Raw genomic sequence first — 115,343 nt, forward strand, 5'->3', positions numbered from 1 at the left:
ATCTGACAACCAATCTGTTATTGATGCTGTAAACAGTATCAATCTTGAGTTAAAGCAAATAGATATCTTAATTAACAACGCTGGCACTGCTAAATTCGGCGGCTTCCTCGACCTATCTGCTGAAGAATGGGAGAATATCATTAAGGTAAATCTAATGGGTACTTACTATGTAACAAGAGCGGTGCTTCCAGGAATGATTGACAGAAAAGCTGGAGATATCATTAATATTTCCTCAACAGCTGGACAAAAGGGCGCACCTGTTACAAGTGCATACAGTGCTTCTAAGTTTGCTGTATTGGGATTGACTGAATCGTTAATGATGGAAGTGCGCAAGCATAATATCCGTGTAACGGCGTTAACACCAAGCACAGTGGCTACAGATCTTGCCATCGATACAAACCTGACAGACGGAAATCCAGAAAAAGTAATGCAGCCAGAAGATTTGGCTGAATACATGGTTGCACAATTAAAGCTTAACTCTCGTGTATTTATTAAGACTTCTGGTATGTGGTCTACTAATCCATAAGAAAAAAGCAAACTCGGCGGACGAGTTTGCTTTTTTTCACACCTTTTTCGCATAAATAATATAGCGCTGCGGCGCATTGCCAACAAAGCTGAAAGGATAGCAAGTGGTCAAGACGAGCTCTTCTTTCGTATTATCCAACGTAATAATAGTCTGATCATCTGCTTCAACAATCTTTGTGGACGTGATTTCATAGGAGAAGCTTCCATATGGAAGCACCACTCTCAGCTCATCACCGAGTTCTAATTCACCAGCCCTTCTGAACACCGTATCACGATGTCCTGATAAGACAATTTGACCATTTTCGTTCGGATAATAGCTGCCCTTAAAGTGTCCGACACCTTTTTCCAAATCATCCGGATCTGTTCCTTCTACAATCGGCAAGTTCCCTTCGATTTTTGGTATTTCCAAAATGCCGACCGATTCCCCTGTAGGAGGCACGAAACGATTATCCTGCTCCTCATCCACCCAATCGTCCTTTTTCTCTTTAACCACAGCTTCTGCCTTTGATAATGATTGCTCTGTTTTCACCTTTGTTTCAGCTATATTCCATGCTCCCAATCCGAGAAAAACCGCTCCTCCTACTATAAGCAGGAGGGCAAACCATTTCAATTTTTTCATTATCAGCTTACGCCTTTCTTCTTTTTACGAATAGTACAACACTTCCTACTACTAGCATCATACACCCAATCAGAAGATAATTATAGTCCATTGTTGCTGTATTCGGCAGCACAGGTGTTGGATTTGTCTCTTTATCAGGCGTTTCTGGATTCTCACCTGGTGTTTCTGGATTCTCACCTGGTGTTTCTGGATTTTCACCTGGTGTTTCTGGACTCTCACCTGGTGTTTCTGGACTCTCACCTGGTGTTTCTGGATTTTCACCTGGTGTTTCTGGATTCTCACCTGGTGTTTCTGGACTTTCACCTGGTGTTTCTGGATTTTCACCTGGTGTTTCTGGATTTTCACCTGGTGTTTCTGGATTCTCACCTGGTGTTTCTGGACTTTCACCTGGTGTTTCTGTGTCTTCATCAGTGATTTCAGAAATTCGTTTTTCTGCACTGTATGAAATCGGCTCTGTAAATGACTTAACAAAATCTACTGTCGCCTGCAGATCATCCGGTCCTTGTACAGGATTTTCACCGAATTCAGTTAAACGGTATTTGTCCGTAGTATGTGGGTACATATAGTTATTAACAACAACTGTATATGTTTTAGACAAGTCTAATTTTGAGCCGTCTGGCAGCATTAAATCAACTACTTCTCCAAATTCACCAAGTGATGCATCCCACGTATACTTAAAGCCTGCAATGCTTACATCTGGACCGTATGAGCTGAATTGAGTATTAAGCACTTCTTTTAATTCAGCACCTGTCAGCTCTAATTTAACTAACGTGTTACCGAATGGTTGAATATTAAACAATTCCTCCCATGTGATTTCACCTTGAAGCAAGTCATCACGAATTCCTCCGCCGTTCATTAAAGCAAAATCACTGTCCATTGCTGCTACCATGCCATCAGCAATTAAGTTACCAAGTGCATTGTCACCGACTTCCCCTTTTGAAGCGTAACCACCTAAAATATCCGTTGCCGCTACTCCAACAACTTCCTTCAGCTTAGGGCCAACTATGTCTTGATATTTATCAAGAATTGCTTGCACTTTTGCATCTGGTGTAACTCCCTCTTGTTTCACATCTACTATTTCAGCAGATTTCTTCACAATGTCCTTCGTAACTGGATCGATTTCTAAATCAATATCAGAAAACGCCTTGCCATATTCCCATGCTTGAACAATCAGCTTATTATCAACTAAACCGTTTATTTTCACATGATTATGTGCTGCAAAGATAACATCAACCGCATCATCCACTTTGTTCGCGATATCAGCGATAGTTCCTGTAATTTCTCCACTGTTTGCATCTTGATTTCCAGGAACATGAGTAACCACTACAATTGCCTCTATTCCTTGCTTTTGAAGCTCAGGAACATATTTATTGATCGCTTCTGCTTCATCTGTGAAACGAACATTTTCATTTCCTTTTGCAATAATCTGGCTTGGTGTATCAATATTTGCCACACCGATAAAGCCTACTTTTACGCCATCCACATCTTTAATTGTATATGGATCAAGCACAAGCTTACCTGTATCCTTATATTCCACATTTGCTGCAACAATTGGGAAGTTCATGCCGTCATAACCGGCAGTGCCATTCGGGTGCTCGCCGCCATTAATCATGCGGAGCATCTCGTCCACACCTTCGTCAAACTCATGGTTCCCAACAGTTCCGACATCAAAGCCTAATGCTTCCATTATCTCAACTGTCGGCTCATCTTGAAGCAATGCAGAAACTGGTGAGCTGCCGCCAATCATATCGCCTGCATGAACAAGTAATGTGTTTTCATTTTCTGCTTCATGCTGTTTTAAATAGGTTGCCAAGTAAGAAGCATAACCATAATTAACGCCATCTACTGTTCCAGTAACATCTATTTTACCGTGTAGGTCATTTACACCTAATAGCTGTGCTGAAATATTGCCTGTTGGACCATCAGTAGCATTCACTTCTGAGATTCTTCCCGTATTGTAAGAAATCGGACCATTGAAGCTTTTCACATAATCAACAGTCGCTTGCAGGTCTTCTCCCCCTTGAACAGGGTTTTCACCAAGCTTAGCAAGCAAATACTTATCGCTGCTATGTGGGTACATATAGTTATTCACTGTTATTGTATATTTGCCATCTGGATCAATTTTTTCTCCATTTGGCAAGAAGATATCAACAACTTTACCAAATGATCCTTGCTTGCTGTCCCATGTATAGGAGAAGCCGCCAATACTGACATCAGGACCATAGCTGCTGAATTGGCTGTTCAAAATTTCCCGTAAGTCATCACCACTTATTTCCAGCTTAACTAAAGTATTGCCAAATGGCTGAATATTGAACAATTCATTCCAAGTAATGTCACCAGCATTTAAGTCATCACGAATGCCGCCGCCGTTCATCAGCGCAAAGTCACTATCCATTGCAGTAAGCATGCCGTCTGCAATCAAGTTTCCGAGCGCATTATCGCCAACTGCACCTTTTGTAGCATAGCCACCTTCCAAAATCGTTGCTGCTTCTCCAATTACCTCATTCAGCTTCGGACCAACTTCCTCCGAATACTTGTTTAAGATTGCAGAAACCTCTGGATCAGGTGTGACACCCGCCTGCACTACATCAACAATATCAGCAGATTTTTTAACGATATCACCAGTTGCTGGGTCAATTTCAAGCTCTACATCTGCGAATGCTTTGCCATATTCTCCAGCTTGAACAATCAGCTTATTATCAACAACTGCATCAATCTTCACATGATTATGGGCTGCAAATAGAACATCGACTGCATCGTCTACGTTTTTCGCAATATTAGCAATATCACCTGTCGCACTGTCACCTGATTGATTGCCAGGAACGTGAGCAAGGACGATGATTGCTTCAACACCTTGACTTTGCAGCTCTGGTACGAATTTGTTGATTGCTGCTGTTTCATCTGTGAAGCGAATATTTTCATTTCCTTTACTGATAATCATATTTGGCGTATCAGTCGTTGCAACACCGATAAATCCAACTTTCACGCCTTCAACTTCCTTAATTGTGTATGGATCAAGCACTAGCTTACCTGTATCCTTGTATTCTACATTTGCCGCTACCATTGGGAAATTAATGCCATCATAGTTTTCCGTTCCGTTTGGATGCTCTCCGCCATTAATGAGGCGCAGCATTTCGTCCACACCTTCATCGAACTCATGGTTTCCGACTGTCCCAACATCGAACCCTAATGATTCCATAATTTCTACAGTTGGCTCATCTTGCAGCAATGCAGATACAGGAGGACTACCGCCTACCATATCACCAGCATGTACAAGCAGTGTATTAGGATTTTCAGCTTCTCGTTCACGTAAATATGCAGCTAAATAATCCATTCTGCCAATTGTGTTTGAACCATCTGCATATTCTTCGCTGATCTTCCCATGCAAATCATTAACGCTTAAAAGCTGCAGTTTAATATTTTCCTTGCTTCCTTGATTTTTAGCTTTATAGCCATTTGTTTCTGCTTCTTCTGCACTTGCAAAGAAGATGCGTTTTTCAACAGGCACCTCTGCAAATTTAGAAGGCTCCACATATTCCTTTGTCTCAGAATTTCCGACATATCTCGTTAATCCTTTACCTTGCTCTCTTGCCCGGAATTCAAATGGCAATTCTTCTAGAGGATTCTCTGCATTCCAGATACCTTTGCCATTGTCCTTTGCTTCTTTTACCGCAGATTGAAACTGATTATATTCAGCTTCCTCTCCGATTGGCCAAATGAAGTAAGTCGATGCATACCCTTGTTTAACCATTTCCAAGTTTGTATTCAAGCTATCGCTCTTGCGGATGATTTGAGCAAGCAGTCTTCCATAGTCATCTGTTGCCTCTTCTCCGACCTTAACGATTACTTTATCACCTGGTTTTAATAGGGAATTTAAATATGCCTTTGCTTCTTGTCCATGCTCTAGCTGACTTTCATCAGCAGCATTTTTTGGAGTATGATACGTTTCCGGTGTATCAATATTCACGTAACGCACCTTTGTCGCCCCAAGAACTGGTGATTCAAGATGAATAGTATCTCCGTCTACTACACTGCTAACAGTAGATTCATATTCTCCTGCTGAAGTTGGTGCATCAGGCTGCTCAGCAAGCAATGTTACGTCAGATGCCTTTCTTGGCAACACTTGGTAAGTATTATATTGACTCAATACACCTGTAAACTCATACCATTTTCCTGCTTCAATAGCAGATATAGCCTGTGTTCCTTCCATTACTCGCAATGTTGTTCCATTAAAGTTCTCATCAATTACGGAAACATTATAGCCCCCTCCAGCTGGAGTGGCAGGAATGGATTGTACATACCCTTTAAACTTAACTAACTGGCCTTCTTTTTGCTCAGCAAGACTAGCATCTGCCATGTTTTCTAGTGAAAATTCAATTGGTGCTGGTACTGCGTTTCCTTCTGATATGATTTCAATTCCATCAGCATTTGGTGCTATTTCCAGCAATTTGTTATATTCTGTGACTTTTCCTGTTACTTTTACTTTTTGTCCCTCTTTTAGGGCCGGGAAACTGCCAGCATTATTTGCATATAGATTGATACCTGCTGTATCATCTTGAATATATGTTGATAGCTTGCCGCCGCCGATTCCTTCATTATCAGCAGTTACAACACCTTCAACTGTTACAACTTGTCCATTTTTTGCTCGTGCATCAGAAATAGAGATTTTGTCTGTTGGAGTGGAAGGAGTTTCCTCTTCCTCTTGTCCTGGGTTTTCACTTCCATTGTCTGTATCTCCAAAAGTATGCTTGCCAAGATCAGCAAAATGATCAATATCATAGATATCCCATTCTAATGCTGGATCAAAGCTCTCACTTCCAATGCTTCCTTTCGTTACAGAGCTTTTGCGAATAAGAGTATGGTTTTCAGCAGCACCATCTCCCCATTTTTCTTGCACACCAACAGTGCCAAACACATCGATGACTGCATCATTTTTTTTGAGCTCAATTACATCGTCACCATTAAAGTTGACGACACCATGTTGAATATCAGCCTTTTCCTTTATTGCGGCGCTGGCAGAGCTATGTGTGATAACATACACATCTCCATCTGCAAGCTTCCCTTCAAGCTTTAATGTTGTATTAGGTTCTGTCTTACCATTGGCATAAAGTACCAGACTATAGCTGGCAAGATCTACTTCACTGCCAGTCCCATTAAAAATTTCAATTGCTTTATTGTTTGAGCTGCCTTCTATGTATTCAGAAATAAATAAGTCATCAGCCGTTTGGCTTGCAGCAGAAACACTTGGAGTAAAATTGCCTAAGAAGTTCGGTATAACTAAAGTGAAAATTAGCAATATTGACAAAATTTTAAAACTTTGTTTCCCCTTCATCTATATCCTCCTTGGTCCATAAATTGCCTTACCAATTAAAGATATCTTAATATTGTAAAATTCACACTAGAATTCTGTAAAAATATTAGATAATTTGTATTATTTTGATTAAAATGATTAATTTTTCCTATAATTTGTCATTGTTACCTCTACAAAACTACCAATTTATCGACAATTTATATTTTACATTATTTGTAAACCTCTTCATTCACAGCTTACTCCTTTCAAGACAAAATCACTAAGTTTTTTTAGCAATATAATAAATTCCCCTTTTTTATTCCATAAAAAAACTAGCCTAATCATTTTCCGGCTAGCTTAACACTTCTATACAGCTGTTATTCTTCAGATGGAATATTTAAAATCTTAACTGTCTTAAATGCAGGTATAATCTTAAAATTCAGGTTCCAATTGGAAGAAACTACTTCAAACTCCTGGTCTGTGACAGAAAATTGCATTACTACATCATTTTCTTCATCCAGCAGGACATAAGAATTCTGATTTGCGAACATTTTGTAGGATCTGTCCGCTAGAAGCGTCCAGCCATTTAATAATTCATGCGTTTTATTGGCCAATCTTTCTCCTCCTTTTTCTTTCCTATAATCGATTGTCATTATAACATGCAGTCTGCCCAATTTTTCCGTTTTCTTTCAAGAACACATTTTTAATGTCAAAGTTATGCAGAGATTATGAGTCTGCATGGGATGATCCATTTCAATATTGAGATTTCCTCTCCAAAATATATATATATAATGATTAGAGTTTACTTAGTCCATCATTGAGGAGCTTGGAGCATGTACAATACAATTTACCTAGTCAACTTCAGTTTTTATAAGATTATGGAGGACAATGTCAAACTGATCGATACTCATGTAAATCAGCAGGCAACAGAGAATAACGAAAGCTTGGAGAGCCTTTTACGACTGCTTGGGTTTGAATTTATTGGCAATGATGATCTTTGGGGAGTTAGAACAGATAACATCATTATCATCGCTGAAATAAGCCAGAAAAAAAGCAGGGCCAGTAAGCACTACCCATTTCAGCCGCTTTAATAGCAATCATAAAAATAGAAATGTCTTGTGCCATTTAATGAGGAGCACTGAAGTTGTACGTTGAATAAAATAACACATCAAGTTCCTGCACAACTAATGTGCAATCAGCCCCTTTCCCCATTGTTCAGTTTCAAATTCTAAGAATGGAACAATATAAATCAAGCTGGCAGTAAGCAAACGAACGAGCCTAGCCTTTGAATTAAGAAGTGTTACTGTTAACATTCTCTGTATTTTCATACATAGAATACGCAATTTCAAAAAAACCTCTAATCGGCTGCTGCTCACTCATGGGGAGTTGCTCTTTTTCAACACGGGGACTTATAAATTCAGATCAGGTTATACTATCTGTAAAAATTTTTTAAGGAGGCATCACCTATGATTGATAAAGTCTGCACCATTGGACCTGCAAGCAGCAAAGAAGAAATCCTCCAAGGGCTTGTCGAAAAAGGAATGACTATTATTAGGTTAAACATGTCACATGGCAGCCAAACAGATCATCTCGCTGTTATAGAAGCGGTTCGAAGCATAAGCAAGACAACAGGAATTGCCATCAAGATACTAGGAGATTTGCAAGGGCCGAAAATCCGCTTAGGAAAAATAACGGGAGATAAGGTATTGTTGAAGGATGGGGACAGCTTCATGCTGACCGTTGATGAAATAGATGGAGATAACACACAGGCAAGTGTTGATTACAAGGGGTTTATCCAAGATATAAAGGTTGGAAGCAGAGTCCTTATTAATGATGGTGAGGTAGAGCTTCATGTTGTTGAAACAGGGGAAAGCACCGCCAAAACGATTGTTAAAGCAGGGGGAAGCATCGCATCTCGAAAAGGTGTCAACGTTCCAGGAACATCCCTGTCGTTACCTGCTATTACAGAAAAAGACAAAGGGGATATTGAGTTTCTGTTAAAGCATGATATAGATATTATCGCATGCTCCTTTATTCGAAAAGCAAATCATTTACAGGAAATAAGAGAATATATAAAAACATTCACCAACACTCCGCCAAAGCTGATGGCAAAAATTGAGACATTAGAGGCAGTATCCAGCTTTATTGATATTTGTGAAGCAGCAGATGCTATCATGCTGGCAAGGGGTGACTTAGGTGTGGAGCTTCCTTATTATTGGATACCTCTCTTGCAAAAAGCGATACTTGCTGAATGTAATAAAAGCGGAAAATTCGTTGTGACTGCTACACAAATGCTTCAGTCTATGACAGAAAATGCTGTTCCTACAAGAGCAGAAGTAACAGATGTATTCCAAGCTGTTTTAGACGGCACAAATGGTGTAATGCTTTCAGCAGAGAGCGCTGTCGGAAAGCATCCGCTAGAAAGCATTCATGTGCTTACCACAGCAGCTGCTTTCTCTGAACGTTTTAAACAGACTATGCCTGACAGCTACACTGATCTCATCGATTTACTAAAGCAAGAACTATGATATACAGCTGGAGGATCACCCTCCAGCTGTATTGTCATTTCCTTAAAGGAAGCCACTCAAGCACATCCTGAATTTTTTTATCCCAATATCCCCATTCATGTTCTCCTGGAGAGAATTCATACGTATAGTCAAATGCAGTATGTTCACAAGCCTGCTTAAACCGCTTATTATCTTCAAATAGAAAGTCCTCTGTGCCGCAGCATTGGTAAAGGGAAGGTTTCACGTTCTGATCCTTTACCTTTTCTACAAGAGAAAATAGATCATGCTCTGTCCCTCTAATGCTGTTTTCTCCAAAGATAAGCTGATAAAGGCCACCTTCTGATCTATCTTGAAGTGTTTCTACATCCATTGCACCTGAAAGGCTGGCTGCTGCGATAAAACTATCGGGCTTATTCAGAGCCCATTTGAATGCTCCATAGCCGCCCATCGACAGGCCTGCCACAAAATTATCTTCCCTTGCTTCTGATAAAGGAAAAAAAGACCTTGCGACCATAGGCAGCTCCTCTGTCAAAAAAGTCCAATATTTGTTGCCGTAAGCCATATTTGTATAAAAACTTCTGTCAACCTGCGGCATAACTACTGCTAAGCCAAGGGGTGCCGCATAGCGCTCAATAGATGTCCTTCTTGTCCATATCGTGTGGTCATCACTCAGCCCGTGAAGTAAATAGAGTGTCTGGTGCTTATTCCCGCTGACAGTATTTTTCATGCCAATTTGTGCGTTTGTTTCCTGCGGCAGAATTACTGTCATCGAAGTGCTCAATTGCAAGCTTTCAGAGAAAAAATCACATTTAATCAATGCCATATTGCCTGTCACCTCTCCTATTATTTAAACGCTTTCACATAAGGGAATTATAGCCGTTTTTTTCCTGTTTGGGAATTCATCTGCTCTTTCCATCGCTTTCCTAAAAGAGAAATACAAGCAGGCTTAATGAAACATATTTTTTTCTGTTTTTGCAAAAGCTAAAACAGAATCCTTATCGTTATGAAGGAGAGAAAAATGTGGACATAAATTGGTATATACTGTGTGCGGCAATTCTGTCAGGGGCAGCAGGATGTACACTCGTGCTTTGGAAAAAGTTCCAGTACTATAAAACAACCCTTCTCATTCATGCGGTGCTTTCCATCCTGCTTTGTTTATTCTTTTATTTTAATGGCTTTTACCGCTATGCACTTCCCGTCAGCTATATTCTGCCAGCTGTCGTAATAAATTTCGGGCTGTTTATTACATTTCTAATTCGATTTGAACCGAAGGGAGATACATTCCGCTTCTATTTTGTCTTAATTACCTGGACCTTCAGCCTTGAAATTGTGCTGGAATACTTCGGCTTTATCCGTTTTAGAAATGGCTGGGATTTTTGGGATTCTTACAGCCTTTATTGGATTTATGCAAGAATATTTAGTCATATCGGCAAACGATTGGTCCCGATGGATGGAAGAACACCTGTCAATATTTCCAACCGAGGATTTCGTACTCTTTATTACATGACCATCTTCTTTTTCTTTATCGGACTGTTAATCTTGCTCCGAACTGCTGCCTAACATGCTAAAAGCACAGCAAAAAAAGCTTGAACAAAACGCTTCAAGCTTTTCATCACTACATAAAGGTACTTGTTTGGACAGGAAAGAGCTGACCGTCAATGGAGAAGGAGATTCTCCCTGTTTCTTCTGAAACAACGATAACCAATGCATCTGTCTGCTCTGTTATGCCGATAGCTGCTCTATGTCTTGTACCGAGTTTATCTTTCCCATTATAAAATTGAGACGTAGGAAAAATATTAGCAGCCGACACAATCATATCTTTATCAATCAATACACCGCCATCATGTAGCGGGTTCCCTGGATAGAAAATGGCTTCAAGTAGGTTGGAAGACAGTTGTGCATTTAAGGTAATCCCGGAATGGACGAAATCCTCTAAATTATCCTTTCTTTTCATAGCAATCAGCGCACCATGCCGCTTCTCCGAAAATTGCTGGGCAGATGCCGTAAGCATCTCCATATAATCTGTGAACGGCTCCAAATAGGATTGCAAATAGTAAGAGGCTGCGAAGCTGTGAATGCTTTTAAACTGCTTGTTCATTTTCTCAAAATCATTTAAAACACAGCAATCTCGTTCACCAATGGAGTCATACAGGCTATGGAGATTTGCTAATAGAGAATGCAAATCTGCTTTAAGCTGACTCTTAATAAAAAGCGGCATATTCATATCCTCTGCAGACAAGCTAACACTCCTTTTTCCTCATGCTCCTTTTTCTATACTATTTCCACTCTATTGCCTTTCTATTCAGCAGCTGCTTGTTGGTGAAGGAATGAAATTCTCCTAATAAATTTGGTTTTTTAGCATATTTACCTTTCTTATGAAGGATTTTCCACTCTATTAGCGAAATGATAGACAAGACATAACGAAACATCAACATAAGGGGTTGATTTAGATTGCAATGGAAAAAAATGATTATCTGGCTTATCGGGATAGTGATTGGCATTGGGGGATTGACTGCCTCCGTCGTTTTCGCTGTCTTGATATTCTTAGAAAAAGATAAACCTTTAGAATCAAAGAGTGAAAAGCCTGCCGTGAGTGCAGCTTCTTCTCAGTCGGCAGGGTCAGAAGATATGAGCACAGAACCAGTCCATGAACCAATGGATGAAAGCATCGTTACATTGGCTGACGGCTCAAGCGGCCATGACTTTATCTCTGATTGGCATGATTTCTATAATGAAACACTAGGCTGGGGTAAACTTGAGACAGCGGATTATACAGAACAAAAAGAAGCGGCAGAAAGCATACTGTCCCAAGCTGAGAATATGGTCATTAATAACAGTCAAATCTCTGCTGATTTAGACCTTATTAAAGAAGCGGCAAACCTTGTAGCAGCAAACGACAATCGAGATGCTATGCGCAGCCTCCATCGATACTTTCACGACTTAGACATATATTTTAATGGCTACGATTATACCCAAACTTTTGGTGTTACTTCCTTTAAAGGAGAATAACGAACAATGCCTAATTTTTTCGCCTGTTGAAGAAATTAGGCTTTTTTATTTCATTGTTATAGCGTTTATGAAAGATGTGCGTCGCAGCAGGAGACAGAGGCGGAATCAACCAAGCCCAATTTCCAGTTATATCCCGGCCTGCCTCCTCCTCCTTGCCTTCAAATATTTTAAACTGCTGTGCCGCTGTATGATGATCAACAATGGTCACACCTAATTGCCGAAATGATTCCAAAACGGCAATATTCAATTCGACAAGCGCCTTGTCTTTCCATAAAGAGGCAGACTTTTTCGTTTGAAGTCCCATTGCTTCCCCAATAGCTGGAAGCATATTATAACGGTTTTCATCAGCAAGGTTTCTTGCGCCGATTTCTGTTCCCATATACCAGCCGTTAAATGGGGCTGCAGTATAAGAAATGCCGCCAATCTCCAGCCTCATGCTCGAAATGATCGGCACAGCATACCACTGCAGCTCTAAGTCGGCGAACCAGCTATATTCCGGATGGCAGATGGGCACTTGTAATACAAGCTCTGCCGGGATTTCAACCAGCTTCGGTTTATTTTGATTGATTTGCACGACGAGCGGCAATATATCAAAATTCGTTCCCTGCCCTTTCCAGCCAAGTGTCTCACAGTATTCTGTAAAGGAGATGGAATCAGGATCTCCTACTATTCCATATTTTGTATTATAGCCAGCATAACGAAGCAATTGATGATTCAAAATATGGAAAGACTCGCCTGCTTTCTCTTGCGGAAATACAGTGATAGTCGGCCTTATTTTTCCCCCATTAGTTGCATACTCCATATGTTCAAATAATGAATTAATCATTTCCTCTTCCGATCGTACAGATCTCCTATCGATTACATGGAGATTCTTCCAAAATAATCTGCCGATACAGCGATTGCTGTTTCTCCAGGCAAGCATTGCACCATATGCCAGTTCTTCATATGTATGCTCATAGTATCCTTGGGATAAAATTTGCGATTTTATTTCTGCCAATCTACCTTCAATCCGATCATTTTGCTCCCATTCAGAGTAGCATAATTGAATAAAGGCTGAAGCTTCCTCGAATAAATCAATTTCCAACGAAAGTCCTCCTGTTTTAAAAAGTCTTTTTTATATTTTACAATTTTATGGAGAAAAACCATCATTTCAAAAACCGTCGGACAAGCTTGAGCTGCTGATCTGTATATGGAGGAAAGAGGTCTGTCATCTTTAAGCTTTTTCCCCTTTTTAAAACACTTCTCTTATGGGAAAAAGCCTCAAAGCTGTAGATACCATGATAGGAACCAATACCTGAGGTTCCAACGCCTCCGAACGGCAAATTAGGATTTGCCAAATGTGTCAGTGTATCATTTATGCTGACACCGCCAGATGGGACAGTGTTTAGCCAATACTCTTCCTCCATCTTATTTTGTGTGAAAATATACATCGCGAGAGCCTTTGGCATGCTTGTTACCTTTTTTACTGCTGCCCTTTTTTCTGAATAGCCGATAATCGGCAAGATTGGTCCAAAGATTTCATCCTGCATGGAAGGTGAATCCCAGTCAGCACTTATTATTGTTGGCTCAAGGAACCTTTCGTCTTCCTTCCCGCCACCGCCATGCACAATGCTTCCTTCTTCCGCTTTCATAATTTGCTGAAGCCGCGCAAAATGCCTCATATTAACAATTCTTCCGAAATGCTCACTTCTTTCAACTGATTCTCCATAAAAACGAGTTATCGTCTTTTTCATTTCCTCGATAAGTTCATCTTTTATACGTTCATGTGCTAACACATAATCTGGAGCGACACAGGTTTGTCCTGCATTGACTGTCTTTCCCCATATAATCTTGTCAGCAGCCAGCTTTATATCTGCCGTTTCATCAACAATTGCCGGACTTTTGCCTCCTAATTCTAACGTTACAGGAACGAGGTTTTCTGCGGCTGCCTTCATAACAAGCTTCCCAACAGCTGGACTTCCCGTAAAAAATATATAATCGAATTTCCCTTGAAGGAGTGCCTTGTTCGTTTCTACTCCTCCTTCGACTATACACACAAAACTTGGATCAAATGTGGCTGAAATCATTTCTGTTACAGTCTTTGATACAGCAGGTACTAGTTCGGACGGTTTTAAGACAGCACAGTTTCCTGCTGCGATTGCGCCAATGAGCGGTTCAATCAGAAGCTGAAACGGATAGTTGAAGGGCCCAATAATCAGCACTGTGCCATACGGCTCGTGACGGATATAGCTTTTGGCTGGAAAAAGCGCTATTGGCGAGCTTACTTTTTTTATTTTTGTCCATTTTGATAAGTTTTTTATCGTATAGGTGATGCTTTGCAATACAAAGCCTATTTCTGTTGCATAGGACTCAAATGGATGCTTGCCTAAATCTGATTGCAAAGCATCTATAAGCTTTCCTTCATTATCAAGAATAGCCTGCCGTAATTTTTTAAGCTGGTTTATTCGGAAGCTAACATCTAATGTTTGTTTTGTTTCAAAAAACTCTTTACTCTTTTTTATGATTTCTTCCACTTCATACAATTCAATGTCTTTTTCGTTCATATCAGGTCCCTTTCTGAAATTAGATTATAAAAAAAGGAGAATCCTTAACAGATTCTCTATGTTGTCATATGCTGTCATGCAAGATAGCCATTGCTTGTTTTAATTTCCCGATCGGTATTTGTCCAGGAGCAGAGGCTTTTTTGGCGGCGCCAAATGTAAGAGCCGAACCAAAAGCTTCGCCGGCAATACGGCTTATAGCTCCTTGTCCTCCCATTGACATAGCTATGATTGGTCTGTCCGCATATTTCTCTTTCATCGTATTTACTGCATCCAACAGTGTAATCACATCTTGCATGCTTTGCGGCATGAGTGCAATCTTAGGCAGGTCCCCGCCCAATTCCTGTGCCTTTTTCAGCCGGGCAATGATTTCTTCTTTCGCCGGTGTCTGACCAAAATCATGATTGGAAAGGATGACCGCAACTTGGTGGTCATGAGCAAACTTAATAAGCTCCACTACATCTTCTTCTTGCCCAAACAGCTCCACATCTATTAAATCAGCAGCTCCTGAACTTGCTGCCGCTTTATTTATCATACTATAAGCTTCCCGCTCAATCTCTCTTTCGCCGCCTTCCTTCTTGCTTCGGAAGGTAAAAACAAGAGGCGTATCACCGATCCAATTTCTAATATATGTGAGCGTACGAAGTACTTCGTTTACATCGTCTCCATTTTCAAAAAAGTCAACGCGCCATTCAATTACATCGACTCCTTCGCTCATCAAAAATTCTGCTTCTTCCTTAAGCTGGCTTGCTGTTTCACCAATTAATGAAACACAGATTTTGGGTATGCCTTCACCGATTGTAACAGCTCTAATTTTTAACGGTCTAACCATTTATGCACCTCTATTGTTATTGTTGATCTTCGTTTTAATTACCTTGGTTCATATAAATCCCAAGCATATTTTAAAGAATCAACAATATAATCTGCAATTTCTTCCATATCCTTGCTGTCTGTATCTACCTTCGAATGGTGGTCAGCATAAATTTGTTTCCTGCTGTTGAACAGCTCCTCCATATCATCAAGCGATTTATCCTTAAGGACAGGTCTGCTGTCAATGATAAGATTAATTCGATCCTTCCAAGAATCCCAAGATAGGTCTAGATGGATAACAATACAGTTGTCTAAGCAAGCCTGCTTAATTTCTTCCTGCAAGAAGGAACCGCCGCCAAGTGAAAGAACAAGGAGCTTTTTTTTGCTCAGCTCTGTCACCACTTGCTTTTCTTTTTCTCTGAATGCTTTTTCTCCAACCTGTTCGAAGATTTTTGAAACAGGCATGCCATACTCTTCTTCAATAACATGATCTACATCCAAAAAGTCGCGATACAGCTTTTTGGCAACTATCTTCCCTATACTTGTTTTGCCAACGCCCATAAAGCCAATGAAAACTACACTTTTTTCCCTTAATGGTACCCGATTGTTTTCCAAGATGATGCCTCCTACTATTTTCGTGACAGCAAAATATTTTTTACGTCGTATTCTACTACTCATTATAAAATAATTATAGGGCTAATCCTAGTTTATTCTTCTGAATATTCTATTGTCTGCATGCATACATATGATTGATTGGATGATGATGAAAAGAACTGCCTCTTTCTCAATCGTTGTAAAATTTTCTCCTTTATCATTCATTTCCCTGTAATAGCTGTTCTATTTTCTCTGCTGTGTAACCCCTTCCTTTCTTATCATTACAAGAATCTTTCATTTTAGCATTCTATCATTCAAAAAAAGTTATTTATAATAATTATAAAATAGTATTGATTTTTTAATTATAGATGATATTATTATGTACATAAGATAAAGAACCAACAAATTACGAGGTGATTATATGTCAAACAATAAACTAACTACTAGCTGGGGTGCACCAGTAGGAGACAACCAAAACTCTATGACTGCTGGCGACCGCGGACCAACATTAATCCAAGATGTTCATTTGCTTGAGAAATTAGCTCATTTTAACAGAGAACGTGTACCTGAGCGTGTTGTTCACGCAAAAGGAGCTGGCGCACACGGCTACTTCGAAGTGACAAATGACTTAACAAAATATACAAAAGCTAACTTCCTTAATGAAGTAGGTAAAAGAACTCCAATGTTCATTCGCTTCTCTACAGTTGCAGGTGAGCTAGGTTCTGCTGATACAGTTCGTGACCCACGCGGTTTCGCTGTTAAGTTTTATACAGAAGAAGGTAACTATGATATCGTTGGTAACAATACGCCTGTATTCTTTATCCGTGATGCAATCAAGTTCCCTGACTTTATTCATACACAAAAAAGAGATCCAAAAACACATTTGAAAAACCCTACTGCAGTTTGGGATTTCTGGTCTCATTCACCAGAATCACTGCACCAAGTTTCAATCTTGATGTCTGACCGCGGTATCCCTGCAACACTTCGCCATATGCATGGTTTCGGAAGCCATACATTTAAATGGGTAAACAAAGAAGGCGAAGCTGTTTGGGTGAAATATCACTTCAAGACAGAGCAAGGTGTGAAAAATCTTGATGTTGCAACTGCAGCAAAATTAGCTGGTGAAAACCCAGATTATCATACAGAAGATTTATTCAATGCTATTGAAGCTGGCGACTTCCCTGCTTGGACATTATATGTACAAATCATGCCTGTTGAAGATGCTAACACATACCGCTTCGATCCATTTGATGTAACAAAAGTATGGTCTCAAAAAGACTATCCATTAATTGAAGTTGGTCGCATGGTGCTTAACCGCAACCCAGAAAACTATTTTGCTGAGGTTGAGCAAGCAACATTCTCACCTGGAACATTCGTACCAGGAGTTGAAGCATCACCAGATAAAATGCTTCAAGGCCGTCTGTTTGCATATGCTGATGCACACCGCTACCGTGTTGGTGTTAACCACAATGCACTTCCAATCAACCGTCCGCAAAGCCCTGTGAATAACTATCAACGTGATGGTCAAATGCGCTTTGACGGCAATGGCGGAGGCTCTGTATATTATGAGCCAAACAGCTTCAGCGGTCCTAAAGAATCTGCCGAGGACAAAACATCTTCATTCGCAGTTTCTGGAGTAGCTGACAGTGTTGCATATGATCACAATGACCATTACACACAAGCTGGCGATTTATACCGCTTATTATCAGAAGAAGAGCGTGCTAGATTGGTAGAAAACATTGTTGGTGCAATGAAACCAGTAGAATTAGAAGAAATCAAACTTCGTCAAATCGGACACTTCTACAAAGCAGATCCAGAATACGGAACACGCATTGCAGAAGGACTTGGCTTAGCTGTTCCTGAAGCAGTAAAATAATTAATTTCTCTCATATAAGCCCTTAACATTTATTTGTTAAGGGCTTTTTGCATTTTTTCTAAGTCAACTTAATACATATTCATTGAAAAAATCTGGTACAAGCTATACTCTTTAAATATGTAAGGGCTTTTAACATGGCCAATTTAAACCTTTAGAGGAGCTGATAAGATTGTCATTAACACTTAGCAGTACAAAAAAACTTAGCAATGGTGTAGAAATCCCTTATTTAGGCTTAGGAGTCTTTCTTGTGAAAGATCCTGCAGAATGTGAAAATGCAGTGAAAGCTGCGATTAAAAACGGCTACCGTTCCATTGATACGGCAACCCGGTATGAAAACGAAAGCTTCGTTGGCAATGCACTACAAGCAGTTGATGTGCCGAGGGAGGAATTATTCATTACAACAAAGGTATGGCTGAGCGACTTTGGCTATGAAGAAACGAAACAAGCACTGCGCCGATCATTGCAAGAAATGCAGCTTGAATATCTTGATCTTTATCTTATTCACTGGGCTGCTCCAAACTTTGCCGAAACATGGCGGGCAATGGAGGATTTGTACGAGGAAGGACTTGTGAAAGCCATCGGTGTGTGTAACTTCCAAATTCACCATCTTGAAAAGCTTGCAGAAACGGCAAGAATTACACCGATGCTGAATCAGATTGAAACACATCCTTTATTCCAGCAAAAAGAATTACGCGAATATATGGAAAAGCATGGGATTGCACATGAAGCATGGGCACCGTTAGCTCAAGGCAGAGATGGACTTTTTGAAAATCCGACATTGCAAGGTATCGGAGATAAATACGGAAAATCAACAGCGCAAGTTATGCTAAGATGGCATCTTCAAAGAGATACAATCATCATTCCGAAGTCTGTTCATGAGCATCGCATTATTGAAAATGCCAATCTGTTCGACTTTACTTTAACTGATGAAGATATGAAAGCGATTGAGCAGCTTGATACTGGTTCACGTGTTTTCGGTGATCCTGATGATATTGAAAGATTAACTGCCTTACAGCAGCAATAAAAATAAAGAATGCAATGGCTAAAAAGCCGCTGCATTCTTTTTTTGCTATTCTACTGATTTTTTGTTAGTAGATGCCCACTGGTTATCAGTAGCTGTTTTTTCTTCTCTTTTACTTGTAACTTCTGCATTAGCTGCAGCCCATTGATTATTTGTTTTTGTCTTTTTTTCCTTCGCCATGATTTTGCCTCCCATGCTAATGATATAGTGATGCATAATTAGTATGAGATAAAAAAGAGCAGATTATGAACAATCACAAGCAATTTCGCAACAAACACAAACTACCATGTTCATCGCATATGTCTCCTAGATAAAGTTGCTGTTCTGTAAAGCAACTGGTGTCAGCATTTCAATTTCTTTTCCATGCACTTATTTAACTAAAGTTTACTTGACCCTATTATGTGTCAAATTGAAAATTATGATATATTGTTTGTATGAAAAATATTTCTCAAATCAGCAGAATTTCCTTAAGAGATCAAGTATACCAACAGTTAAAGCAGGCCGTAATTCATCTCGAACTCGCCCCTGGCGAAAAGATCAGCGACAAGCTTCTTGCTGAACAATTCGGCGTCAGCAGGACACCAGTAAGAGAAGCGTTGAAAAGATTGGAGGATGAGGGACTAGTCATATCTTCTCCTGGTTCAGAAACAAAGGTTAGCTTGATTGACATTGAACAGGCTAAACATGCCTTTACAGTCGTTGCAGCCTTAAATGCTTTAGCTGCAAAACTCGCTCTGCCTTATTTAACGGAAGCACACTGCAAGGAACTAATCACCTTAAATGAAGATTTTGAAAAAGCAATAATGAAAGAAGATAAATATGAAGCAATTAAAAAAGACGATCAATTTCACTCTGTGCTATTGCATGCATCCAATAATCCAGAGATTGAAATGGCGCTTGAGCGCCTTCTTCCGAAAATTAGAAGACTTGAGTTGCTTAAATTTAATAAGGTGGACGGTCTTTCATCCATCCGCCAACATAACGAAATAATTGCCTGCCTCGAAAACGGAAACCACCAGGAGCTTTCAAAGCTTGTGGAAGAAAACTGGCTGAGTCTGGCATCCTACTTAACAAAAGTATAAAAAGACCAGATGATTGAAATACCTCAATCACGCTGGTCTTTTCGTTTACCCCTCATAAGCTAGTATAGTGGAGAATAGCATCTCTTAAAAAAACAGCCGCACCTTGTTCAACCTTATCGTAATAGGCAGTAAACCGCTCATCGTCCACATACATTCTGGCAAGATTAGCATGAGCTTCTTTGCTGTAGGAATTCCAATAAAACGTGAGCCAGCGCTTATGAAGCTCTGCAGTCATTTGTGCTGCCGCACTTTGTGGATCTCCTGTTTTCATTGCTTCTTTTAATCTTTCCAACACCTCTTCCCCAAGCCTTTCTGCTTCTGTGAATTCGGCTTCTGTCATCTTCAGCAATTTCTTGTTAGACTGATCGATTGTGTCCTCCCCATACTTTTGTCGAAGCTCTTCGCCATACTTCTGTTCGTTTTCTTCGACCATTTTTTGCTTTAAACCTTCAAACCTGTCTTTATCGCTCATTCTCACTCTTCCTTTCGTCTCTTCTAACGTTTTGTCGACATTTTGAATAATCATGTCTATACGGTTTCGTTTTGCCAGGAGATTCGCCCTATGTTCCTCTAACGCTCCTTTAATATCAAAGGAAGGGGAAGAAATAATTTGTTTAATATCCTCTAAACTGACTTCAAGCTCTCGATAAATCAAGATTTGTTGAAGCAGCTCTACCTCTTTTTTTCCATATATACGGTAGCCTGATGAATTGACCCTTGCCGGCTTAAGCAGACCAATTTCATCATAATACCTTAATGTTCTGGTGCTGATTCCAGCTATTTGACTTAAGCTTTTAATCGTGTATTCCACTAAGCATCTCCTCCTGACTATTTCATCTTAAAGGTTTACGCAGCGTTAATGTAAATAGCTATTTTGAAAAAAATATTAAAATTTTTATTTTATTATGGCACAAAAAAAAGGCCGGAAACCTCCAAAGCCTTTTAAATATTTCAGCGCTTAATATTTACTGTTGTTACCTCAAACTTATCATATCGATGCCTTGAAAAGGAATACTCGAACGGAACTCCATTGTTTAAAAAACCCACATGCTCTACTTCCAAGATAGGGTCATCCTTCATACATACAAGATGAGCTTGATCTAACTCATTGGACTTGCATGCCCGTATCTTACGATGTGAGCCGGCAATCGTGAGACCTAAGCTTTTCGTGATATGCTCATAAATGGAACCGTCCAATATCTCATCCGTAATGCCTGTAATAAGGGTTGTCGGCATATACGTTATCTCCATAACGTAAGGCTCCCCGTTTACAAGCCTTAACCGAATCAAATAGTAAACAGGTGTTTTCAGGTCGATAGCAAGATGTTCAGCAACGTCTTCTGATGGAAAACCAACTTCAAACTTAATGACCTTGCTTGTCACCTGCTGCCCCTCCATCAGTCTGGACAAACCTGTGACCTCATTGCTCAATACATTTACGCGGCTGTCTTGAATGGCTGATTTGACAATAAATGTGCCATGTCCTCTTTTCCGGTAAAGAAGCCCTTCAAGGACCAATGTGTCAAGCGCTCTTTTCATCGTCATCCTGCTGCAGGAAAACTCTTTCGAAAGAGTTATTTCATCAGGAATTGGCTGATCGAAAGCATAGTAGGACTCTTTAATTCTTTTCTTCATTTCTGCTGAGATTGCTTCGTACTTGTTCATGATGGAACCACCTTAAAAAATAGATAGTTATATTATAAATTTATTGGTTTGAAATTGTTAGCTATCCCAGTGTTTTTTTGAAAGATGGCTTTATAGTCCAGAATGGCGAAAACACATGTAAGGGATACGCTGCAGGGATTCACTGCTCCCGAGCAGCGTAAATCCTCCTGTAAGAAATTCTAGTAAAGGGCATCTTTCTTATTTCTGTCCAACTATTCTTCCAACCATTCATCAACTACATTATGATAATGAGACTGTTTCTGATTCCTCCAGATTTTCGCCGTTTGCTGCAATAACTTCTTTGTACCAGTTGAAGCTCTTCTTTTTGTAGCGTTTTAAGTCTCTTAAATCTGTCTCTCCTCTGTTGACGAATATAAAACCATAGCGCTTCTCGAATTGTCCGCCTGAGCTTATTAAGTCTGTCGAGCCCCATGTCAGGTAGCCGAACACTTCCACTCCTTCTTCCATCGCTAGCTTCATCTGTTTAATATGTTCTCGCAAATAATCGATGCGGTAATCATCTTCAACTGTGTTTTGCTCATTCAATTCTTCTCTAACGCCAATCCCGTTTTCTGTAATAAAAATCGGCAGCCTGTATCGCGCGTACATATCCTTCAGACTAACTCTAAAACCAATAGGGTCGATCGCCCAGCCCCATTCATTCGCCTTTAAGTTCGGGTTAGGCGTGATACCTGAAATGATTGCATCCTCTTTGACTTTCTCACTGCTGACAGTCTGACTTTGATAATAGCTGATACTAATATAATCAACAGTATTTTCTTTAAGAAGTTCTGCATCGCCTTCTTCAAAATGAGGCATAATGCCTTTTCGCTCAAGATTGCTTGTCACATAGCTTGGGTATTCACCGTTTGCAAACACATCTAGATAGAAATCAACCAGCAGTTCTTTTGCTTTCATGTTGGCAATAACGTCTTCTGGAAGACAGCTGTTCGGGTATGTCGTCATATACGTGACCATTCCTGCCATTTGACCACCTGGCACAAGTTCATGCAGTGCTTTGACTGCTTTTGCATGTGCAATAAAGGAATTATGTGTAACTTGATAGCGCAACGCCTCTTCATTGTCTGCTTCATCAGTAGAAACGCCCCAAAATTGAAGATTTGTTAATACAAGATTCTGCTCATTAAATGTAAGCCAATATTTGACCTTTTCCCCATAACGGGCAAAGACTGTGCGTGCATATTTTTCGAACAGGTCAACAACCTTCCTTGATGCAAACCCGTTGTATTTTTGTGCAAGTTTTAGAGGAAGATCAAAATGATATAAAGTAATAACAGGCTGAATGCCGTTTGCAATCATTTCATCAAATAAATCATCATAGAATTGCAAGCCTTCCTCGTTCGGCTCTCCTTCTCCATCCGGGAAAATCCTTGCCCATGAAATGCTTGTACGATATGCATTAAAGCCCATTTCTTTAAAAAGAGCAATATCCTCCTTATAGCGGTGATAAAAATCAACTGCAGTTTTCCAATCAGACTGCCCCTCTTTCACAGGTCTTGCATCAACAATGGAAGGACCTTTTCCGCCCTCATCCCATGCACCTTCTGTCTGGAAGCTTGTCACCGCTCCACCCCATAAAAAGCCTTCAGGAATAACAGATTTCTTTGTCATATTAACCTCTCCTCTTCCTACTAGTTATTTTTATATGAAACTGCTAACTTACCAGATTGGCACAAAAGTATTGATTTCTTCCAGCACTGCTTCTATTTCCTCTAATACAGAAGCGTTTAACTCTAGGCCGGATGCCTTCACATTTTCTTCTACCTGTCCAGGTCTGCTTGCCCCTATAATGGCTGAGCTGACATTAGGCTGTCTTAACACCCATGCTAATGCAAGCTGTGATAATTCCACTCCTAGACCATTCGCAATGGCTGAAAGTTTCTGAACACGTGTCAGCACTTCGTCATTCAAGTAGCTTGTAATCCATTTATTTGTTTCTTCATTTGCTGCACGGCTTTCAGATGGCACTTGCTCGTTCGGCTTGTATTTTCCTGTTAAAATACCTTGTGCAAGCGGGGAGAATACAACTTGGCCAATTCCCTCCTTCTCACTGACAGGAATCACTTCTTTCTCAATATAGCGGACCATCATATTGTAGATTGGCTGATTAGAGATGAGCGGTCTTAAATTCTTCTCTTTGGCAATATGTGCAGCATCGGTTATTTGCGCTGCCGTCCATTCGCTTACACCTGCATAAAGAATCTTTCCTTGTGCAGTTAGATCATCGAGTGCTCTTAAGCTCTCCTCTACCGGAGTTTCCGAGTCAAAGCGATGGAATTGATACAAATCTATATAGTCTACACCTAATCTCTTCAAGCTTGCATCACATTGCTCCATAATATGCTTTCTCGACAGTCCCCTGTCATTCGGACCATCTCCCATCGGGAAGAAAACCTTTGTTGCCAGCACGTAGCTTGAGCGGGAATAATCTTTCAATGCTTCCCCAAGGACTGTTTCTGCAGCTCCCTTATTATAAGCATTTGCCGTATCGAAAAAGTTGATGCCAAGATCATATGCCCTGTGAATACAAGCTATGGACTGCTCCTTTTCCACTGCGCTTCCATATGTAAGCCAGCTGCCTAGTCCAATTTCACTTACTCTTAAGCCAGAGTTTCCTAGTTTTCTGTACTTCATTTCTAATCACCCAACCTATTCGTTTTTTTTAGCCATGCTTATGTGAGAATCTGCCACAAATGTGACAGCTTCCCACAAAGTTTTAGATCATCAAATTAGAAACGCTTACAATTATATTATAAAGGGTTCAAAATAAATGTCTATACTTTATATAAATTAGAATAGACATTTAAGTTTCATCCTACTTCCAAAGATGTATGCTGAGACGTATAAAGATGCCAATATTGTCCTTTTCTTTCCATTAATTCATCATGTGTGCCTTCCTCTGCAATTCGTCCCTTATCAATGAACAAAATTCTTGTTGCACTTTGAATGGTAGAAAGGCGGTGAGCAATAATGAAGGACGTTCTTCCTGCAAGCAGTGTTCCTAAGCCTTTTTGGAGAGCAAGCTCTGTTTCTGTATCAATGGAAGAAGTTGCTTCATCTAATATTAAAATTCTTGGGTCTGCCAGCAGTGCTCTTGCAAAGGAAATAAGCTGCCTTTGTCCTGCAGAAAGCCTTGTTCCTCGCTCATTTACCTCTGTTTCATAGCCATCCTTTAATGTCATAATGAAAGCATCGGCCTGAACCGCTTTTGCTGCTTCTATTACTTCCTCATCGCTTGCATCGAGACGTCCGTAGCGGATATTATCCATAATTGTTCCCGAAAAGATAAACGGATCCTGAAGCATAATGCCCATTTGCCTTCTGAGTGAAGGGATTGTTACTGTGCTGATATCCACCCCGTCTATTTTAATTTTGCCTCCATTCAAGTCATAGAAGCGGCTGATTAAACTAACAATGGATGTTTTCCCAGATCCTGTCGCCCCGACAAGCGCAATCGTCTCTCCAGGCTCAGCCCTGAAATGCACATCCTTCAAAACCCTTTCCTCTCCTTCATAACCAAACTCAACATGCTCAAACTCGACTTTTCCGTTAATTTGCTGAAGCACTTTTCCATCTGGATTATTGCGCACTGTCGGCTTTTCATCCATCATTTCAAAAATTCGCTCCAAATAAGCCATTGCATTAATGATTGCATTATAGAAGTTGCCGATATTGGAGATCGGCGTCCAGAACATCCAAATATATCCGACGAACGCTACTAAAGCACCGACGGTTACTCCTTGCCCAATCATCGAAATCCCTGCAACATAGATGAAAGATACTGTCAAAACAGAGATGTTTTCAATCGATGGCCAAAGAAGAAACTGAATATAGACAGCTTTCATCCATGACTTTTTGTAGCCTTTAGATACATCTTCAAAGATTTTCTTGTTCTCTTCCTCCCTTGCGAATGCTTGGGTTACCTTCATGCCATTGATGCTTTCATGGATATAGGCGTTCATATTAGACTGTTTATTGCTTAAGTCCTGCCAAGCCTTGCGTTGAGCATTTTTTATAAAAAAGATAACAATGGCTAACAGAGGGAAACCAACCATTGCATAAATAGCCAAACGTACGTCGATGGCAAACATAAACCCGATAATGACAATCAAGCTAAATATATCCGTAATCAAGTTGATAAGCCCATTAGAAAGAAGATCACTAAGTGAATTCACATAATTGACGACCCGCACCAATATTTTTCCGTGGGGACGATTATCATAAAAGGAAAAGGACAGTGATTGAATATGTGTAAACAAGTCCTTGCGAATGGTCTTAATAACATCCTGACCAATCTGGGCCATCATCCTGATCCGGTACTTCATACAAATTCCTGTGATAATCAGCGCTCCTAAATATATACCTGCAAGCAGCGACAGTCCGCCGATATTCCCTTCTGGAATTTCTTTATCGATTGCCTGCTTGATGAGATAAGGACCAATTAGGTTAGCACCGCTTGCCACAAGCATGATAAGAATCGTGACGATGATTTTTTTCTTATATGGCTTTATATAACCAAACAAGCGCTTTAGATGAGCAAAACTAAACGGGGTTTCTAACTCCTCATCCACATCGAACTTATTCCGTGCCACTAGATCACATCCTCATCTCTGTGCTTTTGTTCGAAGTTTCCATATTGATTTTTATACACATTAAAGTAATAACCCTTCTTCCGCAGGAGTTCATCATGTGTGCCTCGCTCCATAATTGCGCCATTATTCATCACCAGTATTTGATCTGCATCTTTTACAGAAGAAATTCTATGGGCAATGATAAAGCATGTTTTGTTTTTTTGAATAGATTTCAATGTTTGCTGAATTCGGTGCTCTGTTTCCATGTCAAGGCTTGATGTTGTATCATCAAGAATCAGGATGGACGGATCTTTTAAGATAGCTCTTGCCAGTGCAATCCGCTGCCTTTGTCCGCCAGACAGTCCGACACCTCTTTCCCCGACAATGGTGTCATAGCCTTCTGGCAAATCTTTAATAAAATCATGGGCATCTGCTAATTTTGCAGCAAGTTTAACTGCTTCATTAGATGTATTGGGATCACCGTAAGCAATATTGCCTTCAATCGTATCAGAAAACAGGAAGATATCTTGCATAACCATTGCCATTCCTGTGCGAAGCTGCTGCAGCTCCCAGTCCTTCACATTTCTGCCGTCAATCTTGACCTCACCGCTTGTCGCATCATAAAAGCGGCTAAGCAAATTAACCATTGTTGACTTGCCTGCTCCTGTCGGTCCAATGATGGCTAGTGTTTGACCTGGCTTCACTTTAAAGCTGATATCCTTCAAGATGGGTTCCTCTCCATAGCTAAAGGACACCTTATTAAACTCCACGACGCCTTTATAGTCGCCAATTGGAACAACGTTATCGAGACTGGCTATTTTTGGCTTTGTCTCTAGGAGATCCTCCACCTTTTCGGCAGATGCTATAAAGCGCTGTACATCATTTAGCAGCCAGCCAGCCATTTTCATTGGGTTGCTTAACGCCCATATGAATGAATTAAACATTACTAGCTCTCCAAATGTGAGTGTGCCTTTAATAACCATCACACCACCGGCAAAAATCATCAGCACTGTCAGCACACCAGCCAAGGAATCCAAAATCGGCAAATATTTTTCCCAAATTTTTGATGATTTTAAGTTCTTATCTTTAAATCCTTCATTGGCAATCGAAAATTTAGCGATTTCATAATCTTCTTTCGCAAAAGCCTTTACTACCCTGTTTCCACTGATATTCTCTTGAACGACTGAATTTAATTTCGCAAACTGGTTGCGAATCTCCGTAAAGGTCGGCCGGACATCCCTTGTCAGCCTGAAAGCGAAGAAGCCAATCACTGGTGTTACAATCAGGAGAGTAAGCGCCAAGGGCGGATGTATATAAAACATAAAGGCAACTGCAAACAGTAAAATGGTGGCGTTTTCAAAAATCATGTAAATCGTCCATGCTGTGAAATGCCTGACCGCTTCCATATCCCCTGTCATTCTTGCCATAATATCGCCTGTTTTAGTACGGTCGTAAAAGCTGAAATCCAATCTGTGCAGGCGGTCATACAATTGTTCTCGTATATTGTAAATAACATTTTGTGAAACATTCTCAAAAATCATCTGATACGTATAGCGGATTATCGTCCTAATAAATGTTCCAGCAATCATGATACCAAGTATCGGCCACAGCAAATGAAGCTGCTTGCCATACATAACATCATCCACCATCTTCCCAGCCAAATAAGGGTTTAACACACTTAAAGCTGATACGATGACTGCGCAAAAAAGGCCGATAGCTATCTTAAGACGATAAGTATGTAGAAACCCCCATATCCATCGCAGACTATGCATCTAGTCGGCTCCCCCTTCTATCTTTTTTTCCTTTACAGCAGCATGTATTTTTTAGCTCCCTCCCTTAAAACAAACATTACCGAATAATCATATTAGCGTTACTTGCTTTCTATGTATGTCCTCCAAATAAAATCTATCATTTTTTTAATAGACCAAATTACACAGCAACCTCTGCTTTCTTTTTCTTCCATTTAAATGTAAATATAAATCTCGCACACGTCCCGTAGATGGCAGGAGCGAAGAATAGGAAAAAAATGAAATTAACATAAATCAACAAATAGATAATTAAAATCACTAAAAGCAAGATAAAGGAACGAAAGGGTTTCTTCACAACTAGAAAAAGACTGACCAGCACAGTGTTCTTTATTGGCAATTGCAGGTGCACTAAATTCCAAGCTAAGTAAGTAAAGAAAATAATGGATAGCAAAAAAGCATATATGCACACAAATTTAAGGACTGCTGCCGCAAACGAGTCAATTGTTTGTGGAAACGGCAGAATGATGAAGGTTCCGATATAGATAAATAAACCAAACATAATCGCAGACAGTCTTTTATTGTTGGCATATTTAGGGCTGATCTCTTGAAACAGCTTGCGCACAGAAGTGCCGTTTCCTTTGAATATCTCATCAATAACCGCCAGTAATGTGGATGTGGAAGAAATCAATCCGCATACAAAAAAGCCTTTTCCTGCATAAAACCAAAATAATAAACTTGCCCTGACTAAACGGTATGTAATGTCCATAAAAGAAAAAAACTTGCTGTCGATGAATCGGCTTTTATACAAGATACTCCCTCCTTATAAAAAAAGGCTGCCTGAAACCAGGCCGACCAATACAAGGTTTCCCGTATTAGGTCAAAGCATTTCCAGACAGCCTCTTTATTGTTATTTCAAGCCATATTCTTTGCGGATTTGATCTGCTACTTCCTTCAGCTGTTTCTCTGCATCCTTGCTGCCATTAAGATTGATGTTATCAATGACAGGCTGGATTTTACTTGCAATTTCAGCATACTCAGGAATGTAAGGAGCGTTCATAACCGTTCTGCCTTCTGCTAAAATTGTTGACAATGCTTTCGCATTTTCAGGCGCATTTGCCATTGACTCAATTTTATCTGCATTCCTTTTTACGACAGGCACTGCTGATATTGTGTCTACCTGCAGGTCTTGACCTTTTCCAGTAGTCAAGAATTCAAGAAGCTTATATGCTTCGTCAGGATGCTTCGTCTTTGAGCCAATTCCGATTGGAAGATAAGAAGCTGCTGCTACATTTCCTGCTTTTCCTGCCGGAAGTGGAACAACATCCCATTTGAAGTTAGCGTTTTTCGATGTATCAGACCAATCCCATGGTCCCATCATTTTCATTGCTGCTTGACCAGCGAGGAACATATTGGATAAACCTTGGCTTTGAGCAGAAGTTGGCTGCACATGATATTTATTGATCAAGTCTGCCCCAAATTTAATTGCCTCAATAGATTCAGGCGAATCAACGATAACTTCCTTGCCATCCTGGCTGACAAAACCTCCGCCATTTTCAACAAGCAATTCATTTGTATAGAAGTTTTCCATACCGAACTGAACTGTTTTGCCGTTTTTCTCGACTGTCAGCTTTTGAGCTGCTGCAAGGAAATCATCCCATGTCCAGTCATCCTTAGGATATTCAAGACCAGCAGCATCAAACATATCCTTGTTGTATCCAAGCATGAAGGCAGATGCATCACGAATAAGTGCATACTGTTTTCCATCCACTTGGCCTAGTGAAAGAACATTTGGCATATACTCTTCTTCATTGATTTCTTTATCAGATAAATCCATCAACACATCTTTACCCACAAATTGACCGAATGCAGAAGGCTGAAGCCAAACTAAATCAGGCTGATCGCCGCCAGCAGACATTGTCAGGAATTTATCATTGAATTTATCATATGGTGCATAGACTTGCTTTACTTTAATTCCAGGGTTCTCTTTTTCAAATTCCTTAAAAATTTCCCCTTCCAGCTTTGTTCCTTCTGGATTATTATTCCATACGAGAATACGCAGTGTTACATCTCCTGATTCCCCGCTAGCAGACTCAGAATCTGAGCCAGAACAGCCTGCTAAAAATGCAGATAGAGCTAATACAAAAGTTAACAGTAAAGCACTTAATTTCTTTTTCTTTCTCACGTGATTTACCCCCTTAGGTAATGTTTTTGTATGGATAACGGATAAATGAGATTCATTTATCCAAGTGATACCATAGATTAGCCCTTTCCGCCTGTTGTAGCAATTCCTTGGACAAAGTACTTTTGACCAACAAAGAAAATGATAATAAGCGGTAAGATAATAAAGACGCTCGCTGCCATCATCGGTCCCCATTGAATTAAGAGAGCCCCTTTAAATTGCAGAATTCCGAGTGCAAGCGTATATTTGGAATCATCATTTAAATAGATTAATGGATTAAGAAAGTCATTCCACGTCCACATAAAGCTCAACAAAGCGACAGTAATAATAGAAGGAACTGATAACGGAACGATAATTCTCCAGAAAATACCGAAAGGACCACAGCCATCGAGATAGGCACTCTCTTCTAGCTCCTTTGGGATTGTCTTAAAAAATTGACGCAGTAAAAAGATGAAGTAAGCGCTACCAAAGAAAGATGGAACAATTAGCGGCAGGAACGTATTAACCCACCCCAGCTTAGAAAAAATCATATAGACAGGAATCATCGTTACTTGTGGCGGAAGCATCATTGTTCCAAGCAAAAGCACAAACCAGAAATTCCGTCCTTTCCCTTTTATCCTTGCAAAACCGTATGCGACGATTGTAGAAGAAACAACTGTCCCAATAACTACACATACAGTGACAATAATAGAGTTCATGTAATACTGCCCAAAGTCCACTAGTGTAAATACTTCTTTATAGTTCGCTAAATCCCATTCCTTTGGCAGCAATGTCGGTGGAAATGCCATTGCTTCATTTTCCGGTTTTACAGAAGTTCCAATCAGCCACAAAAAAGGGAATAAAAAGAGAATAGAAAGTGCAATAAGTAAAAAGTAAGTAAGTGCCTTTTCCGCTTTTCTTCCTTTCTTCATGCTGCGCAGTTTCTTTGCTTTCATTGCAGCAGTCGGCTTCGCAGGTGTTATTTCCATAACTGCCCCTCACTTTCCTTATTCATCGTATTCGTAATACACCTTTTTCCCAAATACTTTAAACTGAATTAATGTGAAGATAAGAATGATAATGAATAAAATCCAGGCGAGTGCAGACGCATACCCCATCTTAAAGAACTTAAAGGCATCCTGGTATAAATAGAATACATAAAACAGAGATTTATAGTTTGGTCCGCCATTGCCGCTGCTGACAACATAGGCTTGTGTGAATATCTGAAAAGAACCAATCAGCCCCATAATCAGATTGAAGAAGATAACATTAGAAGTCATCGGGATGGTAATATTCCAGAACTTATGGAATTTGCCTGCCCCATCCAGTTCGGCTGCTTCATACAGAGATGCGGGAACACTTTGAAGTCCTGCGAGATAAATAACCATACCGCCGCCAGCACCCCATAAGCTCATAATAATCAGTGTCGGCTTTACCATGCTTTCACTTAACAGCCAATTTGATGTCGGCAAATGAAAAAAGGACAGGATGCTGTTCGCAATACCGAAATCCGGCTGAAAGATTAATATCCATAGCAACGAGCTGGCAACTGTTGGCACTAAGGAAGGTAAATAAAAGATTGTCCGGAATACCCCCATAAATCTCACCTTTGTGTTCAGCAAGACAGCAAGCATGTAACCGACAACTAAACCAAGAGGAACGCCGACAATTGTATAAAAGAAGGTATTCCATAATGACTGCCAAAACAGCGGATCTTCAGTAAACAGCTTTTTATAGTTTTCTAATCCGACCCAATTCGCTGCCCCAAGTCCTGAGTAATCAGTAAAGGACATGTATAGGGAATACACCATCGGGCCAGCCGTAAAGACGAAAAAGCCGATCAGCCATGGCAAAATAAATAAGTAAAACAATAAAGTTCTCGATTTATTCATTTGCTTCACCTTCCATTTGATAAAATCACCAACTGCAATTCTTGCTTGCTAAATCACTCCCCCCCTTTTTCTTTATCTTAAAAAACGCAATACTTTAACCATCATGTAACTACTTTTTGTCAGTTATTTAACTTACAAATAAAGTTATGTAAGCCTTTTCAACTACAATTACATATTAACTTCTTAATTCAAAATTATCAATATATTTTTAAAGTATTTTACCTAAAATTTTTAAACTTATTAAGTAATTAAATTAGTTTAGTAACCTAAAATAGTCAGTACAACCCTCGTACTTCTCCAACATGCGTATTTATACCTATAACAAAAAAGCTTTTATATATAGGAGATTATCTATACACTTAAACCAATTTCTACAGTTAAGTTAATGATACTTTCTATAAGATTACCGATTACTTAAATTAATTCAAATACTTATTGTCTTCCATATTTATAATTGATACAATCAAACATATAATGTTGTAAGGGTTTTCATTCCAAATGGCGAGGTGCAGTGATAATGGCAATCCATGTAAATCTAGAAACGAAGGAATTTCATTTGTGTAACGACAAAATCAGCTATATTTTCAGAGTGCTAGAGAAATCCAACCAGCTTGAGCATTTGTATTATGGAAAAAGAATTCGTCACCGTGCGTCTTTTAGGCATTTAATTGAAAGGGAGATACGGCCATCCTGCAATTTATTTGAACATGATCATACTTCCTCCTTCGAGCATATTAAGCAGGAATATCCGAGCTTTGGGACAACTGACTACAGGCAGCCAGCCCATATGATCACAGATAACATCGGCAGCAAGGTAACAAACTTTTGTTATGAAAGCTATAAGCTTATCAAAGGTAAACCAGCACTTGAAAACCTCCCTGCTGTGTATACAGAGGCAGAAGCCGAAGCAGACACATTAGAAATAACTCTTTACGACAGCGTGCTTCAGGCAAGTCTCCTCCTCAGCTATACGATATTTCGTGATCGCAATGTTATTTGCAGAAGTGCGAGGTTCCATAATACATCTGGCAGTCCCTTCTTTCTCGATTCAGCGATGAGTGCATCTGTCGATTTGCCTGATGACCAATTCGAGATGATTAGTCTTGCAGGTGCATGGGCAAGAGAGGCACATATGGAAATCCGTCCTTTATCCCCCGGGATTCAATCGGTGTACAGCTCAAGAGGTGCAAGCAGTCATGCCCATAATCCCTTTGCCGCATTTAAGCGCTTCGACACGACAGAGCATACAGGGGATGTTTATGGTTTCAGCCTTTGTTACAGCGGTAATTTCCTTGCACAAGCAGAGGTTGATACATATGGAGTTTCCCGTATTATGATGGGCATTAATCCGTTCCAATTCAGCTGGAAGCTTAATCCTGGCGAAACATTCCAGACACCAGAATGTATTATGGTATATACAGATGAAGGCTTAAATGGAATGAGCCAAACATTTCATCAGTTATATCGCGAGCGTCTGGCGAGAGGTTATTGGCGGGATCGTGCCAGACCTATTCTTATTAACAATTGGGAAGCTACTTATTTTGATTTCAATGAAGAAAAGATTCTTTCTATAGCTGAAACAGCCCAAAAGTTGGGTATTGAGCTGTTTGTCCTTGATGATGGCTGGTTTGGCAACCGGAATGACGATACCTCCTCTCTTGGTGACTGGTTTGCAAATAATCAGAAGCTTCCCGGCGGTATTAAAGGATTGTCTGAGAAAATTAACCTACTGGGAATGAAATTCGGTTTATGGTTCGAACCAGAAATGGTATGTAAAGATACTAAGCTGTTTAAAGAACATCCTGACTGGATTATTGCAACACCTGGCCGCATGTCTTCACATGGGCGCAACCAATTTATTCTAGATTTCAGCAGAGATGAAGTGGTGCAGCATATTTTCAAACTCATGGATGAGATAATTGAAAATGCTGAAATTAGCTATATCAAATGGGATATGAACAGATACATGACAGAAGCCTACTCAATTAACCTGCCAATTGATCAGCAAGGAGAAGTGAGCCATCGCTACATCCTTGGTGTATACAAACTGTACGAGATGCTTCTGGCGAAATACCCAAAAATCCTGTTTGAATCTTGTGCCGGCGGAGGCGCCCGATTTGATCCCGGTTTGCTTTATTATGCACCGCAAGCTTGGGCGAGCGATAATACAGACGCTGTCGAGCGTTTAAAAATTCAGTATGGCACAAGCTTCGTCTATCCGCTCTCTTCCATTGGCAGCCATGTGTCTACTGTTCCAAACCACCAAGTTGGACGGATGACACCATTGGACACACGGGCGAATGTCGCTTACTTTGGCACATTTGGTTACGAATTGGACATCACCAAGCTTAACGATGAAGAGAAAGAAAAAGTCAAACAGCAGACTGCTTTCATGAAAGAACACAGAGATTTTATCCAAAAGGGAAATTTCCACCGTATATTATCACCGTTTGATTCCAACGAGGTATCTTGGATGGTTGTCGCAAACGATAAGAAAAAAGCAATTGTCGGCTATTATAAAATCCTCGCTAAGCCAAACGAACGTTATCACAGGCTTAAGCTGACAGGACTTGATCCTGACAAACTATATTCCATTGAAGGCAGAAACACACAGCATTATGGGGATGAGCTCATGAATGTCGGCATTCTGCTTTCCGAGGATTATACTGACCGTGCACAAGACTACTGGCAGCGGGAGAAGCCTAGCGACTTTGCTTCCTGCTTGTTTATCTTGACTGAAGCTTAAAATAAACAACTCGATTTTTAGGAGGACATCACATGACGAATTATATGGTTTTCGACGTTGGAGGCAGTATGATTAAATTCGCTGTTATGAAGGACGATGGCGAATTTATCGAAAAAGGCGAACTGCCAGTTTCCGACTCAGATTTCAGCCTGTTCCAGGAAACAATCATTGAGACAGTGCTGGAGAACAAGGTAAAGCATCAAGTTGCAGGGATTGCCTTCAGCTGTCCAGGTGGAGTCGAAAGCGATACAGGCATTATCGGCGGTTCCAGCGCACTTCCCTGTATTCACGGACCTAATTTTAAAACCATTTTCAGTGAGGCGACAGGACTTCCTGTTGAGCTGGAAAATGATGCGAATTGCGCTGCATTAGGAGAAGTCTGGAAGGGTGCGGCAAAGGAAAACGAAAATGTGCTGTTTACAATCATTGGCACAGGGATAGGCGGAGCGATTATTAAAAACCGCCGCATTCATAAAGGCGCCAATCTCCATGGCGGAGAAATAGGCTATATGGTGCTGCAAGTAGTAAAGGAAGACGGAAAAACAGCCTTCCAAACATGGAGCCAGCTAGCTGCCACAGGCGCTTTAGTTAAAAATGTCGCCAAACGCAAAGGCATGAAGCCAAGTGAACTGAATGGAAAAGTAATCTTCGAGAAAGCTGCAGAAGGGGATGAGATTTGCCTTGAAGAAATTGATGAATTTTATCTCCGCTTGGCGCAAGGTATTTATAATATCCAGTATGTGTACGATCCAGAAAAGATTATCCTCGGCGGAGCCATCAGCAATAGAGATGATTTGATTGAGCAAATCTACAAAAAAATCGATCTTCTGCTCGAATCTGTGCAGGCTGCAAAAATTAGACCAATCATTGAGTCCTGCCAATTTAAAAATGATGCTAACCTGCTTGGAGCACTATATCACTATTTGCAATGCCAAGCACCTGAATCGGTGGAAGCATAACAAAAAGAGGGGGTTTATAAGCGATAGCTTACAGACTCCCCTCTTTTTGTTTACTTAAGGCTTTTCACTGAATTGCGATGAATAATCTTGCCATTAATTAAGGTTCTGCCGTATTTTTCATTAGGATTATGAAGCTTTTCCATTATTATTTTTACAGCAGCCTTTGACATTTCTTTAATATTTACCTCAACCGTTGTGAGCAGCGGCTCCGTTAAAGCAGCGTAAATCGAATTATCAAAGCCGACAACTGAGCAGTCATCCGGTACTTGATAGCCGTTTTTTTGCAGGTTGTTAATCAGATTATAGGCAATCTCATCATTATTGCATACAAACGCTGTCGGCATGTCATCAGGAAAGCTTATATCAATATATCTGCCTCGCTCATCACGATCATTAATAATATAATCCTGCCTCAATTCAATTCGATGCTCTAACAGCGACTTGTAGTAGCCTAGAAATCTGTCTTGTATGCTGCTAGTCGCATATATGTTGCCGACATAGGCAATTTTTTTGTGGCCGTTTTCCACAAGGTAATTCGTTAATTCAAAACCGCCGAAGAAATTGTCTGTCAGCACAGAATCAATTTCGTTTTGATCTGTGTAAAAGTCTAAAAAGATTACAGGACTGTCAATCTTCTGTATCTCTTTCACATAATCGTTGCCGATCTGCCCAAGAATAATGAAGCCGTCGACCTTTTTCTCACTGTAGATTCGCGGCAATACTAGCTGGTCCTCATCCTCCTGACCCAAAATATAAAGGATGCCAGAGTAATGATAGCCATCAAGGATTCTTGTCAACATTTGATAAAATTGCAGATAGAATGATTGTGTCTTCCCTGTGAAGCGCTCTGGAATGACAATACCTAAATTGTAAGACAGCCCATCCTTGATTGACTTTGCATGTGTATTAAAACGGTAGCCCATCTCATCTGCCAATTGCTTTATTTTCTCTTTTAATTCTTCACTGACCCCATCTTTATCATTTAGCGCTTTGGAGACAGTCACACTGCTGACACCTAATTTATTGGCGATGTCACGCATCGTAACATTGCTTCTCACAAAAATTCCTCCGATATAAAATAGTTCTAACAACATAATACATTCATGGAAATACTATACTATAAGATTCGCATTTTCTACATCCAAAAGCAAATCATGCAGACTACATATCCGCAAAAAAGGCATGTACTTTGTCTCCTAATGTCCTTATATACTCATGGCCATACTCAAAATAGATCAGCATCTTCTTATCTGATTGAATTTTATTGTAGGCTGCAAATTGCGTAGAAGGCGGACAAATCTCATCCTCCATCCCTGTTGCCCACAATACATCCGCCTTGATTCTGTCAGCAAGATGCTGGATATCTATATACCCTAATTTTTCGAATACCGCTTCCTCCCGCTCATGATTAGGATCAATAAATTTGAAGTAATAATGAATTTCTTCATAAGCAGAACTCGCTATATCAAGCTCCCATGCCCTTTTAAAGTCGGAAAGAAACGGGTAGACAGCAGCTGTTTTCCTGATTTGAGGCTCAAGACTTGAACAAGCAACCGCCAGGGCTCCGCCTTGTGAGGCACCGTAAGCGCCCACTCTTGATTCATCAACCTTCTCCATCGCAAACAAAATTCTAGCTGCCTGAACCGTATCTAAATAAACATTGCGGTAATACAGTTTGGCTGTATCCTCTTCGTCTATCCCTCTGATGATATGCCCTTTTAATGTTGTGCCCTTTACTTGAAGAGTATCTTCAGAAAGCCCGCCTTGTCCGCGGCAATCCATCGCCAGAATCGTATAGCCTTCAGCAGCATAGCCGATTTTATCAATCCAGTCACCGCTGTTCACATGATAGCCATGAAACCAAAGCAAACCAGGACCTTTCTCTGTTTGCCCTTTTGGTCGGACAAGCTGGCAATGCACTTTCGCACCATTGATACCTGTAAAGTATAAATGATAACATTCTGCCACCCTGCTTTCGAATGCAGCTGGGATTAACTCATATTCTAACGAGTGCTCATTTAATTCTTGCAGGCCTAAGTTCCAATAAGCATCAAAATCAGCTGGCTTTGGATTTATTCCTTTGTATTGATTTAGTGCATCCAAGGGCATATCGAATTTCATCAGGCATTCCTCCATTTTATTTTTCGTGATTTTATGTATGCGTTATCATTTTGTTTAACTTAAACGATAACTTAATTATAAAACGTTATGAAGTTAACCGTCAATAGAGAGAAAGTTTCCTAGAATGCAAAATAAAAAAGTGATTTCTATGTGAAATCACTTCTGACTGCCGACAAACCTAGTGTTTTTAAGTTATTTTTATTTTAAAGCGGTTGAGAGTTCTCCGAAGTCTACGCTCGCTTTCCGCGGATATACACCGCTTCTCGGCAAACTTTCTGCTTCAAGTGGCCTTTTTTACTTCATTGTGCATTCTATTATTTTTTCCCTTTAATTCGCTCTAAAATATCATTACCAAATAATATAGCTAGAATAAAACTACAAACATATAACTCAATATTTTTAGGCAAAAATTTCAATACCCATATAGACATCATAATAGTAGATATGGTTAGAAGATTAATTTTTTCCTCTTGTTTCAATTTTTTTAAATTTGTCACCAATACAATATAGCCAATTGGTGGCGTAAGAATGCAAATGCAATATAGAAATTTTTTTCTTAAATACCAAGGAGATTTTTCCACCATGCAAATCCTTCCAATAAACTATATTTTATTAAAAATTAAATGGGAATAACCATCGTTAACGTTTTTGCAATTTCCGTTTGCCACCCAATTAGGCATACTAGATACCAATGTATTGATTCCACGGTATGCCTTATTTTCAATAGTATCAGTAACTCCTATAAAATTATTTGTTACTTTAATTAGAAGAAATACTTTAATAGCTTTTTTCCATTTCCTTATTGACTCTTTCATATCAAATAGTTTCTTTCTCTCCCTACCCAAATCCTTTGCGTTCACAAAAAGGTCATAATGTTTCGTAAGCTTGGTTTCACAAATAAGTCATATTAATTTAGACCAAGGTTGAATATAAATTAATCACTTTAACATGTTATATTTTAATACCGTTCAATAAGATTAAAAGAACTTCCATTTATGACATAATACACCTGTTTGAATTTTAGGCTTAAAGCTAAAAAGCCCCAGTCGAATGTTTAATTCGACTGGGGCTTTTCTACTATACGAGGTGATTTCTATACGAAACCACTTTTTTCAACCATATTAGAAGCCGTTATTTTCTGCGACTGTTTTAAACCATTGTCCACTCTTTTTAATTGTGCGTTCTCCGTCTTTTTCAAGATTAACAGACACAAAGCCATATCTGTTCTTGTAAGCATTTGTCCAAGACCAGTTATCCATGAATGTCCATAGATGATATCCTTTTACGTTAGAACCTTCCTCGATTGCTTGATGAACCCATTTAAGATGGCCTGAAATGAATTCAATCCGGTAATCATCCTGAATGATTCCATTAGGATCACGGAACTTTTCTTCTCCTTCAACACCCATCCCATTTTCTGAGATAAAGCATTCAATATTGCCGTAGTTATCTTTCAAATTAATAAGAATATCATATATTCCTTTTTCATAGATTTCCCAGCCGCGGTGAGGATTCATTTTTCTGCCTGGCATCACATAGTTATCAAAATAGCGATCTGGCATAAACGGAGCTTCTGGATTTGGAAGATGCTCTTTTGCTTTCACTCGTCTTGGCTGGTAGTAATTGACACCAAGCAAGTCGACTGTATTGTTGCGGATGATTTCCAAATCTCCATCCTCTATTTCAGGCATAAAGCCTTCCTCTTTAAGAATATCAACAAGCTCCTGCGGGAATTCCCCTTTCACAGACGGATCAAGAAACGATCTGTTAAAGAAGGCATCAGCAAGCACAGAGGCTTTTACATCTGCCGGATTTTGGCTGCGCGGATATGATGGTGTTAAGTTTAGAACGATACCAATTTTTCCATCTTGTCCTTGTTTTTTATAGGCTTGAATTGCTTTTGCACTTGCAAGTATTGTATGATAGCCGACTTTGACAGCCTTCTTAAAGTCTACTTCATTTGGATAGTGGAAGTCATACAAATAACCGCCTTCTACTGGAACGATTGGTTCATTATGAGTAAACCATTTTTTCACACGGTCCCCAAACAGCTCGAAGCAAGTGCCAGTATAAGCTACATATGCATCAACCACTTCTCTGTTTGCCCAACCTCCGATTTTCTGCAGTTCCATTGGCATATCGAAGTGAAACAAGCCGACAAATGGCTCTACGCCATTTTCAATGAATTCATTAATAACATTATTGTAGAATTCAACTGCTTTCGGGTTTATTTCTCCTTTACCCTCTGGGAAAAGCCTTGACCAAGAAATAGACATGCGGAAGGAGTTATGGCCAATTTCCTTCATTAGTTTAATATCTTCCTTATACTTTACATAAAATTGTGATGTATCTGATGGCCCAACTCCATCAAAAAAACGTTCTGGCTGTTGTTCGTACCAGTAATCCCATATATTTTGTCCTTTTCCGTCAACATTAGCTGCTCCCTCTGTTTGTGTTGCAGATGCAGCAGATCCCCACCAAAAATTATCTGGAAAACGATATTTCACTTCATTATTTACAGTCATTGCGTAATTCCCCTTTCAAAAACCTATCTAAGATGTATTGCTTATAGGAAAAAGCAGGAATACTGCGCTTTGCTGCCGCTAAAGCCAATACTCTGCTTCCTCCCTTCTACAATTGAGTTATATTAAGATGCTTTATTCATTTCTTCTTCTTCCTTCTTCACATTGACACGGTCAATGACTTTCAGGAATGGGAACCAGATTGCAAATACAATCGCCATATTGACAAGCTGCATCAGTCCTCCTGCAAGGGAGTTAGTAGCCATGATGCCGTTGATGAAGAATGGCACAGTCCATGGCACGGTAACGCCAGTAGGCGGCGGAACAATTCCAGTTGACATTGCAAAATAGGTTACTAATGTAACAATCATTGGCGAAATAATCCAAGGCACTACAATCAATGGGTTCATAACTATTGGCAAACCGAAGATAATCGGTTCATTTACGTTGAAAATACCAGGTCCAAGTCCAAGTTTTGCTACTTGCTTCATCTGCTTGCTCTTCATGAATACAAGGATTGCAAATACTACTGCAAGTGTCATACCTGTACCACCCATGCCGACTGTATAAATCTCCATGAACGGTTTTGAAATGATATGAGGGATTTCTTGTCCGCTCGTATATGCAGTCAAGTTTTCCACTTGAAGTGTGTTCCAAATTGGATCCATTACAGAGTTGATGATAATTTGACCATGAAGACCAAAGAACCATAGAATCTGAATGAAGAATACGGCAATAAGTGTCGGAATGATGCCGCTGCCCAAGCCTACAAGCGGTGCTTGAATTGCTTTATAAATAACATCATGCAGATTTGTATCGAAAGCTGCTGTTACAATAACATTCACAAGCAAGAAGAAAGTCAATGTAAGAACGGCAGGAATCAATGCTGCAAACGATTTTGCCACTGCTGGCGGTACACCAGGAGGCATCTTAATAGTGATATTCTTTTGCACGATTGTACGATAAATTTCACCGGCAATAAATGCTGTAATCATACCAAGGAACATGCCCTTCGCACCGAGGCGATCGACAGGAATAACCCCGGAAATAGCATCACCTGTCTCAGGCTGAACGACGAATGGCGTTAATAATAAGAAAGAAACAAGTGCGATTGCACCGCCAAACACAGCCTCCACATTATAGCTTTTGGACAGGTAATAACCGATACCAAACACGACGAACACAGACATGATGCCCATTGTTGCAGAGTTGGCAATTCCAAATAATGATTGGAAGGTTGCAATAGAATCAGCACTCATGAATTTTTTCAAGAATGGCAGGTTTGTCAGTACGACAAAAATGGACCCGAAAATTGTCAACGGAAATGACAGCATAAATGCGTCACGCAGAACAGTTAAATAACGGTTGTTATTTAATTTCCCTGCTATTGGCACCAAATATTTGCTTAATTTTTCAAACACAGGATTCTCCCCCTTTGGATATACAGTAATGTTTATAATTTCTTTTCTTTAAAAATTTCCAGCAATTCCTTAACAAGCTCCTTCATGGAAAGTGTAGACATTAAATGGTCTTCTGCATGCATTAGAAGAAGAGCGAATTCCACCTTGTTTCCAGATGCCTCCTGCTGAACAAGCTTAAAGTGAATTTCATGAGCAACACTTAAATCTGCCTCTGCCTGTACAAGCAGCTCGTCTGCTGCTTCCGGGTTCCCAGAACGATACTCACGGAGTGCTTCAATGATTTTGCTTCTTGCATTGCCGCTGTGAAGGATAAGCATGAAATTGATTTGTTCTGCCGTTAATGTATTAACATCAATCTTTTCCATTACTTATCACCCATTAAAGCAAGTGCTTGTTCATACGCTTTTTTACCGTCTGCCAAGCCATATGCCATCATGTCGATAACATCTACTTTAATTCCATATTGATCTGCTGCTTTTTGAAGTTCACCCTTCAAGAAGCTCATTTGCGGCCCAATCAAAACTACATCTGCTTCAGCCATATCTTGCTTAGCTTTGTCCTGACCGACAGCCCAAATTTTTGCATCTGCTCCAACTGATTTTGCATGTTCTTCCATCTTTGTAACTAGTAAACTAGTAGACATTCCTGCACTGCAAGCTAGTAATATCTTTTTCATATCGATCATGCTCCTTTATCTTTTATATATTCTATTTCACTAAATCGTTTTCAAAAACCGCTTACATTTATTATTATAATCATTTAATACTATTTGTCTATACATTTAAAAAATAAAATGTAATCATTTTCATTATTTGAAAATAGACAAAAAAAAGATGCCAAGATGGCACCTTCTGTAGTTCTCTTTCTTCCTATTGTATCTGCTGCAGTCCTTTTATCATCACCCGTAAACTTAATAGGAAGTCATCCTTTGACTTCAAACCTTCATTTGGCGAAAGAAAATGGTGATAAATATATGGAGCTTCTTCTTTTGAAATTTCGGCAATAGCTTGGGAGAACTTCTCTTGGATTGCTTCAAATCCAATTTCTTCAAGCAGTCTTTGCTGTTTTTGCTCGTCGAGTACGTATGCCGTCACATATGTATTGATATTGTTAACGGCCTGAAAAATTTTGTCCTCTTGCAAGCCTGCTCGGTGAAAAATGGCGAATGTCCTGTCAATCAGCAGCAACCGCTGCCTTGTTACAGGCAATGTATCCATCATTATTTCTGCTCCATCGGGAACAGACAATAATACTCTCCTTAATTCAAGGGAGAATAACTCAATTTCTTCCTCCCAGCTTTTGCATTCTTCCGGAAATTCAAATTGGCTTGATATGTATTCAGCAAGCAGCTGCAATAGCTCCTGTTTATTTTTTATATACCAATATAAGGCTGGGGCCTTTATTTTCAGCTTAGCTGCAACATTTCGCATCGTCACATGCGATAAGCCGTTTTCATGAAGCAGCTCAAGGGCCGCATCTGTTATCGTTTCTTTGCTGACATTTTTTCTCGTCATGAAAGTCACCTCTTATACTTATATTGTATATTATTTGTGGCAATAATTCTTTACTAACCTATTTAACCATGTTAAACTGCATATTGTTCATTTAACACTGTTAAATAAGAAAAGAGGGTTATACTGTATGTCTTCTAATCAGACAAAATTAGTTCCTGTTATGATTGCTTTAATGCTTGGTATTTTTGTTGCGTCTCTTGACAACACAATCGTAGCCACTAGCATGGGTTCCATTATCGGTGACTTAGGCGGAATGGATAAATATGTTTGGGTTACTTCCGCTTATTTAGTTGCAGAGATGGCAGGTATGCCGATATTCGGGAAATTATCAGATATGTATGGCAGAAAGAAGTTTTTTGTATTTGGAATTCTCCTATTTCTAGCTGGCTCTGTCCTTTGCGGAATGGCAGACTCGATGATACAGCTATGTATTTACAGGGCAATTCAAGGAATTGGCGGAAGCGCCTTGATGCCTATCGCTTTCACTATTATCTGGGATGTCGTGCCTCGTGAGGTCCGCGGTAAAATGAGCGGTATTTTCGGAGCTGTCTTTGGGTTATCGAGCATCGCCGGTCCTTTATTAGGATCCTTTATTACAGAGCAATTCGATTGGCGCTGGATCTTCTTTATTAACATTCCAATCGGAATTATCGCATTAGCATTAATCGTTATTTTTTATAAAGAATCTAAAACACATACGAAACAATTCATTGATTGGTTCGGATTCATATTTTTGCTCGGCTTTACAATAGCTTTAATGTTTGGACTGGAACTAGGCGGAGAATCCTATTCATGGATTTCATGGCAAATCATTTCCCTGTTTTGTCTATCTGCCGTCTGCTTTATCATCTTTCTTGTAGTGGAAAGATTGGCGAAAGATCCGATTTTGCCATTCAACTTATTTAAAGAACGTCTTTATACAACAACTGTATTAACAGGCATGTTTTACGGCGGTGTATTTATGGTCTCAACTATCTATATCCCCCTTTATATCCAAGGAGTAACTGGTGGAACGGCTACCAACTCAGGGCTGCTTCTTTTGCCAATGATGGTAACATCAAGTATTGCAGCAGCACTTGGCGGATCACTTGCCAATAAATTCAGCTATCGATCCATCATGCTTACTTCCGGAATCATCATGGCTGTCGGAACATATTTGTTAAGCACCCTTGAACCAAGCACACCACGCTTAGCTGTTACTATCTATATGATGGTAATTGGACTTGGAGTAGGACCGTCATTCTCGGTGCTTGGAATGGCTGCGCTGCAGAAAGCTTTACCGCAGCAACGCGGAATTGCCAGCTCGACAAGCAATTTTCTCCGGTCACTTGGCATGACACTGGGAATTACTGTTTTCGGAGTAATTCAAAGAAACAGCTTTACTGACGGACTTCCGGCAGCAATGCAGGAAGGAGCAGGCAGCGCAGAAAGCGGAAGTATTCTCTCACCTGAAGCAAGAGCACATATCCCTGCAGATATTCTGAAGCAGATTACAGATGTACTCGCAGACTCAATCAGCACAACTTTCCTGTGGACCTTTGTTCCCCTGCTGCTGTCATTTGTGTTTATCCTGTTCATGAGCAAAGAAAAAATTACCGATTCGAAATTAAATCAACAAGGCTAAAAAGCAGAAAGGGACCACTGTACAGAAACAGTGGTCCTTTTGCTGTTAAATCTTTTTCTCTCTTATTGACACTCGGTGGATATGAATCATGAAGTAGGCAAGCTCATCCTTCGTCATTTTCATGGAATATTCCTTTTCCAAGTAATCGGCAACCTTCATTGTACATTTATATGCTTCGGCATATTGTCTTTTGACTTGGTTATAAAGAGCGTCATTATGCTCATCATTTATTTCTCCGCGCAGCATACGGTAGGCAAAATAGCGCAAATGTGTAACGAACCGGCTGTAATTGACTGATTCCTCATTAAAGTCTATTCCATAATGATATTTAACGATATTCGTCACATCTTTAACGATATTTGTCATCGTTACGGTTTCTTCCAAGCCAGTATTATCTTGCCTTGCATTAAAGATATGCAGTGCGATGGAGGCAACCTCATCTTCCGGGAGCTCCATACCTGTTCTTTCCTTAATCAGTCCAAGAGCAATGCGGGCAACATGATATTCGGCTTTATAAAACTTCTTCACTTCCCACATTAATGCGTTTTTGATGGGGATGTCATTTTTAATTCTCGTAATGGCAAAGTGGATATGATCCGATAACGATAAATACAACGAATCGTTCAGCTCTGTATGCAATTCCCTCTCTGCAAGCTCAATAATGTCTTTTGAAAGTGACATAATCTCATAAGGAATTTCATTTAAAAGCTCAGAAAGCTTGGCCGCGAAGTTTTCCGAAGGCGAGACAAATACCTTTTGCACTTTCTCTTCATCTATTTCATCTCCGACCTTTTTCTGAAATGCAAGTCCCTTGCCCATCACTACCATTTCCGTAGAATTAAGGTCTCTAGTCAAAGCGACGTTATTATTAAATACTTTTAAAATTTTCATTCTAATCACTTTTCCTTCGAATTTTATCATAAAAAAACCCGAACCAAATAAACTCATAGATAAACTGCTTTGCTCCATAAGTTTAGTTGATTCAGGTTTTGCCTGCCTAACAGTAACAATCCTTACTAAACCTATTATAGATGATAACGTTTTCTATTGCAAGAATATTATGCATCAATATTACTAGAAAAAACCGCTTTTTCCCTTCTAAATTATTCCACTAATCATTTAGAAGAACGCAAAAAGAATTTCAAAAAGGTATTTCTTTTGGTGCGTCGAATAAGTTACTTAAAACAATCATTATCCTTAAAAAAAAGCAAAGTGAGGGTTTGTTTTGCTAATAAACGACCAACAAAATAAGCTTATGTTATTTCTAATAGAACACCAGTCTACATTTATCAATGAATGGATTAATATGTCCGTCTTTGAAAACGATGATCCTCATAAGGCGGAAATTGAGAAAAATGCTGTGACGATGTATGGACTTCTCATAAAGGCATTGTCAGATACTTATTCCGAAGCTGAGCTCCAAGAGTTTGCCTATAAGGTTGGCAAACAACGGCTTGAAGCCGGCATTAATATTGGCGATTTCATCTTTAACGTAAATACAGGCAGAAGCATTCTGATTAAATATTGCTTTCAAGCACAGCTGCCGCACCATGAATTAGAATCTTTCGTCAACAATCTAAACAGTCTATTTGATTCTTTCTGCTATCATGCAGTGAAAAGGTACACCCAGCTAAAAAATCGGGAACTGCATACGAAAACTAAATATATCAATGAAAACCATATGGATAAGCTTGCGATTCTTGGACAAATTTCCTCCAGCTTTGTTCATGAATTTAGAAACCCCCTTACAGCCATAATCGGGTTCAATAAAATCTTGCGCGATGAATACCCTGATTTAAAATACTTGGATATTATTCAACATGAACTGAACGAATTGAATTTCAGAATTACACAATTTCTTCATACCTCCAAAACGGAAATCGTTAAAAAAGGGAAGGAGAATGTTGCGATTGATCTGCTTTTTGATAATTTAAAGCAGCTTTGCTATGCGAGCACAGTTGATAACAAAATTAATCTGACAATCGATAAAGCGAAGCCGCTCTTCCTTTATACGTTTAAAGACGAATTAAAACAGGTGTTGCTCAACCTGATAATGAATTCAATTGATGCATTAAAGCAAAGGTCCTCCAGCAGAGAATTAAGGATAAGCACCACAAAGAATGCTAAAGAAGTAATCTTTGTTATTTCCAATAATGGCCCGATGATTGAAGAGGAAAACACAAAGACTATTTTCGAACCGTTCTACACAACAAAAGAGCTTGGGACAGGGATTGGCTTATTCGTATGTAAACAAATTATTGAAAAAATCGGCGGCACTATTTATTGTAAGTCTGACGAGAATTGGACCTCTTTTTTCATTCATCACCCGATATCATCTTAAAGTAAGAAGCAAAAAAGTGTGCAGAGACTCTGCACACTCTTCTTTTATTATTTGTAGAATTTCACACGATCTTCTAATGGCTTGAATTCTTTTTCACCTGGTTGTGCAGTTGGTTTACCGAATGGCATTTGAGCGATAAGCTTCCATGTAGAAGGTATATTCCACTCTGCTGCAACAGCTTCGTCAATCAATGGGTTGTAGTGCTGCAAGGATGCACCAAATCCAACCTCTTCAAGCGCTGTCCAAATTACTAATTGATGCATTGCATTTGTTTGGTTTGCCCATACTGGGAAGTTTTCTGCATACAATTCAAATGCTTTTTGCAAGCCTTCAATAACTTCTTGGTCTTCGAAGAACAATACTGTTCCGTAGCCAGCCTTAAAGCTGTTCAGCTTTTCTTCTGTTGATGCAAAGTTCTCTGCAGGTACAATTTTCTTTAGCTCTGCTGCTGTAATATCCCAAACTTTATCATGATTATCGTTCAAAAGAACAACCACTCTTGTGCTTTGAGAATTGAAAGAAGAAGGAGTATGAAGTACTGCTTCATTCACAATTTGTTGAATTTTTTCATCAGATACAACCTGTTCTTTGCTGATTGCATAATAAGAACGGCGGTTTTTAATTGTTTCTAAAATACTCATTTTGATTACCCTCCAAAAGTTATTTCGTTACTACCTTTAACTATGTAAATGTAAATAACGGTTATCATTCATAATTACTCAGCGAGATATCTCAACATAACATATCTCTACTTCAAGATAAAATTATTATAACACTCTAGAAAATAATGTCAACTTTTTCTTCTTACAGACAGAAAAAACCTGAAAAAATTTTTCTTTCAGGTTTTTTACTCCCTTAAAAGTCTATTTCTGCCAACAGTTCATAAGATCTCACCTTATCTTCAAACTCGTAAACATTAGTCAAAACCATAAATTCCTCTGTGTTATAAAGCTCACTAAGACGAAGAAGCTCTGACCGAACAGTTTCTTTAGTACCGATAATCATTCTCCGGCGATTTTCCTTTATCGCTTTTTTATCGTCTGGTGACAGAACTTTGCGGTTAACCTGTTCCGGACTGAGAATTTCTGCATTCGCTTCCCCTTTACCAAGTGCCAGCAGCCATAAATCTAGACTCGCAGCCATTTGTTCTGCTTTTTCAGTAGTATCTGCACATATAACAAAAGTGCAAATATTGGCTTTCGGCTTGCTTGCATGAACAGACGGCTGAAAATATTTGTAATAATAATCCATTGCCCTTCTTCCATTCAATGGTGCAATGAAATGACCAAAGGTAAAAGCTAACCCCAGTTCTGCTGCTAGTCTTGCACCGCGATGGGACACTCCAAGCATCCACATTTCAGGAAAGCTTTCATGAACAGGGTAAGCAGTAACAGTATGCTTATCCTGTTGATTGCCGACAATGAATTTCTGCAAATCCTGCACTTGCCTTGGGAATTCATTTAAGCTTTTCCGAATGCCATCCGTTAAGGCTAGCCGTGTCTCAGGAGATCCTCCTGGGGACCTGCCAATTCCTAAATCGATACGATTTGGATACAAAGCTTCGAGCACCTTAAAGTTCTCTGCTACTTTATAAGGACTGTATTGGGGCAGCAGTACACCGCCTGAGCCTACTTTAATGCGCTTTGTTTTTGCGGCTATATGGGAAATCAGCACTTCTGGTGAGGTGCCTGCAATGCCGTTCGCATTATGATGCTCTGCCACCCAAAAACGTTCAAATCCTAGTTCTTCCGTTATTTGTGCTAATGCTGCTGTATTCTTTAAGGCAGTATGAGCTGTCGACCCACTGCTGATCACGGATTGATCTAATACACTTAATCTCAATCTCCCTGCTCCTCCGATCAACTTTTATTTGCTTCTATTATTATAAACTGATTTGCAGGGATATACTTAAAACGTGCTCATGTAAAAAAAACCCTTAAGCAAGCCTGCTTAAAGGTTTAAACTTTTTCTTATTTCTTTTCGACCGCATGCCCGCCGAACTCATTGCGAAGTGCCGCTACAACTTTACCTGTAAATGTATCGTTCTCAAGTGAACGGTAGCGCATTAGAAGCGACATGGCAATAACAGGAGTTGCTGCTTGTAAATCAAGTGCTGTTTCAACTGTCCATTTTCCTTCTCCTGAAGAATGCATAATCCCTTTAATCTCATCTAATTTAGCATCTTTAGAGAATGCATTCTCTGTCAATTCCATCAGCCATGAGCGAATAACAGAACCGTTGTTCCAAACCTTTGCAACCTTTTCATAATCGTAGTCGAATTCACTTTTCTCCAGTACTTCAAATCCTTCTCCGATAGCTGCCATCATGCCGTATTCAATTCCATTATGGACCATTTTCAAGAAGTGTCCGCTGCCGGCTTTACCAGCAAAGAAATAGCCATTTTCAACAGCAGTATCACGGAATATCGGTTCAACTACATCCCATGCAGCTTGATCGCCGCCAATCATGTAGCATGCGCCGTTTCTTGCTCCTGCCATACCGCCGGATGTACCAACATCCATAAAGTGCACACCAAATTCCTTCAGCTCATTATATCTGCGGATTGATTCTTTGTAATGGGAATTTCCAGCCTCAATTACAATATCTCCTTTAGCTAATAATGGAGCCATCTCACCTATTACAGAATCGACCACATTATGAGGTACCATAATCCAAAGCACTCTCGGTGTTTCCAATGATTGAACAAGCTCTGTTAAGCTAGTCGTTCCATCCGCACCATATTCCTTCATTTCGGATACAGCGCTTGGATTTAAATCGAAGGCTGAAACTTGATGTTTATTATCCAATAAATTTTTCCCTAAATTTAGACCCATCTTCCCTAAACCAATTAAACCAACTTTCATTATTAAACCCCTCCTGATTAACTGTGAAAAAAATGTATTATTACGAAGCCTAACATATTGGCAATGTTTGAAACCTTATACGAACAATGTGAGACAGTTGATAATACCTATATCATGTTCCAATTCCAATGCCGCTATGTTATGTCATCGAAACTAATTTACTTAAGCTTTCCGGCTTGCTGTACAACCACCATTTATATCCATTTTCGGCAAGCAGTTTATCAGATGCTTCTGGTCCATTTGAGCCAGCTGGATAGAAATGAAGCGGAACCTCATTTTGTTCAAATGCATCTAAAATCGGCTGTACCCATTCCCAAGATAATTCCACTTCATTCCAATGAGCAAAGAAAGTAGAATCTCCCTTAATTGCATCAAAAATCAACCGTTCATATGCCTCTGGAACGTCTTTTGGAACATCTGAGAGATCAATTTCAACCTGATCCATTTTTCCATTTTCGAATGGGCTCTTGCTGTTAAGTGTTAATTTAATATTTTCATTCGGGCTGATTTCAATAATCAACAGATTAGGTGCAACTTGATCCTTTTTCTCTTCATAGAGATTTTTAAGGGTATCCTTGAATTCAATGACAATACGGGTTGATTTTTCCTGCATCTTCTTCCCTGTTCTAATATAGAATGGGACCCCTTCCCACATCTCATTGTCAATCCAAATCCGCGCTGCTATAAATGTATCTGTATGAGAATTTTCTTTAATATTCGGCTCATCTCGATAGCTCACAGAAGCTTGGCCATTCACTTCGCCACTGCTGTATTGTCCCCTGACAATATTTTCGGCAATATCCTCTCCCTTGACTGGACGAAGAGCTTCCATTACTTTTCGCTTCTCTGCACGAATTTGCTCTGGACCTACCTTTTCTGGAGTATGCATAGCAGTCATCATCAGCATTTGCAGCATATGGTTTTGCACCATATCACGAAGAGCACCGACATGATCGTAATAGCCAGCCCTTTCTTCTACTCCTACCATCTCACTTGCTGTTATTTGGACATTTGCAATATGCTGTTTATTCCATAATGCCTGCAAAACAGGATTCGCAAATTCCAATGCTTCAAGATTTTGAACCATAGGCTTCCCTAAATAATGGTCAATGCGATAGATTTCTTCCTCTTGGAATGCTTTACTCAATCTCTCATTCAACTCTCTAGCTGACGCAAGGTCATGACCGAATGGCTTTTCAATAATCAATTTCTTCCATCCAGCCGTATTACCCAAACCGCTTTCCTTCAGGTTTAAGGCGATGAGATCAAAGAACTCTGGCCCAACAGACAGATAGAACATGCGATTTTGTGGTATGTTCAGTTCAGCTTCCCGCTTTTCCACCTTTTCCAACAGTGTTTGATAATCCTCTATTTTCGTTGCATCCAGGATGCTGTAACGGAAGCTTTCAATAAATGCCTCCAATTGTTCTTCGTCCGCAGCTTTTCTTCTCGAAAAAGTTTCGATTGAGTTTCGCACATGCTCTTGGAAAGTAGCATCCGTGAATTCTTTTCTTCCTAATCCGAAAACGGAGATGGCCTGCGGCAGCTTATTGTCTAAATATAAATTGAAAAGTGCAGGATATATTTTTCTCTTCGCAAGATCACCTGTCGCACCAAACAACACAAATGTCATTGATTCCATCACTTAAACCTCCATATCTAAAACCATTGATTGGTTATATGAGTTACTTTTTATTACCTTAGTTATTTATCATAACAATAATAAGCCTGTTAGTTTTTCATGTCAATTACAACAACTTCGCTACGCGAAGTATTTTCCCCAAACGGACACTTCCTCATTCTTGGTAAGATATTGCTTACTTATCAAGTAATATTAACAAATAATTCCCATTAGAAATTAAAGGAAGTTTTTTTACGGTAAAATGAAGCTGCTTTCTAACATAGTTTCCGTTTAAGTCACTTTTTTAATAATGGTTATTAATAGTAACAATTTATGTACAATATAAAAGAACGGCTTTTAGGAGCCGCTCTAATCATTATTTGTCTTTACTCTTAACTTTAAATTTATTTACCTCTGCAGTTAATTCTTCTGCGAGCATTTGCAAGTCTTTTGAAGAGGCAGCAATCAGCTCTGTGGATGCTAGCTGTTCTTGACCTGAAGCAGATATTTCTTCTGTATTAGCAGCAAATTCCTCGGCTGAGTCCGTCATCTGCTGGATTTGCTCTGAAATACCTCTCGATTTGCTATTTATTGAATTTATATGAGCAGCTGTCTGCTTGAAGTTATGAACAATCCCGTCATAGGTGATTTTAATGTTAGTGAATGCTTCTTCCGTTATCTTTAATGCATCTTTTTGCTCATCAATTAAAGTATGTGCTTTATTAATATGTGAAACAGCTTCGTTTGTTTTTTCTGTTGTATCATGAATAATACCTGTAATTTCCTTCGCTGCTCTTGAGGATTCCTCGGCTAGATTTCTGATTTCCTCGGCTACCACACCAAACCCTCTGCCAGCTTCTCCTGCTCTTGCTGCTTCAATGGCTGCATTCAGTGCAAGCAAGTTCGTCTGTTCCGCAATATTCTTAATGACTGCTACGAAATTGCCAACTTGTCCAATCATTGTGCTTAATTCATGGATAGAGGATGTTGCTTCTGCTGACACAGAGATATTTTCATCCATCTTATTGCCTTGCAGTTCAACAGTGTTTTGACCTTCGACAATTGAATCAATGGATGCTGCTGCCTTATCGGCACCTGCAGAAGCCTCCGTCGTTATAGTTTCCATCAGACCGACCACCTCAAGCAATGTCGAGTTCACTTCACTTATTGTTTGAGCTTGACTATTGTTTCCAACTGCAATTTCTTCAATAGTTGCCACTACTTGATTAATATTTCTCGCATTTTCCTCTGTGTTTTTCGTAAGACTGCTCGAATGAGCTGCAACTGTTGACGAAACATACTTCAATTGAGTTGCCATTGACTTTAGCGAATTTCTGGTTTCAAGCAGGGCTCTTGCCATTTCTCCGGTTTCATCCTTTGATGCAAGTGTACGGCCAAAAATACTTTCATCCTCACTCAATTCAAGCTCTGATGTTTTTTTGGCTATTTCTGTCAGTTGGACAATTGGCTTCGAAATCAATTTCCCTAAGAAGTAAGACAAGATAACACCAAGCACGATAGAAACGGCAAGTCCTATGAGTACTTGCGTTGGCGGCAAATGGCTAAGCAGCCCGCTTTGCGCTTGCTCAGCACCTGTTCCCTCTGTATTGCTTCCTTGGCTGCTGCTCATAAAGAGTGAGGCACAAACATTGATCGCTGCCACAAACATCGAATTAATTAATGATAATATAATAATTTTTGTAGATATCTTTTTCACAGTAATTTCCCCTAATCTTTTTATTGTCGGTTTGTTATAGGACTTACTATAGAAGAGAAATCTTAAAATTCCCTTAAGCTAGTTATAAACTCCTGAATAAAAAGACCTACAACTAACTTTTTTTCTTATAATCCTGTTTTTTTGTTATAGTTAATGAAATAAACTTTTTAATAGCTTAATACAGGAGGGTAACAAATCGTGATAAGACCTATTCAAGAAAAGGATTTGCCCCAGATTCTAAACATCTATAATGATGCAATCCTTAATACAACTGCAGTGTATACATATAAACCAGATACTTTAGAAAACAGACGCATATGGTACGAACAAAAGATGAAAGACGGCTATCCGGTGATTGTGTATGAACTTGACGATAAGGCAGTTGGTTTCGCAACCTTTGGACCATTCCGAGCTTGGCCTGCTTATAAGTACTCTATCGAACATTCGGTATATGTTGACAATAATTATCGAAGAAAGGGTATTGGCGCAGCACTATTGAAGGAGATTATCTCAATTGCTACTGAAAAGGAATATGCCACATTGATTGCGGGTATAGATGCAGCGAACGAGAAAAGCATAGCATTGCATGAGCATTTCGGTTTTGTCCACTCAGGCACGATTGAGAAAGCTGGTTTTAAATTCGATAGATGGCTGGATCTTGCTTTCTATCAATTACACCTGCCAGGACCAAATAATCCAGTCGGCGAATAAGACATAATAACAGGCTTTTAGGATAAAAATTCTTAAATGGAGGTTAAGTCCATGTTAATAGGTCATATTGAAGAAATTGTCCGTCATCCTGTCAAATCCTTTCGTGGCGAAAGTGTACAAGCAACAAATGTGATGGAATACGGCTTGTATGGGGACAGGAGTCACACTTTTAGAGATGACACAAGAAACGACAAATATTTAACCATCACGCAATTTCCAGAGATGGTCCGTTATGCAGCCAAATTTGCAGGCGTGGAATCGACTCAAGAGTACCCAAAAGTGGAAATAACAACACCTGAAGGAAAAGTGTTGGAATGGGGAGACCCAGCTCTTCTCTCTGAGCTGGAGGAGAAATCCAAACGAAAGGTTTCTTTTTTATCCTATACACCTGAGAATGTCCCACTAGGAGCCATTGAAGAGGAGCATATTCAGCTTGTGACAGACGCCTCCCTTGATAAACTCCATGAGCTATGGGGAGAATCAGTTGATCAGCGCCGCTTCCGTCCTAATCTTGTACTTTCTTTGAAGGACAAGATTCCGTTCATTGAAGAAAGCTGGTTCGGCAAACAGATAAAAATCGGCTCAGAGGTCGTACTGAGATTGAACAGGCATTGTGAAAGATGCATGATTATTACAGTGGACCCTGACAGTTCAGAAAAAGCTCCTTCTCTTCTTAAAACCGTTTATAAGGAAAGAAAAAATAATTTTGGCATCTATGCTTCTGTAATTAAAACAGGGAAAATTCATGTTGGAGATGAAATATATTTGGTTGATTGAAGGCTAACAAACTGCATCTATCTAAAAGATGCGGTTTTTTTGTGTCTTTCCTTCCAATCCTGTTCATATCTTTAATTGATTATGTCTAAGGGAGGGAAATGAATGAAAGCCATTGTTTCAAACAAATATGGTACACCAGATAGTCTCCAATTATTAGAAGTAGAACGAGCTGTTCCTAAGGAAGGGGAAGTGCTTGTAAAGATTCAAGCTGCCTCTCTCAATTACGGCAATCTTGTTTTACTGAGTGGCACTCCCTTTCTTGCCCGCTTCGCCTTCGGTTTGTTTAAACCAAAATATACGATTCCTGGGGGAGATATTGCAGGGATTGTGGAAGCTGTTGGCATGGGAGTTACACAATTTAAGAAGGGAGATGAAGTATTCGGCGATCTTTCTCAAAGTGGTTGGGGCGGCTTTGCAGAATATGTCTCAGTTCCAGTCAAAGCATTGGTACATAAGCCAGCAAATATCTCCTTTGCGGAGGCTGCTGCTGTTCCGATGGCAGGAACGACCGCATTACAGGCGTTGCGACATAAGGGAGTAATTCAGCCAGGGCAAAAGGTGTTAATTAATGGGGCATCTGGCGGTGTAGGCACCTTTGCTGTGCAAATCGCCAAAGCATTTGGTGCAGAAGTTACAGGTGTATGCAGCACTGGAAATGTGGAGATACTCCAAGCAATTGGTGCGGATCATGTTATTGATTATAACAAGGAAGATTTTACTCAAAGCTCCGACAAATATGATCTTATCCTTGCAGTAAATGGATATCAGCCAATTCTTTCTTATATGCGGGCATTGAAGGACCATGGAAGATATATTATGGTCGGCGGCCAAGGGAAACAGATGAGTGAAGCCATGATGCTTGGTCCTTGTCTTTCCGTCACAAGCAGTAAAAAGCTGGGCAATATGCTGCAGCGGGCAAACCAGGAAGATTTGCATTTACTCAAGGAGCTTCTTGAAGAGGAAAAGCTGCAACCGATTATTGATAAACAATTTAAGCTGAGCGAAGTACCTGAAGCATTTCGGTATTTTGCAGAAGGTCACGCCAAGGGAAAAGTTGTTATTACAATGTCAGAAGACTAGAGAACGCCGCAAAGCGTTCTCTTTTAAAAAAAGATGGAAATAGCACTGTAAACAAGCAGCAATGCCATCACGATATTGAACTGGCTCTTATATTTGGACAAGAACCTTTGAAACATGCTGCCAAACAAACTCCAGCTGAATGTGCTTAAAAACCCAACAAAAGCAAGTATCACAGCAAACAGCAGCAAACTAAGCTGAGATTGATAGTATGGAAGAATAAATGTTGCGATGACCGTTATCCCGTACAGTATCCCTTTTGGGTTAATGAACTGCAGCAGCATTCCTGCCAGGAAGCTGTTATTCTTGTCTTCTTCCTTTTCACCTCCATTATCCTTGCTGGAAACAATTTTATAGGCTAGATACAACATATAGACTGCACCAAGTATCGTCATTACAAACTCAATCTTAGGCATAAAGCTTTTCAGCATTAAATTAAAATAGCTGCAGATAAGCATAATCACAAAGAAACCGGCACTTACACCTGCACAGAAGCCAATGGTTTTCTTCAGCCCATATTTGTTGGCAAAAGCCATTGCCATTATATTATTAGGGCCAGGAGTAAAACTAGTTACAGTCACGTACAGCAAAAACGATAACAACGGCATACTTTTTCTCCCCCTTTATATGTATGTTATAATGTACATATTAGACAATATAACGATTTACGTTTTATTGTACAATACGGTCGCTATATTGTACATATGACAGGAGTGTTTTTTATGGAAGAAATTCAGCTTATTTTGGCAAAAAACTTAAAAGCGATTCGGGAAAAGAAAAAGCTTAGTCTTGAAAAAACCGCAGACTTGACCGGAGTAAGCAAAACGATGATTGGCCAGATTGAAAGAGGGGAATCTAGTCCAACACTTAATACTATTTGGAAAATCGCCAATGGCTTGAAAATCTCCTTCACCTCTCTTATTCAGCACCAGCAGCCTGAAGCAAAGGTTGTGAAAAGAGACGAAGTGCAAGTCCTATCAGAGGATGATGGCAAGTACAACATCTATCCTTACTTTCCATTTGAAGAAGATAAACGCTTTGAGATTTACTCAGTAGAAATCAAAAAGGGCGGCTATATAAGTGCCGAGGCACATCAGGAAGGTACGGTAGAGTATATTACCGTTTTTGATGGAGAGCTGACAGTTCGAGTAAATGACAATGATTACTTAATATCTGCCGGTGACTCCATCCAGTTTAATGCAGACAAACCTCATACGTATCATAACTCAGGAGATAAGCTGACAAAGCTCAGCATGACTATATACTATCCTGGATAACCTAGCCGCCTCCTTATTGGGATGCGGTTTTTTAACATAAAATCCATGCTTGTCCTCCTACAGCTACCCATGTCATTCTTTATTACTTGAATAAAATGATAAGTGAATAATGAAAAAGGAGGATTTCTTATGAGCAAAGTATGGTATCCAGGTGAAGGGGATAATGACCAAAGCAATAAATCCAAATCTCGTTCTGGTGACAGTGACAGCCGCTCTGATGCGAATGTGGATTTCGAAAGTGACAATCGCTTAAAATCAGACACAAATGTAGACAACGACAATGATTTAAAAAACATCGACAAAAATACGAATGTCGCTAAAGTCAGCCGTTCTGGCAATGCAAAAATTGATCTTTGCATTGATGTTGAATCTGATTCAAAAGCTCGCGTTCGTTCTCGTTCAAAAGCGAATGCTGATTCTGATCAGGATCAGGACAACGATCAAGACAACAGCCAAGATCAAGACGAAGATTAATAATTGTGAGACGAGAATGGTCAAGCCCATTCTCGTTCTTTCGCAGTAAAGGAGGGGTAATCATGTATCCAAACCGCAAGCCAAGAGGCAGAGATAACATGAACTATGAGTTTCGCAACAACGGTCATACAGAGCTTGATGCGAATGCGGCGCAAATTGGGGAAAGCGGAAACTCAGATGTAGATGTTTATGTAAATGTTGAGGTTAATACAAACCCGATTGCCTACGCAATGCTATGTTCCTTATTGGCTACTAGACAAATAACAAGATCAGAATTTGATGAAGCAATAAAGCATTTAGACAGACTGATGAAAGAAACAAACAACAGCAATAACAGTACAGGAAGACTGCAAGGTCCTCCGCCGAGAAACCGCTAATGAATATCTCATAAAAAAAGAATTAACCTGTCACGAAATAACGTTAATTCTTTTTTTATTTGCTTTATAAGTTAAATTTAGTAGCCTCGTCGATTTCCTTTTTTGACGTTCTCCCAATCTACCTCGATATTTTCTCTGACCTTTTTCAGGAGTTCATAAAGAACCTCTGTTTGTTCATGAGACAATCCAGCAAGTGCAGTTTTGTCTGAATGATCTGCCTCCCTTTTTAGAAAAGGATATACCTCCATTCCTTTTTCTGTAGGAAACAGCAGCTTGTTTTTTTTATTTGTCTCATCCTGTCTTTTTTCTATAAAGCCGTTCATTTCAAGCTTTTTAATAGCTCTGGCTGCAGTCGTGCGGTCAACTTTTATCATTTCTGCCAGCTTTTCTTGAATGATTCCCGGATTCTCGTATATTCGGACAAGGTATAAATATTGGCCCTTCGTCAAATCGTATTCCTTAAATTCAATATTGCTGATAGAATCAAGTGCTCTGGCAATCATGCCAACTTCACGAAGAATTTCCTTCATAAAAATAATAAACCTCCAATAATTGTTGTATTTACAACAATATATTTTTCCTATACACTGTTTAAAGATGATAAATAAATTATGACTTGTTTCTCATAATAAATCCAGAAAGGAATGAATAGCGATGGAAGCAAAAAAAATTACAACAACAGACGAACTAGAGCAGGCATTACATATAAGAAGGACAGTATTTGTGGAGGAACAGGGTGTTCCGTTAGACGACGAATACGATGAATTCGATAAACTTGATGGTAAATGTGAGCATATTCTTGTTTATTATCATAATGAGCCAGTCGGCACTGGACGGGTTAGATCGGTTGAAGGCTACGGCAAACTAGAAAGAATCTGTATCTTACAGGAATACCGTAAATTTGGTCTTGGGAAAGTTATTATTGCCAAGCTTGAAGAAATCGCCGCAGACCGAGGAGATTTAAAGGTAAAGCTGCATGGCCAAACACACGCAGAGGGCTTTTATAATAAGCTAGGCTACGAAACTTCTTCCGATGTATTTATGGAAGATGGCATCGCTCACGTGCTGATGGTGAAAAATATCGCAGAAAAGAGCCAGTCATCATGAACTGGCTCTTTCTTTGCTAGTTAGTTTATATTTTACAGCCTGTATGTCTGTTTTCCCGTTATACGCAAAAAAACGGATATCCTGACTGTTTTGATCTGGGAATATTCTTGCAGTGAACACTTCTGCTCCGTCGTTCACAAATACCTCAACAGAAGAAACATCCACAAATATTCGGAAGGAAATTTTGTCTGTTTCTACTAAACATTTACGGACCGCTCCATATTGTATGCCTGCTGCTTGCCCAGACTCGCTTCTGTCAAAAATCACTTTTTTCTCCTGCATGTCATATTTCAGGACTGTTTTCTCCTTGTCACTAGCTCGAAGCTCTATACCGAACTGCTCTGCCGTAAAATTGGAAAACTCTGCAGATAATTCATAGACATCACCAGCAAATCCTTCTATCCCCTTCGTCTCGTTATCTATTGTTATATGAGCTTCTGTTTCTTCCCCTCTAAGCAGCTCCAATTCCTTAACTGGATTTTGCCATAGTCGCCCGTTCTTTACAGTCAGTTCGCGCGGCAATGTTAAACAATGGGCCCAGCCGTTACTGTCTGTCGGATACTCTATTTCAGGCAGACCCATCCACCCTACTAATATTCTTCTGCCGTCAGGTGCTTCCATTGTCTGTGGTGCATAAAAGTCAAACCCTCTGTCTAATTCATGAAACCCACTGTGCACAAGCGTCCGCTCTTGAACATTCAGCCTGCTGCCGAGCACATAGCCTGATTGATAAATATTATGATAGCTGTCTCTGTCTCTCTCCAAGCCCTGTGGACAAAACAGCAGCACACCATGATTATCTAATTCGAAATAATCCGGACACTCCCACATATATCCGAATTCATTAAGGCCTATATCTACTTCGCCTTCTAAGTCCCATTCCAGCAAATTCTGCGAACGATACAGCATAATTGTACCTGTCTCGTTTTTACGCTGTGCTCCAATCACAGCAAAAAAACAATCATTATCTTTCCAAACCTTAGGATCACGGTAATGATCCGTATACCCGTTAGGAACTGCAGGAATCACTGGTTTTTCAAGCTTTTTTATTTGTCCCTCCTTATTCATGACAGCTAGTATCTGATAAGGATGTCTTACCCAGTTCTCGTCACGGTTGTTTCCAGTATACATAAGGAATAATTCGCCGTTATGCTCGATTCCGCTGCCTGAGTAAACACCGTGACTGTCAAACTCATTTGTCGGCTCAAGCGCAACGCCGACATTTTCCCAGTGAACGAGGTCCTTTGATTTAGTATGATACCAGTTCTTTAATCCATGAACAGGGCCAAGGGGAAACCATTGATAGAACAAATGATATTCACCATTATAATATGAGAAACCGTTTGGATCATTGAGAAGCCCTGTCACAGGCTGAATATGAAAGGTTTGTCTCCAGTTACACTGCTTGACGAGATTTTCAAGTTTCCTCCGTTCTGTCTTTGAGGCATCCTCCCATCTTCTGTACCGTTGTTCTCTGCTCCAATTCATTGATGCTTCACTCCCTAAAAAGAAAGGAGACAAGAGTCCCCTCCTATGCTTATCGATTTTTTATGCAACGATGCCTTCTTTTTTTACACTCGCTTCCTTTTTAGCCGCTCTTTTCGCCAATACGATGGTTACCGTAAATCCGACTACAAATGCGACTGCCATTCCAATAATATAAGGCACAATTTTATCTGGACGAATGGAGATGATGCCAGGCAATCCAGCAGCACCTAATGCGACTGCCTTCACTTTAAACAAAGTAACAAAACCAGAACCAACTGCAGACCCTACGATAGCACCAATAAACGGATACCTTAATTTCAGGTTTACCCCAAACATCGCCGGCTCTGTAATACCAAGCAATGCAGAGATGCCCGCAGCAGAAGCTGTTCCCTTAACTTTTGCATCCTTTGTTAGCTTCAAGACAGCCAATGTTGCTGCACCTTGAGCGATGTTAGACATGGTAGCAATCGCAAACAAGAAGGAGCCGCCTGTTTTTGCGATATCTGCTAACAGTTGAGTTTCAACAGCAATAAAGCTGTGATGCATGCCAGTGATAACGATCGGTGCATACAAGAGGCCGAAAATTAACCCGCCGATTACTCCTGTTGTGTCATACATCCAGACAATGCCATCAGTAAGAAGATTTCCAGCCGTTCTTGTTAACGGGCCGACTAACGTAAATGTCAAAAAACCAGTAATAAAAATAGATAAAAGCGGTGTCAATAAGTTATCCAAAGCCGAGGGCACAATCCTTCTGAGATATGTTTCAATCTTAGCCAAAATAAACGATGCTGCAAGTACAGGCAGCACTGTTCCTTGGTAAGCTACCTTCTCAATCTCCAAACCGAATATATTCCAGACAGGCACTTCATTTTTCAGCATGGCATCTGCATAATTATAGCCATTCAGCAAATCCGGATGAACCATCAGCATACCAAGTGCTGCTCCGAGATAAGGATTTCCGCCAAACCGCTGGGTAGCAGAAAAGCCAATCAGAATTGGCAGAAATACAAAGGCAGCGTTTGCAAAAGTATTAATAAGTGCAGCTAAATCTGCCATGTTTGGATATGCATCAACCAATGATTTGCTCTCTATAAATAAATCTTGAGCAGTCAGGACATTATTTAGTCCCATTAGTAAACCGCCGGCAACAATAGCTGGAATAATCGGCACAAAGATATCAGACAGTATTTTCACAAATCGCTGAATCGGATTAAGCTTCTTTGCTCCAGCCTCTTTTACTTCCTTCGTCGACATTTCTGAAAGACCTGTCATCCCTGCAAAATGCTTATACACTTCGTTAACAGTGCCTGATCCTAAAATAATTTGATATTGACCGCCTGTAGAGAATGTTCCCTTCACCACATCCATCTTATCAAGCACATCTTGATTAACTGCTGATTCATCATGCAGTACTAAACGAAGCCGTGTTGCACAGTGAGCTGCTGCAGACACATTCTCTTTTCCGCCGATTGCCGCGAGAATTTCTTCTGCGATTTTTTTATGGTTCATTTTACGTTCCTCCCTATTATATCCAGCAATATAGAACCGGTTCCAAAATTACACAAAAAGTAAAACCGTTTAAGGAACCGGTTCCAAATAAAAGCTAAAAAAATATGATTCTAACGAAACCGATTATAAATTTCATTGGAATCGGTTTCATTAGAATTATAATTCATCATGCTAGATTGTGTCAACGCTTTCTCTTTTAATTATTTCAAAATTCATTGTTGTCAGTATTTCTACTGGCCGCTCATGTACTAGCTCCACCATATTAACTGCGGCCTTTTTCCCTGCTTCTTTATAATGAAATTTTGCTGTTGTAATGCCAGGATGAATGGCTTCCGTGACATCATAACCGCCAAAGCCAGTAACAGACAAAGTATCTGGTACAGCTATCCCCAGTTTGTATGCTGCCTTCAGACAGCCAAGGGCAATATTGTCTGTAGCACAAACGACAATACTCTGGTTGGAATTTCTTAAGATTTCCATGGCGGCAGCTTGGGCAGCAGGAATATTAAATTCTGTCTCATAATAATGGACATCAATATCTTCCTTCCCCTCCAATGCTTTTGTAAAGCCTTGTTTTCGTTTTATTCCAACAGCAATATCAAGCTCTGTCACTCCTAAGTAAGCAATGTTGCGATGCCCCTTTTCCAGCACATATTGCCCTATTGCCATACCGGCATGATAATCATCATGAATAACACTATGAATCTCTTCATGCTCCTGACCTATTAATAAAACTGGAATATTCACATCAGCTATTGCTTGAAGATGCCTGTCCGTAATCACGGTCGCAAGCAAGATAATACCCGCCATCTTCTGGTTTGCCAGGCTGTATATACTCTCAATTTCCCTGTCTAAATCTTGGCTCGTATTGGATATTAACATCTGATAGTTCAGTTCTTTCAAGCGCTCATCGATTCCAATCAACGTCTGTGATGACGCAAAAGAATCCAGCCTTGGAACAATCGTGCCAATGATATTTGTCTTTTTTGCTTTTAAACTTTGAGCAAAAGGGTTTGGCGTGTAGCCAGTCTCTCGAATTGCCTTTTCAATCTTCTTCCTTGTTGCCTCTCCGACAGAGCCTCCATTCAGGTAGCGGGATACCGTGCTTTTGGCGACTCCGGCGATTTTAGCAATATCCGCAATGGTCCGAATCATTAGTTTACCAACCTCATAATTGTATTTATGGTTATATTATATACTACTTATTCAAGCTTTTTGGGCAGCTGTTTCAAATTTAAGCCTAGACCCCTACATTACTGCCTGTTAATTGATTCACGAAATCTTTTTATATCACTGACTGGAGGAGCTCCAAACATTCTGCTGTATTCTCTGCTGAATTGGGATGGACTTTCATAGCCGACTTGAAAAGCCGCTTCACCTGCTTCCATCGGTTCAGATAACAAAAGCTTCCGTGCTTCCTGCAGCCGAATCATCTTTTGATACTTTAATGGGCTCATTGCTGTCACTTGTTTAAAATAATGATGGAAAGAGGAAACACTCATTTTAGCTATTTTTGCAAGCATATCTATCCGCAGCGGTTGGTTATATTCCTCATTGATTATGCGGATTACCTCTTTGATTGCCTGCGCTTGACTTCCCATTACTGCAAACTCTCTCATTTGATCTCCATCTTCATTATTCCAAATTCTATAAAGAATTTCTTTTTTATAAAGAGGTGCCAGTGCTGAAATGTCTTGGGGCGTATCAAGCAAGCCTATCAGCCTGATAACTGCATCGAGTATATTGGATGTTGTCTTATTCACCATGATGGCTCTTTGTGCGGGAAATGAGTGATCTTGCTTCATCTTAATAACATCAAGAATCTCTTCTGTTGTGAAGCGGAGTTTGACTCCTAGATAGGGGCTGTCACTCGTCGCCTTCATGATTTTCCCTGTTATCGGCAGATGGACAGAGGCAATAAGGTAGTGATTGGGGTCATAATGAAAGATGTCATCCTCCAGCATCACGATTTTTGAGCCTTGGGCAATAAAGCAGACAGACGGCTCGAACAAGGAATGAAGAGGCTCTGATAAAGTCGATGAGCGGATAAAGCTCAATGTATCAATTTCCGCATCAAATGTCCCATCCCTATTTGTATGTTTTTCAATTAAAGTCACTAACTGCTGCTGCCTGTCTTTCATGCCATTCACCGCCTTTTTTATATATTTTAACGTTTATTTGGAGAAATAGGCAAAAATAATAGACGATTCAGCTATCTCGTTATTCGTAACTTTATTTATAATTTAGAGGAAAATAGAGCTTGGAGGAATAAATGATGACAAACTTACAGGATAAAGTCGCAATAATTACAGGCGCATCAAGAGGAATAGGCGCTCAAAGTGCAATAAAATTAGCAGAACTGGGAGCTAAGGTTGTTGTTAATTATGCTAACAGCCCACAAGCAGCAGAGGCAGTGACCTCATCTATCATGGAAAAGGGCGGCCAGGCGATAGCTGTTAAAGCAGATGTGAGCAGCCTTAAGGAAATAGAGTATTTATTTGAAACGACCATTAGCCATTTCGGCAAGGTCGATATCCTTGTGAATAATGCAGGTATCATGCATACCATTCCAATCAGTGAAGTGACAGAGGAACAATTTGACCAACATTTTGCGATTAATGTTAAAGGCACCTATTTCGCCTGCCAACAAGCCTTTAAGCATATGGCACCGAACGGACGAATCGTTAATTTCTCTACTTCTGTTGCAGGAGTAATGTTCCCAGGCTACAGCATTTATGCAGCTACTAAAGGGGCTGTTGAACAAATCAGCAGACAGCTGGCCAGAGAATTTGGACCAAAGAATATAACGATAAATACAATCGCCCCAGGTCCGACAACAACAGAACTATTCTTGGAAGGAAAAACTCCCGAACAATTGCAGGCATTAAAAGGAAACAACGCCTTCGGAAGATTCGGAGAAACAAATGATATCGCCGATGCATTAGCCTTTTTAGTAAGTGACGAATCCCGCTGGATTACAGGACAAACAATCCGTGTTAATGGCGGTATGATCTAGAATATTGAAAAGAAAAGATAGAGGTAGTGCTCTATCTTTTCTTTATACAGACTTCCTCTTCTAATTGAAAACAATTCTCATTTATGATACGTTTGTTGTAAATAATTTGAAGAGAAGGTGTCTAACTTGTATTACGTTGAAACATACACAGCAACGAAAAAGGAATCTAAGGAACTTATCAGTAAACTGCATACATACTTCCATCAATATAATAGTCAGTTCTTATTCAATAGAATTTACCGGCGGAAACTGACTTTCTCCACTGAAGAAAAGAGTCAGCTATGGAATGTCCTTGTGATGATGAAAGCAGCAGATGGGAAGCAATATGAACATTTCCAAAATATTTTCAAGGACTATCAAACACAGTTAATCAGACAAGAAAACATGCTGCCAACACCAGGCTCCTTCCTCCCTTCTAACGAAAAGAACGGCTTCATACATATCGTTGAATACGTTCATGTTCAACCCGATTATCTAGCAGAATTTAAAGAAATAATGATTCACAATAATGGCCCTGCTATGGAGCATATTATCCAATCAAAAAAGTGGTGCAAGGAATTTATCGCCCTTGAAACGGCAGAAGTATTATTCCATAAGGCTGATTATCCCGCATGGAATCAAATCCATCTAATCGCAATGCTTCCATCTGGAGTTTTTCACTTCAAAAAAGACTTTAATGAAGGGTTAATAAAAGTAAACGCTCCGAACTTTGCCGAAAACTTTGAAAGACTTGGACAAATTCGGAAGTTTACTTCAAAGGTAAGTGCCGCCCGCGAGTTATAATTAATTACGTCAGCTGCCCTCCATATTTAAAATTCTCCTGTACGCTCATTAAATGCTATAATTTAATATATTGCTATTTTCATTTTGACAAGATAACAGGAGTTTTTGTATGAATGTAAACAATGTATTGCCTCATTTACATAAAGAACTGCTTCACGGAATGTATTTTGACTATGATGATACCAGCACGAAATTTCTAGACATTATTACGATTACAACCAGTCTATTCTTATTTGCGCCAGAGATAAAAAAAGGCCAAAAAGATCTTTCCATTACCATTCCCGTTTTTCATTATTCTGTTTGGGAGAAGGAAAAAGCTGCGGCAGAAGCGTTTTTTTCCTGGATGACAGACACGCATGTGTCACTTCAATTTACAAATAACATTCCGCCAGATACGGAAGAAGGATTCTTATTGTCATTGCCAGCCTATCAAAACATTGCATTGTTCTATGATGATATCGAATCAATTGCCGGCATAAATCACCAGTTAGTATGTGATTATATACGCATTCCCAACAAAAATAATGAAAAAACAAAACAGCAGAAACTAGCTGCTTTTTTAAGAAAGACAGCATCCGATTCGAGCGAAATAATAAATATAGATATTAAATTACTCAACAAAAGAAAATCCAAAACTACTCCTGCGGCCATTTCCTTAGTATTGGCGATAGCTGCTGCCAAAGCCTATTTTAACGGCGGAACAAAAGTATATTATTATCAAAGCCAAAAGATAGATGCAGATTCTCTAAACCTAGCTAAGACTGCTCATCCGAAAACATATCAACTGCTGAATGCACTTTATCAATGCATTTCTGCAGATATGCAGATTGAGACACCCCTCTTGCATAAAACAAGGGTAGCTATCCTCAAAGAAATGCCTAAAGAGCATAAATTACAAATTAAAAATACAAATGAATGTTTGAGAATGAAAAGAAAAACAGCATTAGCGGCTGCAAATACTCCTTGTGGCATTTGCACAGCTTGCTTCCAACGAAAGATTGCCTTAGCTGCAGCAAACAGTGAAGTATATGATGGTTTTTACCAATATGACTATGGCCAAAAGATAGCCGAAATAACGGACGAACACGATCAACAAATTTATCGAGACACTCTGGAATTAATGGAAACTCTCAGTCAGGAACGAAAAACCACAGAAGAAGACGAGTATTTAGCTGATGATCTTAGGTCAGCTTTTGCGTGTTTTGTTGATAGGTATAATCCGTACTGAAACCACGAAATCTAATAAACTCAAAGACCTCCTTTTTCGGAAGGTTTTGTTCTAGGCTTCCTTTGCCCTTAAAAAATGTAAATCTAGCAAAAAAGAGCCGCCAAACGGCAGCTCTTTTGTTTAAAAAATGGTCGGAACCATTCCGCCATCCATACGGATTGGTGATCCTCTAAATGCAGATGCATAGGGACTGCATAGGAATGTGGCTAATCGTCCTATTTCAATCGGTCTGATAAATCGCTGTATTTCTGATTGAGGCAAATTAGTGACCATAAATTGTGTTTCTTTTTCTGTAAAGGTCATGTTTTCATCACTGTAAATACCCTCAATTATAGCTTGCACATTTTCAGAAAGTGTTGGTCCAGGCATAATGGTATTGACTGTAACTTCTGTACCTTTTGTTAGAAAAGACAAGCTTTTTGCTAATGATAGCAGCATTGATTTTGTCATACAATACTGTGGCATTTGTCCAGAAGGCATTACGGCTTCTTCACTAGCAATAAAAATGATTCGGCCATCATTTTTATTCAGCATTTTTGGAAGATAATGTTTACAAAGCCCATTTGCAGCTAATACATTCGTTTCAAAGTATTTTTGCCAGACTTCATCTGTAACATCTTCGTATTGCATGATTTCGTATATCCCCATATTGTTAACTAAAATATCGACATTAGGATATTTCCTAAATAGTTCCTCTCTTTGTTGCACATCGACAATATCAGCTGCAGCATTTTGAGGGGAAGTTAACGGGAATTCTGATTTAATTTCCTGTACAGTTCGTTCTACCTCGTCATAGTTGCGGCCATTGATGAGAACATTAACTCCTTCTTTAGCCAATTTTTTTGCTATTGCTTTCCCGATTCCTTTTGTTGAGCCTGTAACTAAAGCGGTTTTATTTACTAATTCCATTTCCAAGATACATTTCTCCTTTAAGTAGGTTATCCTTGTCGTTCGTCTATAAGTGCATGTTCAGTACGCCAATTTAAAGGAGTGTCACCTTCCCAACAACGGAAGGCACGATAGAACGAGCTATGGTCTTTATATCCAACGAGAAAAGCGACTTCTTTAATATCTAGGTCAGGATCAGCCAAGTACTGTCGTGCCTGTTCATGACGGACTTCCTTTAAGAGATCCTTAAAGCTGGTTTTTTCATCAGTAAGCCGTCGCTGTAAGGTACGTTCGCTCATGCCCAACTCACTTGCAACATCTTGTATGTCAAGTCGTTCTCCTGTTAAATTGCGTTTTAAAATCCACTTAACTATCTCCGTTATTGAGTGACTGTGGCGCTGCTCCTCCAATGTTTGCTCCAATACTGGTGTTAGTATCTGCAGTAATTCAGCATTATAGGAAGTAAAAGGACGATCAAGATCTTCTCTTTGCAATATCAGTCTATTATGTTTTGCTCCGATATGGATCGGGCAACCAAAATAATCTTCCAGTGCTTGGACTTGACCAAAAGAATGTGTAAATTCTACTAAGCTCGCTTTTATAGGATATCCGGTGCCTCTTCGTCCTAGTTCCAGTAAAAACGCAAGTGTTGTTCCGACAAGCAGGGCTGGTCCTGCTTGCTCGGTTTCCAACCATTTCAGTTCAATTACACAATTTGTATCTTGTTCCACAATGCGTAATTTTTCAGGAGGGCACATTTCTTTGTAACGCGCCATTCTGTTAAGCGCATCCCGATAATCACGGGCATGGTAAGCAGCCAGTACAGATGGGGGATACTGTGTTGTTTCAAATACTGTCGGAAGCTGCAACATGCCAGCTTCACTATCACCGATCATATCGGAATATGCTTGCCATAATGCATAATATTGTTCAACAGTGACAACTGATTCACTGATTACAGTCAGCGGCATTTTTGCTTTTCGAACTAAATCCTGCGCATTAAATCCTAGTTTTTTTAATCCAGTCCAAAGTCCATCCGGTATTCTAATACGAGTATTTGCAGTCATATTTATTTACACCTCTCTATCTATCAGCACATTACAGCTAATTCTGTTAACGGGATAGTTATTTCATTTTACTTTTATATTGTCTTACTGTAATTAGCAGGGAACGACAATCAATTAGCCAAAGACGCCAAGAGAAAAAATCTATGTTCATTATATCAATTTCGTTAAAGCTACTTTAACTAAAATTAAGCTCAAACTCAAAAAACGAAGTGTAATTTTAAACTAAATATTACATTAAACTCTAAATCAAGGATGATAAGCGGGAAAATCGTGAACATAAATTTTTGCTTGACCTCAAGAAAACTCTAAGTCATATGATTAAAAAGTACAAAAAAATCTATTATTGGAGTGAAGAACATGAAAGTAAGAAGACTTGGAAATAGTGAGTTGGAAGTATCATCCATTGGCCTAGGGTTGATGGGGATGTCACCAGGAATATATGGTCAGACAAATGATGAGGAATCAATTAGAACGATTCATACTGCAATGGAATTGGGTGTGACATTATTAGATACGGCAGATGTTTATGGAAATGGTCATAATGAAAGTTTGCTCGGCAAGGCTTTGCAAGGTAAACGAGATAAAGCAATTGTTGCTACTAAGTTTGCTTATACAACAAATTATGAAAAAATCGTCGGTCACCCTGATTATATCCAAAAAGCTGTTGATGACAGTCTGCGCCGATTAAATATTGACTATATTGACCTTTATTATCAACATCGTGTCGATCCAAATGTTCCGATTGAGGAGACAATCGGCGCAATGTCCGATTTAGTTACGGCAGGAAAAGTTCGAGCAATTGGATTATCCGAAGCATCAGTTGATACCATAAAACGGGCACACAACATACATCCTATTTCTGCATTACAAACAGAATACTCCTTGTGGAGCAGAGATATTGAGGAGGAAATCTTACCTGTTGTAAGATATCTAGGAATTACACATGTAGCTTACAGTCCATTAAGCAGAGGGTTTATAACCGGAGAAATAAGTAATTTCAAAGATTTTGGCGATGATGATTTGCGCAGATTTATGCCGCGGTTCCAAGGGGAGAACTTCCAAAAAAATCTTGATATAGTCAGTGAAATTCAGAATATGGCTAAAGAAAAGAATGTTACACCTTCTCAATTAGCTATCGCTTGGACAATTGCAAATGGTGCCCTGCCAATCCCTGGGACAAAGCGTCAAAAATACTTAGAGGAAAATGTCGGCGCTTTAGAAGTCGAATTAACTCCTCAAGATTTAGTACGTCTTGACAGTATAAATCCCAAAAATACGGTCTATGGAAATCGCTATGATGATAATAATATGAAGGATCTTAGTCTGTAAGTTTTTATGGGCACTACTCTTTTACGCAGTGCCCTTTTATTATGGCAGTATCTTTAAATCTTTTTCATGAATATCATAAAAAGCTAATTTATAATTTATTTTCTCCAGATAGCTATAAGTTTCTTGCAGCTGTTCTTCTACTTTTTTCTTATGCTTAAGCATCATTTCTTTTCTTTCCCTAATAGAGGCCTTGCCATACTGTGTTAATTCCACATATTTCTTCATTTCACTCAGCGGCATATTCGTTGCACGCAAACACACCATAAAGCTTAGCCACTCTAAGTGATAATCCTCATAAATTCGAATTCCATTATGATCTCTATTAACAGCAGGAACAAGTCCTTCTTTTTCATAAAAACGCAGTGTGTGCGGAGATATTCCTGTTTTTTCAGCAACCTCGCTTATCGTAAGCCCCATATGGCCCCTCCTCTTATACCTCATTCTATTTTCATGTATTTTACTTTATATCTATTTATTTCCGCAATTAAAAGCATATTCCTATAAATATGTTCATATTGAGAAAAGACCTATTAACGAATAATAGGCCTCTCCCTTTCATTCACATAATAATCTTATTACTGCATATACTTCTCCACTAATTCAAAGCATCTTTCTTCCGTAAGATTTCCTAGCACAGCCACGTATTCCAACTCTTCCATCGTACCGCCTTCATATTTTAAAGAAGCCGCTTTTGCAGTACTATCTCTGTATTCAATCCACTTACGCTGTTCATTTCTCAACTGCTCCATTTCGTCAGAAGGCAGTTGCTTCTGTAAGACACCATAAATTTCATTTACTAAGCCATCCCACGTGTCATATCTGTCACCTTCAACCTTTTTCATGGCATATGTTGAGTCATCTTCTGGATTGTTCCGCCGTTCATCCATTTCTTTTTTGTATCATTTAATTTCTTGAGATACACTTCCTTTTGACTCTCTGCAGTATCATTAGCAGCTGTGTTTTTTTCCGTTTTATTTGTACCAGTATTTTCTTTAGGTGCCTCACCATTTGCTGTTTGAGAACTGCTGTTATGTTCAGCTTGTTTATCTGCTGAATTGCTTGATTCTGTGGATGAGTTATTACAAGCAGCCAAAATCAGTACCGCAACTAAAGAGAAAATCACCTCAAAAGTTTTCATTATGAAAGTCCTCCTTTTATGGAAGTGAATGACGTTCCTCCTTTTATCCCCTTTATTTAACAATATAACAATTACAATTATTGTTAATCAATTTATATGTATATTTCTCGGTTTATTTTTAGAAGCAAGACAGCAGCATAAATAAAAAAGCACCAAACCCCCAACCGGGAATTTGATGCTTCATATCTCTAAGTAGTAAAAAACCACCAAACATATGTATTTGGTGGAGACGGTGGGAGTCGAACCCACGTCCAGAAACATCGGCACTTAAGCTTCTACGAGTGTAGTCAACATATTCGCGATTCGCTCATTCTTATGCCTGCTGACGGGCGTCCGATGAGCTAGCCTGGTTGTTCTCTTCCTTCTTCCTCAGACGGTGGAATCCGGCGTAGCCCACTTAAAGTGAGTCCCTTACCCTACCACATGGGCGATGGAGGGAGGAACCGCTAAGCGCTATTAAGCAGCTAAAGCGAAGTTGTTTTGTTGTTTGCCAGTTATAGGCTTTGACGTTTTAACGAGGCCGATCCCCTCGACTCGCAACCTAAGCTCGAACTATCCCTGTCGAATCCGTAACGTCCCCATAAGGATAAAATCTAGTGATTGTTACATCACTGGATTCACGCTATTTGCGTTAACGTTAGGAAGCTCAAAAATAGGAGCTTTAAGTTATGCTTGTCTTAACGACATAATTTATTATAACATAAACATCCTAGATTTCAATTGTAAGTTTTTGGATTACATTTTTTGTCTATCTCTTAAGGCACGCTCGATGCTGCGGTTTGCTTCTTTGCGCTTTAATGTCTCACGCTTGTCATAGTTTTTCTTACCCTTACCGAGCCCGATTAAAACCTTGGCAAAGCCGTTTTTCATATAAAGCTTCAATGGAACTAGTGCATAACCGATTTCCTTCGTGTCGCCAATCAGCTGGTTTATCTGCTTTTTGTGAAGCAGCAGCTTGCGTGTTCTCAGCGGCTCATGATTATAACGGTTTCCTTGTTCATATGGGCTTATATGCATGCCATACAAAAATACTTCACCGTTATGAACACGGGCATATGATTCCTTCAGGTTAACCCTGCCAGCACGGATTGCCTTAATCTCTGTTCCTTGCAGCACGATGCCTGCTTCATATGTTTCCTCAATAAAATAATCGTGGTTCGCTTTTTTGTTTTGAGCGACTACTTTCCCTTCACCTTTTGGCATTAAAATCCCCTACCTTTATAACCTAATTGTATCAAATTATCTCTGTTCGGACAATTTTGATAAAGTTTATCAAAGGGAAGCAAGATATGCTTCCCTTTCTCAAAAACATTTTAGCGTTTCTTTTTCTTTCTTTTTGCTTTTGGGGCATTTTCATAAAACTTTCTTTCTTTTTTGCCCTTGCGTTTTCCTTCCCCGTTGCTGCCGCTGCCATTGCCATTGCGTCCATCTTTGCCGGCCCCAGACTTTCCTTTCCGTGGCGCGCGAGATGTGCTGCCAGTTGAAAATACTTTGCCCTCTTTTTTCGGATCTCTGCGGCGAGTTCCTTTCATGCCGACAATTTCGAAGTCAATGGCACGCTCTTCTTTATTAACATTAACAACACGAACTGTGATCTCATCACCAATACGGAATACTTTGCCTGTTCTTTCACCAATCATCGCAAAATGGCGTTCATCATAGCGATAATAGTCGTCTGTCATATAGCTGACATGTACAAGACCTTCAATTGTATTCTTAAGCTCCACAAACATTCCAAAGTTTGTGACAGAGCTGATGATGCCGTCATATTCTTCGCCGATTTTATCCAGCATATATTCTGCTTTTTTGAGTTCGTCAGTCTCACGTTCTGCTTCAACAGAGCGTCTTTCCATATTGGACGAATGCTCTGCTATGTCTGTCAGCTTGCTGTTCCATTTCTCTTGAGTAGGAGCGCTAATGTCACCTTCTACTAGATATGTGCGAATAAGTCTGTGCACAATTAAATCGGGATAGCGTCTGATGGGAGACGTGAAGTGCGTATAGAACTCTGTTGACAACCCGAAATGCCCTAGACTTTCTGGATAATATTTTGCCTGCTGCATGGAGCGGAGCATAACAGTTGAAATAACCATTTCTTCTGGTGTGCCTTGCACCTCTTCAATAATTTCCTGAAGAGCTCTCGGATGAACTTCATTCGCAGTACCTTTCACGATATAGCCGAAGTTTGTAATAAACTCAAAAAACCTGCGCAGCTTTTCTTCTTTCGGGTCTTCGTGAATACGATAAATAAACGGTACTTGCAGCCAGTGGAAATGTTCTGCTACTGTTTCATTGGCAACAAGCATGAACTCTTCAATAAGGCGTTCTGCAACAGAACGTTCACGGAGGACAACATCCTTTGGCTTTCCATTTTCTTCAACAAGAACCTTTGATTCTTTGAAATCAAAGTCGATTGCTCCTCGGCCCATCCGTTTTGTGCGAAGAATCTGCGCAAGCTCTTCCATTCTCTCAAACATTGGAACAAGCTCAGCATATCTTTCTCGCAGCTCTTCATCTTTGTCATTTAAGATTGAGTTAACATCGGCATAAGTCATTCGTTCTGTTGTCTTAATGACACTTTGGAATATCTCATGGCTAACCACTTCACCGCTCGGGCTGATTTCCATTTCACAAGACAATGTCAGACGATTTACTTTAGGATTCAAAGAGCAAATCCCATTTGACAGGCGATGTGGAATCATTGGAATAACTCGGTCTACTAAATAAACACTTGTGCCTCTGTCTTGTGCCTCTACATCAATTGGTGAATCTTCCGTCACATAATAAGAAACGTCTGCAATGTGAACCCCAAGCTTGTAGTTGCCATTTTCCAGCCTTGTAACGGTTACCGCATCGTCCAAGTCCTTTGCATCAGCACCATCAATTGTGACAATCTGCTGATCCCTTAAATCACGTCTGTTTTTGATTTCACTTTCATCAATTTCATCTGGAACACTGTCAGCCTGTGCCATCACTTCGTCAGGAAAAGCAAGCGGCAGTCCATGCTTATGAATAACAGATAGAATATCCACACCAGGATCATTTTTATGGCCCAGTATCTTGATAATCTCCCCTTCTGCATTCTTTCTTCCTTCTGGATAAGCAGTTAAGTTTACAACTACTTTATGGCCTTCTACAGCACCCTTTGTGCTGCCTTTAGGAATGAACACATCTGTGGCAATTTTTTTATCATCGGGAATAACAAACCCAAAATTCTTGCTTTCGGAATATGTACCGACAATTTGCTGCACACCTCGTTCCAGAATACGGACGATGGTTCCTTCCCGTCTTTGACCAGAGCTTTCTGAAGTGACACGGGCAAGCACGATATCGCCATTCATCGCTGTCTTCACTTCATTTGGCGGGATAAAGATATCGTCTAGACCAGGCTCCTCTGGAATAACAAAGGCAAAACCCTTTGCATGGCCGGATATCTTCCCTTTCACTAAATTCATCTTTTCAGGCAGACCGTAACGATTGCTTCTCGTTCTTACAACCAACCCTTTTTCTTCCATCTGCACTAATGCCTTGACGAACTCCTTAAAGTTAGAAGAATCCTCAATTCCAAACGCTTCCTCCAGCTCCTGTACTGTCAGGGGCTTATACGCCTCGTCCTTCATATAATGCAGCAGCTTTTCTATATGCTCTTGAATTATATCCAAACAAACAACCTCCTTTTAATTAATTAATCCAATCTAATCGATCAATAAACTGGTAGAAATCCTCAAAAACCTCGTCCTTTTCTTTATCATGTGTAATAACATGGCCAGAATTCTCATACCATTTGATCTCTTTATCATCACTTTCCACTTCATTATAGATAATATTTGCACTATCTGTATTAATCATGTGGTCATGTCTTGCTTGTATAACAAAAACAGGGGAATAAATTAAATCCACTGATTGACGGACATCTGCAATCAAGCCTTGCAGCTCTTTTAACGTATTCATCGGGGCGAATTCTGCCATTTCTTGTTCAATGACTTCCTCCGATTTTCCTTCCCTAACCTTATAGTTACGAGCATATTCAAGGACGCCCTCATACATGACTTCTTCGCTTTTAATATACATTGGAGAACACATTGTTACGATACCCTTTACAGGTACAGTGTAACCTAACTTAAGAGAAAATACCCCGCCTAGAGAAAGTCCGCCCACTGCAATTTCTTCATAACCTTTTTCTTTCAAGAAATTATAGCCTGCCTGAACATCTTTCCACCAATCTTCTGGCCCATACTGCACAAGGTCCTCTGGCGGCACTCCATGGCCTTTATACAACGGAATATAGCAGCTGTATCCTTTAGTATTCAAATAGCGTCCAAGCATTCTTACATCTGATGTGTTGCCTGTGAAGCCGTGCAGCAGCAATACAGCACGTTTATTACTTCCTTCAAAATACAACGGCTTTTGTTCCACTAATTTCATTTTAAAAACACTCCTTGCCTTATCTTTTCCCATTTCCATCGGATTAACATATGTATAGCTGATTTTCTTTTTAGTAAATCTCATCCTATTTTAGGCAGAAAAAAGGATAAGAATCCAGCAAAAAGCTTCCAAAACCCCTCTTGCAGAAAAAAAACCTGACCGCATCCGGCCAGGTTTTTCATCTATACCGTTCAGCTATTAAATATCGAAATAGCTGACTGCAATCGTTAAAGCAAAGAACAAAATTGACAGTACGATTGTTGTATTATGAAGTATTAAGTCTAAACCGCGAGCTTTTTGTTTACCGAAAAGCTGTTCTGCCCCACCTGAAATGGCCCCGGATAGACCTGCACTTTTTCCTGATTGCAGAAGCACTACTACAATAAGAGCAAGAGCAACAATAATCAGTAATGTTAATAAGATTGTGTGTAACATACAAGCACCTCCATTAAAACGAACATACATTACTCTTAATGTACCATAATTTATCTTGTCCCACAATAGCATTACAACGGTTTTATCCAAGTTGTGGCAACAAAAAAGCACCTGACACAAAAATGTCAGGTGCTTGAAGTTCAAACCTTATTTAGTAAGGTTGTAGAAAGATTTAAGACCATCGTATACAGCTAGGTCGCCAAGCTCGTCTTCGATGCGAAGAAGTTGGTTGTACTTAGCAATACGGTCTGTACGAGAAAGTGAACCAGTTTTGATTTGGCCAGCGTTAGTAGCAACAGCGATGTCAGCGATTGTTGCATCTTCTGTTTCACCAGAACGGTGAGATACTACTGCAGTGTAACCTGCACGTTTAGCCATTTCGATAGCTTCGAAAGTTTCAGTCAAAGTACCGATTTGGTTAACTTTGATAAGGATTGAGTTAGCAATTCCTTTTTCGATACCTTCAGCCAATTTTTTAGTGTTTGTAACGAATAGATCGTCACCAACCAATTGTACTTTAGAACCGATGCGGTCAGTCAACAATTTGTGACCTTCCCAGTCGTTTTCGTCAAGACCATCTTCAATAGAGATGATTGGGAATTCGTTAACTAGCTCTTCGTAGAAAGATACTAGCTCTTCAGAAGTTAAGCCAGTGCGGCCTTCTCCAGCAAGATCGTATTTACCAGTTTCTTTGTTGTAGAACTCAGAAGAAGCAACGTCCATTCCAAGCAAGATGTCTTTACCAGGCTCATAGCCAGCTTTTTTGATTGCTTCGATGATAACTTCAAGAGCTTCACGGTTTGAACCAAGGTTTGGAGCGAATCCACCTTCGTCACCTACAGCTGTGTTCAAGCCTTTTGCAGATAGAACTGATTTAAGTGCATGGAACACTTCAGCACCATAACGCAATGCTTCTTTGAATGTTGGAGCACCTACTGGCAAGATCATGAACTCTTGGAAGTCCACGTTGTTGTCAGCGTGAGAACCACCGTTGATGATGTTCATCATTGGAGTTGGCAATTGCTTAGCATTGAATCCGCCAAGGTAACGGTACAATGGAAGACCAACAACTTCAGAAGCAGCGTGAGCTGCAGCCATAGATACACCAAGGATAGCGTTAGCACCTAATTTACCTTTGTTTTCAGTTCCGTCAAGCTCGATCATAGTTCTGTCGATTCCAGCTTGGTCAGTAACGTCCATACCGATGATAGCTTCAGCGATAACTTCGTTTACGTTTTCTACTGCTTTAAGAACACCTTTGCCAAGGTAGCGTGATTTGTCGCCGTCACGCAATTCTACTGCTTCGTATTCACCAGTTGATGCACCAGATGGAACAAGTGCACGACCGAAAAAACCTGATTCTGTTAAAACTTCTACTTCTACTGTTGGGTTACCGCGTGAGTCTAATACTTCGCGAGCATATACATGTTGAATGTATGGCATAATAAATTCTCTCCTTTTAATAAATCAATTATTTTTTAATGATAGATGTACCAGTCATTTCTGCTGGTTGTTCAAGTCCTAATAACTCAAGCATAGTTGGAGCCAAATCTCCAAGCTTTCCTTCTTGAAGCTCGACACCAGGCACTGTCACAATGACAGGCACAGGGTTTGTTGTATGTGCAGTCATAGGTTTCCCATCAAGTGTTACCACTTCATCTGAGTTACCATGGTCTGCTGTAATGATAGCTTTGCCGCCTTTTTCTTCAATCAGTGTGATGATTTTGCCTAAGCATTCATCAACAGTCTCGATAGCCTTGATAGTAGGTTCAAGCATTCCGGAGTGCCCAACCATATCAGGGTTTGCAAAGTTTAAGATGATAGCATCAAAATTATCTGCTTCAATCTCTTTTAGAAGTGCATCTGTCACTTCATAAGCGCTCATTTCTGGCTGCAAGTCGTATGTTGCAACTTTAGGAGAGTTGATCAAAATACGCTTTTCACCAGGGAATTCCGCTTCACGTCCACCGCTCATAAAGAACGTTACGTGTGGGTATTTTTCCGTTTCCGCAATGCGGAGCTGAGTTAATCCATTTTGGGAAATAACTTCACCTAATGTGTTATCCAAGTTTGTCGGCTTGAAAGCAACATACCCTTTTACTGTTTCACTGAAATGAGTTAAGCATACGAAATATAAATCTTTCGGATGATTTTCTCCGCGATCGAATGAACGGAAGTCCTCATTTGTGAATACATTAGAGATTTGGATTGCACGGTCTGGACGGAAGTTATAGAAAATTACTGCATCTTCGTCTTGAATGGTTGCAACCGGCTTACCGTCTTCTTTAGTAATAACAGACGGAAGTACGAATTCGTCAAAGATACCATTTCTGTAGTTATCTTCTACAACATCCAATGGGTTGGAGTAGCTAGGTCCTTCACCATAGGCCATTGCACGGTAGGATTTTTCAACACGGTCCCAGCGCTTATCTCTATCCATAGAATAGTAGCGTCCTGAGATTGTCGCAAATTCACCTACACCGTATTCTTCTATTTTTTCTTGTGTAGCCTTAATGTATTTTTCCGCAGTCTTTTGACCGACGTCTCGGCCGTCTAGAATTCCGTGAATATATACATTTTTTACACCCTCGTCTTTTGCAAGGCGAAGAAGGGCATACATATGTTCAATATGGCTGTGAACTCCTCCATCTGATAAAAGACCGAACAGATGAAGATTCTTGCCTTTTTCCTTCACATGCTTGATGGCATTTACGAAAGTTTCGTTCTTAGCGAACTGACCTTCTCTGATTGCCACATTCACTCTTGTCAAGCTTTGGTAAACAATACGTCCTGCTCCAATGTTCAAATGGCCAACTTCAGAGTTACCCATTTGTCCTTCTGGAAGACCTACATCTTCACCGCTCGCAACAAGTGTTGTGTGAGGATATTGATTCCAGTATTTATCAAAGTTTGGCTTTTTTGCTTGAGCAACAGCATTTCCCATACGTTCGTCTCTCAATGCAAAGCCATCCAAAATGATCAATGCTACAGGAGATTTACTCATGCCTTACCTTCCTCCAATAATTGCAGGAAGCTTTGTGCTTCTAAGCTAGCTCCTCCTACAAGAGCACCATCGATATCAGGCTGTGCCATATATTCTTTGATGTTCTCAGGCTTAACGCTGCCGCCGTATTGAATGCGGATGCTTTCTGCTACTTCTGGAGAAAACTGTTCGCTTACTGTTTTACGGATATGTGCGCAAACTTCGTTAGCATCAGCTGATGTAGAAGATTTGCCTGTTCCGATTGCCCAGATTGGCTCATAAGCTACAACTGTTGCTTTAGCTTGCTCATCTGTAAGACCAGCTAGAGCTTTTGAAACTTGAGAAGCAACGAATTCGTTTGTTTCGCCGTTTTCTCTTTGCTCAAGCGTTTCACCACAGCAAACGATTGGAGTTAAGTTGTTTTCAAATGCTGCAATCGTTTTTTTGTTAACAGCTTCGTCTGTTTCATTGAAGAACTCACGGCGTTCAGAGTGTCCAAGGACAACGTATTTAGCACCGATGTTTTCCAAAGCTACAGGGCTGATTTCACCTGTGAAAGCACCATTTTTTTCGAAGTGCATGTTTTGTGCACCAATTTTCACTTCTGTGCCGTCAGTCAATTCTACTAATTGACCGATGAATAGAGCAGGAGCAACAACTACTGCATCAACCTGTTCACTAGAAGGAATTGATTCTTTAATTTCTTGGATAAAGTCCACTGCTTCAGGAAGTGTTTTGTTCATCTTCCAGTTTCCAGCGATAATAGGTTTGCGCATGTATAACATCCTTTCATGCTTGGTTAATTATTATTTATCGTTAAGAGCTACTACACCTGGAAGTTCTTTGCCTTCCATGAATTCCAACGAAGCACCGCCACCTGTTGAAATATGGCTCATTTTGTTTGCAAGGTCAAACTTCTCAACTGCTGCTGCAGAATCTCCACCACCGATGACAGAGTATGTATCTTGTGATTCAGCAAGAGCTGTTGCTACTGCTTTTGTTCCTTTAGCAAATGTATCTAATTCAAACACACCCATTGGTCCGTTCCAGATAACCAATTTAGAGTTTTTGATAACATCTGCATAGATTTCTCTTGTTTTTGGACCGATGTCCAACGCTTCCCAATCAGAAGGGATTTCTTCGATGGAAACAGTTTGTGTGTTAGCATCGTTAGAGAAGTCGTCTGCAACTGTTACATCTACAGGCATGTAGAATTTAACACCTTTTTCTTTCGCTTTTTCCATATAAGATTTCGCTAGTTCGATTTTATCTTCTTCAAGAAGAGACAATCCGATTTCATGGCCAAGTGCTTTTACGAATGTATAAGCTAATCCGCCACCGATGATCAAGTTATCTACTTTATCAAGAAGGTTATCGATTACGCCGATTTTGTCTTTTACTTTAGCTCCACCGACGATAGCTGTGAATGGACGGTCTGGATTTGAAAGTGCTTTTCCTAATACATCAAGCTCTTTTTCCATTAATAGACCAGATACAGCTGGGATATGGTGTGCAATACCTTCAGTTGAAGCATGTGCACGGTGTGCTGCACCAAATGCATCGTTTACGAATACATCAGCTAGTTCAGCATAGCTTTTTGCTAGTTCTGCATCGTTTTTCTCTTCACCAGCATTGAAACGTACGTTTTCAAGCAATAGCACATCGCCTTCAGACAGCTTGCTGATTTCAGCTTTAACAGCTTCACCATAAGACTCATCTGTTTTTACAACATTTTTGCCAAGTAGCTCAGAAAGACGTGCAGCAACTGGAGTTAAACGCAATTCTTCTACCACTTCACCATTTGGACGGCCTAAGTGACTTGCTAAAATTACGATAGCACCTTTTTCTACTAACTCGTTAATAGTTGGTAGTGCTGCTTGAATTCTTGTTTCATCCGTGATTTTTTGATCCTTCATCGGAACGTTGAAGTCAACACGAACAAATACTTTTTTGCCTTTTAAATCGATATCGCGAATCGTTTTCTTGTTCATTAAATGAGACCCTCCACTTGCATTATTTTAAGCTTTTAATCCGTATCCACTAAAGATTGCAAAGCTATTTTTAAAAGAGCGGAAACAAAGCTGTTTCCGCTGTTTGATTAAGGGCTTTAGCTTAACAAAATTATTTTGTAGCTAATTGTGCAAAGTGTTTAACTGTTCTTACAAGTTGGTTTGTGTAAGACATTTCGTTGTCATACCAAGCAACAGTTTTAACCAATTGCTTGTCGCCAACTGTCATAACTTTAGTTTGAGTTGCATCGAACAATGAACCATAGCTGATTCCGATGATGTCAGAAGAAACGATTTCGTCTTCAGTGTAACCGTAAGACTCGTCAGCAGCTGCTTTCATTGCTGCGTTAACTTCTTCAACTGTTACTTTTTTGTCAAGAACTGTTACAAGCTCAGTTAATGAACCAGTTTTAACAGGTACACGTTGTGCAGCTCCGTCTAATTTACCGTTAAGTTCTGGCAATACTAGACCGATAGCTTTAGCAGCACCAGTTGAGTTAGGGATGATGTTTTCTGCAGCAGCACGAGCGCGGCGGAAGTCACCTTTTGGATGTGGAGCGTCAAGAGTGTTTTGATCTCCAGTGTAAGCATGGATAGTTGTCATTAGTCCTTCAACGATACCGAAGTTGTCTTGAAGTGCTTTTGCCATTGGAGCTAGGCAGTTTGTAGTACAAGAAGCACCAGAGATAACTGTTTCAGTACCATCAAGAATGTCATGGTTTACGTTGTAAACGATTGTTTTCATTTCACCAGTTGCAGGTGCAGAGATAACAACGTTTTTAGCGCCAGCTTGGATATGAGCTTCAGCACTTTCTTTAGTTGTGAAGAAACCAGTAGATTCGATAACTGTATCTACGTTAAGCTCGCCCCATTTAAGGTCAGCTGGGTTTCTTTCAGCAGTAGTTACTACTTTTTTACCGTTTACTAGGAAGTAACCTTCGTGTACTTCGATTTCACCTTGGAAAGTACCTTGAGATGAATCATATTTTAAAAGATGTGCCAGCATTTTAGTATCAGTTAAATCATTGATAGCCACTACTTCCAATTCTGGGTTTTCCATGATTTTTCTGAATGCTAAACGTCCGATACGTCCAAATCCGTTAATACCAACTTTTACTGTCATTATTATTTCCTCCTCTAAATTTAGAGATAATTATATATAAAGGGATTTCCCATTATATCAAGTTTTTTGCCGCTCCTTCATCTGTGATCAGAATGGTAGAGGGTGGCGCTTTTTTTAAATAGGCTCTAATAGCCTTTGATTTTGACGATCCTCCGGCAACTGCGATTACATTTGGAACAGTAGAAAGATTTTCAAGTCTAAGGCCGATCGTCTGAACCTTATGGACAACCTCTCCGTCTTCATTAAAGTAATAACCAAATGCTTCACCGACAGCATTTGCCTGCACGATTTTTTCCAGGTCACTTGCACTTGTACTGCGGCGTTCTGCCATTGTAATGGCATCTCCAATTCCATGAATAAGCAGGCTAGCTGATTTAATCAACTGTAAAACTTCATTGATGCGGGCATCTTTGACAATGCTTTTGTACATCTCCTTGCTCACTTCATCAGGAGCATACAGGACACGATGCTTGCTGTCTGTGCGATCAGCCATCATGGAACAGATCGTATTGGCCTGGTTTTTAACATCTTCCCCAATGCCGCCACGCGCCGGAACAAACAGCCATTCACCGTCCACTATGTTAGGCGTAAGCATCTCTGCCACTGCAGCCATCGTGGTTCCACCATTAACTGCGATGATATTATTGCCTTTTAATAGTGATTTCATACTATTAGCTGTTGCAAGTCCCAGTTCTTTTTTCAACCATGGAGAATGATCGCTGTCTCCAGCTACAATAATCACCCTTTTGATATGCAGCTTCTTTTCAAGCTCTTTCTCCATTTCGTTAATACCCGTTACTTCCCTCATTACACTAGAAAGACTTTCCAAAGTTTCTTCGCCAATTGGAGTGAGTGTCATGCCAATGTTCGTAATATGTATAAGCTTCTGATCTTTTAAGAACTCCACTTCGCTCCTGAGCACTCGTTCCGTCAATCCAAGGCTTCCCGCCAAGCTTCTTCTGCCGACAGGCTGCATATTGCTGATGTGATGAAGAATGTAATATCTTTTTTGCATAATTACGAGTAAATCAGGCAATAATCTTTTTTGAATCTCGATAAATGAATTCATTCTTGGTGCCCCTTCACTTACAGTGGTCATTTGAAGTCCCGCATAGACATATTATGTCCCACAATCTCCAAAAAAAATCATTTCCTGCTACAAACTCATTCTATCACCAGCGAATAGCAAATTCAACTTATAAACGTCCATTTTTCAAGAAATTTGACGAAAATTCGAAGATGGTTCGCATGTGAATTTCATCACGTTTTCATTGCTTTCATTCTATATAAACAGGAACAGCAGCAAAAAAGGATAAAGATTTAGAAATGGTTAGATAGCTCGTCCCTGTAATAGGAGCGGAATTCTATATCCTCACTCTCAAAGGAATTCAAACAAAAAAGACTGTCGAAAATCCCATAAAGAGATTGTCAACAGTCTTTTTTTCAAATAGCGCCCTCGAAGGGAATCGAACCCCTATTTCAAGAACCGGAATCTTGCGTGCTATCCATTACACCACGAGGGCAGAATTTTTTAAAGAACGTTTTGATTATATGATATGTTTCGCTTTAATGCAAGGAATAATTGTTTAAAAATATCCAGTCTGGGTATCATGGTAAGGATAAAATCTTATTGTAAAAACATGAATGGAATGACAGTGACATAAAGTGTCGAAGGATATTTTGCTGTATCCGAACGTAAACGTTTGACCTTAATTGACCATCCGTGTATCATTAGGATTACATACAGTAATGAATTTATTTCACTACTGAAGAAACACATACTTATAAAGCAAAATTTATTTTTAAAGGAGGATTTTTTTATGAACTTAATCCCTACAGTTATCGAACAAACGAATAGAGGGGAACGCGCTTATGATATTTATTCCCGTCTGTTAAAAGACCGCATCATCATGCTTGGAAGTGCGATTGACGATAATGTTGCTAACTCTATCGTTTCACAGCTCTTGTTCCTAGATGCTGAAAATCCTGAAAAGGACGTTTCCCTATACATTAACAGCCCTGGCGGTAGCATTACTGCTGGGATGGCTATTTATGACACAATGCAGTTCATCAAGCCGAATGTACAAACAATCTGCATCGGTATGGCTGCTTCTATGGGTGCTTTCTTGCTTGCAGCTGGTGAAAAAGGCAAACGTTATGCCCTTCCAAACGCTGAAGTTATGATTCATCAGCCACTTGGCGGAGCACAAGGTCAAGCTACAGAAATCGAAATTGCTGCAAAACGCATCCTGTTCTTGCGTGACAAGCTGAATGGTATCCTTGCAGAGCGTACTGGCCAGCCAATCGATATTATCGCAAAAGACACAGAGCGTGATAATTTCATGACAGCAGAAAGAGCGAAAGAGTATGGTTTAATTGACAATATTATCACTCGCAATGAACTGTCAGACAAAAAAGATAAATAATAAAAAAAGGAACACCTCGCAATAAAGCGCGAGGTGTTTTTATAATAATTTTTCCAATGTTTTAAGCGCTTCCAATTCATCGCTGCCATCAATAATAAGTTTAATGTCCGCACCTGAGTGTATCGCCAGGCCCATAATTCCCATGATACTCTTCGCGTTTACTCTTCTTCCTTCTTTCTCAATATAAACTTCAGAAACATAGTTTGTCGCTTCTTGAACAAATATCGCTGCAGGTCTTGCTTGTAAGCCTGATTTCAATGTTACTTTAATATCTCTTTCTACCACCTGAAATCTCCTCCCCGATTTAAAATATACAAGGAGGATAATATACCCTTACAACTTAAAGTTTTAAGATATATTATCCCTCTATACTTATTATACTTGTTCTCCTCTGCGTAGCGCATCAGCAATTTCATCTATTTTTCTCAGCCTGTGGTTAATACCGGATTTACTGATATTCCCGGAGGAAACCATTTCGCCAAGCTCCTTTAAAGTCACATCCTGATAAGCTACTCTCAGCTCGGCAATTTCACGCAGCCTGTCTGGGAGCACTTGAAGTCCAACCGTCCGTTCAATAAAGCGGATATTTTCCACCTGTCTCAATGCGGCGCCAATTGTTTTGTTCAGGTTGGCAGTCTCACAGTTAACAAGCCTGTTAACAGAATTTCTCATATCCCTAACAATCCGGATATCCTCAAAGCGAAGCAAAGCTCCGTGAGCACCGATGATATTTAGGAATTCTGTAATTTTTTCCGCTTCTTTCAAATATGTGATGAAGCCTTTCTTTCTCTCCAGCACTTTGCTGTTTAAATCGAAAGTATTCATCAGATTGCTCAATGCAACAATATGCTCTTTGTAAAGTGATGTTATTTCCAAATGATAGGAGGATGTTTCCGGGTTATTGACAGAGCCTCCCGCAAGAAAGGCCCCTCTCAAATAAGAGCGTTTGCAGCATTTTTTCTTAACAAGGTCTTCTGCAATTTCATGTGTAAACATAAAGCCCTCTGTTAAAATGCTCAAGCTTTCCAAAATTTCCTTCGCTTTCGTGGAAAGTCTTACAATATACACATTGTTTTTTTTGAGTCGCATCTTCTTTCTCACCAACAGCTCGACAGGTATGTCGTAATACTTTTTGATGAGTGTATATATTCTTCTTGCAATCGCGGCATTTTCTGTCTGAATGTCCACCACCAGCTTTTGGTTGGAAAAGGATAAAGTGCCATTCATCTGGATCAGGGCAGACAGCTCTGCCCTGCCGCAGCAATCTTTAACTTCAATAGTCGTTAATTCTTTTTTCGTCTCTGAAGCGAAAGACATACCTTCACCCCCATTTTAAAACGCAAACCCTATTCCCTGTTATTGATCGGCTTTCAGTTCTGGATCAAGCATAGAATAGAGGATTTTCGCCACTTCCAACGTGTTATGGCGGATGACCTTTTCCTCCAGGCTGATAATTTCTCCAAGAATGACTTCTAGTCCAAGCTTCTCTAATTTCTCTGTATCAAAAAAGACAGGTTTTGCTTTCTCTTCATTATACCGTTCCAGAACGTTCGCTGGGATATTTTCTTTATTTACCAATATTGTGTTTAAAAAAGGCTCTGGCATATGCTCATAAATAGCCTTAACATGATCGCTCGCTGAGTAATCAAGAGTTTCGCCGGCTTGTGTCATGATGTTGCAAATATAAACTTTCTTTGCAGCTGCTGTCATGATTTCCCTGCTTATTTCAGGCACAACAAGATTTGGAAGGATGCTCGTATAAAGACTTCCCGGTCCAATCACAATCAAGTCTGCATGACGGATTGCCTGAATTGCTTCAGGCAGCGGCGTCGCATGTTCCGGTGTTAAAAACACCTCTTTTATTTTCTTCCCGCTCTCGGGAATTCTTGACTCACCTGTAACGATTGAACCATCTTCCATTCTTGCATTTAAAACTACACTGTGGCTTGTAGCCGGCAATACTTTTCCGCGCACATTAAGCACTTTGCTCATTTCCTGAATGGCATAGGTGAAATTACCAGTAATCGATGTCATCGCTGCAATAATCAAGTTGCCTAAAGAGTGTCCATTTAAATCCTTGCTGTTCGAAAACCGGTGCTGAAACATTTCCTCCACCAACGGTTCGACATCGGATAATGCAGCCAGTACATTTCTAATATCACCTGGTGCAGGAATGTCCAAATCATCACGCAGCCGGCCCGAACTTCCTCCATCATCTGCAACAGTGACAATAGCTGTAATGTCCAAAGGATACTTCTTTAATCCTCTCACAAGGACAGACAAGCCGGTGCCGCCACCGATAATTACAATTCTCGGATGCTCCACTTCATTCATGCTTTTTGGTCCTTTCTCCTCTCCATGTCACGATGAGTTATTTCGACATGATAATCACCTTCGAAATGTTTGCCAATATACTCCGATAAGGCAACAGAACGATGCTGGCCGCCAGTGCAGCCAATTGCTACAACGAGTTGGGACTTCCCTTCCCTTTTATACTGCGGAAGCATAAAGGTAAGCAGATCAATGACTTTTTCAAGAAATTGGCCTGTTTCTGTCCATTTCAATACATAGCTGGACACATCAGCATCTAATCCTGTTTTTGGTCTCATATGCTCAACGTAATGAGGGTTTGGTAAGAAACGAACATCAAATACTAAATCAGCATCAATCGGGATGCCATGCTTAAAGCCGAAGCTCATGACATTCACCGTAAAAATCGTATCTTTATTCGCTGAAAACTCCATTAATATTTTTTCTCGCAATTCTCTTGGAGAGCTTTTCGATGTATTGTAAATGATTTGTGCTCTGCCTTTTAGCTCCTCAAGCAATTCTCGCTCCATTTCAATTCCTTCAAGGGGAAGGCCTGAGGGTGCAAGAGGATGCGATCTTCTTGTTTCCTTATATCTTCTGACTAAAGTGCTGTCATCTGCATCCAGAAAGAGCACTTTCGGCACTACCCAGGATTTTGCCAAATCATCCAATGCACTGAATAAATTGTCAAAAAACTCTCTGCCCCGCAAATCCATCACAAGGGCAACCTTATTCATCTTATTCTCTGATTCCTTCATAAGTTCAAGAAACTTTGGCAAAAGAGTAGGCGGCAAGTTGTCTACACAGAAAAACCCTAAGTCCTCAAAGCTTTGTATGGCCACTGTTTTACCAGCCCCAGACATACCTGTAATAATAACAACTTGCGGCTCGTTCACCACACTCGCACCCATGCTCATTCCCCCTTTAATGTTTTAGCTTGGATCCAACCGGTAGCTAATCAGTTCAAAATCAGGCGTATATGTGAATGTTCCATATATAATTCCATTGCCGTGAATCATATAATCCAAGATGTGATAGTCTCCTTCTGCCATCGGCAGATTTTTGATATTTTCAATATCATGCCAAACTATTTTTCCTTCTTCAGACTCATCCACATGAACTCCGTCAGCGTTTGTGGAGAAGAAGGTGAACATCATCCATTCAGAAGTTATTTTGTCGCCATCCTTGATAATGAACGTGAATATTCCTTTAATATTGGGATTTCTTAAGTATATACCTGTTTCTTCTCGGAATTCTCTGATGCATGAGTCTCTTACAGACTCCCCTGGCTCCATCTTACCGCCTGGAGCAACCCACCAGCCTCTTCTTGGCTTTTGCAAAAGGAGCACCTTATTATCCTTCAGTAACAGGCAGTTCGTCACACGCTGCACTATTATCACCTCAAACATTCTGTAATCTCTATGTAGCATGAAACTACTGCTTAGTTCTTATATTATACTATTATTGTGAAACACCCACAATAAAATGCCTTCTTCAAATAAGTTCTGCTATTTCTCTTTAAATAAAGCGCAAAAAAAAGCATAGGCGTTATGCCTATGCACCAAAATATATATCTTAAAAGGGGGTCAATTTCTATTATTATGTTACCCGAATTATATTTCACTACTGTTACAGTACAATTAAAAGAGAGTAACACTTTGAAAGCTTTTTCATTACGCCTTTTGTTGTAATGATTCAGCAAGCTCTTCCACATAATGCTGTGCAGCTTGAGCAGCGATACTGCCGTCTCCCGTAGCTGTAACGATTTGACGAAGTGTTTTTTCACGAATGTCTCCTGCCGCGAAAATACCTGGTACTTTCGTTTCCATACGGTCATTTGTTTCGATATAACCATTTTCGTTCGTAATGCCTAAGTTCTCAAACGGTTTAGACAGAGGCACCATTCCGATATAGATGAACACACCGTCAGCAGCAAGTTCCTGCTCTGTGCCGTCCGTTGTAGAAACAAGTGTTACACTGCCGACTTTTCCGTCTTTTTCATTAATTGCTTTAATTGTGTGATTCCAGATGAAATCAACTTTATCGTTAGCAAACGCTCTGTCTTGCAGAATTTTTTGTGCTCTTAATTCATCGCGGCGATGAACAATTGTTACTTGTGAAGCAAAACGTGTTAAATAAACGCCCTCTTCTACAGCTGAATCTCCTCCGCCGATGACGAACAGCCTTTTTTCTTTAAAGAATGCACCGTCACAAACTGCACAATAGGAAACTCCGCGGCCGCCCAATTCTTTTTCGCCAGGAACACCGACTTTTTTGTATTCAGCACCAGTCGAAATGATAATGGATCTTGCTTTATATTCCTTTGAACCTGCTTTGACTGTTTTATATTCTTTCCCGTCAATAATTTCCTTAATATCGCCATATGCATATTCTGCACCGAATTTTTTTGCATGGTTGAACATTTTATTAGAAAGGTCCGGGCCAAGAATGCTTTCAAATCCAGGGAAGTTTTCTACTTCTTCTGTATTTGCCATTTGTCCGCCTGGAATACCTCTTTCAATCATCAATGTGGAAAGGTTGGCACGGGAAGTATAAACAGCTGCTGTCATACCAGCTGGACCGGCACCAATAATAATTACGTCATAAATTTTTTCTTCCGCCACTTTTAAACACTCCTTTATCTAAACACTCTATATTCATTAACGCACGCGTCAGGACCGCACGCTTTAAATACTAGCTCACTCTTTGTAGTATTACCATCTAATACTATCCTATTAGACACAGTCTCTTTAGTCCAAATATTTGCTCACAAAAGAAAAACTTCCACCATTGTCTCTCCAATGGCGGAATTCTCTTTATCAATCATTATATTTTTTAATGATTTTAATATATTTTTGCAACGTTGCTGTAGACAGACCGTAAAGGCTTGCCATTTCTTTTTGGGAAGTCTTTTCATTTCTGTACTTGCTCCAAATATAATCCATTGCCGCTGCCAAAGCACTGCTGTTATCCATTTTCTCACCTGCTTGAAAGATTTGAATGAAAACAGAAAACCACATTAAATAAAGGCCAGCCTCAATCGTTCCAATCGGGCGGTGCTTGCTGTAAATAATCTCAGCAGTATTGTGTGCATTCAGCAGGATAGGATTAGTGCTTGCACCTGTCTTTACAAATGAAAGATACTCGTTCTCTAATGAAGTGAACGTACTGTTGTCTTTCATTTGTTCCGAAGAAAGGATTGCATCCTTATTTTTCGAAATGGAAGTAAGGAACACAGCAAACAGTCTTTCCTCTTGGTGTATGCTGGAATATCTCTTTAAAATGGAAGGCATATGATCTTCGAAGCCGTTAACTCTGTCTTCTTTTTCTTTCCAAGGTTCATGTCCCGCTTTTTCCGGATTCAGCTCAAGGACTTTTGCCCACACCGTTTGTGCAAATTTCGTCCTGCCGACAAAGTAAGCGGAGGCAGACAGCCAATAATAAAAAGTAGCATCTTCTGTATAACCTTGTTTTTGCAGCTTTCTCAGTAGGAAATAAGCTGCTTCATATTCCCCTACAAGAGCAAAAGTCGTGCCAAGCTTAAATTGATGGTCGACAGAAATCGGTTTGATTTTCTTCAAAATCTCCGTAAGCTGACTGATATTCTCACTATTGCCTTCATAATAAGCAAATACTAGCTTATTGCATAAGGCGTGCAGATTTCCAGCATTCTTTTCGAGCACATCCTCTAAAATGCCATTCGCCTTTTTTACTTCACCTAGATAAAAGTAAGCCAGTGCCAGGTTATTATAAGCAGACCAGTATTCGGGGTAATCAGAAATCACTTTATTCAGCATTTCAACAGCTCTGTTGAAATTGCCTGATTCCAGAAGTTCTCTTGCCTGTTCCTGCCTGGTGATTAGGTCTTCCTCTTCATAAGGCTCCTCTTCTTCCAGATCATCAGACTCTAATGTTAGCACCTCAAGCAAATCCTCTGTATCTTCCCGGAACTCTCCGTCCGGTTCCAGCTTTAAATATAATTTCGCGTGATAATAAGCATCTTTGAAAAATCCTAAATGCGCATAATTATTTGCAAGGAAATAATAACATTCCACCATTTCTTCATCCAGTTCTTCAATAATCAGATGAAGCAGTTCATTGGATTTTTGATATTCTCCAATATCTGCATAAACAATCGCAAGCTGACAAAGAATTGTCGGTTCTCCTGGATCAAGCTGCATCGCTCTTTGCAAATATTTCAATGATTTATTATAATCTCTTTGATGATATGCTTTAATGCCTTTGGAAAAATAATATTCGCCTGTAGGATTAAATGTAATAAGTTTACCCATTGGTTGTAAAGTATTTGAGTCTTTATTCATATAATCCTCCACAATCTATTTAAACTCACGTAGAGCAATTCTTTTGCTTCAACTTATGTAGTATATCATACTTCAAAGGATGCGGAGAAGGCTGTTTCTAGAAAATACATATACATAACTGGAAATATGACACTTCTATGTTTCTTTCCATGATACCGAAGCAATTATTATTCTAACATACAAAAAACTGCCCTCAGGAATAAAGCTGAGTGCTCAAAATCCATCAGACAGTTGTATGATTATTTCTCTTGATGACGATTTTCCAAAACCTTCAGTATTTCGGCAAAAGGAAGATTTTGTTCCCTCAGCAATACAAACAGATGGTAGAGAAGATCAGACGCTTCCCATTTGAGTTCCTCTGTATCACGGTTTTTGGCTGCAATAATAACCTCAGCTGCCTCTTCACCGACTTTCTTCAGGATCTTGTCGACCCCTTTTTCAAACAGGTAAGTCGTGTATGCTCCTTCAGGACGATTTAATTCTCTTTCTTGAATAACAGCTTCCAAGTCTTTCAAAATTTGATAGTTTGCCAATTCCTCAATCGCGGCTTCCTTATTTTGATATAAACTTTCAGCAAAGCAGCTAACCGTTCCATTATGGCAAGCAGGCCCATTTGGTTTAACTAGCACTACAAGGGCATCTTTGTCACAGTCAAATTTAATTTCGGCAATTTGCTGTGTGTTTCCGCTTGTTGCTCCTTTATGCCAAAGCTCATTCCTTGATCTGCTGTAAAACCATGTTTCTCCTGTTGCTAATGATTTTTCCAAAGATTCTTTATTCATGTATGCCAAAGTTAACACTTCTTTTGTTGCGGCATCTTGAACAATTGCTGGTATTAGTCCTTTTTCATCAAACTTCAGCTCGTCTACTGTCATCTCACAAGCACTCCTCTTTCATGTAAATATCCTTTGACTTCATGCACGGAGGTTTCTTTATAATGGAAAATACTAGCAGCAAGTGCTGCATCTGCATTTGCTTCTTGGAACACATCAAGAAAATCCTCTGCATCACCGGCACCGCCAGAAGCAATAACAGGAACAGAAACCGCATCACTTACGGCTTTCGTTAAGGCTAAGTCGAATCCCTTTTTCTCTCCATCTGAATCCATGCTCGTCAGCAATATCTCGCCTGCTCCAAGCTCTACCGCTTCTTTCGCCCATGAAATAACATCTTTATCCACAGGGGTGCGTCCGCCATGTGTGTATACTCTCCATGTTCCCAATTCTTGATCATATTTTGCATCGATGGCAACAACGATGCATTGAGAACCGAAAAAGTTTGCTCCTTCTTTGATAAGGCTGGGATTTGTAACAGCTGCTGTGTTCAGTGAAACCTTATCAGCTCCTGCACGCAAAGTCCTTTTCATATCATCAAGAGAGTTAATTCCTCCGCCGACAGTGAAGGGAATTGCAAGCTCAGAAGCAACTTCCTTAACCACCTCAACCATCGTCTTGCGGCCTTCATGTGATGCTGAAATGTCGAGAAATACCAGCTCGTCTGCTCCCTGTTCATCATAAAACCGAGCAAGCTCAACAGGATCGCCAGCATCTCGCAATTGCACGAATTGCACACCCTTTACGACACGCCCGTCCTTAACATCCAGGCATGGAATGATTCTTTTCGTCAGCATTATCTTTCCACCTCATTAAGCGCATCTCGCAATGTAAAGCGCCCTTCATATAATGCTTTGCCGATAATTGCTCCAGCGACACCGTCCTTGGAATATTGCTTTAGGGCAACTAAATCCTCCAAGCTGCTGACTCCTCCAGAAGCAATAACATCCTTCTTCGTCACTGCCGCCAATTCTTTGACTGCTAGTAAATTAGGACCACTGAGCATTCCATCTGTAGCAATGTCTGTAAAAATAAAGGTTTCAGCACCTGCATCGGCAAATCTTTTCCCTAAATCAACTGCTCTTATTTCAGAGGTTTCAATCCAGCCATGTGTGGCGACAAAGCCATTTTTTGCATCAATGCCAAGGGCGATGGCACTGCCGTATTTCTTTATCATCTCTATTGCGAAATCAGGATTGGAGATAGCAATGCTGCCGATAATGACACGTGTAACCCCATTATCCAAATAATGAACAATATCCTCCTCAGTACGAATCCCTCCGCCGATTTGCACAGAAACACCAAGTTTTTTTGCTGTTTCTATTACAAAGGAATCATTCACTCTTTTGCCGTCTTTTGCTCCATCCAAATCGACCATATGTATCCATTTTGCTCCTTGGTCTGCGAAGCTTTTGGCCATATCAAAGGGAGAATCGCCGTAAACAGTTTCCTTATCGTAATCTCCTTGAAGGAGACGGACACACTTGCCGCCTCTCATATCAATGGCAGGATATAAGGTAAAGCTCATATTGTTCATCCTTTCTTTATAAGCTTCGTAAAGCCGCTCAATAATTCCATCCCAAGCTTGCTGCTTTTTTCTGGGTGGAACTGCATGCCATACACATTGCCTTTTCCGACAACTGCTGGTACTTCCTTGTCATACTCACTGCTGGCGATAATGATTTCATCATCTGTTTCTGCATAATAAGAATGAACAAAATAAACATAGTCATCTTCTAGACCTGTTGTAGCATCAGAATTCTTTTTGAAATGGAGACGATTCCAGCCCATATGAGGCACTTTATACTTCACACCTTCTGCCGATTCCCCTGGAAAACGAACGATTTTCCCTGGCAGTAAGTGCAATCCTTCTGCATGGCCATGCTCCTCACTTTCTTCAAAAAGCAGCTGCATGCCAAGGCATATGCCGAGCAGCGGTTTATCACTTTTCGCATATTCACGGATCATGTCAGACAGGCCAGTTTCGTTCAGCTTCACCATCGCATCCTTAAACGCCCCTACACCAGGAAGAATTAAAGCATCTGCTTCCATCAGCTTTTCTTTGTCCTCAGAAATAAAGTAAGGGATGTCCAATCTTTCCAGTGCTTTGCTCACACTAAATAAGTTGCCCATGCCATAATCGATGATTCCAAGCATTTACAGCATTCCTTTCGTAGATGGAATTCCTTTTACTCTAGGATCAATGGTTGTCGCCTCATCAAGGGCTCTTGCCAACGCCTTAAAGATTGCTTCAATCATGTGATGCGTATTTTGGCCATAGTGAAGGATAACATGCAGATTGATACGTGCTTCTAATGCAAACTTCCACAGAAATTCATGGACAAGCTCTGTATCGAATGTACCTACCTTATTGCTTGGGAATTCTGCCCGAAACTCCAGATGCGGGCGATTGCTTAAATCGACAACTACTTGAGCCAATGTCTCATCCATCGGCACAAAGCTGTTACCGTAACGTTTAATGCCCTTCTTGTCGCCAAGTGCATCCTTTAGTGCCAACCCAAGGCATATGCCGATATCTTCTGTTGTGTGGTGATCATCGACCTCTATGTCTCCATTAGCCTGAACGGTCAAGTTAAATTGGCCATGCTTCGTAAAAAGATCAAGCATATGGTTCATAAAAGGTACACCTGAATCAATTTCGGAGATGCCTTCGCCATCAATATTGTAGGACAATTGGATATTTGTTTCTCCTGTTTTCCTGCTTACCGCTGCTGTTCTTCCCATTTTTAACCCTCCTGTAAAAGATGCTACCTGTTTTTATTTCTTGCTTCGATTGCTCTGGCATGCGCTTCTAAGCCTTCCAGACGGGCAAAGGCAGCTATTTTATGTCCATTTTGTTCAAATGCTCTTTCACTGTATGAAATAATGCTGGATTTCTTCTGGAAATCGTCGACATTCAACGGACTGGAGAACCTAGCCGTTCCATTTGTTGGCAACACATGGTTTGTACCGGCAAAATAATCTCCAACCGGCTCTGAACTGTAACGGCCGATAAAAATAGCGCCTGCATGCTTGATTCTGCCAAGCAATTCAAAGGCATTGTCTGTGATAATTTCTAAATGCTCTGGGGCAATAGCATTAATAGATTCAATCGCTTGATCCATTGTATCTGTTAATACAATTAAGCCATAATCATTGATTGATTTTTCAGCTATTTCCTTGCGCGGCAAGTCACTTAGCTGCTTTTCCACTTCTGCTGCTACTTGTTCAGCAAGCTTACGAGAGGTTGTCACTAACACTGCAGATGCTCTTGTATCATGCTCTGCCTGTGATAATAAGTCTGCAGCCACTTCATTTGCATTTGCTGTATCATCTGCAAGAACAGCAATCTCACTCGGTCCTGCAATCATATCGATATCAACATCGCCATATACTTCTCGTTTAGCTAATGCGACAAAAATATTGCCAGGTCCCACAATTTTATCAACACTTTTAATCGTTTCTGTACCATACGCAAGTGCAGCAACTGCTTGTGCTCCGCCTGCCTTATAAATCTCTTTCACACCGGCAATATGAGCAGCTACTAAAACTGCACTTGGCAGTTTGCCGTCTGCATTTGGAGGTGATACCATCACGATTCTGTCGACTCCGGCAACTTGGGCAGGAACAACATTCATCAGTACAGAGGATGGATATGCTGCTGTTCCGCCGGGAACGTAAACACCAACAGAATCCAAAGATGTTATTTTCTGACCGAGAATGGTGCCGTCTTCCTTTGTTATCATCCAAGATGTTTTAAGCTGATTTTGATGATATGCACGAATATTTTCGGCGGCCTCTTGGATGATCTGGACCATGTCTTTGTCAACATCTTCATACGCAGCCTCTAATTCCTCTGTGCTGACTCGGAGGTTAGATAAATCTGCTTTATCGAATTGGAGTGTATACTCCTTTAATGCGCTATCGCCTTCGCTTTTCACTGTAGCTATTATGTCTTTTACAATCTGTCGCTGTTCCTCTGTTCCTGCGTCAACTGAGCGTTTTAAATAGGAACTGTCTACACCATTTACTATTTTCACCTTCGGGTCTCCCCTCCAAAAATACTAGTTTTGCACTGTTGCTTTCACTACCCTGCTGACACGATCAACTAACTCGCTTATTCTCTTATCCTTCATCCGGTAGCTTGCTGGATTGACAATAAGACGGGAGGTGATATCAACAATTTTCTCGTACTCGACAAGCCCATTTTCCACAAGTGTTTTGCCAGTGGATACGATATCGACGATTCGGTCTGACAAGCCAATGATTGGAGCAAGCTCAATGGAGCCATTTAGTTTAATGATTTCTACTTGTGAGCCTTGTTCCCGAAAATAGGCTGCTGCCACATTCGGATATTTCGTTGCAATTCTTGGGGCAATTTCATTTAATTCCGTATTCGGCAAGCCTGCCACTGCCAAATAACAGGCACTTATTTGCAAATCTAAAAGCTCATAAACATCTCTTTCCTCTTCGAGCATAACGTCCTTGCCTGCAATGCCCAAATCAGCTACACCATGTTCAACATATGTCGGAACATCCATTGGTTTCGACAAAATGAACCTAAAATTTTCTTCCTCCACGTCGATGATCAGCTTTCTGGAGTCGTCAAATTCCTGAGGAAGCTGGAAGCCTGCTTCCCGCAACAGCTTTGCTGCTTCTTCAAAAATTCTGCCCTTTGGCATGGCAATTGTTAAAACATCGTTCATTTGACAACCTCCATTCCTGCTTTCCCGACAAGCAAAGTAATTTCGTCATACTGCTTAGTACATGCATCCACATTGCCGACACCATTTATATCTTGGGTAATTACTTTAAGACCGTCTGCTCTTTTTTGTTTAGCTAATTCAAATGCTTCTTTTCTTCTGTCCGCACTAAACAGAATGCAGTGAATATCGCTTTTGTTAACAAGGCTGCCTAAAGCCTCGAGCAAGTGATCCACGCGGATAGCAAATCCGGTAGCACCGGTGTTTTTGCCGAACTTGGCAAGAAGAAGATCATATCTGCCTCCGCTTCCGATCGGAAACCCGACTCCTTCTGCATAAGCCTCATAAAGGATACCCGTGTAATAGCTCATATGACTGACAAGCGTCAAATCAAACTTCACTTGATTCTCCACTTCATAGTCTACAAGAATTTCCCATAGCTGCTTTAAGTCATCAATCGCTTTGCTTCCACTGCCATTTTCGATTAAATCGTATGCAAGCGGGATAATTTCCTCTCCACCCCTCAGCTTGAGAAAGTCATTCAGCCTTTGCTTATCAATGCTGGATAAGGAAAGACTTGCGACATGCTGACGATAGCCAACATAATTCTTTTCATATAAGTATTTAGTCAACGCATCGGCTCTTTCCTTCGTTCCGAGAATTTGTTCAAAGAACGCTTGAACAAAGCCAACATGGCCGACAGACAGTTGATATTTTTTCAGACCTGCCTTTTCTAATGAAGAAATCATCAGGGCAATACCTTCACCATCTGCACTTACAGTCTTGTCGCCGATATACTCAACACCAATCTGTTCAAACTCTGCCGGTCTGCCGCCCTCTCTTTGCTGTGCTCGGAAAACCGAAGCGTTATACGCAAGGCGCAACGGCAAGTCTTCATTCAGCAGCTTTGAAGCAGCCACCCTCGCAATCGGTGCTGTCATGTCCGGTCGCAGCACTAATGTATGCCCTTGCTGGTCCAACAGTTTAAAAAGCTGCTGATCTAAAATGGCTGAGGCTGCACCGACTGTTTCGTAGTATTCCAATGTTGGTGTTTCAATGAATTGATAGCCCCATTGCTTAATCTCTTTATCCATTTTTTGTTTTATCATATATTTCGTTTCATAAATTTCAGGTAAGCTGTCTCTCATGCCTAACGGCTTTTCAAACATAAATAAGCTGCTCATTATATACACCTCATAAAGAAGAATATTCCGAATGCTTTAGTTCGCTAATATGCTAACAAATTAAAGGTTATTTGTAGTTTACTCTTCCATTTCTTTTTGGTCAAGTAAAAAAGCCGTTTTTTCTGACTTTTCCGCTTATAAAAAAGGCAACTCTAGCATATGATTCTTTTTCAAAACAACATGACGGTTAGCCAATATCTTTGAAATAAGACTCATCATTAGAGTCGCCCTGCCTTATTCTTCTACTACATAGCTTGGACTATTTTGTTTCCGTTGCTCCATCTCTTCTGCTGTATAGATGATTTGCATCGGATTGCCGCCGACAAAGCTGCCGGCAGGAACATCTTTATGTACAAGTGTACCTGCTGAAACAACAGCATGAGAGCCGATCTCCACGCCGGGGAGTATCGTCGTGTTCGCACCAATCATGACTTCATCACCAATAATGACTTCGCCAAGCCGGTACTCCTCAATCAAATACTCATGTGCCAAAATCGTGGTGTTATAACCGATGACCGTATTTTTGCCCACTTTTATCTTTTCCGGGTACATGATATCCAGCATAACCATCAAGGCAAAGGAAGTTTCTTTGCCAACTGTCATTTTCAATAATTTTCGATACATCCAATTCTTCATTTTCAAAAAAGGAGTGTATCTAGCAAGCTGGATGACGATAAAGTTCTTAATTACCTTCAGAAAAGGGACTGTCTTATAGACATGCCATAAAGAGTTCGGCCCGCTCACCGGATAGCGCGTCGTTTTTCTCATTTTACTTCCACTTCAACGATAGAGAGCAAATCTCTCATATTATCCAAAAGATAATCAGGCTCCAATGATGCCAAGAACTCTCTTCCCTTTAATGTCCATGCTACCCCTGCCGTTTTTGTTCCGGCATTTTTCCCTGCCAGAATATCATGAGAATTGTCACCTACCATAATTGCTTCTTCAGGAGAAGAACCGAGCTTCTCCAAAGCCATTAAAACAGGCTCTGGATCCGGCTTCGCTTTTGTTACATGGTCAAGTGCGACAATCACATCAAAAAACTCATCCAGCTTCGTCAATTTTAGTCCCATATCAACTACATCAGACAGCTTTGTGGTCACAATCGCAATCTTATAGCCGTTTTCCTTTAAAATCTTTATCGTGTCATAAACACCATCAAATATTGTCACGATTCTATCATGGTTTTCTAAATTATACGCCCTGTATTTAGCTGCCATCTCTTCTGCTCTCTTGGCATCAATACTTCCGAACGTTTCCATTAACGTTGGACCCATGAAAGGAATAACATCCTCACGAATGTATTTGCCAGGATAGTAGAAATCCAATGTATGCAAAAAGGAGGATATAATTAGTTCATTTGTGTCGATAAGTGTTCCATCTAAATCAAACAACAGTGTATTAATTTTTCCGTTCATCTTATCTTCCTTTCTTCACTTCTAATTACTATTCTCCAAATAACGCTCGCTTGCCAATCCTGATTTTCTTCTGTAAACAATGACAAGTGCCGACAACACAATGAGCGCCAGGGAAATAAGCTGTGCCATTCTAAGGTCGCCAACCATTAAGCTGTCTGTTCTCATACCTTCAATAAAGAAGCGGCCGATTGAATACCAAATAACATAGCTTAAGAAGATTTCGCCTCTTCGCAAGTTAACTCTTCTTAAAACAATTAAAATGATAAATCCAACGATATTCCATAGCGATTCATACAAAAATGTCGGATGGTAATACGTACCATTGATATACATTTGATCAATGATGAATGGAGGTAAATGAAGTCCTTCTAAAAATGATCTGCTGACTTCCCCACCATGAGCTTCCTGGTTCATAAAATTGCCCCAGCGGCCAATTGCTTGACCTAAAATAATACTTGGAGCTGCAATATCCGCCATTTTCCAGAAAGAAATGCCTCTTTTCTTTGTAAATATGTATGTGGTAACAACTGCTCCAATCAATGCACCGTGAATAGCAATACCGCCATTCCAAATTTTCGGTATATCGCCTAAATGGTTACTATAGTAGTCCCATTCAAAAATAACATAATAAATACGTGCTGATATGATAGAAATTGGAATGGCCCATAGCATTAGGTCAGGGAAATCATCCTTCCCAAGCCCTCTTTTGCTTCCTTCGCGAATGGCCAAAATCAAAGCCAGAACGAGTCCGGTACCGATGATTACTCCATACCACCGGACATCAAGGCCTCCTATTGAAAATGCAATAGGATCAATTGGCTGTATATTCTCCACTATTATTCCTCACCTTTCCCCTGTGTATTTATCTCTATTAGGCTATCATTCATTTTCGTGAGATATCACGTTTGCAAGCTTATTCGTAAATTGCTGTGCAGCATTAACACCCATTCGTTTCAGGCGGAAATTCATCGCAGCAACCTCAATGATAACTGCCAAGTTTCGTCCAGGACGTACAGGAATTGTCAGCTTTGTCACATCTGTATCAATGATTTTCATCTTCTCTTCATCCAAGCCTAAACGGTCATACTGCTTGTTCTGTTCCCACAGCTCAAGTGACATAACGATGGAGATCTTTTTGTCGCTTCGCACTGCTCCAGCCCCAAACAATGTCATAACATTAATGATACCAAGTCCGCGGATTTCTAGAAGATGCTCAATTAACTCAGGTGATCTTCCAACAATTACACCTTCATCTTCCTGGCGGATTTCCACACAGTCATCAGCTACTAGGCGATGTCCTCTTTTAACAAGTTCCAGAGCTGTTTCACTTTTACCAACACCGCTTTTTCCAGTTATCAGTACGCCCACACCATAGATGTCAACGAGTACGCCATGAACGGCAGTAGTCGGTGCAAGCTTGCGCTCTAAGAAATTAGTCAGTCTGCTTGAGAATAAAGATGTTTTTTGTTTTGAACGCATAACAGGCACCGCATTTCTTTCCGATGCTTCAATTAGTTCAGCCGGAACCTCTTTATTTCTTGTAATAATAATTCCCGGCGTGATGTCATTACACAGTCTTGTAAGTCTTGTTTCCCGCTCTTCTTCACTTAGCTTTTCCGCAAACGTAAGCTCCGTTTTGCCAAGAAGCTGCACCCTTTCTGCAGGATAATAATCAAAATAACCTGCAAGCTCCAGTCCAGGTCTAGATATATCGCTTACCGTAATCGGTCTATTAATTCCTTCTTCACCGCTGATTAGTTCTAAATCAAACTCTTCCATTACTTCTTTTATTAATACCTTAGCCAATGGGGTTCCTCCTTCAAAGGTTCAATGCTGTTATATTAAATACATTTTCGCATCATCTTATTTTAGCATTATTCTTTAAATTTATGCTAGATTCTGACTATGTTAATTATCGTTTTTCACAAGCCTTTTACAAATACTAAAAAACAAAAAAAGGCCGGTGCATAAGCACCGCCTTTTTCGTTGCTTTTAGCTTTTTTTCTCGCCACTTTTAAGCATCGTGTTCTGAATAATAATATTAAACAGGGATAGCAGAATGCTCGCTAGAAGGCTCATGCCAAAGCTTGAAATTTCAAAGCTGTCTCCCATTAGACGATCTGTTAATGAGAGTGTGATCGCATTGATCACAAATAAAAACAAACCTAACGAAAGTATTGTTACAGGGAGTGTCAATAAAATCAGGATAGGCTTCACCACAATATTAAGCAATGACAAAATGATACTAGCCCCAATTGCAGCTCCTATGCCTGACAGATAGAAAGAATCTTTGAACAAACCCGCCAATGCAATAAAAAACACGGCATTTATAACAATACCTAACAACCACTTCATATTTTCCTACACCTCATTTGGAAGAACAAATGTCATAATCAAATAAATCAGCACTAGCGAAAAGCCAGTTGGAATCAGTGCTAGAAGAAAGATTCCTCGCAACAGATTTGCATTAATATTGATACTTTCTGCAAGTCCGCCGATTACTCCTGCCAGTTTCCGATTATTTGTTGAGCGCATCAATTTCTTCATTTTATCTCCTTTCGAAGATTACTGTTGCTCCCGTTTCTTAATTTTGATGGAACCTGTTTTTGTGTTCGCTTCTATTCTTGTTCGTTTATCCAACGATTGAATAGACTGAAATTCCATTACTTTTTGGAGCACATCATTTTTTTCTTCTATTATTTGTATACCCTCAAGTTCAACATTAAATCCGCCAAAATTAGTCTTTAAGCTACCTGTTACGGCAAGCTCCTCTGGAAGCTGAACTTCAATGCTGCCTGTTGTCCCTTTTAACTCAAGCACCTCAATTTCTTCCGAATGGTCGATGCAAAGGATATTGCCATTAAAGGATTGAAGATCAACTTTTTTGAAAAAGCCTTCAGCCTTTATAGCTCCATTCAATGTTTCCCCGTCCAGCTCTTGAATCACACTGTTTTCAATTACTATACCGCCGTTTGCTGAATCTGCTTCCAGCTTTTCACTTTGCCCGGCATTTATTGTAATTTTCCCGTTTGCTGTTTTCGCATAAACCTGATCTGCGAAAAGATCATATGTTTTAATGGATCCGGTAAACAGTCTTACTTTTGCGATGTGGTACGTATTTTTTGGAACATATAGCTTCGTCTGCAGCTTCATCCATTTATGGTTCACCTTTATCTCTAGAGCATCTTCTTTCGCCTTTACTTTTACCTCTTTTAAAAATAAATCCTTCGCCTGCTCACTGGAATCGACCCTGTAGATTTTCGCTTTGCATTCAATCCGAATCTCCTGCTGATCCCAAGGAATAAGCTCTACTTCACCGTTTGGAATGTCAACATCGATATTTTTCGGGAATACCTCTGTAAACTGAAAAATATGCGATACTTCTTCATGTCTCGTAATATTTAACTGATCGAGATCCACTTCCTTAACCTTCTTTACGGCAGTATCTACAAAATCAAACAGTTTATCTTTAGCTGACTGGAATTTAAATGCCGATTGCTGATATGGTTCTTTTTTCTTTTCCTGAAATACAGACTCATCAAAACTCTCATCGTCGGTTTTTAGTGTTTTAGCTAAATCTGCTTCCTCTGCCTTTTCTATTAGCGACAACGCCTCATCAATTGTCAGCTTGCCTTCCTCTAAAAGCTGCAGTATTCTTCTTTTTTCATCCGCCATTAATATTGCCTCCATTCTATCCCTAAGTGGTATATGTTTCCCTACTTGAGTAAAACTTTAAGCATAGCTATAAATGCAGCTGCTTTTTTCTGTCTGTGTATTTCTGTTTAGAACGTTAAGTAAATGTAAAACTAAGGAAAGCTGTGATACCTCTTGTTCTTCCCTTTCCTATTATTACGAATGAAACAATCTTAAAGTTTCATCTAAGCTGGGAATTGAGCATTTCTTTCTATCGTATGAGCATTATATAAAATTAAGAATAATGTCCACCTGGAAGTTAAGTATTAAAAAACCGGCCTCTGGAGTAATATCCAAAAGCCGGTAGGGCAGGATGCCTTATCCTGTTGTTATTTCCTCTGCATCTTTAATGCTTTGCTTCATACGCAGACGGTCTCTTTCCAGAATTGGTTTTAAATACTTTCCTGTATAGGAGCCTTCAAGCTCAGCGATCTTTTCTGGTGTGCCGCTTCCCAAAATAGTGCCGCCTTTGTCTCCTCCTTCTGGACCAAGATCGATAATATAATCTGTCGCTTTAATAACGTCAAGATTATGCTCAATTACAAGCACAGTATCTCCATTGTCGACAAGACGCTGCAGGACACCTAGCAGCCTTGATATATCATCAACATGCAAGCCTGTTGTCGGCTCATCCAATATATAGAAGGTTTTACCCGATGATCTTTTGTGCAACTCAGAAGCAAGCTTAACCCTTTGAGCTTCACCGCCTGACAGTGTTGTTGCTGGCTGTCCTAATTTGATATATCCTAACCCTACATCGACAATCGTTTGCAGCTTGCGGTGAATTTTCGGGATATTTTCAAAGAAGGAAACAGCATCCTCGACTGTCATGTCAAGCACATCGGAAATATTTTTCCCTTTGTACTGCACTTCTAGCGTTTCCCTGTTATATCGTTTTCCATGACAGACTTCACATGGGACGTACACATCTGGCAGGAAGTGCATTTCAATCTTGATGATTCCATCTCCGCGGCAAGCCTCGCATCTTCCGCCTTTAACATTGAAGCTGAATCTGCCCTTTTTATAACCGCGAACTTTCGCTTCATTCGTTGTAGCATAAACATCCCGGATATCATCGAATACGCCAGTATATGTGGCAGGATTGGATCTAGGTGTGCGGCCGATAGGAGATTGGTCGATATCAATTACCTTTTCAAGCTGCTCAATTCCTTTTATTTCTTTATGCTCACCCGGTTTTGCCTTTGCCCTATTCAATTTTTGGGCAAGGCTTTTATGAAGAATTTCGTTTACGAGCGTGCTTTTTCCCGATCCGGAAACGCCTGTGACTGCTGTAAACACCCCTAACGGTATTTTCACACTGACATTTTTGAGATTGTTTTCTTTTGCTCCGATAATTTCCAGAACCCTGCCGTCATTTTTTCTGCGCTCAAGCGGCAGTGGAATAAACTTTTTACCTGATAAATATTGACCGGTTATGGAATTATCATCTTCCATTACTTCCTGTGGAGTTCCCGTTGAAATTATTTGTCCGCCGTGAACCCCTGCTCCCGGACCGACATCGATTAAATAATCTGCTTCCATCATTGTATCTTCATCATGCTCTACAACAATTAGCGTATTTCCGATGTCCCTCATATGCTTCAATGTATCAATCAATTTGTCATTATCTCTTTGATGTAGCCCAATAGACGGTTCATCTAGTATATAAAGTACGCCTGTCAGCCGTGAACCGATTTGCGTAGCAAGTCTGATTCGCTGCGCTTCTCCGCCGGATAAAGTTCCTGCAGCTCTGCTAAGTGTCAAGTAATCCAAACCAACATTATTAAGGAAACCAAGACGCTCTGAGATTTCCCGCAGAATTAGATTGGCTATTTGTTGTTCCTTTTGTGTTAAAGTAAGATTTTCGAAGAAGTTCTTCCCTTCAAGGACGGATTTTTCCGTCACTTGGCCGATGTGCAAGCCGTTCACAAATACTGCCTGAGCTTCCCTTTTTAAACGGTAGCCTTTACAAGTCGGACAATCTTGCTGCCCCATATACTTCTCCATTTGTTCCCGGATGAAATCGGAGCTTGTTTCCTTATATCGTCTTTCCACATTGCGAATAACACCTTCAAACTGGATATCATTTTCCCTTACTTGGCCAAAATCATTTTCATAACGGAAATGGATTTTTTCTTTGCCTGAGCCGTAAAGAATTTTATCCAGCATTGGTTTCGGAATATCTTTAACAGGTATATTCATGTCAATGCCATAATGGTTGCAGATACTTTCCAAAAGCTGCGGATAATATTGGGAACTGATAGATTCCCATGGTGCTATCGCGTTTTCCTTTAATGTGAGATTCGGATTAGGAATAACCAGTTCAACATCCACCTCTAACCTCGATCCAAGACCGTCACATTCAGGACATGCCCCAAACGGACTGTTGAAGGAGAATAATCTCGGTTCCAGCTCTCCGATGGAAAAACCGCAGATTGGGCAGGCATGATGCTCGCTGAACAGGAGCTCTTCTTCTCCAATCACGTCAATAATTACTTTTCCGCCGCCAAACTGAAGAGCAGATTCAAGGGAATCAGCAAGACGCTGAGAGATCCCTTCTTTAACGACAAGGCGGTCAATTACCACTTCAATATTGTGCTTTTTATTCTTCTCAAGCTCAATATCATCGCTCAGCTCATGCATTTCTCCATCTATTCTGACACGAACATAACCTTGCTTCTTAATATCCTCCAGCACTTTCACATGTGCCCCTTTTCTGCCGGAAATGACAGGTGCAAGCACTTGAAGTCTGGTTCTCTCAGGGTATTCCAATATGCGGTCAACCATTTGTTCTATTGTTTGCGAAGTGATTTCAACCCCGTGCTCCGGACAAACCGGCCTGCCGATTCTGGCATACAGCAACCGCAAATAGTCGTATATTTCTGTAACCGTGCCGACAGTCGACCGCGGATTTCGGCTCGTTGTCTTTTGGTCAATGGAAATGGCAGGAGACAAACCTTCAATTGAATCAACATCCGGTTTATCCATCTGCCCAAGGAATTGGCGTGCATATGCTGATAAAGACTCAACATAGCGCCTTTGTCCTTCTGCATAGATAGTATCAAAAGCAAGAGAGGATTTCCCTGAGCCTGACAGTCCTGTGATTACAACAAGCTTATCTCTTGGTATAGTAATATCAATATTTTTCAGATTATGTGCCCTTGCACCTTTAACAATCAATTTATCTTTTGCCATTTCAGCCTTCACCCCTCTGCCTTAAGCTCAAGCAGCAAATCGCGGAGTTCTGCAGCTCTTTCGAAGTTGAGAGCTTTTGCAGCTTCCTTCATTTCTGCTTCCATTTGTGCAATCATTGCTTCTTTGTCTTTTTTCGTCAACTTTTCCAGCTTAGCAGATGCTGTATACTCTTCCGGCTCCTCTGCCGCCTGTGTTGCTCTTATTGTGGCTCTGATTCCTTTTTGGATCGTCTGTGGCGTAATGCCGTGCTTTTCATTATATTCTTCTTGGATAGCGCGGCGCCGTTTTGTTTCATTTATCGCTATTTCCATCGAGTTTGTCATTTTATCTGCATACATAATGACATGGCCATTCGAATTTCTCGCCGCACGGCCGATTGTTTGAATCAATGAACGCTCAGAACGGAGGAAGCCCTCTTTATCTGCATCCAGAATAGTAACAAGAGATACTTCCGGTATGTCCAGTCCTTCCCGCAACAGGTTGATTCCGACAAGTACATCATATTTGCCTAAACGAAGCTCCCGGATAATTTCAATCCGCTCTAAGGTCTTTACCTCAGAATGGAGATATTGAACCTTTATGCCGATTTCCTTCAAATAATCCGTCAAATCTTCGGACATTTTTTTCGTTAAGGTAGTTACAAGTACCCTTTCGTTCTTTTTAATGCGTTCCTGAATTTCACCAATCAGATCATCTATCTGTCCTTCAATCGGTCGGATATCAATCGTCGGATCAAGCAAGCCAGTCGGTCTGATAATCTGCTCAATCATTTCCGGAGTATGCTCCAGCTCATATGGTCCCGGAGTTGCTGAAACACAAATCATCTGATTGATATGCTCCTCGAATTCACCAAACTTTAATGGCCTGTTGTCCATGGCTGACGGCAGTCGGAATCCATGTTCAACAAGCACACCTTTGCGCGCTTGGTCTCCGTTATACATCCCTCTGATTTGCGGCAATGTAACATGGGACTCGTCAATAACTAGCAAGAAGTCCTTCGGAAAGAAGTCTAATAATGTATATGGTGTCGAGCCTGGAGGTCTTAATGTTAAATGACGGGAGTAGTTTTCAATTCCCGAACAGAAGCCCATTTCCCTCATCATTTCCAAATCATATCTGCAGCGTTGTTCAAGTCGCTGTGCCTCTAACAGCTTATTGTCCTCCCGGAGCTTTTCAAGCTGCTCTTCCAGCTCTTTTTCAATATTTTCTATTGCTATTCTCATTTTCTCTTCTCGTGTAACGAAGTGGGAAGCTGGGAAAATGGAAACATGATTTCTTTCTCCAAAAATCTCTCCTGTCAATGCATCCACTTCACGGATGCGATCGATTTCATCTCCAAAAAACTCCACTCTAATGCAGCGCTCGTCACGGGATGCTGGGAAGATTTCGACGACATCTCCCCTTACGCGGAACGTTCCCCGCTTAAAGTCAATGTCATTACGGTCATACTGGATATCAACGAGCCTGCGAAGGAGCTGATTGCGTTCAATCTCCATACCTGCTCTCAGAGACACCACCATTTCCTTATACTCTTCAGGAGAACCTAAGCCATAGATGCAGGAAACACTAGCAATGATGATGACATCTTCCCTCTCAAACAGCGAGGCAGTCGCTGAGTGACGAAGCTTATCAATCTCATCGTTTATGCTGGCATCCTTTTCTATGAAAGTATCTGTGCTCGGCACATATGCTTCAGGCTGATAATAATCATAATAGCTGACAAAATACTCAACCGCATTGTTCGGAAAAAACTCCTTGAATTCACTGTAAAGCTGACCTGCCAATGTCTTGTTATGTGCAATGATCAATGTCGGCTTTTTTACTTCCTTAATAACATTGCTGACAGTAAATGTTTTTCCTGTCCCTGTTGCACCAAGGAGCGTTTGGATTTTTTTGCCCGAATTTATTCCAGAAACGAGCTGTTTAATTGCCTCGGGCTGGTCCCCATCAGGGGAATATTTAGAAACTAATTCGAATTCTTGGGTCACTGTAATCCTCCTGTTTCTTCCTTCTGTACTATAGGTTTCATTGATTTTCCTAATGATTAATAGGGGCTGTATATGTAAATGTAATTCAAAAATCTATTTAAGACACATCTTATAAACTATCCAAATTTAAGATTTGATATATCACCATTCTACCACAAACTTCCCTATTCAAACCAATAATATGCGAACGAATATTCCCCTTTTTTTATTTTTTGTTGTTTTTTAAATAAAAAAAGAATGCCCTTCCTTAGGATGATTCTCCGCGAAGGAAACATTCACCTGTTTAAAGAAGGTCATTCTTTTCATTATTTATTCAGCGGCTTTAGCACTCTGTTTTTTCAGTCTGCCGCTAAGCCAAAACCCCACAGTCAGGGAAAATGCATCAATCACAATCAGCAAAAAGGAATTCGTATATCCCTTATACGCGGAGGCAGCGATCAACGCAACCGTAAGCACTAAAGCAACTACTCGATTGTAAGCCACCCTTGTAAAAAGCATAACTAATAATCCGGGAAAAATAAGTGCAGCTAAATAGATCATCTTATATTGATACACCTCTTTTTTGCTTGAGCGTTATTATCCTTCAATAACCGTAATGCCAAGTCTGGATAAAGCACTGGCAAGATTATTAAAGATTGGAATCCTGCTGAAGTCTACACCGAGCTGAATCGCAGTCTGTGCCACTTCTGGACGCAGGCCTGAAAGGTAAGCTGTAACACCAATCAGGTTTAAAGCATGGATAACATGAAAAATTTGCTGTGCTACCATTGTATCAATAATTGGTACGCCAGATAAGTCAATGAACAGCTTTTCCATATTATTATTATTACACTGCTTCAATGTAGTTTCCATAATAATATTAGCTCTTTGCGTATCGATATCCCCTAACAACGGCAGCACTCCAATTCCCTTTGTAATCGGGATGACAGGGCTGCTCAGTTCATAGATGGTCTCCTGCTGTGCAGAAAGCTGCTGATGCTTAAATTTATCGTAGTATTCTATAAAAATATTTGTAAAAATATCAAAGGCATAATTTGTTAAACGCAACCAATTGAACATGTTGCTGATACTGAAATTCTCTTGAGACTCCTCTGCGAATTTCTGAATATATTTAATTAAGATAGATTTGACGCATGTCAGCTGTTCAATCGACTCTAGTATCGGTACAGCGTCCTGAGATCTTTGTTTGGCGACCTTTACAGCCCACTCCGAAATACTTGCTTTATAAACAGTTTCCTCCGAATGAAAGACATGCAGTACATTCTTTACAAGCGTATGATAGCTGTTAACCAGCTCCTCTTTAATCGGCTGGCCCTCTTCAATCCTGTAGAATGCTGATTTATTTGTACTTAACGTCTTTAGCCATTCCTCTGCCATACTTTCTATCTGTTCATTTAAATAATTATATAATTCTTTTTTGCAGTCAGACACGTAATTCTCCTCCTAAAGGTAAGCGACAGTTCAATCTCTCAAAATAACAAGCTTTTAATTCCGCCAGTTTCATAGCAGCCTGTGCATTCACTATGTGGAAGGATATAACCAATAGCAATTGTACTATATATGGGCAGTATCTAACAGCAAAGCAGCTTGACTATCAATGAATCAAATGGCAGCTTTATTAAGCTATTGACCAAACTATTAGAAAGGGAATCCCTAGAATGCAGCTTGCAGCTTTATATCAAACAGGTAGGTTATGTGGAACTATTTTTCCAAAAGACCTGTCTTTAGTTTTTTATCAGTCCAGTGGCAATTACTTGAAAAAGAGGCTTCACGGACGAAGATCTTTTTTTGGCATTGCTCACCATCACAATTATTTCATTCAATTCTTGCGGAGTAAGTTCTTCTATGATCCATTCCGCCAATTCATGATGGCTTATAGATATATTCTTATACGGAATTTTAATTGTCCGACATTGCATTAACTCTTTCCTCAGAATATTTACATGATATTCATATCTTGATAATCCACTTTGTCTAGTATTCATCCCTTGTGTCCAATCCTCTTTATACATAGTTGCACCTCACTTTAGTTACAAACACTTGCAGACCTTCAAAATTAGAAACTTTTTATTTAAGTGTAAATATATCTACTTGATTAGTAGAGGTCAATCACGAAAGGCATTATCCTCCTATTATGGAAGGAAATTAGGAACAATGTCGTATACATGCTAGGGAAATAGTCTATTCCACTTCCCCGTTTTGTAAGGTAAAATTTACTACATAATGTATATACAAATATTTACCCCGTTTCCCATTTCATACACTGCTAAATGCTTCGTGATTTACTATGAGGAGGAATCAATATGGATATTGAAAAAATAAAAGCACAATATATCGGAACCCAATTAAAAGAAGATATCTTTTCAAATTCCATCGAAGGTCTTTTGCTGCTAAAAAAAGGCGCTGTTTTGGAAGATACCCATATTGATCTTCTTTTAAACCACAAAGTTGATGTTTCTAGTTTGACTTCTATTTCCGAAACTAGTGAGGCTTTGTCTGCTGAACAAGCTTACTTTGCTATTTTTACACAAGTGGAAGAAACTTTTGCCTCATTAATCAACAAAAGTGAAGAAGGTCTTGAGGAGTTACTCTCTGACTATAGGATTCTTATCGACCTTGCCTTACATGACATTACCATTTTAGACTTTATTCTCGATGATACGCATACCAGCAACTCTATCTACAAGCACAGTATCAATGTCGGCATTATTTCCGCGCTCATTGGACAAATACTAGGCTATTCTAATAGAAACTGTCACTTACTAAGCCAAATGGGTTTATTTCACGATATTGGAATGCTCCTAATCAAAGATGAAATTCTTAATAAGAAGACAAAGCTGACTCATTCAGAATATAAAGAAATCCAAAAACATACGACTTTAGGAAAAAGTATTCTATTCTCGATTAACTCATTAGATATCATCATCTCAAGAACAGCTCTGCTTCATCATGAAAAAATAAATGGCAAAGGATACCCACTTAACCGGCAAGAAAAGGATATACCATTTATGATTCAAATTATTTCCGTTGCCGACATCTTTAATAGTATGTGCTCAAGTACGTGGCATCAAAAGAAAAAGACATATTTCGAGGCCATCAATGAGCTAATTGATGAGGCCCATGGAAATGCCATCAATCCCGCAATCGTCATTCCTTTTGTTTCGTATCTTATGCGAAAGCAGCTCTTTAAAAAGGTGAAACTAAATACAGAGCAAACAGCGGAGATTATCTTTATTCATCCAAATGAGCCCCATTTACCTCTTGTCCGTATTGAGGATGACTATTTGGATTTGCGTAAATCAGCTTCTACTAAAATAATAGATAGGCAGGCATAACAAAAGACCACAGATAAGCTGTGGTCTTTTGTCTTTACTTATACTCCTTTATACGCTTTTCGATAAATATCGGCCAAGTCTGCAACTAATGGCAGCTTAGGATTTGCTGTTGTACATTGATCTTCAAAGGCTCGATCTGCCAAATAGTCCACCTTTTCTTCAAAGGCTTTTGCATCAACTCCATTAGCAGCAATGCTCATTGGGATATGGAGCTCTTTTGCCAAACGGATGACTGCTTTAACAAAGCTGTCTACTCCTTGTTCTGTTGTGTTGGCAGGAAGCCCAAGTATTCTTGCCAATTCAGCATAGCGCTCATCTGCCTTGAAATGCTCATATTTAGGAAATGCTGTGAATTTTTTTGGTTTTTCCGCATTATAGCGAATAACATGCGGCATTAGTATCGCATTTGAACGGCCATGGGCAATGTGGAACTCTGCCCCCAGCTTATGGGCTAGGCTGTGGTTTATTCCTAAAAATGCATTTGCAAACGCCATGCCCGCAATGGTAGAGGCATTATGAACCTTTTCACGCGCTTCCTCGTCAGATCCGTTGCGATAAGCTCTTGGCAAGTATTCAAAAATTAATTGCACCGCCTTAACAGCCAATCCATCTGTGTAGTCATTAGCCATATTGGAAACATAAGCCTCTACCGCATGTGTCAGTACATCCATGCCTGTATCTGCTGTAACAGCAGGAGGAACTGTCATTACAAATTGCGGGTCAACGATGGCAACATCTGGTGTTAACTCATAATCTGCCAGCGGATATTTAATATTATTTTCTTTGTCTGTAATAACGGCAAAGGACGTGACCTCAGAGCCTGTTCCAGATGTTGTCGGTATCGCTACAAATTTTGATTTGCCTTCAAGACTTGGATACTTGTAAACTCTTTTTCTTATATCAAGGAATTTCTGCTTAAGTCCGAAGAAATCCTCATCGGGATGTTCATAGAACAGCCACATTCCTTTAGCCGCATCCATCGGTGAACCTCCGCCTAATGCAATGATGCAGTCAGGCTGGAATTTAGCCATCATTTCCGTTCCTCTGACAACAGTATCTAAAGATGGATCTGGTTCAACATCAGAGAATACTTCGACTTGAACAAGGTCTGATCTTTGTCTTAAATGATGAAGCACCTTATCCACATAGCCGAATTTGACCATATAGGGGTCTGTTACGATAAAGACACGTGAGATATCCTTCATTTTTTGTAAATACTGAACAGCATTTTTTTCAAAATATATCTTTGGCGGAATTTTAAACCACTGCATATTCACATTCCTTTTAGCAAGTTTTTTTACATTCAATAAATGCACATCTGTTACATTAGTGGCAACTGAGTTTTTTCCATATGATCCGCATCCCAGCGTTAAGGACGGCATAAACGCATTGTATATATCCCCGATTGCTCCTTGGGAAGATGGCGCATTGCAGATAATGCGGCATGCCTTCATTCTTAAGGCAAACTCTTTCGTTACATCTTCATCCTCTGAATGAATGACAGCAGAATGCCCTAATCCGCCGAACTCAAGCATCTCTTCAGCTCGCTTCAGTCCCTCTTCTGTTGATTCAGCTTTATAGCATGCAAGGACAGGACTTAGTTTTTCTCGGGAAAGAGGATATGCTGGTCCGACTCCTTCCAGTTCAGCGATTAAAATTTTTGTATCTTTATGAACTTGCACTCCAGCCATTGCTGCAATTTCATAGGCAGGCTTGCCAACAATATCCGGGTTTACTGCACATGTATTTACATTGATAACTAGGTTTTCTACCTTCTTTTGCTCTTCTGGATTTAAGAAGTGGCAGCCATTTTGGATAAGCTGACCTTTCACTTCCTCATAAATTTCCTGATCGACGATAACCGCCTGTTCAGATGCACAAATCATTCCATTGTCGAAAGTTTTGGATAAGATTAAATCATTGACTGCTCGTTTTACTTTAGCTGTTTTCTCTATATAGCAAGGTACATTCCCAGCTCCAACACCTAAAGCTGGCTTTCCGCAGCTGTATGCGGACTTAACCATGCCTGGTCCGCCTGTTGCTAATATCATAGAAATTCCTGGATGATTCATTAATGCCTTTGTCGTTTCAATGGATGGTTTTTCAATCCATTGGATGCAATTTTCAGGTGCACCTGCTTTAACTGCTGCATCCCTTAAAATTTTTGCTGCTTCACTGCTGCAGCGCTGTGCAGATGGGTGGAATGCAAAGACTATCGGATTGCGTGTCTTAATAGCAATAATGGCTTTAAACATCGTTGTGGAAGTTGGGTTTGTCACAGGTGTGACACCTGCAATAACACCGATTGGGTCAGCAATTTCAAAGATTCCGGCCGCATCATCCTCACTGATTATTCCGACCGTTTTGTCATATTTTAAACTGTGATAAATATATTCAGTGGCAAAAATATTTTTCGTAATCTTATCCTCATAAATCCCTCTTCCAGTTTCTTCAACTGCAAGCTTTGCCAAGTACATATGCTTATCGAGTCCTGCCAATGCCATTTCCTTGACTATATGATCAACCTGAGCCTGATTAAGCTTATAAAATTCATCCAGCGCCTGTTTGCCTTTCTCAGCAATCTCATCAATAATTGCCTGCACATCTGCAGCTTCCTGCTTTAGCTTTACATCCTTTTCGACAGTTGACATCTTTTAATCCCTCCAGAATTTTTCCTTTTTCGAAACAAATATAGTTTGTGAATAATTTCACAAGTTAACTTTAAAAGAAAAACCGAATTGTCAGCTTTATGACCCGGTTTATCTTTTAAAGGATAACCACAAAGAACTTGGATATTTATCCCTTTAGAACCAATAATTTTTACTTACAAGCATATCTTAATCACTTTCCAATCAAACTGCAATAGGTTCTCTTTGATTTGTTCAGCATTTCACAAACTTGTTCACCTATTGTTCACAATTGCATATTTTTTAAATTTCTCTTATACTTATCGAGTGATAAATCATTTTATTGGGTAATAGAAAGGAAACAAAATGAAAAGGGATCACGAAGAGCTGCAGTCACAGACAATGGATACACATCATTTGATTATTAAGGCAGCGACTACCTTATTTATGGAGCTTGGTTATCGTGCTGTAAGCACAAGGAAAATTGCAGCAGCCTGTGGCATTACTCAGCCTGCTTTATACCATCACTTCCAAAATAAACAAGAGATTTACATTGAGGTTCTGAAAGCTTCCATTCTTCAGACAGAAAACTATCTTTACAAAATAGCCGCCGATTATCCAGATATTAAGCAGCGCATCTTTCATCTAGCCAGCTATTTCATGCAGAATTACGAAGAAGATTTAATGCAAATGTTTCATGATCTTCA

General features: G+C 40.0%; 109 protein-coding genes, 1 tRNA gene and 1 other RNA gene (2 of these 111 only partly in view). 26 read left to right on the plus strand and 85 right to left on the minus strand.

Features of this window, described 5'->3' with window-relative positions; genetic code table 11:
- Positions 1-526: the 3' portion of a 3-ketoacyl-ACP reductase gene (locus tag M3600_RS03145; RefSeq protein WP_233316538.1), read on the plus strand. It extends 191 nt beyond the left edge of the window; only the last 526 of its 717 coding nucleotides appear in the window; the start codon falls outside the window, past its left edge; it ends in the stop codon at positions 524-526.
- Between the two features lie 36 nt (positions 527-562).
- On the opposite strand, the gene M3600_RS03150 is transcribed toward M3600_RS03145, so the two are convergent.
- The 3 genes from M3600_RS03150 to M3600_RS03160 form a co-directional block, all read right to left on the minus strand.
- Complete coding sequence (locus tag M3600_RS03150) at positions 563-1,144, minus strand: class D sortase (protein WP_233316539.1); 582 nt, start codon at positions 1,142-1,144, stop codon at positions 563-565.
- A gap of 7 nt (positions 1,145-1,151) precedes the next feature.
- Positions 1,152-6,476 (minus strand): 5'-nucleotidase C-terminal domain-containing protein, encoded by a 5,325-nt coding sequence (locus M3600_RS03155; protein WP_251644718.1) that lies wholly within the window; start codon positions 6,474-6,476, stop codon positions 1,152-1,154.
- Positions 6,477-6,811: 335 nt separating this feature from the next.
- On the minus strand, positions 6,812-7,048 hold the full coding sequence (locus M3600_RS03160) for a hypothetical protein (protein WP_233316540.1): 237 nt from the start codon (positions 7,046-7,048) through the stop codon (positions 6,812-6,814).
- Between the two features lie 219 nt (positions 7,049-7,267).
- Between M3600_RS03160 and M3600_RS03165 the strand changes: the two genes are divergently transcribed.
- Together M3600_RS03165 and pyk are read left to right on the plus strand one after the other, a co-directional pair.
- The gene (locus tag M3600_RS03165) at positions 7,268-7,525 is read left to right on the plus strand and encodes a hypothetical protein (protein WP_251644719.1); all 258 of its coding nucleotides are present in this window, start codon (positions 7,268-7,270) and stop codon (positions 7,523-7,525) included.
- Between the two features lie 375 nt (positions 7,526-7,900).
- Positions 7,901-8,962 carry a pyruvate kinase gene (pyk, locus tag M3600_RS03170; protein WP_237941864.1) on the plus strand — a complete coding sequence of 354 codons (1,062 nt, stop codon included), beginning with the start codon at positions 7,901-7,903 and terminating at the stop codon, positions 8,960-8,962.
- Between the two features lie 34 nt (positions 8,963-8,996).
- On the opposite strand, the gene M3600_RS03175 is transcribed toward pyk, so the two are convergent.
- Positions 8,997-9,764, minus strand: a complete 768-nt coding sequence (locus M3600_RS03175; RefSeq protein WP_233316543.1) for an alpha/beta hydrolase — start codon at positions 9,762-9,764, stop codon at positions 8,997-8,999.
- Positions 9,765-9,961: 197 nt separating this feature from the next.
- Here M3600_RS03175 and M3600_RS03180 point away from each other — a divergent pair, with 197 nt between their 5' ends.
- Positions 9,962-10,501, plus strand: coding sequence for a hypothetical protein (locus tag M3600_RS03180; RefSeq protein ID WP_233316544.1), 540 nt, complete (start codon positions 9,962-9,964; stop codon positions 10,499-10,501).
- Between the two features lie 55 nt (positions 10,502-10,556).
- On the opposite strand, the gene cdaS is transcribed toward M3600_RS03180, so the two are convergent.
- The gene (cdaS, locus tag M3600_RS03185) at positions 10,557-11,180 is read right to left on the minus strand and encodes a sporulation-specific diadenylate cyclase CdaS (RefSeq protein ID WP_233316545.1); all 624 of its coding nucleotides are present in this window, start codon (positions 11,178-11,180) and stop codon (positions 10,557-10,559) included.
- A gap of 212 nt (positions 11,181-11,392) precedes the next feature.
- Here cdaS and M3600_RS03190 point away from each other — a divergent pair, with 212 nt between their 5' ends.
- Positions 11,393-11,950, plus strand: a complete 558-nt coding sequence (locus M3600_RS03190; RefSeq protein WP_233316546.1) for a hypothetical protein — start codon at positions 11,393-11,395, stop codon at positions 11,948-11,950.
- A 10-nt stretch (positions 11,951-11,960) separates the two neighbouring features.
- Here M3600_RS03190 and M3600_RS03195 read toward each other — a convergent pair whose 3' ends face one another.
- The 4 genes from M3600_RS03195 to M3600_RS03210 all read right to left on the minus strand — a co-directional run bounded on the left by M3600_RS03195 (position 11,961) and on the right by M3600_RS03210 (position 15,915).
- On the minus strand, positions 11,961-13,034 hold the full coding sequence (locus M3600_RS03195; protein ID WP_233316547.1) for a nitric oxide synthase oxygenase: 1,074 nt from the start codon (positions 13,032-13,034) through the stop codon (positions 11,961-11,963).
- Between the two features lie 61 nt (positions 13,035-13,095).
- Entirely contained in the window at positions 13,096-14,493 is a 1,398-nt protein-coding gene (locus tag M3600_RS03200; RefSeq protein ID WP_251644720.1) for an aldehyde dehydrogenase, read from the minus strand.
- Between the two features lie 64 nt (positions 14,494-14,557).
- Positions 14,558-15,322 carry a type I 3-dehydroquinate dehydratase gene (gene aroD / locus M3600_RS03205; RefSeq protein WP_233316549.1) on the minus strand — a complete coding sequence of 255 codons (765 nt, stop codon included), beginning with the start codon at positions 15,320-15,322 and terminating at the stop codon, positions 14,558-14,560.
- A 38-nt stretch (positions 15,323-15,360) separates the two neighbouring features.
- On the minus strand, positions 15,361-15,915 hold the full coding sequence (locus tag M3600_RS03210) for a shikimate kinase (protein WP_396953777.1): 555 nt from the start codon (positions 15,913-15,915) through the stop codon (positions 15,361-15,363).
- A 400-nt stretch (positions 15,916-16,315) separates the two neighbouring features.
- Between M3600_RS03210 and katA the strand changes: the two genes are divergently transcribed.
- Positions 16,316-17,770 carry a catalase KatA gene (gene katA, locus M3600_RS03215; RefSeq protein ID WP_233316550.1) on the plus strand — a complete coding sequence of 485 codons (1,455 nt, stop codon included), beginning with the start codon at positions 16,316-16,318 and terminating at the stop codon, positions 17,768-17,770.
- A gap of 169 nt (positions 17,771-17,939) precedes the next feature.
- Complete coding sequence (locus M3600_RS03220) at positions 17,940-18,794, plus strand: aldo/keto reductase (protein ID WP_251644721.1); 855 nt, start codon at positions 17,940-17,942, stop codon at positions 18,792-18,794.
- Between the two features lie 45 nt (positions 18,795-18,839).
- On the opposite strand, the gene M3600_RS28825 is transcribed toward M3600_RS03220, so the two are convergent.
- On the minus strand, positions 18,840-18,971 hold the full coding sequence (locus M3600_RS28825; RefSeq protein WP_267913432.1) for a hypothetical protein: 132 nt from the start codon (positions 18,969-18,971) through the stop codon (positions 18,840-18,842).
- A 254-nt stretch (positions 18,972-19,225) separates the two neighbouring features.
- On the opposite strand from M3600_RS28825, the gene M3600_RS03225 reads away from it, so the two are divergent.
- Positions 19,226-19,873 (plus strand): GntR family transcriptional regulator, encoded by a 648-nt coding sequence (locus M3600_RS03225; RefSeq protein ID WP_233316552.1) that lies wholly within the window; start codon positions 19,226-19,228, stop codon positions 19,871-19,873.
- Between the two features lie 52 nt (positions 19,874-19,925).
- Here the strand turns inward: M3600_RS03225 and M3600_RS03230 are convergent, their stop codons facing one another.
- The 10 genes from M3600_RS03230 to M3600_RS03275 form a co-directional block, all read right to left on the minus strand.
- A complete protein-coding gene (locus tag M3600_RS03230; RefSeq protein ID WP_251644722.1) occupies positions 19,926-20,684 on the minus strand; it encodes a MerR family transcriptional regulator in 759 nt (252 codons plus the stop codon).
- Between the two features lie 140 nt (positions 20,685-20,824).
- Positions 20,825-21,538 carry a GntR family transcriptional regulator gene (locus M3600_RS03235; protein WP_233316554.1) on the minus strand — a complete coding sequence of 238 codons (714 nt, stop codon included), beginning with the start codon at positions 21,536-21,538 and terminating at the stop codon, positions 20,825-20,827.
- A 240-nt stretch (positions 21,539-21,778) separates the two neighbouring features.
- Positions 21,779-23,170 carry a glycoside hydrolase family 1 protein gene (locus M3600_RS03240; protein ID WP_233316555.1) on the minus strand — a complete coding sequence of 464 codons (1,392 nt, stop codon included), beginning with the start codon at positions 23,168-23,170 and terminating at the stop codon, positions 21,779-21,781.
- A gap of 48 nt (positions 23,171-23,218) precedes the next feature.
- Positions 23,219-24,193 carry an aldo/keto reductase family protein gene (locus tag M3600_RS03245; RefSeq protein WP_233316556.1) on the minus strand — a complete coding sequence of 325 codons (975 nt, stop codon included), beginning with the start codon at positions 24,191-24,193 and terminating at the stop codon, positions 23,219-23,221.
- 176 nt (positions 24,194-24,369) lie between these two features.
- Positions 24,370-26,151: an ABC transporter ATP-binding protein gene (locus M3600_RS03250; RefSeq protein WP_233316557.1), complete on the minus strand. Its 1,782-nt coding sequence runs from the start codon at positions 26,149-26,151 to the stop codon at positions 24,370-24,372.
- The gene (locus M3600_RS03255; protein WP_233316558.1) at positions 26,151-27,902 is read right to left on the minus strand and encodes an ABC transporter ATP-binding protein; all 1,752 of its coding nucleotides are present in this window, start codon (positions 27,900-27,902) and stop codon (positions 26,151-26,153) included. The genes M3600_RS03250 and M3600_RS03255 overlap by 1 nt, the downstream gene beginning before the upstream one ends.
- Positions 27,903-28,059: 157 nt before the next feature.
- On the minus strand, positions 28,060-28,686 hold the full coding sequence (locus tag M3600_RS03260) for a hypothetical protein (protein WP_237941869.1): 627 nt from the start codon (positions 28,684-28,686) through the stop codon (positions 28,060-28,062).
- Between the two features lie 99 nt (positions 28,687-28,785).
- Positions 28,786-30,060 (minus strand): ABC transporter substrate-binding protein, encoded by a 1,275-nt coding sequence (locus M3600_RS03265; RefSeq protein ID WP_251644723.1) that lies wholly within the window; start codon positions 30,058-30,060, stop codon positions 28,786-28,788.
- A gap of 77 nt (positions 30,061-30,137) precedes the next feature.
- Complete coding sequence (locus M3600_RS03270) at positions 30,138-31,025, minus strand: carbohydrate ABC transporter permease (protein ID WP_233316561.1); 888 nt, start codon at positions 31,023-31,025, stop codon at positions 30,138-30,140.
- Positions 31,026-31,043: 18 nt separating this feature from the next.
- Positions 31,044-31,928, minus strand: coding sequence for a carbohydrate ABC transporter permease (locus tag M3600_RS03275; RefSeq protein ID WP_233316562.1), 885 nt, complete (start codon positions 31,926-31,928; stop codon positions 31,044-31,046).
- A gap of 517 nt (positions 31,929-32,445) precedes the next feature.
- Between M3600_RS03275 and M3600_RS03280 the strand changes: the two genes are divergently transcribed.
- The gene (locus M3600_RS03280) at positions 32,446-34,674 is read left to right on the plus strand and encodes an alpha-galactosidase (RefSeq protein ID WP_251644724.1); all 2,229 of its coding nucleotides are present in this window, start codon (positions 32,446-32,448) and stop codon (positions 34,672-34,674) included.
- A 32-nt stretch (positions 34,675-34,706) separates the two neighbouring features.
- Positions 34,707-35,633, plus strand: a complete 927-nt coding sequence (locus M3600_RS03285; protein ID WP_251644725.1) for an ROK family protein — start codon at positions 34,707-34,709, stop codon at positions 35,631-35,633.
- A 50-nt stretch (positions 35,634-35,683) separates the two neighbouring features.
- Here the strand turns inward: M3600_RS03285 and M3600_RS03290 are convergent, their stop codons facing one another.
- From M3600_RS03290 to M3600_RS03325, 8 genes are all read right to left on the minus strand, one after another.
- On the minus strand, positions 35,684-36,691 hold the full coding sequence (locus M3600_RS03290; protein ID WP_233316565.1) for a LacI family DNA-binding transcriptional regulator: 1,008 nt from the start codon (positions 36,689-36,691) through the stop codon (positions 35,684-35,686).
- A 103-nt stretch (positions 36,692-36,794) separates the two neighbouring features.
- Positions 36,795-37,754, minus strand: coding sequence for an acetylxylan esterase (locus M3600_RS03295; protein WP_251644726.1), 960 nt, complete (start codon positions 37,752-37,754; stop codon positions 36,795-36,797).
- 314 nt (positions 37,755-38,068) lie between these two features.
- The gene (locus M3600_RS03300) at positions 38,069-38,338 is read right to left on the minus strand and encodes a hypothetical protein (RefSeq protein ID WP_251644727.1); all 270 of its coding nucleotides are present in this window, start codon (positions 38,336-38,338) and stop codon (positions 38,069-38,071) included.
- Between the two features lie 537 nt (positions 38,339-38,875).
- Positions 38,876-40,279: a glycoside hydrolase family 1 protein gene (locus M3600_RS03305; RefSeq protein WP_251644728.1), complete on the minus strand. Its 1,404-nt coding sequence runs from the start codon at positions 40,277-40,279 to the stop codon at positions 38,876-38,878.
- Between the two features lie 122 nt (positions 40,280-40,401).
- Positions 40,402-41,697, minus strand: a complete 1,296-nt coding sequence (gene celB, locus M3600_RS03310; RefSeq protein ID WP_233316569.1) for a PTS cellobiose transporter subunit IIC — start codon at positions 41,695-41,697, stop codon at positions 40,402-40,404.
- 32 nt (positions 41,698-41,729) lie between these two features.
- Positions 41,730-42,062 carry a PTS sugar transporter subunit IIA gene (locus M3600_RS03315; RefSeq protein ID WP_233316570.1) on the minus strand — a complete coding sequence of 111 codons (333 nt, stop codon included), beginning with the start codon at positions 42,060-42,062 and terminating at the stop codon, positions 41,730-41,732.
- Positions 42,062-42,373, minus strand: a complete 312-nt coding sequence (locus tag M3600_RS03320) for a PTS sugar transporter subunit IIB (protein WP_233316571.1) — start codon at positions 42,371-42,373, stop codon at positions 42,062-42,064. The genes M3600_RS03315 and M3600_RS03320 overlap by 1 nt, the downstream gene beginning before the upstream one ends.
- A 193-nt stretch (positions 42,374-42,566) precedes the next feature.
- On the minus strand, positions 42,567-43,211 hold the full coding sequence (locus tag M3600_RS03325; RefSeq protein WP_233316572.1) for a TetR/AcrR family transcriptional regulator C-terminal domain-containing protein: 645 nt from the start codon (positions 43,209-43,211) through the stop codon (positions 42,567-42,569).
- Between the two features lie 127 nt (positions 43,212-43,338).
- Here M3600_RS03325 and M3600_RS03330 point away from each other — a divergent pair, with 127 nt between their 5' ends.
- On the plus strand, positions 43,339-44,835 hold the full coding sequence (locus tag M3600_RS03330) for an MDR family MFS transporter (protein ID WP_237941876.1): 1,497 nt from the start codon (positions 43,339-43,341) through the stop codon (positions 44,833-44,835).
- Positions 44,836-44,880: 45 nt separating this feature from the next.
- On the opposite strand, the gene licT is transcribed toward M3600_RS03330, so the two are convergent.
- The gene (gene licT, locus M3600_RS03335) at positions 44,881-45,726 is read right to left on the minus strand and encodes a BglG family transcription antiterminator LicT (RefSeq protein ID WP_233316574.1); all 846 of its coding nucleotides are present in this window, start codon (positions 45,724-45,726) and stop codon (positions 44,881-44,883) included.
- A gap of 334 nt (positions 45,727-46,060) precedes the next feature.
- On the opposite strand from licT, the gene M3600_RS03340 reads away from it, so the two are divergent.
- Positions 46,061-47,176: a histidine kinase N-terminal domain-containing protein gene (locus M3600_RS03340; RefSeq protein ID WP_233316575.1), complete on the plus strand. Its 1,116-nt coding sequence runs from the start codon at positions 46,061-46,063 to the stop codon at positions 47,174-47,176.
- Positions 47,177-47,223: 47 nt separating this feature from the next.
- On the opposite strand, the gene M3600_RS03345 is transcribed toward M3600_RS03340, so the two are convergent.
- The 5 genes from M3600_RS03345 to M3600_RS03365 form a co-directional block, all read right to left on the minus strand.
- Positions 47,224-47,817: a nitroreductase family protein gene (locus M3600_RS03345; RefSeq protein WP_233316576.1), complete on the minus strand. Its 594-nt coding sequence runs from the start codon at positions 47,815-47,817 to the stop codon at positions 47,224-47,226.
- Positions 47,818-48,031: 214 nt separating this feature from the next.
- Entirely contained in the window at positions 48,032-49,018 is a 987-nt protein-coding gene (locus M3600_RS03350) for an LLM class flavin-dependent oxidoreductase (protein ID WP_251644729.1), read from the minus strand.
- Positions 49,019-49,146: 128 nt separating this feature from the next.
- The gene (gene gnd / locus M3600_RS03355) at positions 49,147-50,040 is read right to left on the minus strand and encodes a phosphogluconate dehydrogenase (NAD(+)-dependent, decarboxylating) (RefSeq protein ID WP_233316578.1); all 894 of its coding nucleotides are present in this window, start codon (positions 50,038-50,040) and stop codon (positions 49,147-49,149) included.
- A 139-nt stretch (positions 50,041-50,179) separates the two neighbouring features.
- A complete protein-coding gene (zwf, locus tag M3600_RS03360) occupies positions 50,180-51,682 on the minus strand; it encodes a glucose-6-phosphate dehydrogenase (protein WP_251644730.1) in 1,503 nt (500 codons plus the stop codon).
- A 355-nt stretch (positions 51,683-52,037) separates the two neighbouring features.
- A complete protein-coding gene (locus M3600_RS03365; protein WP_251644731.1) occupies positions 52,038-53,378 on the minus strand; it encodes a methyl-accepting chemotaxis protein in 1,341 nt (446 codons plus the stop codon).
- Positions 53,379-53,576: 198 nt separating this feature from the next.
- On the opposite strand from M3600_RS03365, the gene M3600_RS03370 reads away from it, so the two are divergent.
- The 3 genes from M3600_RS03370 to M3600_RS03380 all read left to right on the plus strand — a co-directional run bounded on the left by M3600_RS03370 (position 53,577) and on the right by M3600_RS03380 (position 55,946).
- A complete protein-coding gene (locus M3600_RS03370; protein WP_237941879.1) occupies positions 53,577-54,089 on the plus strand; it encodes a GNAT family N-acetyltransferase in 513 nt (170 codons plus the stop codon).
- A 51-nt stretch (positions 54,090-54,140) separates the two neighbouring features.
- Positions 54,141-54,866, plus strand: coding sequence for an MOSC domain-containing protein (locus M3600_RS03375; RefSeq protein WP_237941880.1), 726 nt, complete (start codon positions 54,141-54,143; stop codon positions 54,864-54,866).
- Between the two features lie 102 nt (positions 54,867-54,968).
- Entirely contained in the window at positions 54,969-55,946 is a 978-nt protein-coding gene (locus M3600_RS03380) for an NAD(P)-dependent alcohol dehydrogenase (RefSeq protein ID WP_233316583.1), read from the plus strand.
- A 23-nt stretch (positions 55,947-55,969) separates the two neighbouring features.
- On the opposite strand, the gene M3600_RS03385 is transcribed toward M3600_RS03380, so the two are convergent.
- Entirely contained in the window at positions 55,970-56,551 is a 582-nt protein-coding gene (locus M3600_RS03385; protein WP_233316584.1) for a LysE family transporter, read from the minus strand.
- A gap of 114 nt (positions 56,552-56,665) precedes the next feature.
- Between M3600_RS03385 and M3600_RS03390 the strand changes: the two genes are divergently transcribed.
- From M3600_RS03390 to M3600_RS03400, 3 genes are all read left to right on the plus strand, one after another.
- Entirely contained in the window at positions 56,666-57,220 is a 555-nt protein-coding gene (locus tag M3600_RS03390) for a helix-turn-helix domain-containing protein (RefSeq protein WP_233316585.1), read from the plus strand.
- A 129-nt stretch (positions 57,221-57,349) separates the two neighbouring features.
- The gene (locus tag M3600_RS03395; RefSeq protein ID WP_233316586.1) at positions 57,350-57,694 is read left to right on the plus strand and encodes a hypothetical protein; all 345 of its coding nucleotides are present in this window, start codon (positions 57,350-57,352) and stop codon (positions 57,692-57,694) included.
- Between the two features lie 62 nt (positions 57,695-57,756).
- Positions 57,757-58,071, plus strand: a complete 315-nt coding sequence (locus M3600_RS03400; RefSeq protein ID WP_251644732.1) for a hypothetical protein — start codon at positions 57,757-57,759, stop codon at positions 58,069-58,071.
- 77 nt (positions 58,072-58,148) lie between these two features.
- Here M3600_RS03400 and M3600_RS03405 read toward each other — a convergent pair whose 3' ends face one another.
- Positions 58,149-58,601: a MarR family winged helix-turn-helix transcriptional regulator gene (locus M3600_RS03405; protein ID WP_233316588.1), complete on the minus strand. Its 453-nt coding sequence runs from the start codon at positions 58,599-58,601 to the stop codon at positions 58,149-58,151.
- A 124-nt stretch (positions 58,602-58,725) separates the two neighbouring features.
- On the opposite strand from M3600_RS03405, the gene M3600_RS03410 reads away from it, so the two are divergent.
- The gene (locus M3600_RS03410; RefSeq protein WP_233316589.1) at positions 58,726-59,178 is read left to right on the plus strand and encodes a GNAT family N-acetyltransferase; all 453 of its coding nucleotides are present in this window, start codon (positions 58,726-58,728) and stop codon (positions 59,176-59,178) included.
- Here M3600_RS03410 and M3600_RS03415 read toward each other — a convergent pair.
- The 4 genes from M3600_RS03415 to M3600_RS03430 form a co-directional block, all read right to left on the minus strand.
- Positions 59,173-60,666: a glycoside hydrolase family 32 protein gene (locus M3600_RS03415; RefSeq protein ID WP_237941884.1), complete on the minus strand. Its 1,494-nt coding sequence runs from the start codon at positions 60,664-60,666 to the stop codon at positions 59,173-59,175. The genes M3600_RS03410 and M3600_RS03415 overlap by 6 nt on opposite strands.
- 60 nt (positions 60,667-60,726) lie before the next feature.
- Positions 60,727-62,178 carry a sucrose-specific PTS transporter subunit IIBC gene (locus M3600_RS03420; protein ID WP_251644733.1) on the minus strand — a complete coding sequence of 484 codons (1,452 nt, stop codon included), beginning with the start codon at positions 62,176-62,178 and terminating at the stop codon, positions 60,727-60,729.
- Between the two features lie 171 nt (positions 62,179-62,349).
- Positions 62,350-63,333 (minus strand): LacI family DNA-binding transcriptional regulator, encoded by a 984-nt coding sequence (locus tag M3600_RS03425; protein WP_233316592.1) that lies wholly within the window; start codon positions 63,331-63,333, stop codon positions 62,350-62,352.
- 98 nt (positions 63,334-63,431) lie between these two features.
- The gene (locus M3600_RS03430) at positions 63,432-64,319 is read right to left on the minus strand and encodes an AraC family transcriptional regulator (protein ID WP_233316593.1); all 888 of its coding nucleotides are present in this window, start codon (positions 64,317-64,319) and stop codon (positions 63,432-63,434) included.
- Positions 64,320-64,453: 134 nt separating this feature from the next.
- On the opposite strand from M3600_RS03430, the gene M3600_RS03435 reads away from it, so the two are divergent.
- From M3600_RS03435 to M3600_RS03445, 3 genes are all read left to right on the plus strand, one after another.
- Positions 64,454-65,194 carry an SDR family oxidoreductase gene (locus tag M3600_RS03435; protein WP_233316629.1) on the plus strand — a complete coding sequence of 247 codons (741 nt, stop codon included), beginning with the start codon at positions 64,454-64,456 and terminating at the stop codon, positions 65,192-65,194.
- Between the two features lie 126 nt (positions 65,195-65,320).
- On the plus strand, positions 65,321-65,977 hold the full coding sequence (locus M3600_RS03440; protein ID WP_237941886.1) for a hypothetical protein: 657 nt from the start codon (positions 65,321-65,323) through the stop codon (positions 65,975-65,977).
- Positions 65,978-66,086: 109 nt separating this feature from the next.
- Positions 66,087-67,205 (plus strand): 7-cyano-7-deazaguanine synthase, encoded by a 1,119-nt coding sequence (locus M3600_RS03445; RefSeq protein WP_251644734.1) that lies wholly within the window; start codon positions 66,087-66,089, stop codon positions 67,203-67,205.
- A gap of 120 nt (positions 67,206-67,325) precedes the next feature.
- Here M3600_RS03445 and M3600_RS03450 read toward each other — a convergent pair whose 3' ends face one another.
- Entirely contained in the window at positions 67,326-68,120 is a 795-nt protein-coding gene (locus M3600_RS03450) for an SDR family NAD(P)-dependent oxidoreductase (RefSeq protein WP_251644735.1), read from the minus strand.
- 23 nt (positions 68,121-68,143) lie between these two features.
- A complete protein-coding gene (locus M3600_RS03455) occupies positions 68,144-69,160 on the minus strand; it encodes an AraC family transcriptional regulator (protein WP_237941889.1) in 1,017 nt (338 codons plus the stop codon).
- 357 nt (positions 69,161-69,517) lie between these two features.
- Here M3600_RS03455 and M3600_RS03460 point away from each other — a divergent pair, with 357 nt between their 5' ends.
- Positions 69,518-70,489 (plus strand): aldo/keto reductase, encoded by a 972-nt coding sequence (locus tag M3600_RS03460; RefSeq protein WP_233316598.1) that lies wholly within the window; start codon positions 69,518-69,520, stop codon positions 70,487-70,489.
- A gap of 39 nt (positions 70,490-70,528) precedes the next feature.
- Here M3600_RS03460 and M3600_RS03465 read toward each other — a convergent pair whose 3' ends face one another.
- From M3600_RS03465 to M3600_RS03535, 15 genes are all read right to left on the minus strand, one after another.
- Entirely contained in the window at positions 70,529-70,906 is a 378-nt protein-coding gene (locus M3600_RS03465) for a MerR family transcriptional regulator (RefSeq protein ID WP_233316599.1), read from the minus strand.
- Positions 70,907-71,064: 158 nt separating this feature from the next.
- On the minus strand, positions 71,065-71,331 hold the full coding sequence (locus tag M3600_RS03470; RefSeq protein ID WP_251644736.1) for a lysozyme inhibitor LprI family protein: 267 nt from the start codon (positions 71,329-71,331) through the stop codon (positions 71,065-71,067).
- The gene (locus tag M3600_RS03475; RefSeq protein ID WP_251644737.1) at positions 71,328-71,627 is read right to left on the minus strand and encodes a hypothetical protein; all 300 of its coding nucleotides are present in this window, start codon (positions 71,625-71,627) and stop codon (positions 71,328-71,330) included. Before M3600_RS03475 ends, M3600_RS03470 begins: the two co-directional genes overlap by 4 nt.
- A 221-nt stretch (positions 71,628-71,848) precedes the next feature.
- Positions 71,849-72,207: a transfer-messenger RNA gene (ssrA, locus tag M3600_RS03480) on the minus strand.
- 155 nt (positions 72,208-72,362) lie between these two features.
- Positions 72,363-72,830, minus strand: coding sequence for an SsrA-binding protein SmpB (gene smpB / locus M3600_RS03485; protein WP_127738132.1), 468 nt, complete (start codon positions 72,828-72,830; stop codon positions 72,363-72,365).
- A gap of 110 nt (positions 72,831-72,940) precedes the next feature.
- Positions 72,941-75,247, minus strand: coding sequence for a ribonuclease R (gene rnr / locus M3600_RS03490; protein ID WP_251644836.1), 2,307 nt, complete (start codon positions 75,245-75,247; stop codon positions 72,941-72,943).
- 61 nt (positions 75,248-75,308) lie between these two features.
- Positions 75,309-76,052 (minus strand): alpha/beta hydrolase, encoded by a 744-nt coding sequence (locus M3600_RS03495; RefSeq protein ID WP_233316601.1) that lies wholly within the window; start codon positions 76,050-76,052, stop codon positions 75,309-75,311.
- A gap of 198 nt (positions 76,053-76,250) precedes the next feature.
- On the minus strand, positions 76,251-76,487 hold the full coding sequence (gene secG, locus M3600_RS03500) for a preprotein translocase subunit SecG (RefSeq protein ID WP_233316602.1): 237 nt from the start codon (positions 76,485-76,487) through the stop codon (positions 76,251-76,253).
- A 147-nt stretch (positions 76,488-76,634) separates the two neighbouring features.
- Positions 76,635-77,930, minus strand: coding sequence for a phosphopyruvate hydratase (eno, locus tag M3600_RS03505; RefSeq protein WP_233316603.1), 1,296 nt, complete (start codon positions 77,928-77,930; stop codon positions 76,635-76,637).
- 28 nt (positions 77,931-77,958) lie between these two features.
- Positions 77,959-79,491: a 2,3-bisphosphoglycerate-independent phosphoglycerate mutase gene (gpmI, locus tag M3600_RS03510; RefSeq protein ID WP_233316604.1), complete on the minus strand. Its 1,533-nt coding sequence runs from the start codon at positions 79,489-79,491 to the stop codon at positions 77,959-77,961.
- A complete protein-coding gene (gene tpiA / locus M3600_RS03515; protein WP_233316605.1) occupies positions 79,488-80,246 on the minus strand; it encodes a triose-phosphate isomerase in 759 nt (252 codons plus the stop codon). Before tpiA ends, gpmI begins: the two co-directional genes overlap by 4 nt.
- Positions 80,247-80,276: 30 nt before the next feature.
- The gene (locus tag M3600_RS03520; RefSeq protein WP_233316606.1) at positions 80,277-81,461 is read right to left on the minus strand and encodes a phosphoglycerate kinase; all 1,185 of its coding nucleotides are present in this window, start codon (positions 81,459-81,461) and stop codon (positions 80,277-80,279) included.
- A 130-nt stretch (positions 81,462-81,591) separates the two neighbouring features.
- Positions 81,592-82,602, minus strand: coding sequence for a type I glyceraldehyde-3-phosphate dehydrogenase (gene gap / locus M3600_RS03525; protein ID WP_127738140.1), 1,011 nt, complete (start codon positions 82,600-82,602; stop codon positions 81,592-81,594).
- A gap of 52 nt (positions 82,603-82,654) precedes the next feature.
- Positions 82,655-83,671 carry a sugar-binding transcriptional regulator gene (locus M3600_RS03530; protein ID WP_233316607.1) on the minus strand — a complete coding sequence of 339 codons (1,017 nt, stop codon included), beginning with the start codon at positions 83,669-83,671 and terminating at the stop codon, positions 82,655-82,657.
- A gap of 382 nt (positions 83,672-84,053) precedes the next feature.
- Positions 84,054-84,125 (minus strand) — tRNA-Arg (locus M3600_RS03535).
- Positions 84,126-84,422: 297 nt separating this feature from the next.
- On the opposite strand from M3600_RS03535, the gene clpP reads away from it, so the two are divergent.
- Entirely contained in the window at positions 84,423-85,028 is a 606-nt protein-coding gene (gene clpP / locus M3600_RS03540) for an ATP-dependent Clp endopeptidase proteolytic subunit ClpP (RefSeq protein WP_233316608.1), read from the plus strand.
- Positions 85,029-85,067: 39 nt separating this feature from the next.
- Here the strand turns inward: clpP and M3600_RS03545 are convergent, their stop codons facing one another.
- From M3600_RS03545 to M3600_RS03675, 27 genes are all read right to left on the minus strand, one after another.
- The gene (locus tag M3600_RS03545; RefSeq protein ID WP_233316609.1) at positions 85,068-85,313 is read right to left on the minus strand and encodes an HPr family phosphocarrier protein; all 246 of its coding nucleotides are present in this window, start codon (positions 85,311-85,313) and stop codon (positions 85,068-85,070) included.
- Positions 85,314-85,403: 90 nt separating this feature from the next.
- Positions 85,404-86,345 carry a DNA-binding protein WhiA gene (gene whiA, locus M3600_RS03550; protein WP_233316610.1) on the minus strand — a complete coding sequence of 314 codons (942 nt, stop codon included), beginning with the start codon at positions 86,343-86,345 and terminating at the stop codon, positions 85,404-85,406.
- Positions 86,346-86,384: 39 nt separating this feature from the next.
- Positions 86,385-87,362: a gluconeogenesis factor YvcK family protein gene (locus M3600_RS03555; protein ID WP_233316611.1), complete on the minus strand. Its 978-nt coding sequence runs from the start codon at positions 87,360-87,362 to the stop codon at positions 86,385-86,387.
- Positions 87,359-88,255 carry an RNase adapter RapZ gene (rapZ, locus tag M3600_RS03560; protein WP_233316612.1) on the minus strand — a complete coding sequence of 299 codons (897 nt, stop codon included), beginning with the start codon at positions 88,253-88,255 and terminating at the stop codon, positions 87,359-87,361. Before rapZ ends, M3600_RS03555 begins: the two co-directional genes overlap by 4 nt.
- A 15-nt stretch (positions 88,256-88,270) precedes the next feature.
- The gene (locus M3600_RS03565) at positions 88,271-88,729 is read right to left on the minus strand and encodes an NUDIX hydrolase (RefSeq protein WP_192486584.1); all 459 of its coding nucleotides are present in this window, start codon (positions 88,727-88,729) and stop codon (positions 88,271-88,273) included.
- A gap of 282 nt (positions 88,730-89,011) precedes the next feature.
- Positions 89,012-89,962, minus strand: coding sequence for a thioredoxin-disulfide reductase (gene trxB, locus M3600_RS03570; protein WP_192486583.1), 951 nt, complete (start codon positions 89,960-89,962; stop codon positions 89,012-89,014).
- A gap of 195 nt (positions 89,963-90,157) precedes the next feature.
- Entirely contained in the window at positions 90,158-91,660 is a 1,503-nt protein-coding gene (locus M3600_RS03575) for a tetratricopeptide repeat protein (protein WP_233316614.1), read from the minus strand.
- A gap of 239 nt (positions 91,661-91,899) precedes the next feature.
- Positions 91,900-92,535, minus strand: a complete 636-nt coding sequence (hisIE, locus tag M3600_RS03580) for a bifunctional phosphoribosyl-AMP cyclohydrolase/phosphoribosyl-ATP diphosphatase HisIE (RefSeq protein ID WP_192486581.1) — start codon at positions 92,533-92,535, stop codon at positions 91,900-91,902.
- Positions 92,532-93,290, minus strand: a complete 759-nt coding sequence (gene hisF, locus M3600_RS03585; RefSeq protein WP_251644738.1) for an imidazole glycerol phosphate synthase subunit HisF — start codon at positions 93,288-93,290, stop codon at positions 92,532-92,534. Before hisF ends, hisIE begins: the two co-directional genes overlap by 4 nt.
- Entirely contained in the window at positions 93,290-94,021 is a 732-nt protein-coding gene (gene hisA, locus M3600_RS03590) for a 1-(5-phosphoribosyl)-5-[(5-phosphoribosylamino)methylideneamino]imidazole-4-carboxamide isomerase (RefSeq protein ID WP_251644739.1), read from the minus strand. Before hisA ends, hisF begins: the two co-directional genes overlap by 1 nt.
- Before the next feature lie 5 nt (positions 94,022-94,026).
- On the minus strand, positions 94,027-94,650 hold the full coding sequence (gene hisH / locus M3600_RS03595) for an imidazole glycerol phosphate synthase subunit HisH (protein ID WP_192486578.1): 624 nt from the start codon (positions 94,648-94,650) through the stop codon (positions 94,027-94,029).
- Complete coding sequence (hisB, locus tag M3600_RS03600; protein WP_237941894.1) at positions 94,651-95,238, minus strand: imidazoleglycerol-phosphate dehydratase HisB; 588 nt, start codon at positions 95,236-95,238, stop codon at positions 94,651-94,653.
- A gap of 23 nt (positions 95,239-95,261) precedes the next feature.
- A complete protein-coding gene (gene hisD, locus M3600_RS03605; protein WP_251644740.1) occupies positions 95,262-96,533 on the minus strand; it encodes a histidinol dehydrogenase in 1,272 nt (423 codons plus the stop codon).
- A 24-nt stretch (positions 96,534-96,557) separates the two neighbouring features.
- Entirely contained in the window at positions 96,558-97,199 is a 642-nt protein-coding gene (hisG, locus tag M3600_RS03610) for an ATP phosphoribosyltransferase (protein ID WP_192486575.1), read from the minus strand.
- Positions 97,196-98,380: an ATP phosphoribosyltransferase regulatory subunit gene (locus tag M3600_RS03615; RefSeq protein WP_237941896.1), complete on the minus strand. Its 1,185-nt coding sequence runs from the start codon at positions 98,378-98,380 to the stop codon at positions 97,196-97,198. Before M3600_RS03615 ends, hisG begins: the two co-directional genes overlap by 4 nt.
- Before the next feature lie 234 nt (positions 98,381-98,614).
- A complete protein-coding gene (locus M3600_RS03620; RefSeq protein WP_233316618.1) occupies positions 98,615-99,148 on the minus strand; it encodes an acyltransferase in 534 nt (177 codons plus the stop codon).
- Complete coding sequence (ppaX, locus tag M3600_RS03625) at positions 99,145-99,798, minus strand: pyrophosphatase PpaX (protein WP_251644741.1); 654 nt, start codon at positions 99,796-99,798, stop codon at positions 99,145-99,147. Before ppaX ends, M3600_RS03620 begins: the two co-directional genes overlap by 4 nt.
- Before the next feature lie 21 nt (positions 99,799-99,819).
- Entirely contained in the window at positions 99,820-100,635 is an 816-nt protein-coding gene (gene lgt / locus M3600_RS03630; RefSeq protein WP_251644837.1) for a prolipoprotein diacylglyceryl transferase, read from the minus strand.
- A gap of 42 nt (positions 100,636-100,677) precedes the next feature.
- Positions 100,678-101,604, minus strand: a complete 927-nt coding sequence (gene hprK, locus M3600_RS03635; protein ID WP_233316620.1) for an HPr(Ser) kinase/phosphatase — start codon at positions 101,602-101,604, stop codon at positions 100,678-100,680.
- A gap of 186 nt (positions 101,605-101,790) precedes the next feature.
- Entirely contained in the window at positions 101,791-102,153 is a 363-nt protein-coding gene (locus M3600_RS03640; protein WP_233319465.1) for a phage holin family protein, read from the minus strand.
- Between the two features lie 6 nt (positions 102,154-102,159).
- Complete coding sequence (locus M3600_RS03645) at positions 102,160-102,345, minus strand: PspC domain-containing protein (RefSeq protein WP_237941899.1); 186 nt, start codon at positions 102,343-102,345, stop codon at positions 102,160-102,162.
- A gap of 18 nt (positions 102,346-102,363) precedes the next feature.
- On the minus strand, positions 102,364-103,473 hold the full coding sequence (locus M3600_RS03650; protein ID WP_237941900.1) for a DUF4097 family beta strand repeat-containing protein: 1,110 nt from the start codon (positions 103,471-103,473) through the stop codon (positions 102,364-102,366).
- 336 nt (positions 103,474-103,809) lie between these two features.
- A complete protein-coding gene (gene uvrA / locus M3600_RS03655; RefSeq protein ID WP_237941901.1) occupies positions 103,810-106,686 on the minus strand; it encodes an excinuclease ABC subunit UvrA in 2,877 nt (958 codons plus the stop codon).
- Positions 106,687-106,694: 8 nt separating this feature from the next.
- A complete protein-coding gene (gene uvrB, locus M3600_RS03660; RefSeq protein ID WP_251644742.1) occupies positions 106,695-108,674 on the minus strand; it encodes an excinuclease ABC subunit UvrB in 1,980 nt (659 codons plus the stop codon).
- Positions 108,675-108,983: 309 nt separating this feature from the next.
- Entirely contained in the window at positions 108,984-109,214 is a 231-nt protein-coding gene (locus M3600_RS03665) for a CsbA family protein (protein WP_233319475.1), read from the minus strand.
- Between the two features lie 36 nt (positions 109,215-109,250).
- A complete protein-coding gene (locus M3600_RS29155) occupies positions 109,251-110,105 on the minus strand; it encodes an STAS domain-containing protein (protein ID WP_233319477.1) in 855 nt (284 codons plus the stop codon).
- A gap of 293 nt (positions 110,106-110,398) precedes the next feature.
- On the minus strand, positions 110,399-110,686 hold the full coding sequence (locus M3600_RS03675) for a hypothetical protein (protein ID WP_237941903.1): 288 nt from the start codon (positions 110,684-110,686) through the stop codon (positions 110,399-110,401).
- Between the two features lie 291 nt (positions 110,687-110,977).
- Here M3600_RS03675 and M3600_RS03680 point away from each other — a divergent pair, with 291 nt between their 5' ends.
- Entirely contained in the window at positions 110,978-112,009 is a 1,032-nt protein-coding gene (locus M3600_RS03680; protein ID WP_233319481.1) for an HD-GYP domain-containing protein, read from the plus strand.
- 38 nt (positions 112,010-112,047) lie between these two features.
- Here M3600_RS03680 and adhE read toward each other — a convergent pair whose 3' ends face one another.
- Complete coding sequence (adhE, locus tag M3600_RS03685; RefSeq protein WP_251644743.1) at positions 112,048-114,660, minus strand: bifunctional acetaldehyde-CoA/alcohol dehydrogenase; 2,613 nt, start codon at positions 114,658-114,660, stop codon at positions 112,048-112,050.
- Between the two features lie 342 nt (positions 114,661-115,002).
- Between adhE and M3600_RS03690 the strand changes: the two genes are divergently transcribed.
- Positions 115,003-115,343, plus strand: partial view of a TetR/AcrR family transcriptional regulator gene (locus M3600_RS03690; RefSeq protein ID WP_233318541.1) — the 5' portion only. The gene runs 286 nt beyond the window's last position; the window shows 341 of its 627 coding nt (coding positions 1-341); the start codon lies at positions 115,003-115,005; the stop codon falls past the right edge of the window.

The sequence above is a fragment of the Niallia sp. MER 6 genome (assembly GCF_023714395.1).
In the GTDB taxonomy this organism is placed as follows: Bacteria; Bacillota; Bacilli; order Bacillales; family Cytobacillaceae; genus Niallia.

Coding starts and splice junctions, on each gene's coding strand:
- M3600_RS03150 (WP_233316539.1), bottom strand. CDS start 1,144: ATGAAAAAATTGAAATGGTTTGCCCTCCTGCTTATAGTAGGAGGAGCG.
- M3600_RS03155 (WP_251644718.1), bottom strand. CDS start 6,476: ATGAAGGGGAAACAAAGTTTTAAAATTTTGTCAATATTGCTAATTTTC.
- M3600_RS03165 (WP_251644719.1), top strand. CDS start 7,268: ATGTACAATACAATTTACCTAGTCAACTTCAGTTTTTATAAGATTATG.
- pyk (WP_237941864.1), top strand. CDS start 7,901: ATGATTGATAAAGTCTGCACCATTGGACCTGCAAGCAGCAAAGAAGAA.
- M3600_RS03175 (WP_233316543.1), bottom strand. CDS start 9,764: ATGGCATTGATTAAATGTGATTTTTTCTCTGAAAGCTTGCAATTGAGC.
- M3600_RS03200 (WP_251644720.1), bottom strand. CDS start 14,493: ATGAACGAAAAAGACATTGAATTGTATGAAGTGGAAGAAATCATAAAA.
- aroD (WP_233316549.1), bottom strand. CDS start 15,322: ATGGTTAGACCGTTAAAAATTAGAGCTGTTACAATCGGTGAAGGCATA.
- katA (WP_233316550.1), top strand. CDS start 16,316: ATGTCAAACAATAAACTAACTACTAGCTGGGGTGCACCAGTAGGAGAC.
- M3600_RS28825 (WP_267913432.1), bottom strand. CDS start 18,971: ATGGCGAAGGAAAAAAAGACAAAAACAAATAATCAATGGGCTGCAGCT.
- M3600_RS03225 (WP_233316552.1), top strand. CDS start 19,226: ATGAAAAATATTTCTCAAATCAGCAGAATTTCCTTAAGAGATCAAGTA.
- M3600_RS03235 (WP_233316554.1), bottom strand. CDS start 21,538: ATGAACAAGTACGAAGCAATCTCAGCAGAAATGAAGAAAAGAATTAAA.
- M3600_RS03240 (WP_233316555.1), bottom strand. CDS start 23,170: ATGACAAAGAAATCTGTTATTCCTGAAGGCTTTTTATGGGGTGGAGCG.
- M3600_RS03245 (WP_233316556.1), bottom strand. CDS start 24,193: ATGAAGTACAGAAAACTAGGAAACTCTGGCTTAAGAGTAAGTGAAATT.
- M3600_RS03255 (WP_233316558.1), bottom strand. CDS start 27,902: ATGCATAGTCTGCGATGGATATGGGGGTTTCTACATACTTATCGTCTT.
- M3600_RS03270 (WP_233316561.1), bottom strand. CDS start 31,025: ATGGAAATAACACCTGCGAAGCCGACTGCTGCAATGAAAGCAAAGAAA.
- M3600_RS03275 (WP_233316562.1), bottom strand. CDS start 31,928: ATGAATAAATCGAGAACTTTATTGTTTTACTTATTTATTTTGCCATGG.
- M3600_RS03280 (WP_251644724.1), top strand. CDS start 32,446: ATGGCAATCCATGTAAATCTAGAAACGAAGGAATTTCATTTGTGTAAC.
- M3600_RS03285 (WP_251644725.1), top strand. CDS start 34,707: ATGACGAATTATATGGTTTTCGACGTTGGAGGCAGTATGATTAAATTC.
- M3600_RS03295 (WP_251644726.1), bottom strand. CDS start 37,754: ATGAAATTCGATATGCCCTTGGATGCACTAAATCAATACAAAGGAATA.
- M3600_RS03300 (WP_251644727.1), bottom strand. CDS start 38,338: ATGGTGGAAAAATCTCCTTGGTATTTAAGAAAAAAATTTCTATATTGC.
- M3600_RS03305 (WP_251644728.1), bottom strand. CDS start 40,279: ATGACTGTAAATAATGAAGTGAAATATCGTTTTCCAGATAATTTTTGG.
- M3600_RS03315 (WP_233316570.1), bottom strand. CDS start 42,062: ATGGAAAAGATTGATGTTAATACATTAACGGCAGAACAAATCAATTTC.
- M3600_RS03320 (WP_233316571.1), bottom strand. CDS start 42,373: ATGAAAAAGATATTACTAGCTTGCAGTGCAGGAATGTCTACTAGTTTA.
- M3600_RS03325 (WP_233316572.1), bottom strand. CDS start 43,211: ATGACGAGAAAAAATGTCAGCAAAGAAACGATAACAGATGCGGCCCTT.
- M3600_RS03330 (WP_237941876.1), top strand. CDS start 43,339: ATGTCTTCTAATCAGACAAAATTAGTTCCTGTTATGATTGCTTTAATG.
- licT (WP_233316574.1), bottom strand. CDS start 45,726: ATGAAAATTTTAAAAGTATTTAATAATAACGTCGCTTTGACTAGAGAC.
- M3600_RS03345 (WP_233316576.1), bottom strand. CDS start 47,817: ATGAGTATTTTAGAAACAATTAAAAACCGCCGTTCTTATTATGCAATC.
- gnd (WP_233316578.1), bottom strand. CDS start 50,040: ATGAAAGTTGGTTTAATTGGTTTAGGGAAGATGGGTCTAAATTTAGGG.
- zwf (WP_251644730.1), bottom strand. CDS start 51,682: ATGGAATCAATGACATTTGTGTTGTTTGGTGCGACAGGTGATCTTGCG.
- M3600_RS03375 (WP_237941880.1), top strand. CDS start 54,141: ATGTTAATAGGTCATATTGAAGAAATTGTCCGTCATCCTGTCAAATCC.
- M3600_RS03380 (WP_233316583.1), top strand. CDS start 54,969: ATGAAAGCCATTGTTTCAAACAAATATGGTACACCAGATAGTCTCCAA.
- M3600_RS03385 (WP_233316584.1), bottom strand. CDS start 56,551: ATGCCGTTGTTATCGTTTTTGCTGTACGTGACTGTAACTAGTTTTACT.
- M3600_RS03390 (WP_233316585.1), top strand. CDS start 56,666: ATGGAAGAAATTCAGCTTATTTTGGCAAAAAACTTAAAAGCGATTCGG.
- M3600_RS03395 (WP_233316586.1), top strand. CDS start 57,350: ATGAGCAAAGTATGGTATCCAGGTGAAGGGGATAATGACCAAAGCAAT.
- M3600_RS03400 (WP_251644732.1), top strand. CDS start 57,757: ATGTATCCAAACCGCAAGCCAAGAGGCAGAGATAACATGAACTATGAG.
- M3600_RS03405 (WP_233316588.1), bottom strand. CDS start 58,601: ATGAAGGAAATTCTTCGTGAAGTTGGCATGATTGCCAGAGCACTTGAT.
- M3600_RS03410 (WP_233316589.1), top strand. CDS start 58,726: ATGGAAGCAAAAAAAATTACAACAACAGACGAACTAGAGCAGGCATTA.
- M3600_RS03415 (WP_237941884.1), bottom strand. CDS start 60,666: ATGAATTGGAGCAGAGAACAACGGTACAGAAGATGGGAGGATGCCTCA.
- M3600_RS03420 (WP_251644733.1), bottom strand. CDS start 62,178: ATGAACCATAAAAAAATCGCAGAAGAAATTCTCGCGGCAATCGGCGGA.
- M3600_RS03425 (WP_233316592.1), bottom strand. CDS start 63,333: ATGATTCGGACCATTGCGGATATTGCTAAAATCGCCGGAGTCGCCAAA.
- M3600_RS03430 (WP_233316593.1), bottom strand. CDS start 64,319: ATGAAAGACAGGCAGCAGCAGTTAGTGACTTTAATTGAAAAACATACA.
- M3600_RS03435 (WP_233316629.1), top strand. CDS start 64,454: ATGACAAACTTACAGGATAAAGTCGCAATAATTACAGGCGCATCAAGA.
- M3600_RS03445 (WP_251644734.1), top strand. CDS start 66,087: ATGAATGTAAACAATGTATTGCCTCATTTACATAAAGAACTGCTTCAC.
- M3600_RS03455 (WP_237941889.1), bottom strand. CDS start 69,160: ATGACTGCAAATACTCGTATTAGAATACCGGATGGACTTTGGACTGGA.
- M3600_RS03460 (WP_233316598.1), top strand. CDS start 69,518: ATGAAAGTAAGAAGACTTGGAAATAGTGAGTTGGAAGTATCATCCATT.
- M3600_RS03465 (WP_233316599.1), bottom strand. CDS start 70,906: ATGGGGCTTACGATAAGCGAGGTTGCTGAAAAAACAGGAATATCTCCG.
- M3600_RS03470 (WP_251644736.1), bottom strand. CDS start 71,331: ATGAAAAAGGTTGAAGGTGACAGATATGACACGTGGGATGGCTTAGTA.
- M3600_RS03475 (WP_251644737.1), bottom strand. CDS start 71,627: ATGAAAACTTTTGAGGTGATTTTCTCTTTAGTTGCGGTACTGATTTTG.
- smpB (WP_127738132.1), bottom strand. CDS start 72,830: ATGCCAAAAGGTGAAGGGAAAGTAGTCGCTCAAAACAAAAAAGCGAAC.
- rnr (WP_251644836.1), bottom strand. CDS start 75,247: ATGAAGGACGAGGCGTATAAGCCCCTGACAGTACAGGAGCTGGAGGAA.
- M3600_RS03495 (WP_233316601.1), bottom strand. CDS start 76,052: ATGAAATTAGTGGAACAAAAGCCGTTGTATTTTGAAGGAAGTAATAAA.
- secG (WP_233316602.1), bottom strand. CDS start 76,487: ATGTTACACACAATCTTATTAACATTACTGATTATTGTTGCTCTTGCT.
- eno (WP_233316603.1), bottom strand. CDS start 77,930: ATGCCATACATTCAACATGTATATGCTCGCGAAGTATTAGACTCACGC.
- gpmI (WP_233316604.1), bottom strand. CDS start 79,491: ATGAGTAAATCTCCTGTAGCATTGATCATTTTGGATGGCTTTGCATTG.
- tpiA (WP_233316605.1), bottom strand. CDS start 80,246: ATGCGCAAACCTATTATCGCTGGAAACTGGAAGATGAACAAAACACTT.
- M3600_RS03520 (WP_233316606.1), bottom strand. CDS start 81,461: ATGAACAAGAAAACGATTCGCGATATCGATTTAAAAGGCAAAAAAGTA.
- gap (WP_127738140.1), bottom strand. CDS start 82,602: ATGACAGTAAAAGTTGGTATTAACGGATTTGGACGTATCGGACGTTTA.
- M3600_RS03530 (WP_233316607.1), bottom strand. CDS start 83,671: ATGAATTCATTTATCGAGATTCAAAAAAGATTATTGCCTGATTTACTC.
- clpP (WP_233316608.1), top strand. CDS start 84,423: ATGAACTTAATCCCTACAGTTATCGAACAAACGAATAGAGGGGAACGC.
- whiA (WP_233316610.1), bottom strand. CDS start 86,345: ATGTCTTTCGCTTCAGAGACGAAAAAAGAATTAACGACTATTGAAGTT.
- M3600_RS03555 (WP_233316611.1), bottom strand. CDS start 87,362: ATGAATGAAGTGGAGCATCCGAGAATTGTAATTATCGGTGGCGGCACC.
- rapZ (WP_233316612.1), bottom strand. CDS start 88,255: ATGAGCATGGGTGCGAGTGTGGTGAACGAGCCGCAAGTTGTTATTATT.
- M3600_RS03575 (WP_233316614.1), bottom strand. CDS start 91,660: ATGAATAAAGACTCAAATACTTTACAACCAATGGGTAAACTTATTACA.
- hisIE (WP_192486581.1), bottom strand. CDS start 92,535: ATGACAGTAGACGAGCTGAAGTTTGATGAAAAAGGACTAATACCAGCA.
- hisF (WP_251644738.1), bottom strand. CDS start 93,290: ATGCTGACGAAAAGAATCATTCCATGCCTGGATGTTAAGGACGGGCGT.
- hisA (WP_251644739.1), bottom strand. CDS start 94,021: ATGAGCTTTACCTTATATCCTGCCATTGATATGAGAGGCGGCAAGTGT.
- hisH (WP_192486578.1), bottom strand. CDS start 94,650: ATGCTTGGAATCATCGATTATGGCATGGGCAACTTATTTAGTGTGAGC.
- hisB (WP_237941894.1), bottom strand. CDS start 95,238: ATGGGAAGAACAGCAGCGGTAAGCAGGAAAACAGGAGAAACAAATATC.
- hisG (WP_192486575.1), bottom strand. CDS start 97,199: ATGAACGATGTTTTAACAATTGCCATGCCAAAGGGCAGAATTTTTGAA.
- M3600_RS03615 (WP_237941896.1), bottom strand. CDS start 98,380: ATGAGCAGCTTATTTATGTTTGAAAAGCCGTTAGGCATGAGAGACAGC.
- M3600_RS03620 (WP_233316618.1), bottom strand. CDS start 99,148: ATGAGAAAAACGACGCGCTATCCGGTGAGCGGGCCGAACTCTTTATGG.
- ppaX (WP_251644741.1), bottom strand. CDS start 99,798: ATGAACGGAAAAATTAATACACTGTTGTTTGATTTAGATGGAACACTT.
- M3600_RS03640 (WP_233319465.1), bottom strand. CDS start 102,153: ATGAAGTGGTTGTTAGGTATTGTTATAAATGCCGTGTTTTTTATTGCA.
- M3600_RS03645 (WP_237941899.1), bottom strand. CDS start 102,345: ATGAAGAAATTGATGCGCTCAACAAATAATCGGAAACTGGCAGGAGTA.
- M3600_RS03650 (WP_237941900.1), bottom strand. CDS start 103,473: ATGGCGGATGAAAAAAGAAGAATACTGCAGCTTTTAGAGGAAGGCAAG.
- uvrA (WP_237941901.1), bottom strand. CDS start 106,686: ATGGCAAAAGATAAATTGATTGTTAAAGGTGCAAGGGCACATAATCTG.
- M3600_RS03665 (WP_233319475.1), bottom strand. CDS start 109,214: ATGATCTATTTAGCTGCACTTATTTTTCCCGGATTATTAGTTATGCTT.
- M3600_RS03675 (WP_237941903.1), bottom strand. CDS start 110,686: ATGTATAAAGAGGATTGGACACAAGGGATGAATACTAGACAAAGTGGA.
- M3600_RS03680 (WP_233319481.1), top strand. CDS start 110,978: ATGGATATTGAAAAAATAAAAGCACAATATATCGGAACCCAATTAAAA.
- adhE (WP_251644743.1), bottom strand. CDS start 114,660: ATGTCAACTGTCGAAAAGGATGTAAAGCTAAAGCAGGAAGCTGCAGAT.